Raw genomic sequence first — 93,397 nt, 5'->3', positions numbered from 1 at the left:
AAGTAATCCTGCTTTGAGCTCATTAAGCCTGAGCCCAGCTTCTACGCTGACAGTTATAACGGGCAGCAGCACGGTAAATTATCAAACGTCGGTATTGGCTTCGACGTCAAGCATAACTGTTACGGCTGCAAGTGCAGATCCAAACGCGGTAATAAGGATTGAGGGCAATGTGGTGTTGAGCGGAAGCGCATCTGCACCGATAACGCTGAACGAAACCGGAGCAACTGTTATTCTTGTTTCTGTAACAGCCGAAGATGGTGCCACTATTCGTACATATTCCATTACCGTGTACAAAAACGGATCAAGTAATACTTCAATAAGTTCATTGGCATTAAGCCCTTCAAGCCCATTGTCGGTAACAACGGGTACCAGTAATATAAATTATCAAACCTCGGTATCGGTTACTACAGCTACTGTTGCCGTTGTAGCTACAGCTTTAGACCCGAATGCAGTGATACGGATTGAGGGCAATACGGTAGCCAGCGGGGTTACATCCGCCCCGATAACACTAAATGCAACCGGATCAACTACAATCCATATTTCAGTTACAGGGCAGGATGGTGTCAGCGTCCGTACTTATTCCGTTGTCGTAAATAAAAATGATCCGGGTAATATGAGCTTAAATTCATTGCTTTTAAACCCGCCAACCGGTATTGCAAAAAAATCAAATGACGTTGCCAGCCGAAATATCACCGTTCACCAGGCCTTGTCACCAAATAGCGATGGTATTAACGATGTGTTCACCATTGATGGTATTGAAAATTATGCCGATAACCGCCTGAGCATCATGAATGCCGGCGGGGCATTGGTATACGATGTAAAAGGCTACGGAAGTAACGGTAACGTGTTTAATGGCCACTCCAACAAGAGCGGAGCGATGCAGAAACCGGGAACTTACTACTACTCGTTAGAATATAAGGATGGTAACGAAACTAAACGTAAAACAGGTTATATCATCCTGAAATATTAACAGGAACCGAGCAGAGGCCTGACAAGGAATATTAATAACCCCGGTTGCTGATACTAAATAGGCAACCGGGGTTTGCCGTAATTTATCTGCCAATGAAGGGTGAAAATAGCTGGTTAAGGGCGGCAATTTAGGCTGATAAACCCCTTGGTCAAGTTTATAATTCAAGCTATCATTACTAAGTTTTTCATGAGCAGGTTACGAGGGATTAAGTCCGAAAATTAGCCTTGCATGAAAGAGTAATAACTTAACACTAAACACACCGGATAACAGGATTACAAAAATGCTCAATAAAAAAAATACGATAACGCTGAGCCTGGTACTTGCATTGGCAACTTGTAGCAAGGTTTTTGCACAACAACAAATTTATAGTTACAGCCAATATGCAGATAACCTTACGGCGGTTAACCCGGCGTACTCAATACTTGATAAGGCCGGATCGGTAAGCGTGTTAGGGCGTAAACAATTTATAGGTATAGATGGCGCGCCGAGCAGCCTGATGCTAAATGCTAATTTTCCAATCGAGTCGATAACAGGCGCGGCGGGGGTATATGTATTGAATGACCAGGCTGCCGTTGAGCACCAGATAGAGTTTAACGCGTTTTTTGCAAAGGGTATTCAGCTTACTCAAACCGATTACCTCGCTGTGTCGCTAAATGCCGGGGTTCGCAATTATGTTGGCAATTACTCCCAGCTTGATGCATCAGACCCACAGTTTATGAATGATGTGCGAGAAACCAAACCTAATATTGGCTTTGGGGTAATGTTCTATAGCGCTAATTATTACGTGGGTTTATCGGTTCCCGAGTTTACCATCCGCAGCCTGGGTACAGCATCGGAGCAGCAGGCCAATTACCTGCGTACGCATTACTACTTTGCAGGGGCCTACCTGGCCGATGTAAGCGACGATGTAAAGGTTAAACCCGCCACACTGGTTAGTTATGTGAACGGATCGCCTGTTTTGGCCAATATATCGGGTACATTGTACCTGAAGGAACAATTGGGGATAGGCTTAAATTACCGTACCGATAAAAAAGCAGCGGCTATGTTATCGGTAATTGGTAAAGCATTCAGGGTAGGGTATAGCTACCAGTTTGGCACGTCATCAAATAACCTGGGTGGTGTTAATATCACCACCCATGAAGTAAGCATAAGTTACCGGTTTGGAAATGTAACCGGGAATAAATTATTATAAACCAGAATATCAAAGTACAATCTTAAAAACCCTTTAATAGCCTTTAAAAAGCTAAGCGTGAAAACTTTGCCCTTGTTTTTGATAAAACCAACAGGCGGATACCGAAAAGCCTTAAAAGAGTAGGTGCAAAAAACTAACCTAACAACTATACCATGGCAACTTCTATCAAACGGTTAATTCAATCAGAGCAGCAGCACATGCTACTTTTGTTTCTGCCCTTAAAAGACAATTCGGCCGACAAAGTACAGCATGCTTTAACAACCCTTAAACAGGCAACGGCGCCGCTTAACGACATGCGGGCTTCAACTGGCGTTCACTTTTCTATGTTTTATCATTTGCCTAAAGGGCAGTCGGCAGGCCTGCCTATCCCAAGTTTTCAGGCTATGGACGATAGGGGCTTGTTTGTTGTACAGGCAATTTACGATGCCGATTTTGAACCTTATATCAAATCATTTGTCGACAACGATTTTATTGCCGGTTTACTTGACGCTATCATCGGTGAATTGAACGAAGATGGTATTGTAGAACCTACTGATCCAACTTCGGCCGCCCGTATCATCGAAAAAGGTGGTGTTAAAAATAGCCCGGCTGCATTTAATTGTTTATTAATGCGGTATAATTTTTCTGATCCAACAATTCCGGCTGCCACAAAGCCCAAAATGGGGCAAAAGTTTATTCTTAATTATACTTTTCCTGGCTTAACCATAGGTAAAATATTGGCAAACTATCCCGATGCCCAGGTACTGTGGCCGTCAAAGCCGGAAGATATCGAGTTTGATCCGTCAGATCCGCCTTCTGAATGTTAAATTATTATCGGGCCCCTCATTAAGCGGAGCCTCACTTAAAAACCTATTTTGCCATGACGAATCTAAATCAAGACGAGATTGATACCCTTATCGAACCCATTCCCAACTTTAACGACATACAAGGCTTAATACTCCGCGGTTATAATTTCCCCTACATCCGTTACATTGTATTTAAAATAAACGACAGAGAGGGGGCGCAGTATTTTTGTAAAAAACTGCTGCCAGGTAGTAACGGACTGCTTAATGTTACCACCGCCGCTTCCTGGAAACCAGGGTACAAACCAGATTATTGCTTAAATATTGGCTTTACGGCCCAGGGCCTTAAAATATTAATTGACAAGGATCCGCAAAAACCAGTAAATTTTAACAGAGTTAGCGGAGATAGCTTTGAGTTTTTTAATTCATTTAAACCGGGCGCTGTAAAACGTGCTGATATCCTTGGCGATATTGGTAATAGCGCACCAGATTTATGGTGGCAAAGGTCAGAAGGTTGGCTTAATCGCGAAGTACCACCGCTTGCTGATGGATCAGACCTGCACATACAGATCAGTATTTTTGCGCATAATGGCCAAAGCCTTGAAAGCTATTATCAAAACCTTTTAACAATGATCCCCGCAGGTACTCATGGGCCGGCCGTAACCGCTGTGTTTTTTAAAGATTCGGAACCATTGCCTAAGGGCGATGATTATATTCATTTTGGTTATAAGGATAGTTTCTCGCAGCCCCGGCTTAACACGGTACCCTGGAATATTAAAGACGAACGTTTGTTATCGGGCAAGGGTGGTATCGACGACAGGGAAATTGTACCTACTGATCAATTTGTTATCAATATCAAAAAATATCCAAGGGAAGGCTCGCCTACAATATTTGCCCCCCACCCGTTGCTTGAAAACGGGAGTTTCGCCGCTTTTAGATTATTATACCAGGATGTTAAAGCCTTTAATAAATTTATTAATAAAGTTCCGGAAGGCGGAAAACCTGAGGATGCAAACCCCGAATTGGTAGCTGCTAAAATGTGCGGCCGATGGTTTGATGGAACGCCGCTGGTAGTATCGCCTCATAAACCGAATCCAAATCTGAAAGATTTTGATTTTACCAATTTTAACTACATTGAAGCTACTCCTAACCAAAAAGGCGACGGCGACAATGACGATCTGGGGCGATTATGTCCATACGCCGCCCACATCAGGCGTACCAACCCAAGGGACGATACTAAAGTAGTTGGAAATAAGGATGACGAGGGCAAACCAAATTATGCCAAAGGGCGCCGGATTATGCGCCGGGCGGGCCCTTATGGCCCCGATTATGTTGAAAATGAACCGGAGGGCATTCAAAGGGGTTTAGTTGGCCTGTTTATTTGCGCCAACTTAACCGACCAGTTTGTATTTATCATGAAAATGTGGATAAATCGCGGTGGTTTCAGACCTGGTTATGATAGCCCTAATGCAAGTGGCGTCGACCCGTTATTTGGGCCGGCCAAAGAAACAGATTCAACGGATTTTTATTTCCTGCCCGAGGATGAAACCGATAAAAACTATCAAAAAATGACAGGTCTGGAGCGTTTTATCCGTACAGATGGCAGCTTGCTTTTGTTCTTGCCTGGAATAAAAGCGCTTGAAGATATATCAAATGGTATAATACCAACTACGCCACAATCATAACCTAAAAAACTTAACCATGAAAAGTACCTTACTATTTACGCACGACGACCGGCTCAAAAATCGCCCGGTTTCATTTAAAGAAGTTGACGAACAGGCCTTGCACGCTATTGTACAGGCTGCCGTGAACGTCGAGTTGTTTACCATTCCTTTGTACATGACCTCGTTATACTCTCTGCAGGGGATGCATGAGATGAACAGCAAGGGCAATAACTTTTACCTGGGCCGCACCTGGCCTGGTATGGCGGCAACTGCCAAACCTGCAACGGCAAATGAAAAGGCATTTAATGCTGTTTTTAGTGTTTTTGTGGCCGAAATGCTGCACCTGCAAATTGTATCAAACCTGGCCAAAGTGGTTGGGTACGACCCTAAGTTTACCTGCGAGCCCTTACAGGACGAGGAAACTTACGCCTGGAAATGCTATGGCGATGACAAAACCGTATTGCCGCACATCCTCGATTTTAAAGATTGCGTTGCTCCATTTGACAAAGTAAAAGTTAAAACAGGAGCAATGAATAAAGAACAGGTACGCTTATTTTTGGCCATTGAGCAAACCGAAACTGATGCCGAAAAATTGATTGACCCTGATAAAATTGCTAAATACAGTGAGAAAGCACCTTTTGATAATTGGAAACCTGGTACCGATTTACCTTTCTTTGGATCGATAGGGAACATGTACCTGCAATTGTGGAATTACCTGTCCATAACCTATACCGATGGCGCGACCCTTTGGGATATTGTTTTTGAAAAAGGAAAGGGCGGGGGGGATGTAGCCGTACAAAAGGAAATTTTTAACCCGGAGAGGCTCGATCCTGAAACAGAACCAGATCCGAAGGATCCGGGCGATGATGAATACCCTGGTATTGCTACCAGTATCCAGAATACCGAATCGGAAGCTGCCCTGCTGGATGCCATGAACATGATTAACGGCATTACCGACCAGGGTGAAGGCGGCGGTGTAATTAAACAAATCCTGGATAGGATGAATAAAAGCAAGGACACCCATCAGCATGTTAACCTAAGCGCCGTGCAAGACCAGTTTAGGCCAAGTTGCCCGGTTTTGAAGAATAAATATCCCTCCTATACTGCTACAGGTGCCGATGCGTCATCGGCCAAAGCCGATGCCCGCGACACATTTGGCAAAATGGACCATTATGAAACTTTTGCTTTTGTTATGAATTTGCTGATGGAGGGACAGATTGAAACCTGGGACCAATGGCATGCGAAAGGAAATTCATGGTCGGCCGAATCATTACAAACCGCAGCTTATGATCCTTCACACAATCCTCAGCTGCCTGCATCGGGCGATATTGCCGGCGCTTTAAACAGGTTAAAGCTTAATGATACTGCCGATGCTAAAAACTTTGAGCTATTTAGCCGCGCCTCTACAGGCGCCATAGCCGGTGTAACCAAAGTACTTAACGATTATTTTAAAAACCCTAAAACACAATTCCCTTACCCATCAATGGGAGGCTCGGGCGATAGAATGTCAATCTGCTGGGCTGTTTTTGGTAAGGCGCCAGACATCAGCCTCGGCGTAACCTCGCCGCATGATAAACCAATAGACCGCACCCAACACCTTTACCATGCCTGTCAGGGAATGAGCCTGGATGATGTGTTGAAAGATGATCCGGAAACCTGTGCAACAACAGCCATTTACCATACCTGCAAAGGATCAAACGACTGTAAAACCGAAGGTGGTTGCGGCTTTGTTCAGAAAACTACAGGCGGCGGGCTGTGCGGTGGCAAGGCTACTGCTTTTTATAAAACACAACCCGGATGGCCTGCAGCAAACGCTTTGCCTTTTAGCCCGCCGGCAGATAATGCCTGCAAAGCTTTGGGTGGCTGCGCTGTTCCTATTTCGGCATCACAAATGTACCCTGCCCTAAAAGATGGAGAAGAGTACCGGATGCAACTATATGATTTTGGCAGCAAGCCCGATTTCAAACCAAAATCATTTGGTATTCTTGAGTACGAAAAAGGTGAACTGGTTTATGATGTAGCCTGGAAAGCCTATCGGGCAGTTTTAGAGAAGAGGGGATTGCCCGTACCTGAAAAATCAAAACCAAGCGACCTGCGTTTAGCATTCCCGCCATCAACCTAAAAATAAAAGCATACCAAATGAGCAACAATATTTTACCACGCCTGGGCCTGCCAAATTTGGGCCTTGGCGTGGGTTTACGAAACAAGCATTTTAATTACCTGCTGCATAACCCCGCGCAGGTAGACTGGTTCGAGATCATCAGCGAAAACTTTATGGATGATTTTGGCTTTGCCCGCCACGTGCTGATGCATGTGCGCAAACAGGTACCTGTGGTAATGCACGGGGTATCGCTATCAGTTGGCAGTACCGACCCTATCAATTTTAAATACCTGGAAAAAATAAAAGCGTTGGCCGAAGCTATCGAGCCGGAGTGGATTTCGGATCATTTATGCTGGACGGGAGTTGCTTATACCAACACGCATGATCTGCTGCCTATGCCCATGACGCAGGAGAGCCTAATCCACGTTTGTGAGCGGGTGATGCGCATCCAGGATTATTTAAAGCGGCCGCTGATATTGGAAAATCCATCAACTTATTTGCAGTTTAAGGCATCAACCATATCCGAGTGGGGCTTTTTATCGTCATTGGCTACTACAACAGGTTGCGGGCTATTGCTTGATGTAAACAATGTATTTGTATCGGCAACAAACCATGGTTTTGATGGCGCTAATTATATTAATAATTTGCCGCATCAGCATATTGTGCAAATGCATATTGCCGGCCCGACAGATTGTGGCGACCTGCTGATTGATACCCATGACCAGCCCGTACCATCTGAAGTATGGAAATTGTACGCCCGGGCACAGCAATTAACCGGCGGTGTAAGTACCCTGCTGGAGTGGGACGCTAAAATACCTGATTACCCCGATTTGCTGATAGAACTTTATAAAGCCCGCGAAGTTTTAAAAGGAAACATCCCCGTTCAGGGCATTAATAAATCGGAACATCAGCCTGTATCAAACCCGGTTGAATTTCAACTGCAGGCGGCAAATGGCTAAGGATCAAAAACTGGCACTCTTGCAAAACTGGCTCACAACCGTAGTGATGACGCCAGGACACTTGCCCCAAAAACTGGGGCAGGCATGGCATTTGCACGGCCTTGATGAAACTGACGTGGTAGTTACTGATGAGGGCAAAGCATCGGTTTATACCCGCCTGAACGTTTATAGCTCCGGATATTTACTGCGCCTGCTGGAATGTATGTATGCCGATTATGCCATCAGCCGGAAATTTATGGGCGATGAAGTGTTTGATAGCTTTGCCAAAGCTTACTTACTATACCACCCATCAACTTCATTTACTTTGTATGACCTGGGCAAGTCTTTTCCTGCCTTTTTAGCCAAAACAAAACCACCTGTTATCCCTGGCGATGAACAGGGGTTTGATGATTTTATGAATTTGCCCATAGCTTTTGCCAAACTGGAACGTGCCCGGCAGGAAGCCATACGCGCGCCGGGAACAGAGGGTGCCACAGAACACGACCAGGAGATCAATATACAGGGTATCCTGTTTGGTACCGTTAAAGTAATTACTCCCGGCTGCCTGCAATTGCTGGAGTTGGATTTTCCTATGATCCGTTTTTTTACGTCGGTTTACAAGGACGAGGATTATGAACTGCCATCGCCACAAAAAACGTTCACCGCGGTGAGCCGTAAAAATTTCGGGGTCACGATGACCGAGCTCACCGAGGTTCAATACACGTTACTTTCTGTATGCCAGGCGGGCGACAATTTGTATGATGCGATAACTACCACGGCATCGTTTTGTAAAATACCTCCATCCGAATTATTGGCCGATGTATTCCTTTGGATACCCCAGTTCATGAAAAACGGTTTAATGGATTGGGCGTGACGCGATAATGTGTCGCTTTAAAACGGTTGTTGTTTTAATTTAAAACTAATTTATTATGTGATATTTGTGTTAAATGTTCCGTATTTATGCCCGGTAAAATCAATCAAAATCATGATCAACCGGTGATAAAATAACGCCGTGGTGCGCGTTTACCACGCCATTTGCATAGCCATTTTTATCAACAAACATTTTTTCGTTTTCAATAAAGAAGTGTACCTCGCCTACGTTAAAGTTACCTTTAATGTTAACCACACGGTCGGGTTGCTGGGCGTTAATCTCGTTAAGAATGTGGCTTGATAGCCCGTGAAACTCGTGCTTATCCATTTGGTAAACATCAAGCACAGGTTCGTGGTGGCCCGTTTGGTATACTTTAATGCGGAAATCGTTTATTTGCAGGCGAATATCTGTTCTGTCTGCAACAACATTATCGGTAATATTTAATGCCCTGCCATCAGTAGTAGCAATATGGGCATCAATGCGCAGCGGCTGATTTTCGTTACTTTTTTGCTCATTGTAATAAGTTAGTATCCGCAAAAACTCTACGCTGTTGTTGCCATCATTTACGGTAAGCGTACGTTGTTCGCTTAAAAAGATGGTGGTGCCAAAAATAAATGCATGTTTCATAACTTTATGTGTTGGTTTATCTAATCAACAAGTTATAAAAGCGCAAAAAGTTTTAATGAAAAACATATTGTTACACAACGTAATAAAGCAAAAAAGCTCCCGGCCCAAACCGGAAGCTTTTTGATATAAAGCGTTGATAAATGTACAATGTTAAAACGCTTGCTTTTCCTCGGTTCATTGTACTGTTTTAATCAACTACTTGTCCAACCCGCCCCTTCGGGTGGCCTTGGTTTGTACCGGCCATTTGATGCCCTCGGTTTTGGTATTGGTTGTTTTTACTGGGTCTTCGCTGGCCATATAGGCCATTATAGCGGCCAGGATGGCGTTGTTTTTTAAGTCATCAAATACTACCTTATCGTATGTATCCCTGTTGGTATGCCAGGTATATGACCCGTAAGACCAGTTGAGCGAACTTAATGAAAACCCCGGGGCGCCTACCGCGACAAACGAGGCGAAATCGGAGCCCCCGCCACCCGGCTGGCCGGGAAAGTTGGTTTTAATCCTGTTTTTTATGGTATCGGGTACAGCCGCAAGCCACCTGGTTAAATAATCTTTTGATTCAACAAACCCCTGGCCGCCAATATTAACAACACGGCCGGTACCGTTATCCTGGTTAAACAAAGCCTGCAGGTTTTTAACTATTTCGGGATGGTCTTCTACAAAAGCGCGCGAACCATTCAATCCTTCTTCCTCGCTGCCCCAGTGGCCAACTAAAATGGTACGTTTTGGGTGAGGATAGTATTTTTTGAGCAGGCGCATAGCCTCCATCATGGTAAGGGTGCCGGTGCCGTTATCTGTAGCGCCCGTGCCGCCGTCCCATGAGTCAAAATGGGCGCTTAGCATTACATATTCATCAGGTTTTTCTGTGCCCCTAATCTCGGCAATGGTGTTAAAGGTTGGCACTACACCCAGCTCCTTTGATTCGCAATGAATGCTGATCTTAGGGCTGCTGCCCGATTCGGTTAGGCGGTAAAGCATACCATAGTCCTCTAATGCTATATCAACAGTAGAGACTATTTTGGTATAAGCGCCAAAAATTTTATCAACCCCAAAACCTGCCGACCAGTTATTGGTGATAATACCGGCCGCGCCGGCGTTTTCAAGGGCAACGGGCAATGTTTTATTGGTAAAACCGGTTTTGCTGATGCGCTTTTTCCAGGCGTCGGTTTGGGCGGTACGGGCGGCTTTCATCCTGTCGAACGAATCTTTGGTTGCAAATTCGGTCCAGTTATAATCGGGCCGGCCGGTTGGCTGGCACATGGATATCAGCACAAACTTGCCTTTTACATTAGGCAGCCATTGCTGAAAAGCAACGGAATCGGCCAGGTCGGGCAGGATGATGAGTTCGGCAGTCACCGTTTTTTTGCCCATGCCGGGGCTCCAGGCCAGTTGGGTGCCTTCTAATGATTTTACGCGGGGCGATACCATATCTATATGCGAAACACCGCGTTCCCAGCCGCGCCACTCGCCCCATTTTTCGTTATGGGCCTGTATATCCCAGCTTTTGTATTTGGCTACGGCCCAATCATTGGCCTGTTTCATTTGCGGTGTACCAACCAAACGTGGGCCTATGCCATCAAAAAGTTGATGGGCCAGGTCTTCCAGTTGTGAGTTGCCGGTTTCCTCGGTCATGATGTTGTTGATAACAGGATTGGCAGATTGCGCGTTGGCAACACCACTATAAAGTAAAGCGCCCACAACAAATGGCCTTGCCTTGTGCCACATCTGAAGGCCGAAATTTAGGTTAATGTGTTTCATGAACCTAATTTAGGGAAAAGGAGGGAGGCATTGGCAGAAACTGATCGTAGGTAGAATAATTGTTACAATTGTCGCCAATGAATAGAATTTAGCAGGTATATGGATTCTGCATTGCTTCAAATGATTCTATTCAATCCTCCAGGTCGTTCACAATTTCAACAGCTGCAAAAAACGAGAGGCCTTTAAGCACCAAAATTTTATCTGATTTTTGTTTCCTGGTGATGTAACTCCGGTTATCTTCCAGTTGAGAGGCAAAATGGGTTATATCCGCTTCAATTTGCCAGTTGGAGGGGATTACGATGGTTACCTGGCCAAATGCCTGCGATATATCTATGCAGGCAAGTCCTGTAATATCGGCCTGGGTAAAATCCAGTTCAGTGCTGCCGAATACATTCTTTACACTGCCTCCTTTAAAATCTTTTGAAATTATGCTTCTTTTTATCTCGCCAAAAATGGTTGAAGTATCAAAGCTATCGTTGGCGTTTTGGGTCATGGTTCCTGATAAAATGTTCATATCCTTTGATTTAATCGTCGAACAAAAGTAAGCAACACAGCCGCCGCCGAAACCCAAAGTTTGCAGAATGGTAAAAGTTGTCGGTAAAAGTGGGGATTATGTCGGTAAACTAAACGGTAATGTTTAATTTAAATTGGCTACCCCTCTGAAAAATTGTATCGCGCCAAAAAGTATTGCTCCCCAAAATATAAAGCCGATATGGGCCAGTGTCAGTATCAGGCCGCCGCCACACCATAATGCGCCGTAAAGCATATCTTTTTTTGCTTTTTCTTTTTTCGCGTCGATAACTTGCCGTTTCAGCATGTTGGCAATGTATTCTGCATTTCCGGCATCTAAGCCGCGGCTAATCAGGGCTGCTTTTACTTCGAATACGTTTTTGCCTGCCATAAACAGGTTACATGCATACTGATACATTTGGTCAAAAGTATCCTGGGTTATGGTTGCTGTTTCTTCCATTGTGATAAGTTATAAGGTTTATTATGCCGACATGATTGCCGACACTTTAAATTTATTTATTGTAACTGGTTTTTGCAATAGCTGGTAAAATAATTTTGAAAAGGATGTTGCACTGCCTGGTATATGTTGAGCCGGCCAGTCAGCAATGGAGTCAATTAAGTATATTAATTAGCTTTTTTATATGATTAAATCAATAGGAATTAAGCCGAGGTTAGCATTAATATATCCATCCAATAAAAACCTATGATAATGCTTAAAAAACACCTCCGGATTTATTTTAAAAATAAAGGCGCCAGATTAGCTTTTGTACTTGCGATTTTATTGTCGTTGTCATCAGAAGCACTTTTAGCAAATACTATTACGGTGTCTTCTATTGCCGGTTTGCAAAAGGCCATTAAAGGGGCAAAACCGGGCGATGTGATTTTGCTGACTAATGGTGTTTATACAACAACAGAAGATATAATTGTTAATAATAAAGGAACGGAGAAGGAGCCCATAACCATTGCCGCCCAAAACTTGGGCCGGGCAGAAATTACCGGGCAGGGTGGCTTTAGCCTGATGAACCCGGCTGCATATATTATTATACGGGGCTTTAAATTTACACATGCCGCCGGTCGTGCTAAAACAGGCATAGGTACAAGCTATTGCCGTTTTACACAAAACCTTTTTGAAAACCCGGGTGATGGCGAGGAGCTTACCGTTGCCGGTAGCGACCAGGAAATTGATTATAATACCTTTCAAAATAAGAATGCCATGGGACGGTTTATCGCTATCCGTGGCGAGGGCAAGCAAATTGCCGAAAGACTGCATATTCATCATAACTATTTTAATAATTTTGCCAGCCAGGGCGGTAAAAACGGTGCCGAAGCGCTTCAGTTTGGGTTAAGCGGTTTTAGCTTATCATCAAGCAATAGCATTGTTGAGTATAATTTATTTGAAAGGTGCCAGGGCGAGAATGAACTGATCTCGGTTAAAGCATCGGCAGTAACGCTTAGGTATAATACCGTTCGGGATTGTCCGGCTCAGTTTACTTTACGCCATGGCAACAAAAGTTTGGTTTACGGCAATTATTTCTTCAACACGCCAGGACTTCGCATTTTTGGCGACGACCACCTGATCTTTAGTAATTATTTTGAAAATTGCAGTTCGGCAATGGTAATTGGTAATGGCGACGGTGAAGTAGCTGATGGTGCACAATTAACAGCGCATGACCGGCCCGACAGGATATTGATTGGATTTAATACGTTGATTAACAATAAGGAAAATATTATTCAAACAGAACGTAAGAATGGAATGGGAGCCACTTATGTTACAGTAGTGAATAATATTATTCAGGGTGGGGGATCTGCGGCTGCTATTTCAGGGCCTTATACCAACCCGCAATGGGCAGGCAATATTTTGTATAATGTAAAGGATGCCGGTAATATACCAGCTGAGGGTTATAAAACAGTTGATCCTAAACTGGTTAAAACATCTTCAGGTACTTATCACGTTCAAGCTGGCAGTCCGGCCATTGATCATGCTGCTGCATCTTATCCAGCGGTTAGCGTTGACATGGATGGGCAGCTCCGTACCGCACCCTTTGACATAGGGGCGGATGAATTGAGCACAGCAACCGTTAAAGCACATGCTCTTGATGCAACAGACGTGGGTTATAATGCCAGGCATTAAGCGCAAAAGAATTAATTATGCCGATGAAAAATATTACAGCATTCATCCTATGCTGGTTAATTGCTGTTAACACATTTGCTCAAAAAGGGAGCAGCCAGTGGGTGTATCGCGATGCCAGCGGGAAATTAGCTTATAAAATCACCCTAAACGGCGATAAGATCATGGATTTTTCGCATGCTGGTTACAAGGGTGGCGGTGTGGCTTTGCCTGTTGTGCCTGCAAAGCGTTTCATAAAACCATCCGGCGAGGGAGACGATACCCAAATAATTCAGGAAGCTATTAACCAGGTGGCGGCTATGCCGTTAAATAACGGTTTCAGGGGAGCAGTGGAGCTGGCCCCCGGGGTATTTATTTGTTCTGGTCCAATCATTTTGTCAACACCAGGAATAGTATTGCGGGGTACTGGTAGTGGAGCTGGAAGAACTACAATTAAAATGGTTGGCAGTCCTCATACTGCTATAATAATTGGCCGAGGCAACATAAATGTGCCATTAGGAAAAACAGAAAGATCAGATAGCGACATAGTAAACACTACCAAAACCTTAATTACCGATGCTTATGTACCATCTGGCGCAATAGCTTTCACTGTGGCGGATGCCTCGGGATTTGCAATTGGGGATACCATAGCCATTAACAGACCGGTAACCGAAAGTTGGGTTCACTTTATGGGAATGGATAATATGACCCGCGAAGGTAAACCGCAAACATGGATCAAAACAAGCGCAACGGCTATTAACAAAAGAAGAATTACAGCCATTTCGGGCAACAAATTAACCGTGAATATCCCGCTTGCTGATTCTTATGATTCCAGGTTTTTAAACCCACCAGGTATTGAGGTTGCAAAAGTAAAGTCTGTATGGCGTGTTACACAGGTTGGGATAGAAAATATTCATATCCAATGCCCGCCCCTTGAAATTGATTATGGACATGCCCCCTATGCCGGTATACGCATTGGTGGTGATGATTGCTGGGTTAAAAATGTGTTTTGCGAAGAAACAATGAATACAACTGTACTTGCCGGCAGCAGGATCACCATGGAAAAGGTTATTGTTAAGCATACTTATGCAAATCTTGGCGCATCTAAACCAACGGATTTTAGTTTGGAAGGGAGCGAAAACCTGATTGACCGTTGCGAAATTACAGGTGGTAATACTTATTTTGTTTGGACATCTTCATTGATTCCGGGGCCTAATGTTTTACTCAATTGCACTTTTAGGGGTATAGGCAGTCGCATACAGCCCCACCAACGATGGGCTACCGGTCTATTGGTTGATAACTGTACGGTACCTGATGGAGGTATAGATTTTATGAACCGTGGTGCCGCAGGCTCTGGCCACGGCTGGACGATGGGCTGGGCCGTTGCCTGGAATTGCGTAGCCAAAACATATATAATCCAAAACCCGCCTGGTGCAGTAAACTGGGCTATCGGATGTATTGGCAAAAGAGAGCAAACAGCAAGGCTGTTTGACAGCAGTCCGGTTTTAACGGAAGGCAACTTTGATTCGCACGGCTTTCCGGTGGCTATACAAAGCCTTTACCTGGCGCAGCTGGCAGATAGGCTGGGAATAACAGCATTAAGAAATATAGGTTATGCGGAGAACACAGTACGTATGTTTCCTAATAAACAAGTAAAAGCCTCTCCGGTTAAAACAGATTATAATAAACCACCCGGTTTAAACCTGGCGCTAAACCGCCCGGTAAACACAAGCAATGTTAAAGATAATTTACGTGAATTTGGTGGCGAGAAAGCAATTGACGGCAACAGCAGTACTTATTGGTGTGCAGGCGAGGGCATAACAAAGGCTACGATTGAGATTGATATGGAAGGCCCTGTTAACATCAATACCTTTCAATTCAGCGAGGCGCTGGGGCAGCATATAAACAGCTATAAAATTGAAGCCCTTGTAAATAGCGACTGGAAATTATTAGCCGGAGGGAGTGGGGTTGTTGGAAAGAAACAGATCTTGAAATTTCCTGTCACCATAGCCTGGAAAGTTAAACTGACTATACTTAAAGCCAGCGGACCTATCGCCGTAAATAATTTAGGCCTGTATCTTGAGCAAACAGGCCCGAAGAACAAAATCTGACCCTACTATAACGTTTTCGTAGATTATTACCGATCCGAGGTGGTACCAAACATCATCGTGCTTGTATCTTAGGGTAAGAGCGGTGCAAACGCGTGCTCATAACCAATTAGCATAATTGCAAATCATTATAAACCATAGCGGTAACCCGCTAAAAAGTAAACCAATATGAAAAAACATTTTATAGCCTGTTTGCTATTGCTATTATTTACGCATACTGTTTTTGCTCAAAAAGAGCTTACCCGCGACGAACGTATGAAATGGTGGCGCGAAGCCCGTTTCGGAATGTTTATTCACTGGGGCGATTATGCCGGATTGGGAGGTGTGTACAAGGGGCACGAGGTAGGACGCGGCGGGGAGTGGATCATGAACAGGGGTAAAATTCCGGTAGCCGAATACCAACAGTACGCCCAAAAGTTTAATCCTGTAAAATATGACCCGGATGCCTGGGTAAAGCTGGCTAAAGAGGCAGGTATGAAATATATTGTAATAACTGCAAAGCATCATGATGGTTTTGCGATGTTTAAATCAAACGCCAGCAAATGGAATATTGCCGATGCTACACCTTATGGTAAAGATGTTTTAAAACCATTAGCCGCTGCTTGCCGCAAATATGGTATTAAACTTGGCTTTTATTATTCACAGGCTCAGGACTGGAACAACCCCGGTGGTGCAGCGGCACGTAAAATAAGCAGCGAGGGCTGGGCAAACCCCGATTCGGCAAAGATTGATGCCTATACCAAAGAAAACAGCGGCCATTGGGACCCTGCACAAACCTCAAGCACTATGGCTCAATATATTGATAAAGTAGCCGTACCGCAGGTAAAAGAGCTGCTTACTAATTATGGCGATGTTGCTGTAATTTGGTGGGATACGCCAACGGCAATGACGGACGAGTTTGCGCAAAAACTTCAGGACGCGTTAAAACTACAGCCCAATATCATCACTAACGACCGGCTTAAACGTCCCAATTTTGCCGGCGATTATAAAACACCCGAACAAAAGATCCCTAACCTTAGTGAGCTTGACGGAAAAGACTGGGAAACCTGCATGACCATGAATGGAACCTGGGGTTATAAAAGTTACGACCATAAGTGGAAAACTGCCGAAACTTTGATCCACAACTTAATTGATATAGCCTCAAAAGGTGGAAATTACCTGTTAAATGTTGGCCCTACTGCCGAGGGCGAGTTCCCGCAGGAAAGCATAACTACTTTAAAAAAAATGGGTGAATGGATGAAGGTAAACAGCGAGGCTATATACGCTACCAAGGCAAGCCCGTTACAACCGCTAAGCTGGGGGCGTTGCACCCTTAAGCCCGATGGTAAAAATACAATCCTGTATTTTTCTGTATTTAACTGGCCCGCCGATGGTAAACTGGTAATTCCAGGGTTAAAAAATGAAGTTGTTAGTGCTAAAATGCTTGAGGGGGGGAACGGTTTAAAAACCGGTGCAGGTAATGACGGCATAACTATAAATGTAACCGATAAGGCTGTTGATAGTATTGCAACAGTAATTAAGCTTGTGGTTAAGGGAGATGTGAATACCCAAACAGGCAAACTTGCCGGTGAAATAAAAACCGGGGCACTTGATTAATAATTTGAACTATTGTTAATGGTAAATTAAGTTAAATGAAACCACAATTGCTAAAAGTATCTTCTGGTCCGGCTCAGTCCTTTAGTGTACGGCGGGACCTGGTTCCTTCTATTAATAACAAATGGCATTATCATCCGGAAGTTGAGTTGATCCACTTTGAAAAAGGTAGCGGGACGCAATTTATAGGTGATAATATACGGCAGTTTAATACCGGCGATATTGTAATGGTAGGATCATATCTGCCGCATTACTGGCGGTTTGATGATATCTATTTTTCCAGGGAAAATAGTGCCGAAGTTGATATCAGGGTTGCTCATTTTTGTGAAAATTTTTGGGGAAATGATTTTTTGCAACTGCCGGAGAACAAGATGATAAAAACGGTTCTGGAAAAAGCCAGGCGTGGGATACAAATTACCGGAAAAGCAAAAAAAGCTATTGCCGAAATTATGGGAAGGCTGCTTGTAGCCGAAGGGGCAAAAAGAATATTATTATTGATGGAGGTATTAAATGCCATTGCCGAATGTGACCAGGCCGATACCTTATCATCAATAGGATTTAGCCCGAATGTTGAGGAGTCGCGAAATGACAGCATCAATGTTATTTATGAGTATTCACTGGCCAACTTTAAAAATAAAATACATATGGATGAACTTGCCGAATTGGCTGGGGTTAGTCCAAACTCATTTTGCCGGTATTTTAAATCGCGCACGCACAAAACTTATTCTAAATTTTTGCTGGAGATTAAAGTTGGGCATGCCTGTAAATTACTTATAGAAAACAGGCTGCCCTTAAAGCAATTATGTTATGAAAGCGGCTTCAACAATTTTGCAAATTTTCATAAATATTTTAAACGGATTACCGGCAAAAGCCCTTTAAATTATCAAAGAGAGTTTATCCAGGTAAAATCAACCTCTTTATATGAATAAATTAATACTACACATTTACTTAGCACTTTTTTTCGGCGGTGCTGTTGCAAGCGCGCAAACCGGTAAAGAAATAATAACTATTACCACAAAAAACACAAGTGTAGTACTTAAAGTAGGCGCCAATAACAGGATATACCAGGCATACCTGGGGAAACGGTTTTTAAATGAGGCAGATAATAGTTTAATTCCTAATAATAAACATGAAGCTTATATTACCGGGGGGATGGAAGACTTGCTACAACCCGCCATCCGCTTAATTCATAGCGACGGTAACCCATCGCTCGAACTAAGATATGTAAGCCACACAACAAAAAATTTAGACGAAAATATTTCAGAAACCAACATATTGCTGCAGGATCCCAAATATCCGGTGCAGGTAATATTGCATTACCAGGCTTTTAATAAGGAGGATATCATAAAATCGTGGGCCGAAATTAAAAATGATGAAAAAGGGGAAATAACCTTGGAAAATTACGCTTCATCTATGCTGCATTTTGAGGCTAAAGATTATTGGCTTACGCAGTTTCATGGTGATTGGGCCTCTGAAATGAAAATGCAGGAAAGCAAGCTTACAAGCGGCGTAAAAGAGATAGACAGTAAATTAGGCACCCGCGCCGATATGTACCAAACCCCGGTATTTTTCCTCGCACTAAATAAACCGGCAGATGAAACAACCGGGGAGTTAATTGCAGGCACATTAGCCTGGACAGGCAATTTTCAATTCCATTTTGAAATAGATGAACGCAACGCGTTAAGAGTAATATCGGGCATTAACCCCTATGCATCAGCCTATAAATTAAAAAAAGGCGAAACCTTTGTAACTCCGGCGTTTATTTTTACTTATTCAACTACAGGGAAGGGACAGGCGAGCCGGAATTTGCATCAATGGGCGCGCAATTATGGCGTACTGGATGGCAATAAACCGCGCCTCACCTTATTAAATAACTGGGAGGCTACACATGTTAATTTTGATGAAAAAGAACTGGTGGGCTTATTTGATGATGCTACAAAACTGGGTGTCGATCTGTTTTTGCTTGATGACGGATGGTTTGGAAATAAATATCCCCGCGATAACGACAAAGCGGGATTGGGAGATTGGCAGGAGAACAAGTCGAAACTACCAAACGGGATAGGCTATTTGGTTAAACAAGCTGAAGCTAAAGGACTAAAATTTGGCATCTGGCTTGAGCCGGAAATGGTAAATCCAAAAAGTGAGTTATATGAGCAGCATCCGGATTGGATTTTAAAATTACCTAACCGGGATGAAAATTATCAGCGCAACCAGTTGGTGTTAGATCTTACAAATCCTAAAGTAGCCGACTATGTATACCATACGGTGGTTGATATGCTAACTAAGAATCCTGGCCTGGCTTATATTAAATGGGATTGTAACCGGAGTATGGGTAATACCTGGTCGCCATATTTAAAGGATCGGCAGTCGGCATTGTTTGTTGACTATACTTTAAGCCTTTATAAAATCTTAGATCGTATAAGGCAAAAATATCCGCATTTACCTATTATGCTGTGTTCAGGAGGCGGGGGCCGTACCGACTATGGGGCTTTAAAATACTTCACCGAGTTTTGGCCCAGTGATGATACCGATCCACTGGAGCGTGTGTATATCCAATGGGGCTATAGTAATTTTTTCCCGGCCTTAACTATTTCAAGTCATGTTACGTCCTGGGGAAAACAATCTATCAAATTCCGTACAGATGTTGCCATGATGGGTAAGCTGGGGTATGATATTAAAGTAAGCAAAATGACCGATGAGGAATTGCAGTTTAGCAAGCAGGCTGTTAAAAACTATAGCCGGCTAAACAATACAATCTGGTTTGGCGATCTGTACCGTATTATTTCTCCCTACGATGAAAACCGCATGGTGGCTATGTATGTAAATGCCGAAAAGTCAAAGGCTGTTTTGTTTAATTACAACCTTAACACAAGGTATAAAGAAGTATTTAACAGGGTGCGGCTACAGGGATTGGACAATCAAAAATTATATAAAGTGGAAGAAACAAACCTTATGCCGGGCGCCAGGTCAAACCTTGCAGAAAATGGTCATGTTTTTAGTGGTGATTATTTGATGACCATGGGGCTTAATTTAACCCCGGGGAAGTTAATCCCGTTAACCAGCATGGTAATAGAGATAAATTCAGAGAATTAAAATTAATATAAGCTACTGATGCAATTTAAACGATACACCATAATAGCATTACTTGCAGGAATATTTATACCTGCAGCAAGGGCTCAAACTAAAACCGTTACTTTGGATTATTTCTTTAATAATGAATATCGTAAAAGTGCATCGGGTACAATGGAACGTTTTCATTATACCTGGGAGGATACCAAAAGTTCCGGATATTCAATATGGGGGGATATTTTTAAACAGCATGGTGCAAGCCTGAAAAGCCTTACAGAGCAACCCAGCGCAGAAAGTTTAAAAGGAACCGATATTTATGTTATTGTTGACCCTGATACGAGGAAAGAAACGGCCAATCCTAATTATATTGAGCCCCGGCATATTGAAGCCATAACCGGTTGGGTTAAAAATGGTGGCGTGTTGGTAATGCTTGCAAATGACAGTGCTAATGCCGAACTACCTCATTTAAATAATCTTGCTGAAAAATTTGGAATTCATTTTAATGATGATTTATATAAGCATGTTATTGACAAACAATTTGAAATGGGAGCGATAAATGTGCCCCCGGATAATCCTGTATTTAAAACTGCCAGGAAGATTTATTTAAAGGATATAGCAACGCTTAAATTATCGTTAAACGCAAAACCGGTACTTACAGATAGTAATAAAGTAATTGTAGCCATTGCCCGTTATGGAAGGGGGATAGTGTTTGCAGTTGGCGACCCGTGGATATATAATGAATACACCAACGGGCGGCTTACACCGTCAATGGGTTTCGAAAATGATAAAGCGGCCGGGGATATAACCCAATGGCTATTATCTCAAATACCTAAAAAGGAATAATTTAATAAACTAATGCTGAAAATGCTGATTTTGATTGTTGTAAAATATAAAATGCAGTAAATAAGTATCTTATATTCAACTATTGATGCAGGTTTTTAAGTAACATTTATGTTGCTATTTTGTACTTATTCAATTTTTATATACTTTTAAATAGTGGCAGCATGTATCCGTCAAAAAATATAAACCAAGTTAACATCGTATAAATAATTTACACTTAAAATAAAATAGAGTTGTTTTAACAGCTTATAAATTAACTTTAGTGTAATTAACCGGATAGCAATATAGATGAATAAATTGCTAAATTAATTGCATAAACAAGCCGTAATTATATTTTAATTGCGATACCAATTACAAAACCAATTATTGATAATACAAACTTGCCAAAAAGCGGGCTTTATTATTTGATCCATAAAAAATGCTGTCTGAAGTAGAATTAATAACACTAATTAAGCAGGGGGATATCCGCGCCTTTGACGAGTTTTATAAAAGAAACTGGCGAGGCTTATATCAGGCTGCTTATCGTTCAACAGGTTCATCTGATGATGCCAAAGATCTGGTGCAAACGGTTTTCATCAGTTTATGGAATTGCCGGTTCACACTTTGCCCCGATCAATATAATTCATCTTACCTGTTAAGGGCCTTAAAGAATAATATTATCAATTTTTACAAAAAGGATGCGATCAGGAAAAGGGGAGTGGATGAATTATCGCAGCTGAGCAGTGGTAACGAATTTACTAACGAAGATGATTTAATTGCCAAAGAACTCTCCAACACCATTGAAGGCCGCATTAAAGAACTTCCCGGTAAAATGCAGCAGGTGTTTGTATTGTCCCGTCAACAAAACTTATCTATCAGTGAGATATCTGAGATGCTCAATATAGCCCCCCGTACCGTAAAAAACCAGATTTCCAATGCCCTCAAAATATTACGCACAGGGTTGGATGTGTTCCTGGTAATAATTTTTCTTTTTTTTTAATAAATCTGGTACCAAAACCAGTTGGGCTTGTATTATAAGTACCAATGCATGAACTGCCTTGTAAGCAGGATATTTTAAAACCAAATACACTTTTACAATAATGATAAAATGGCTGAAGCCTGGTCATAAGCCTGTTGCCGGTGAAGCACATCTGCAGGATGAGGTAGCTATGAAGGCAATAGAGAAGCAGATGTTAAATGCCATCCATAAAGAAATTTATGGTAAGTGGTATTTCATCAAAACCACATCCGGCAAATATGCTGTGGCTGCTTCGTTTGTACTTTTATGTTGCTCCATTGCCCTGGGCCTTAAACTTTCCTTTAAAAATAAAATCAACTTTGTTACAGTAGCCGCCGCCAATGGACATATCAACATTGTCGCCCTGCCCGATGGCTCAAAGGTTTGGTTAAATTCGGGCTCAACTATCCGGTATCCAGATAGGTTTGATAAAACCCGGGAGATACAGTTGATTAACGGCGAAGCTTTTTTTGATATAAAGCACGATGAACATTCTCCTTTTATAGTTCACTACGGCAGTTTACATGCGCGTGTTTTAGGAACAGCCTTTAATATAAAATACTTTAAAAAACTTAGCGACGTAAGGGTAACCGTAACAAGAGGGCGGGTTGAAGTTGGCAAAGGCCATGAAAGTTTCGGCGTACTTGCGCGCGACAATGAAGTATCCTACGATCAGTTAAGTAATCAGCACATCATCCGTAAAGTTGATTCGAAAAAAATAGCAGCCTGGACAACCAACGAGGTTAATTTATATGACGTTTCTTTTGCCGAACTGATGCTCAGGCTAGAAAACATTTATAACGTTCACATCACTTACGATCATGATAAATTGAACGCACTGCCAACAACTATTCATTTTTCAAATAACGATAATTTACAGCAGGTGCTTGAAATTATTAAAACAATACATCGCGTTAGCTATACGGTAAAGGGAAGGGAGGTGATTTTAGAAAAAACACATAACAAATAACAAACAAAAAATGCCAATGTCCATAAGCAAAGCTTTGCGGACATCGGCACTGTAGTTAATGTAAGTTATTGGCAGGTTCCAAGCTAAACCAATGATTTACATAGTTTTTTAAGACAAAAACTTTGTAAAGATGATAAAAAAATTGACTAAATTTTTTACTTTTTTCATGAAAGTATCAATAACTGTAATAGTGTGCTTGCTGGTGTTTTGCCAGTTGTTGCTTGCTAAAACAGCAAACAGCCAGATTTCAGCCACGCTTGTCAAAATTTCTTTTGGCAAGGAAAGTCTGCAGAGCTCCATCAGTAAGCTCGAAAAACAAACGGGCATCAAATTTTCCTACAACCCCGAAGATTTGAAGGGGTATTCGGTTAAACCTAATAAATTCAAAGAGGAAAAACTGAGCAATATCCTTAATTATCTTTTTTCTAAAACACAGCTTGCGTTTAAAGAAATTAGTGATGGCATTGTAATTTACGACAAAACGGCAACACTGAAAACCAGTTTGTTCACCGATAAATCTTCAGGACCGGATATAAAAACCGAATCGGCCGATATTACGGTTACGGGTACTGTATCAGATTTAAACGGTCCCCTGCCGGGTGTATCAGTCGTGATTGAGGGCAGTACCAAAGGCGTTATCACCAATACCAATGGCGGCTATTCACTTAAAGCAGCGCCCGATGCTATACTCGTGTTTTCTTCTATCGGTTACAAAACACAAAAAATCAATATTAACAACCAAACCGTCATCAATGTAACTATGGTAAGCGACCTGAGGTCGTTAAGCGATGTTATAGTGGTTGGTTATGGTGTTCAGAAAAAGTCGGACATAACGGGTTCAATAGTTTCTGTTAATGAGCAGGCGCTTCGCGATATTCCGGCCGCAAATATAGGCCAGGCCTTGCAGGGGCAGGCTGCCGGTGTTGATATTCAAAAAAGCGCAGGTAACAGCCATCCGGGAGCTACGCCTTCAATTTTAATCAGGGGTACCAGGTCAATCAACGCCTCAAATTCACCGTTGATCGTGGTTGATGGCCTTCCTTTCAACGGAAGCCTTAACGATATAAACCCGGATGATATCACTTCTTTAGAGGTATTAAAGGATGCTTCTTCAACCGCCATTTATGGTTCAAGGGGTGCCAACGGAGTTTTGCTGGTTTCTACCCGTCGCGGTAAAAAAGGTGGTACATCAATAACCTACAGTGGTTATGCCGGTTTTAACAAGCCACTGGGGCATTATAATGTGATGAACGGTACTCAGTTTGAAGACCTTAAAAAATGGGGCCTAATTAACGGCAATCCCGGCAAATATTCGGGAATTGACGATCCTGCTTTTTTAACAGATGGTTCGTTTGCCCCGCAGGAAGTAGCTTCAATTAAAAGCGGGCGCAGTACAGATTGGCAAGACCTGATCTATAAAACCGGTTTTGTTACCGACCATCAGTTAGGTGTTTCCGGTGGTAACGATTTAACCCAGTACGCGATATCAGGCGGGTATTATAACGAAACCGGTATATACTTCGGCCAGTCATTCGTGCGGTATTCTATCAAGTTAAGTATTGATCAGCAATTGGGTAAAAATGTTAAAATTGGCTTAAGCAGCTTAAATACCTTAAGCTATACCAATGGCGAAAATGCCAACCCACTTGGCCAGGCGCTCAGGGCAAGCCCGCTTTCTACCCCGTATGATGATGCTACCGGTAAATTAGTAGGGTTTACAGCAGGCAGCGCCAACCAGGTTTGGAACCCCCTTGCTAACTTTGTTCCCGGCGCCGTTGCCGAAACCCGCAAACGGTTTGGAACGTTTACCACTGCTTATGCCGAGATTAACCTGGCCCCAGGCTTAAAATACAGGTTTAATGGCGGTGCCGAAATACGGCCCGATATATACGGAAATTACTACGCCAGTGCAACCACCAATAACCTGGGCGGCGCATCTACAGCAAATAACCAAAGTACTTACAGCTATAACTATACGCTTGAAAACATTTTAACTTACGACAAAACAATTGCCCAAAAGCACCATATCAATTTTACGGGTCTTTACAGTTTGCAGGAAAGTCAATCGCAATCTAACTCATTCAGTTATAACAACATCCTGTCAGACGGTATTCAGTATTTCAACCCGCAGTATGGAGCTAATCTGAGCGGATCCGGTTCGTACTCAAAATGGGATATTATATCCTACATGGCAAGGGTAAATTATGGCTTTGCCAATAAATACCTGCTTACATTAACCATGCGTTCAGATGGTTCATCGCGCCTGGCACCAGGTAATAAATACCATGTGTTCCCTTCGGCGGCAGCTGCCTGGAATGTTACCCAGGAACCCATGTTTAAAGATTCGCACGTGCTATCAAATCTTAAATTGCGGGTAAGCTATGGTACGGTTGGTAATACAGCAATTAACCCGTACCAAACATTGGGCGCCTTAACGTCGGTTAACTATAACTTTGGTTCTACCAACCTCACCGGGGCCTATCCAACAAACGTACCCAATCCCAACCTTACCTGGGAGTATACATCCACATTAAACGCCGGTGTTGATTTTGGTTTTCTTGACGGACGGATAACGGGTGCCGTTGACGCTTACCGTCAGTCTACCAGGTCGTTATTGCTTCCTTTGTCTTTACCGCCAACATCCGGTATCCCCAACAGCATTTTAACCAATGTTGGCCAAACGCAAAACAAGGGTATCGAAATAAGCGTAAGCAGTGTTAATATACAGGGCAACGGCAGAAACAGCTTTAGCTGGACTACCAGCGCCAACATTACCTTCAACCGCGGAACAGTAACCAAATTAGCAAGCGGTGTTACCCAGGATATCGCGAATAACCTTTTTGTCGGGCAGTCTATCAATGCCATCTTCGATTATAAAAAGGTTGGAGTATGGCAAAATACTGCCGCCGATACCGCGCAGGCTAAAAGCCTGGGGCTTACCACTACAGGTACTGGTTCTGTTATAGGCACCATGAGGGTAGAAGATGTAAACAAGGATGGAAAGATTAGCGCAAGCGACAGGATAGTACTTGGATCCGATCAGCCAAAATATACCGGCGGGTTTACCAATCGTGTTGCCTACAAAGGGTTTGATTTTACTATAGTGGGCGTTTACAGGGTAGGTGGTTTAATAACCTCCAGGTTATTTCAAAGCGGCGGTTTTGTTAATACCTTCCAGGGCAATTATAATAATTTGAATGAAGATTACTGGACACCAACCAATCATCAAAATTATTATCCGAAGCCAAACTCTGCATCAACCAATACACCTTACTCATCGTTACTGAGCTATTTTGATGGTACTTTCCTTAAAATAAGGAGCGCTACCCTGGGTTATTATATGCCCGAATCAATAACAAAACGTATTAAGGCAAAGTCATTAAGAATATATGCAACGACGCAAAATCCATTTATACTTTTTTCGCCGTACCGCAATACTTTTCACGGCCTTGACCCCGAAACAGCCGGAAGCTTAGCCATTGATACTCCTCCCACAAAGTCATTTACATTCGGTATTAACATGACACTTTAAATTAAAATAAGATGAAAAGGATATCTATATATTTATACAGCTGTTTATTTTTAGGTCTGATGGTTACCTCGTGTAAAAAAACATTGGTAGAAGCTCCTAAATCAACTTTAACCCCAGCTTTTTTTACAACAACACAGGGTTTCATGTCGGGCCTTACGGCAGCATATGCCGGTTTTAGGACCATTTGGGGGCCCGATACCTATTTTGAAATGACTGTACCCGGTACCGATGAGTTTATTGCCGGTAACGATGGTAATAACGGCCTGGTTAAATACAACAGTAATTTTAATACTGCCGATGGTATAGTAGCAGGCATCTGGAAAAATTGCTATACTTATATCAATACCTGTAACGGGCTGATTGATAATGCTCCGGCCAGCCTCGACGCCGCCACAAAAGCAAGTTTAATTGGCGAGGCTAAGTTTCTGCGGGCCAACTATTACTTTATATTAGTTCAGTTTTGGGGCGATGTAACCTTAAATAAAAGCTTTCAGGCAACCCCAACAACTTCTGCCGCCCGTGCCCCGATGGCCGATGTGTATACTTTTATAATTCAGGACCTAAAAGATGCCATAGCTGCTTTGCCTGTGGGGCCGTTAACCAATGGCGTACAGCCAGGCAGGGCTACCAAAGCTGCGGCCGAGCATATGCTTGCAAAAGTTTACTTAACAAGGGCGGGTTCATCGGCCAAACAAGCTGATGATTATAAAAACGCCTATACCAACGCTATTGATTTAATTACCAATATTGCCCCTGGTGCAGGTATAAAGCTGCAGCAGGATTTTGGAAAAGTATTTGCCGAAGGCAATGAAAGTAACAGCGAAATATTGTGGACAGTACAGCATACTACTACACTGGCCTACAATGGTTCGCCTACTCAAAATAATAGCGGTCCCGATAATTTGCTGTGCCATTTATTTGCGCCTAAATATGAGGTGCAGCCAGGTATGCAGCGAAGCACACTTTATGGCCGCCCTTATATACGTGCTGTACCTACCCATTGGCTTACCGATACCGTGTTTAAAGAAAGGGTGAACGACCAACGGTATAATAAAACATTTCAAACCACATGGTTATGTAACAATGCAGCATCTATACCAAACTGGCCCAATCCTTTACCGGCCGGTGCGCCCGCAGGCGCGCAACCAGGCGCACCTAAATTTACTGTAGGCGATACAGCTATATGGATGCCGGGTTATGACATGACAGCAAGCCAAATTGCAGGTTACCGTTACCAGGTTATACCACCCCGCAAATACAGTATTGGCCTATCGCCCGCCATGATCAAATATTTTGATACCAAGCGACCCGATCAAAATTCGCCATCCAGCAGGCCTATCATCATATACAGACTGGCCGAAACCTATTTAATTGCTGCCGAGGCGTTATATATGGATGGCCGTGTAGCTGATGCCGTACCGTACATAAACGCGGTGCGTGAAAGGGCTGCTTATCCATCGGGCAACGCTGCCGCAATGGATATCACTGCTGATAAAATTACACTGGATTTTATTTTGGATGAGCGTTCAAGGGAACTATGTGGCGAGCTGGTACGCTGGCTTGACCTGGCCCGCACTGGCAAATTACTAGAAAGGGTAAAGCTGCACAATACCGATGGTAAAAATAACATCAAACCATTTCATGTGCTGCGGCCAATTCCGCAAGCACAAATTGATGCTACAATTACTGGTACTCCTTATCCGCAAAACCCTGGTTGGTAAGTTAGTGTCATGTCAAACTTCAATTGTCGGTTAGTCTTAAGTCGGAAGTCTTGAGTTCTAAGTAGGAAACAAGCAAAACGCGACTTGAGACTTCCGGCTAAAAACTATTGACTTAATAACAGGGTACTTTTAACATCTATTTATAATAAACAGAACGCAATAATTAAAACTATATATGAAAAAGCATAACCCGGTTCCTGGTATTCTTTTTACTTTTCTTTTGTTTTTTTATGGCCTTACAGCTTTTGCAGGCGTTTATCCGGCGCCCGAAACATCACCATATAATGTAAAACTTTATGGCGTAAAAGGAGATGGCAAAACCATTGATACCAAAGGGATTAATAAAGCAATAGATGCGGCGGCAACAGCTGGCGGGGGCACTGTTTACTTTCCTGCAGGCAATTATTTGTGTGGTTCTATTCATCTTAAAAGCAATATCTCTTTATATATTGATCAGGGGGCTACTATCATAGCGGCCCCCATTGCCGATGAATCGGGCTATGATTTACCCGAAGACAAGATCGACAACAAATACCAGGATTTTGGGCACAGGCATTGGCATAACAGTTTGATATGGGGCGAAAACCTGCATGATATTTCCATATTAGGCCCCGGTACCCTTTGGGGAAAAGACCTGGTACGGAGTAATAAAGGAGAGGATGACAAACGTCCGAACAAAACCATCAGCCTTTATTTATGCCGTAATGTGATTATTAAAGACATATCCATATTGCATGGCGGCTGGTTTGGCATCCTGGCTACCGGGATAGATAACTTTACTATTGATAATGTGAAAATGGATACCAACCGCGATGGGATGGATATTGATTGCTGCCGAAATGTGCGTATTTCCAATTGCAGCGTTAACTCGCCCTATGATGATGGTATATGTTTGAAAAGCACCTTTGGGCTTGGCTTTGCCCGCGCTACAGAAAATGTTACCATCACCAATTGCCAGGTAAGCGGTTATGATGAAGGTTCGTTTTTAGACGGTACCTTTAAAAGGAACGAAAAAAAATACTCCGATGGCAATCCTACAGGCCGTATAAAAATGGGCACCGAATCAAATGGTGGATTTAAGAATGTCACCATTTCAAATTGTGTATTTGATTATTGCCGTGGTTTGGCTCTTGAAACTGTTGATGGCGCGCTTTTAGAAGATGTTACCATTACCAATATTACCATGCGCGATATTGTAAACGCTCCAATCTTTGTTCGCCTGGGCGCGCGCATGCGTGCCCCTGAAGGCACACCTGTTGGCGCACTCAGACGAGTTATCATCAGCAATGTGGTATGTTATAATGCCGATAATAAGCATGGCGCAATCATAAGCGGAATCCCAGGCCACGATATTGAAGACCTGCGGTTAAGTAACATCAGGATCTATTACAAAGGTGGCGGTACTAAAGAACAATCAACACGTGAAGTGCCTGGTTTAGAAAAAGAATATCCCGAACCATACCGTTTTGGTACAATGCCGTCCTACGGTTTCTTTATCCGCAATGTTAAAGATTTTAAAATGAATGATGTGGAGGTAAGTTATATTGATGAGGATCTTCGCCCGGCATTTATACTTGATCATGTAACCGGTGCCGATTTTCAGCACATCAAAGCGCAGAAAGCGGCCAATGCACCGGCATTTGTTTTAAATGAAGTAAAAGATTTTAACATATATAATAGTTTGCCGGTTGCAAACACCAGGATGGCAGATGTGAATAAGAAGGAACTTTAATAAAATAAATAATTGCATGAAAAGTAAACTATCCAGGTCAATAATAATACTTACAGCGCTTGCAGTAAGCATAACACTTTATGCCCTAAAACCGGCAGCCGATGTAGTGCCCGACGCCGATAATGCCGGTTTAAAATTGCCCGCCGGCTTTGGCGCCTTAAAAGTTGCCGAAACGGGTGCCAAGGCAAGGCATTTAGTGGTTACGCCACAGGGCGATATTTATGTAAAGCTTGCAAAGGTTAATAAAGAAGGTAAAGGTATTTTAGTATTTCATGAAGCTGCAAATGGCAAGGCCGAACTCAAATCGGGCTTTGGCACTTACGGTGGTACCGAGGTTTATTTAAAAAACGGGTACCTGTATGCTTCATCCAATACCGAGGTGTTCAGGTATAAGGTGAATGATAAAAATGAAGTTATTAACCCGGATCAGCCCGAGAAAATAGTTACCGGTTTAAAGGCGGGCCGCCAGCATGAAACAAAATCGTTTGTATTGGATAACGATGGCAATATTTATGTAAACATAGGCGCCTGGTTTAATTCGTGCCAGGAAAAAGACCGTGGGTTACATTCACCCGGAATACCGGGCTGCCCTATTCTTGATTCGATGGGTGGAGTGTGGCAGTTTAAAGCCGACAAATTAAACCAAACCTATGGCGATGGTGTGCGGTATGCAACCGGGCTAAGGAATATGGTGGGTATGGACTGGAATCAGCAGGACAACCAGCTTTTTGTAATGCAGCATGGCAGGGATAACCTCAATAGCTCATGGCCCGAACTGTATACCACCAAACAATCTGCCGAGTTACCAGCCGAATGTTTATACGCCCTTAAAAAGGGCGACAATGCAGGTTGGCCGTTTATGTACTATGACCAGATTCAGCATAAGAAGATACAAGCCCCTGAGTATGGCGGCGATGGAAAAAAAGAAGCAGATGCTAAATTTATCGATCCGGCTGCCGCCTATCCTGGCCATATGGCGCCCAATGGTTTGCTGTTTTATAGCGGCAATCAATTTCCGGCAAAATATAAAAATGGGGCCTTTATAGCATTTCATGGCTCATGGAACAGGGCTCCCGAACCACAGGCCGGATACTTCGTAGTTTTTCAGCCATTTAAAAATGGAAAGCCCGACGGCGATTGGGAAGTATTTGCAGATGGTTTTTCGGGCTCACCCGAAAAAACCGCGGCTGGTCGTGCCGATCATCGTCCCTGTGGGCTTGCCCAGGGCACCGATGGATCTTTGTATGTTACTGATGATTCAAAAGGTACCATATACCGCATTATCTACACTAAAAAATAGTTGCCCCAATGAGAAAATATTTAATGATTATCACCTTCATTTTTAGCTGCTCTCAGTTAATGGCCCAGGTTAAAGCATCAGTAAAAAAACGGACTAAACCCCGGCAAAGCTTAGCTGCCCCGGTGGTTGACGGCAAAAGTGTATATGTAAAATATTGTTTAACCTGTCACCAGGCCGATGGGGGCGGGGTACCTAACATGAACCCTCCGTTAACTAAAACATCTTATGTGCTGGGCGATAAAACCCGCCTGATTAAGGTTGTGCTTAACGGGTTTTCGGAAAACGTTGATATTGATGGTGAATCATACTCCAACGTGATGCCTGCACATGATTTTTTGAAAGACCAGGAAATCGCTGCTGTGTTAACCTATGTCAGGAAAAATTTTACCAATAAAGCAGGTGCAATAAGTACGGCGCAGGTAAAGGCTGTAAGAGCCGTTAATAAAAAATAAATCCTTTTTTAAAACAGATACCTTAAATATTATGAAATCATTTTTATACTTATTACTAATGGTTTGCCCGGCGATAGCATTTGGGCAGGATACCAACACCGAAGCAGTTGTTCGCAAAGTTGCCGACAATATAGTTCAAAACACCTCATTTAAATTCATCAATTCCAGTACCAAAGAAAAATACGATTCTACCAAAGGGTTGGCATCATCAGCTGATATTAAAGCTGATAGCAAGTACAATAAGTGGGCTTATGTAAACGGTGTTTTAGCCATTGGCATGGTACAAACTGCCGATGTGCTTAAGGATAAAAAGTACTCGGAGTATTCCCAACACAATTTTGCGTTCATTTTTGATAACCTCAATTACTTTGAAACGCTTTACAAAGCTAAAACAACACCGAGGGTAGAATATGGTTCGGTATTCAATATCACCAACCTCGACGCTTGCGGTGCAATGTCTGCCGGGTTGTTTGATGTAAATGCGCTGGCACCAAGAAAAGATTACCAGGCCTATTTAGAGAGATCAGCAGCTTATATATCAACCAAACAGATGCGCCTGGCCGATGGCACATTTGCACGGCCCCAACCACGTTTTGGTACCCTTTGGGCCGATGATATGTTTATGAGCATCCCGTTTTTAGCGCGTATGGGCAAGCTTACGGGCAACACCAAATACTTTAATGATGCGATAAAACAGGTAGAGAATTTTAACAAATATCTTTATGATCCTGCTACCGGCCTTTTCTTTCATAATTATTATTCTGACGATCAAACCAATGGAGTAGGCCATTGGGGCCGCAGCAATGGCTGGATAGCAATGGCACAGGTGGAGCTGTTAAACAATTTGCCGGCAAATCATCCTAAACGCCCCGAACTGATCAAATTGCTGTTGAGGCAAATTGTAGGTTACTCCCGCTACCAGGACCAAACCGGTTTATGGCACCAGTTATTGGATAAACCGGATTCATACCTGGAAACATCAGTTACAGCTATGTACACTTATGCCGTAGCACGTGCAGTAAACCAGGGATGGATCAATGAAAAATATATAGCTATAGCCCAGGAAGGATGGGATGGGTTAAAAACCAAAATTACAGCCGCCGGAGAATTGCAGGATGTTTGCATTGGTACCAACATGGATACCGACATTAAATTTTACTACACCAGACCAACTGAGCTAAACGATACACATGGCTTAGGCGCACTGTTACTGGCCGGAACCGAAATGCTTAAAGCAGAAAGGAAAAAATAACCATGTACAAGCTAACCAGGCTATTGCTTAGGGAAATCGCTTTTAAAATCGAGAAAAAAACAGGAGGCACCTACGGAGCCAAAAAACGAGACACTTTTCACTATAAACACATAACTCCGCTGGAGTTGAAAATAGTCGGTGAATCAATGACTCCAGCGGAGTCACGTGTTTATAGCAAAGGAAACCTAAAAGCCTGGCTCCGTAGGTGCCTCCTCTTTAAAAGCGATTTCCCTGGACTGTTGTTGGGTATTATCCTTACGGTGGCATGTAATTTAAGTTTGTTTGCTGCCGATGTAGATATCACCGCTTACGGTGCCGTAGGTAATGGCACCACTTTAAACACTGATGCTATTCAAAAGGCAATTGACGCCTGTTATAAAAGCGGTGGTGGTAAAGTTGTTATTCCTGCGGGAGTGTTTTTAACAGGTACAATTGCATTGAATGACAATATTACCCTGCAGCTAAACAAAGAGGCTGTTTTATTAGGCAGCACCGATGTTAACGATTATAAAAATCTTGATCCGTTTGTGGATGGGCTTGGCATAAGTGTTGGCTGGGCGCTGGTTGTAGCCGTTGATAAAAAAAATATAGGCATAGCGGGCGAGGGTACCATTGATGGCCAGGGATCAAAACTCAAAGCGCAGCAAATATTAACCGATACACGTGCGGAGTCGCAGCGCTGGGGCAGGCGTCCGTTTTTATTGCGTATTGTACGTTGCCAGAACGTTGCTTTAAATGGTGTTACCCTAAATTATGCCGCAGCCTGGACATCGCATTACTTTCAATGCAAACATGTAAGTATTAAAAATGTAAAAATTGTAAGCAGGGGCGTAGCACACAATGATGGCATGGATATAGATGGCTGCCAGGATGTTACTATTAAGGATTGTGATGTGGAAAGCGGCGATGATGCTTTGTGTTTTAAAACAACATCAAGTAAAATGGCCTGTAAAAACATCGTTGTTTCGGGCTTGCGATTAAAAAGCGGCCAGGGAGCAATCAAGATCGGAACTGAATCCATGGCGGCATTTGAGAACATCAACATATCACAATGTTATATTTATGATACAGCCAATGGCGGTATCAAGTTGCTTTCTGTTGATGGCGCAAATATCAGGAATGTCCAAATCAGCGATATTACCATGGTTGAGGTAAAAACGCCTATACTCATTCGTTTAGGTGCCAGGTTAAGTGTATTCCGCAAAGATCAGGATAGCCAGCAATCTATAGGAACGCTTGAAAACGTAACCATCAAAAATGTAAAAGCGAAAGCGGCAGATAACGCACAGCTGATGCCGCCATCGGGTATCCTGATAACGGGTATCCCCGGGCATTACATTAAAAACCTGGCATTAGAAAACATAGAGATAAACCTTGCAGGCGGCGGAGACAATGAAAATGCCAGGCAGGTTGTGCCGGAAGCCATTGATAAATATCCGGAAGTAAAAACATTTGGTCCGCTGGTACCGGCCTACGGTGTTTGGGCAAGGCACGTGGATAGATTAAAGATCAGCAATGTAAAATTTACCTTAAGCCATAATGATCTTCGGCCAGCCATTATCTGTGAGGATGGGAAAAACATAGAACTTAATTCCTGCATCATTCCCGAAACTACCGGAGCCCAGGCAGTAATAAGGTTAGAGAATGTTGCCGGGGCCCGCATAAATAATACTACAGTAACCGGATCTGCAGATGCATTTGTGCGTGTTGAAGGCAATGCAAGCCGTGATGTACATATCCTGGAAAATAAAATCCCCGGCATACAAAAAAAGGTTGAGCTATCTGCTGATCTGAAAGCCGGAACAGCTGTTTTGGATTAGAATAATAAAATTGATGATCAATATAAAATGAAGGCAAATATTTGCAAAGTATTTTTAGGCTTGGTTTTTCTGCTACCCTGCAGGCTTTACGCCCAGCAGAGTGCCTTACCGAAACAAACTGATCGCTGGGCCATCCAACCAGATGGAAGTATCAAATGGACCATTAATGGCAGGTTACCTCATACAAATCATATCGAAATGTCGGGAGAAAAAGTATCTGTTTGGGTTCAGTATGGGTTAGATAGCGCTGGCAGATCATCTGTTTTGCGAACGGTGGTGTTCCCAACATTCAGGATGCTGCCCGATGGTACCCGTACCCATATTGATTATACCTTTCAGGATAGCGGGTTGCCCCGGTTTTACATTAATAACCGGCAGTTAAAAACTGATTTAGCCAGCGGGAAAAAATCGGGCGATCTTTCCTATAACATCAAAAGCATCAGCCACAAAGGCATTATGCGGATTGGGGCGACAACAAGCAATCCGGCGCTGGTAAAAATTGAACGGAGTATTTTCCCCTCGGTGGATAAGCCAATGGTTATTGAAAAGTTTGCGTTTACTAATATTACCGATAAACCGGTCACCATTTCCATGGAATACCTGCGGCATGAGGTCAGGACAGATAGCCTTAAAAGTAAAGTAAGGCCCCATTCCATCATCATGGGCTCGGCAAATAGTGGCAGCCGTATAGTGCAACCCGGTGAGCATACAACTTTCGCGGTTTATTATTTGGCAACAGATTTTCCCGGTCAGCCCATTACGGTTAATGCAGATGCGGAAGAAAAAGCCCGTGAAAGCCGTGTAAATACTATTTTATCACCATTGCAATTAAAAACACCGGATACGTTATTGAATACCGCGTTCTCCTTTGCCAAGATCAGGGGAACAGAGAGTATTTACAAAACCAAAGCAGGCTACCTGCATGGGCCGGGCGGGCTGGCATACTATGCCGCCATCTGGGCAAATGACCAGGCCGAGTATATTAGTCCCTTCTTCGCATTTTCGGGAGATAGTATCGGCAACCTGTCGGCCATGACTTGTTACCGCTTGTTTGCCAGGTATATGAACCCGGCGTACAAACCCATACCCAGCTCCATAGTTGCCGAAGGCGACGCTGTATGGAAAGGTGCCGGTGACCGTGGCGACCAGGCTATGATTGCCTATGGCGCTTCGCGGTATGCATTAACGTATGGCCGCGCCGATTCTGCAAAAGTATTGTGGCCGCTCATTACCTGGTGCCTGGAATATAGTAACCGCAAGCTAAACGACCAGGGCGTAGTTATTTCAGATCATGATGAGCTGGAAGGTCGCTTTCCCTCAGGTAAAGCCAACCTGTCAACCAACAGCCTTTATTATGACGCGTTGATATCGGCGGCTTACCTTGGCAAACAACTACATCAGCCAAAAGCACAAACAGACGAGTATTTAAAACAAGCCGCAACCCTTAAAAGTAATATCGAAAAATACTTCGGGACAACCATAGAAGGCTTTAAAACCTACAAATACTACGAAACCAATGATGTACTGCGTGCCTGGATCTGCCTGCCCCTTACCATGGGTATTTTAGACAGGAGCGAAGGAACCATCAATGCGTTGTTTTCGCCCCGCTTATGGACGGCTGACGGATTAGCTACCGAGGCAGGCAAAGAAACCTTTTGGGACCGCTCAACCCTATATGCGCTTCGTGGCGTACTGCAGGCCGGCAAAACAGAAAAAGCAATGGAATACCTGCGTTATTATTCGCGCAGGAGGTTGTTAGGAGAGCATGTACCTTACCCCGTAGAAGCCTATCCCGAGGGTAACCAAAGGCATCTATCTGCCGAGAGCGGACTTTACTGCAGAATATTCACCGAAGGGTTGTTCGGTATGCGACCAACGGGCTTTAACAGCTTCAATTGCACGCCACGGCTGCCAAATGGCTGGAATGAAATGGCGCTAAATAATATTCATTCATTCGGGCACGTGTTCAACCTTAAAATATCGAGGTTGAATAAGGAGAAGTTAAATATTACCATAACCGAGGGTAGCAAAACCATCAAATACAAAGTAAATGACGGGGGTACACAAGCGGTCACTTTATAAGTATCTATAACAAACAAATAATATAACTATGAAGAGCAAACTTTTTAAATACATCCTGCCTGTTTTAATGATAATTACTGTTTATGACAGTAATGCCCAAACACATCAGCTTGAAAAACTTTGGGAAACGGATACGGCTATAAGGGTTCCTGAATCAGTTTTGCCCGATTTTAAAAAAGGTGTATTATATGTATCAGAGATAGATGGAAACCCTAACGCTGTTGATGGTAAAGGAGGGGTAGCCAAAATTACTGTTGATGGAAAAATTACTAACCTTGATTTTACAACCGGTTTAAATGCACCTAAAGGGTTGGGGCGGTTTGGTAATGAGTTGTATGCCGCAGATCTGTCGGAGGTAGTGGTTATTGATATCAAAACGGGTAAGGTTAAAAACAAGATTGTTATTGACAGCGCCAAAGCCTTAAATGATGTTACTGTTAATGATAAAGGCGTTGTTTATGTATCAGATAGTAAAACAAAAAAAATACACCGTATTGAAAATGGCCGTGCAACCACGTTTTTAACAAACGTAAGCGGTGTAAACGGGCTCAAAGCTATCGGCGCCGATCTTTACATATTGGGTGGCCAAAAATTTATGAAAGCAGATAGCCAGGGTAATTTAACACAAATAACAATGCTAAGCTGCGGAGGCGATGGCCTTGAACCTGTTGGTAATGGCGATTTCCTGATTACCTGTTGGTCGGGACATATATTTTATGTAACAGCCGATGGTAAAATAGAAACCCTGCTTGATACACAGGAGCAAAAGGTAAATACAGCCGACCTGGCTTATGATACCGTGAAACACATTTTGTATGTGCCCACCTTTTGGGCTAAAAAGGTAATAGCCTTTAAGTTAACAACAGTTAAATAATATGAGGTTTTGCAAAATACGTTTTCTTAAAAAATATTTGCTTGTTTCGGGTTTGGTAAGTACCGAACTTGCAATGGCGCAAACACACAACACCGATGCCTATTTAAAACTGTGGTATACCAAACCGGCTGTTGCCTGGGAAGAGGCCTTGCCCCTGGGAAATGCTACCACCGGCGCTATGGTGTTTGGCGGTATTAACCACGAGCATTACCAGCTTAATGACCATAACCTATGGTCGGGCTATCCCGAAGCCGGGAACAATCCACAGGCATCAGCGCATTTGCCCGAAGTACGAAAGGCTGTGTTTGATAACGATTTTGAAAAAGCAGCAGAGATATGGAAAAAGTATTTGCAAGGGCCATACACGGCCAGGTATCTGCCCTTAGGCGATCTGCTGCTTAACTTTAACCTGAAAGACAGTATACATTACTACCGCGACCTGAACTTAAATAACGCGGTTTCGAACTTGCGGTTTGAGGCTGATGGTGTGAATTACCAACGGGAAACATTTATAAGCTACCCGGATAAAGTAATGATGGTACGTATCACTGCGGATAAAGAAGGCGCTATTAATTTCACAGCTAATTTGCAAAGCAAGCTTCGCTTCAGCATCGAAAATGATGGCAACAATAAGCTGATTTTAAAGGGTAAAGCCCCAAGTTATGTGGCCAACCGGGAATCCGAACCACGACAGGTAATTTATGATGAGCCAAAAGGGGAGGGTATGAGTTTCCAGATTAACCTCAAAGTAAAAAATGATGGCGGCCGTGTGATAGCCGATAACAATGCATTACAGGTTACGGGCGCCAACCAGGTTATACTTTATTTAACCGAGGCAACCAGCTTTAACGGTTTTAATAAATCGCCGGGGCTGCAGGGTAAAGATCCGGCTATTGAGGCCAATGCGAGCCTGCTTGCCGCCGTGCAAAAAACGTACGAGCAACTCAAGCAAAGGCACATTGCCGACTATCAGCGCCTGTTTAAACGGGTCGATTTTAATTTGGGCGCCGATAGTGGCATGGTAAAGCAACCTACGGATGAACGGCTCAAGAGTTTTAGTGTAGCCAATCCCGATAAGCAATTACAAACCCTGTATTACCAGTTTGGCCGGTATTTGCTCATTGCCAGTTCAAGGCCGGGTAGTGGGCCTGCCAACCTGCAGGGCATCTGGAACGACCAGGTGATACCGCCCTGGGGCAGTAACTATACCACCAACATCAATACCGAAATGAATTACTGGCTGGCCGAAAATACCAACCTTTCGGAGTGCCACCAACCTTTATTTGATTTTCTGAAAGAGCTTGCCGTGAACGGCGCAATTACAGCCAAAGTAAATTATAACATTGATGAAGGCTGGGTACAACACCATAACAGCGATATCTGGGCTAAAACATCGACCGTTGGTAATTTTGACCACGACCCCAGGAGCGCCGTACGATGGACGGCCTGGCCAATGGGCGGAGCGTGGATGAGTCTTCATTTATATGACCATTACCTTTTTACCGGCAACAAGCTTTTTTTGAGCAAAACCGCATACCCTATTATTAAAGGCGCTGCACAGTTTATGCTGCACTGGCTGGTAACCGATCCAAAAACAGGTTACCTGGTAACAAATCCTTCCACCTCGCCCGAAAATACGATTAAAATCAGTGGGAAGGAATACCAGGTAAGTATGGCTTCAACTATGGATATGTCTATCATCCGCGAGTTGTTTCAGGATTGTATAAGCAGCGCGGAGATATTGGGTACCGATAAAGTGTTTGCAGCCCAGGTAAAAGCCGCTTATGATAAACTTTATCCGTTCAACATAGGTAAACACGGCCAGATACAGGAGTGGTTCCAGGATTGGGACGATACTGCAGACACCCACCGGCATATATCACATTTATTTAGTTTGTTTCCAGGCAGGCAGATCTCTGTGTTTAATACGCCCCAGTTGGCTGCCGCTGCAAAACAATCTATGATCTATAGGGGCGATGTAAGCACAGGCTGGTCAATGGCCTGGAAAGTGAACTGGTGGTCGCGGATGCACGATGGCAACCATGCCTATAAAATATTAGGTGCAGCATTTAACTATATGGACCCATTGCAAAAAAAGGGACAAATGAGCGGCGGTGGTACTTACCCCAATTTGTTTGATGCCCACCCGCCCTTCCAGATCGACGGAAATTTTGGAGGAACGGCTGGTATGACCGAGATGCTGTTGCAAAGCCAGGATGGTGAAATAGAATTGTTACCCGCCCTGCCAGATGCCTGGGCCGATGGCAGCATTATAGGCATCAAAGCCCGCGGAAACTTTGAAGTAGCCATCGACTGGAAAAATGGAAAATTGAGTAAAGCGCTGATCAAATCGAACATTGGGGGCAATTGCCGCTTAAGAACCCCGATACCTGTAAAAGTGGTTGAGGTAAGCAGTAAAGCGGCTACAGGTATCAACAAAAACATTTTAGATACGCCACCGGTAACACCGGTTTACCAGAAAGCAGATGACGCCAAACTACCGGATGTATCCTTTAATAAAGGTTATGTAATTGACTTTGCTACAGAAAAAGGTAAAACCTATACCATTATACCTAACTAACATGATAAAAAATATAAAAGGCTTTTTGCTGGTTTGTTTGTTTTGGAGTTTCACCGCAAGGCTTCACGCGCAATCTATCACCTGGACGGAAGTAGAACCCGGAATATGGAAAGGCATTATAGGTAAGCCCGAAGAATATGACTTACTGAAAGTGGCCGGGGTACAACCTTATCATGCTGGTTTAGCGCAAATGCCAAAGACCGCCTTCCCCTTGCCACAGCAGGAAATTACAGGCAATGTACAGGGGGGTAAAACTTACCTGCGCTTTCCGTTAGAAAAAAAAGAGCAGTTGTTTGGTTTCGGTTTAAATTTCCAAACTGTATTTCAGCGCGGTAAAGTGCTTACGCTGCATGTTGACAATTATGCAGGTAAGGATAATGGGCGCACCCATGCACCCACACCTTTTTACGTATCATCAAATGGTTATGGTGTGTTTATCAACTCGGCCAGGTACATCAGTGTATACGCAGGTACAGCAGTAAGGCGCGACAGTAAAGTAACTCCCGAGGTAAAAGACAGAAATCTTGATAAAACATGGAGCTCGCACCCATATTCAGATGGTGTGGAAATGCTGGTGCCCGCTTCTGGGGTAGAGATCTATGTATTTGCTGGTCCAACCACTTTAGATGCCGTACGGCGCTACAATTTGCTAAACGGCGGCGGTTGTTTACCACCACGCTGGGGCCTGGGCTTTACACAGCGCATGCAGCGTTTAACCGATGCGCAGGGTGTTGCAGCTGAAGCAAAGGCATTTGAGGAAAAAGGTTACCCGCTTGATTTTATCGGGCTTGAGCCAGGCTGGCAAAGTAAATCATACCCCTGTACTTTTGAGTGGGACGCAAGCCGGTTTCCTGATCCTAAAGGTTTTGTGCAGGAAATGCTGAAAAAGAATATCAGGCTCAATTTATGGACTAATCCTTATGTATCTCCCGAGGCGCCGGTTTATAAAAGTATTTTACCTTATAGTGGCTCACATACGGTTTGGAACGGTATAGTACCCGATATCAGTATGTCCGAAGCACGTAAGATATTTTTTGGCGAACTGGAAAAAGGCAAAATAGATATTGGCGTCAGCGGCTATAAAATGGACGAGGTTGATGGCGGGGATAATTATTTATGGCCCGACGTAACAAATTTCCCGTCAGGCCACGATGCCGAACAAATGCGCCAGACCTATGGCCTAATGATGCAGCGTTATACCGCCGAAATTTACCATGAACGTAATCAACGTACATTTGGCCTGGTTCGTGCTTCAAATGGTGGTGGTTCTTCTTTCCCTTATGTTATCTATAACGACTATTACGATCACCGGGATTTTATAACCGCATTGGTAAACAGTGGTTTTGCCGGTGTGTTATGGACGCCCGAGGTACGTTCATCCAAAACCGGCGAGGAATGGTTACGCAGGTTTCAGTCGAATGTTTTTTCGCCTATGGCTATGATCAATGCGTGGGCCAGCGGTACCAAACCGTGGTCGTTCCCGGAGGTTGCCGAACAGGTAAAAACAATGGCCAACCTGCGCATGCAGATGATGCCTTACTGGTATAGCGAGTTTGCCAAATATCATTTTGAAGGCATCCCGCCTTTCAGGGCCATGTACCTGGAAGATGGCTTTGTTGGAGGGGAAGTCAAAAATGAGAACAAAAAAGTAAACCTGGAGGAAAACCCGTATGAAGAGGCCATTACCAAAGAGGTTAAAGACCAGTATATGGCCGGCGAATATTTGCTGGTAGCACCAATATTTGCCGGGCAAACCAGCAGAAAGGTAATCTTGCCTAAAGGTAAATGGTACGATTTTTATACCGGGAAGTATGCAGGTGACGGAGAAGTCATCAACGTTATACCGGGCCTGGATAAAATACCGGTTTATGTAAAGGACGGTGGCATTATACCCATGATGCCGGTAATGCTGCACGCGCCTAAAGCAGGGCAGAAGGTTGACCTGGAGGTGAGGTATTATGGCAGCAAACCGGGTACTTATTCTTTATATGATGATGATGGAGAGACGTTTGATTATGAAAAGGGCAATTATACCTTCCGGAAGATCATGGTGAGTAAAGCAAACGGGAAATTAAAAGGTGCGATTACCCCTGCATTAAAGGGGAAACCAGATAATGTTGGGAGGGTGACTTTCAAAGCAATGACGGATTTTTAGGATCCTTTATCCCCGCTTTTTGATTTTTTTTAATTCCCTCCTTGGGGAGGGGTGCGGCTGACAATGTGCGCAAAGGCAGGGAGGGGTTCACCGTGCGACTATAAAACGTATACTTAAACGCCTGATTAAACCCCTACCTTCCCTTCCCCAAGGAAGGAATCGCACGTATCCCCGCTTTTTGATTTTTTTTAATTCCCTCCTCGGGGAGGGGTGCGGCTGACAATGTGGGCAAAGGCAGGGAGGGGTTTCACCGCGCGACTATAAAATGTGCACTTGAACGCCTGATTAAACCCCTACCTTCCCTTCCCCAAGGAAGGAATCGCACGTATCCCCGCTGCTTTTTTGCTCCGTATCTGTCCTGGAGATTTTTAATTCCCTCCTCGGGGAGGGGTGCGGCTGCCAATGTGCGCAAAGGCAGGGAGGGGTTTCACCGCGCGACTATAAAATGTGCACTTGAACGCCTGATTAAACCTCAACCTTCTCTTCCCCAGGGAAGGAATCGCACGTATCCCCGCTTTTTTCACTTCTGCTTCTCATCTCCCAAAATAGCGCAACCGATTGTTTCGGCCATTAACACGTAATCAGCATCTTTCCCAGGCCCAATATTCCGCAACCTGTTTTTAATAGAAAAATTATCATCTATATTTGTGTGCGCACACGCAAAATTGTTCATCGTGTTTTTCTTGTAATTTATCAAACATGCTAAAAAAACTATTGCTTTTAATTTTTATCGGTTCAACAGGCGCGGCCAGGGGCCAGGATATTTTTCTTTCGGGTATAAAACCGGGCAAAGCGCTGGTAACTTCCAACAAAGGCATATTAACTTTAAAAAACAATTGCTTATCGGTAAAATGGCTTGCTGCTAAAAAGACGATTGCCATAAACGAATTTGTTGCGCAAAATAATAAACCGATTACTTTAAAAGGCGCACCCATGTTTGAGCTGGAGCTTAAGGATGGCACAATCATCAGTTCTGCCGATTTTCAGCTAAAATCCTCTCCCAAAATCATCCTGACAAAAGGCAGCCAAAAGGCGGTTAAACTTTCAGAAAAGGAAAACGGAGTAGAAGTTTTTGCTGAACTTTTGAATGTAAAATATGGTATCCGCGTAATGTGGGAAGCTATTTTAAAAGATAACTCTAATTATATCAGGCAGGCCTTCAGTCTTCATAGCCTGAAAGATTCGTTAAAGGTCAGGAAATTAACGCTTATAAAATTTCCGATAGCAACGGGCATCAGGCCATCGGGTGTTGTTGATGGCTCGCCAATAGTATGGGGTAATTACTTTTTTGCATCTGAAAGCCCGATAAGTAAGTACAACGCCGATAACAATTGGGTTGGCAGCTATATTGAACGCCAGGAACCAGCCCTGGATTTAACAGGTTCTACCGTTTGGGGTGTTGCCCCGCAAGGCCAGCTTCGCCGGGGATTTTTGTATTACCTGGAGCGGGAGCGGGTTGTACCATACAGGCAAATGCTTCATTATAACTCCTGGTATGATATATCATGGGCCGATCGTAAACTGACCGAGGCAGGTTGCCTTGACCGCATTAAAACCTTTGGCGATAGCCTTACAGTAAAGCGCCACCTTAACCTAAACGCCTTTTTGTTTGACGATGGCTGGGATGATAATCAAACGCTATGGCAAATCAGCAAAACTAATTTCCCCACCGGTTTTGATAACATGAAAACGCTAGCCAATAAATATAACGCGTCATTAGGCGTTTGGATGTCGCCATGGGGCGGATACGAACAGGCAAAAGAGCAAAGGCTACAGTATGGCAGGAAACAAAACCCGCCTTTTGAAACCAATTCGCATGGGTTCTCGCTTTCGGGGCCTGTTTATTCCGCCAGGTTTAAAGATGTAGCCGGTAATTTTGTCACCAAATATGGCGTCTCGATGTTTAAATTCGATGGCGTAGGGGCGGGCGACCAATCAACCGGTGCAACGCCTGAATACCAAACGGATATGGAATCATTGTTAAACCTGGTATCATCGCTCCGTAAAGTAAAATCCGACCTTTATTTCAGCATGACAATAGGTACCTGGCCATCGCCTTTCTGGCTTAAATATGGCGATGTGATTTGGAGGAACGGCTGGGATACCAATACACAGGGGCAGGGAGATACCAGGCAGCAATGGCTCAATTACCGCGATGGCGAGGTATATAAAAACATTGTACAACGTGCCCCCCTGTATCCTATAAGCGCCTTAATGTATCATGGTGTTTGTATTGCCGATAATGGCCCGCCCGCTAAATTTGATTTGAACGATAAAGATATTGCTGACGAGATATGGTCGTTTTTTGGATCGGGAACAAGTTTGCAGGAGTTGTATATCAATCCACATAAATTAAATACCGCTAACTGGGATTGCCTTGCTGGGGCCATAAAATGGTCGCGGGAAAATGCAGATATAATGCCCGATTCACACTGGGTTGGTGGCGACCCAGCCAAAGGCGATGTTTACGGATTTGCGGCCTGGTCGCCCAAAAAAGCAATTCTGACCTTAAGAAACCCTTCCGATAATGCAAAAACGTTTGAGGTTAACGCGGGTAAAGCTTTTGAATTGCCTTTAAACAGTAAGTACAGTTATGTTTTTTATAACGCCAAAGTAAGCGGCAGCGAAGCGAAAGTGCCTTTATTTAAAGGGGATAACTATACTGTTACGCTGCAGCCATTTGAAGTAATGGTATTGAACGCCAGGCCTGTTTTGTAAAAGGCGCTGTTGTGGATGCAATGATATATTACGGATCCGTTTAAAAAAGCGGTGGGAATGTGCGATTCCCCTCTTGAGAGGGGCGGAGGGGTGTGTTTATATGCGCGCAATGAAACGCGGAAAAACACACCCCTGCCAACACGCTTCCCACCGCGCCCCCTCTCGAGAGGGGAATAAAGACGTGTTTGTAAATCACTGATTATCAATATCAAATATCCGTCATTGCGAGGCACGAAGCAATCCCCGACATGCTAAGTCCCACATAATTTGGGATTGCTTCGTACCTCGCAATGATGTGTTTTCAAGTGTCTGATATCAATATCAAATATCCGTCATTGCGAGGCACGAAGCAATCCCCGATATGCTAAGTCCCACATAGTTTGGGATTGCTTCGTACCTCGCAATGACGGTAGTTTAGTACATTGGTTTGTCTATATTTCGTTGCACGTCATAACGATTTTTTTAGGATCACCCTGACGGATACTTCGCAATGACATGATTTGATCCAACGGATATGTGCTTTAAGTTAACCCCGGTTCCATGCTACTCAATGCCAAAAAAATACAAATGAAACGAATAGCAATTTTATTAACGTTTTGCCTTTTTAATACAGTATCCTTTTGCCAAACCAACGCAGGCTATAAATGGCTTGACCCTGCTACCGCCGGATTCCCGGTTATCGAGGGGCAGGCATGGCCGTCGGAAGTGGCAAATACTTATGACCGGTTCCCGGCGCGGGCCGAAAAAAGCCTTAACCCCAATGTATGGAACATCTCGCACAGCAGTGCTGGGTTATATATCAAGTTTAAAACAGATGCGCCGAACCTGGTTATCCGGTACCAGGTAAAAGGCGATTTGGCTATGTCGCACATGCCGGCCACCGGGGTAAGCGGCGTTGACCTTTACGCGCTGGACCCTAACGGGAAATGGTGCCTGGCCCCCGGTAGTTTTACTTTTAAAGATACCATCACTTATCGCTTTTCAAACATACAGGTGAGCAAAAGTTTTCCGGGCAGAAGCTATGAGTACAGGCTTTTTTTGCCACTATACAATTCTGTATCCTGGCTCCAGGTAGGTGTGCCGGCCGGCAATACATTTAATTTTATGCCTTTATCTAAAGAAAAACCGGTGCTGGTGTATGGTACATCCATTGCCCAGGGCGCCTGCGCATCAAGGCCCGGTTTGGCATGGACGGCCCTATTACAGCGCGCGCTTGACCGCCCGCTCATAAATCTCGGTTTTTCCGGGTCGGGCCGGCTCGAAAAATCAGTGATCGACCTGATGGCCGAGGTTGACGCAAAAATCTACGTGCTTGATTGCATGCCCAATTTAATCAGCTTTCCCGACCAGGAGATTGAAACACGTTTATCAGCATCGATACAAGGTTTGCAAGAGAAGCATCCGCTAACGCCGATATTGCTTGTGGAGCATAGCGAGGGTAATGTAGATGGCTTGTTGGATACGGGCAGGAATACCGATTATAACCGGGTAAATAAAGTACTTAACCAAACTTACTCCAGGCTGATTGCGGCCGGAGCAAAAAATATTTATTTGTTAACCAACAAGGAAATTGCTTTTGATATTAACTCAACGGTTGATGGCGTGCACCCTAATGATGCCGGGATGCAAAAATATGCCGATGCTTATGAAAAAGCCATCCGGGCAATTATTAATGAGCCGACGGGCCCATATTCAACAACCGCGCCGGTGGTGCAAAGCAGGGATGGTTATTACGATTGGCGAAACAGGCACAATGAGATATTAACGCTTGTTAAAACCGACGCGCCGAAAATTGTCTTCCTCGGTAATTCTATCCTGAATTATTGGGGCGGAACGCCAAAAGCACCTTTAGCAAGGGGAGCCGCGTCATGGGACAAATACCTGCAACCCTTAGGTGTAAAAAACTTTGGTTTTGGATGGGACCAGGTAGAAAATGTGTTATGGCGCGTATATCACGGAGAATTAGATGGTTTTAAGGCCGGCAAGGTGATGATTATGATAGGCACCAATAACCTTTCAATTAACAACGACCAGGAAATAATTGAAGGATTAAGATTATTGGTACAGGCTGTAAAAGTACGCCAGCCCCAAACCCAAATTCTTTTATCTGGCCTGCTACCGCGAAGGGCGCAGGAAAAAAGGGTAGGGGTGCTTAATAAAGCTATTGCCAAGTTGGCGGCCCAAACCGGTGTGCGTTTTATTAACCCGGGGAAGATATTCCTTAATAATGCCGGGAATATTGATGAGTCCCTTTTTGGCGATGGTTTGCATCCTAACGAGGCAGGGTATGAAAAGCTGGCAATTGCGTTGGTTCCTTATCTTAAATAAAAGATTGTCATGCTGAGTGGTAAAATTTGCGAAATTCCGTGGGGAATGATATACAAAAATAAAAGACTGTCATGCTGAGGAACGAAGCACCTATTCGCCAACTTTTCTATCGGTCATGCACAGCTGACAGATCCTTCGTACCTGCCATTGACACATTTATAACTAACTGATTATCAATGCCAAAATTTGTCATCTGCAATGCCATTATTTGTGCGCAAATAAAACTTACTCAGGATGACAGGGAAATTGGATATGTCATGGGTAGTGGTAAAATTTCGCGAAACAATGACGGGGGAATGACATCGGTTAATCCCCAATGTCATGCCGTCCGTTAGCTAACGGATCGGCACCCCACATGCTAAGTGTACTTCATGCGGGTCGCTTGTCCTGTGAGATCCCGATCCGTTAGCTAACGGACGGGATGACTTCCGTTTTTAAACTTGTCATGGGTATGTATAAAACGCCCAACACATCCCCCCGGCAAAATTATAGCTGGATAATGTGATAAAACTATATTAAATTACCTTTGCTATCTTTTTTATACAAAAGGCCAATATGAAGAATAAAATTGTACGCATTAAAGATATTGCCGAAAAAGCGAAAGTTTCTACAGGTACAGTCGACCGTGTATTACACAAGCGGGGGCGGGTATCAAAAAAAGTGGAGGAAAAGGTATTAAAGATCATCGAAGAGATGGATTATGAGCCCAATTTGATGGCAAGGGCCTTGGGTTCCAATAAAATATATCAGATTGCTGCCTTAATACCCGATCATAAAACCGATTCCTATTGGTACGCTCCAAAAGCCGGAATTGAAAAGGCCGAGAAAGACCTGAAGCAATATGGCATCGTTGTGCAGCATTATGTTTTTAATCCGTACGATGTAGAGTCATTTATAACCCAAGCCAATCAGCTAACCAAAGATAATCCGGATGGCATCATGCTATCTCCCATATTTTACCGGGAAACCCTGCCATTTTTTGAGAAATGGAAAGCTGCCGAAATACCATTTGTATTGTTTAATACCCAAATTGCCGAGTGCGAGCCCATTAGTTATATTGGCCAGGACTCATACCAAAGCGGTTTTTTGGCTGGTAAGCTCATTCAATACGGCCAGCCCGATCCTTGTTCAATCCTGATTGCCCATATTGACGAAGAGATAAGCAACGCCGCCCACCTTTTGAAAAAAGAACAGGGCTTCCGTAATTACTTTGCCCAAAATAACCTGGAGCACCAGTACAAAATTTTAAGGATTGAGTTAAACCGGTCCAACCCGGCATTGTTTATAACGCAGTTGGATGACGTTATTGATAGCACGCCCGATATTGCCAGTATTTTTGTCACAACATCAAAGGCGCATGAAATTGCAAAGCATTTGGAGCAGCGCCATATAAAGCATATCAAAATAATAGGATATGATTTGATGCCCGCCAATTTGCATTTTTTGAATAAAGGAGCAATCAGTTTTTTAATTAACCAAAACCCAAAAGGCCAGGGTTACTGGGGCATTTACCAGCTAACCGATCATCTTGTATTTAAAAAAGAAGTCCCCATCATCAAATATCTCCCGCTGGATATAGTGACGAAAGAAAACATGAACTATTATATAGATGATGAGGATACTGTTTACCTGAATATTTAAGAAGTTCTCCTGAAAATAAAAAACAGATCGTCATTGCTGTAAGTATCCATTAGCTAAGTTGGAAAAAAAGGGAAAACGCGTTGGATTTAAGGCTCAATAACAATTATGTCATTGCGAGCGATAGCGTGGCAATCGCGAACTGTGCAGGTCCGCCACACACAGTTCGCGATTGCTTCGTTACTCGCAATGACATAATTCTTGCGGAGTCCTAAAACCAATGCGTCATTCCCGTTTTTTCCGGCTTAACTGGTGGGCACCTCGTGACATGGTTGTTGTGATTCCCTAAAGCCAACAGGCATCCCCACTTCAGGACCATCCTGCTTTATGCCCGCAATCATGCGTGGATATGCGCTTCATTAAAAGTATAAAAACTTTTTTCAGCCAAATTTAACTTCCAGGCCTTAAAGCCAACATCCCGCATACCTTCCGTATCATTTATCAAGTCGTTTTTAAGCTGTGAAATTATTTAAAATAAAATTAACAAAGATGTGTGCGAACACGCAAATATTTTTATATTTGTATGTGGCTATACTTTAGTAGTTTAATGTGTGCGCATACTACTACCTGTAAAGTCATTTATTTTACGCATGGCACAGCTATCTGCCGATAGTTGTTGTACGCAACTTTTATTCCCTGTCTTCATTTGGTCGCGGTACTCCCGATACCATAGTTGTAAATTTTAACAACGTTCAGCAGGCACAAACGAAAATACCCCGGTTGCTTTACCAGGCCGGGTTCAATAAAAATGAAGCTATAGCGCGTTTACGCGATATGGGATTTGAAGATTAATTTAAAATGAACAAAGAAGAAAAAAAGGCTTATAACATTTTTGAAATAGCATCTAATTTTTGCATTGAGGGGAATATCGAAGCTATTGTTCCGCATGGCTCGGGTCATATCAACGATACATTTCACGTAAAGAACACGAATCCCGCATTGCCCGGCTACCTGCTTCAGCGCATCAATCACCATGTATTTGAAAACGTGCCCGCCCTGATGGCAAATGTACAGTTGGTAACCAGTCACCTCAAAAAAAAGCTGGCCCTGGTAGCGGGTTCAAACCCCGATAAAGAGGTGCTTACCATTGTTTTGGCAAAAGACGGGCAATGCTTTTTTTGCGACGCCGAAGGCAATTACTGGAGAATGTATTGTTTTTTGAAAGATACCAAAAGCTACGACCTGGTATTAACCGAACAACAAGCCTATGAAGGGGGGAAGGCATTTGGTAAATTCCAGTTACTGCTTGCAGATTTGGACGCCGGGTTAATTTATGAAACAATAAAAGGTTTTCATGACATTACCATGCGGCTTGATAACTTAAATAAAGTAGTATTGGCCGACCCGGAAAACAGGGTTAAAGATGTGTTGCCCGAACTTTCATTTGTGATGGAAAGGTCGAGGGCGATGGTTACGATTATCAATTTAGGAAAAGAAGGCAAATTGCCCCTGCGTATTATACACAACGATACCAAATTCAATAACATATTGCTTGATGCAAATGATCACGGGCAGTGCGTAATAGACTTGGACACCGTGATGCCGGGTTATGTGGCGTATGACTTTGGCGATGCTATCCGTACCATTATCAATACCGCATCAGAAGATGAGGAAGACCTTACCAAAATCGACCTCAGCATTCCGTTGTTTACAGCTTACGCCCAAGGGTATTTTGAAAGTGCCGGCGGTTTTTTAACAGATACGGAAGTTAAATCGCTTTCGATGGGGGTTTTGTTAATCCCTTACATGCAGGGCGTGCGTTTCCTGACGGATTATATAGCGGGCGATGTTTATTACAAAACACATTTTGCCGGCCATAATTTGCAGCGCACCAGGGCACAGTTTCAATTGCTCAGAAAGCTTGAAGAAAAATATGACTTTTTGGACCAGGTAATTCAAAACGTAGCAGAAACATCCAGACAATTAACATCCGAAACCAAATGAAAGAGCTCGTAGTGCCATTTTTAAAGGGTGTAAGCAGAAGTAGCCCGATAGCCCACCTGTCTTTTTTGTTAGATAGCTATCAAACTAACACTATTGGAATGGTTCCGTGGCCGCGTTACGGATATAAGCCTGATGTTAATTTCACGATAGCTTATGGAACCGACTGCATTTTTATAAAGTATTACGTAACCGAAAAAACAGTGAGAGCGGTTTACAACCAGCCTAACCAACCGGTTTATAAAGATAGCTGCGTAGAGTTTTTTGTGGCCTTTGGCGACGAAAAGGAATATTACAATTTTGAGTTTAACTGTGCCGGTACTTGTTTGGCAGGTTTTGGGGCAAACCGGGAAGATCGCAAATTATTACCGGAACCCGTTATCAGGATGATAAGGCACCATGCGCAATTAAAGGTGGTAAATAACCAGGGCGAAGGCAATATAGCCTGGGAACTTACCCTGATGATCCCGCTGGAGGCATTTTACTACCATTCGCTTGAATCAGTAAACGGCAGGCAATGCAGGGCCAATTTTTACAAATGCGGCGATGACCTGCCCGATCCGCATTTTTTGGCCTGGAACGATATTAAATCCGCTGGACCTGACTTTCACCTGCCTGAATTTTTCGGGAAAATAAAATTTGGGAAGCAACAAGGATATTTAGCCACTTCAAAGCAAAAACAACGTAAGCATGAAACTGAAGATTACTGTACTGCTGCTGTTATATAGCGCCGTTGTTTCGGCGCAATTAAAAACCGGCGGGTACTACCAGGAACTCCCGGATGCTAAACCGGTTCGGCAACAAAGCTGGGACGTGCTGAAGCCGGGTGTTTATGTAAGTTTTGCTTCTGCTGATATCCGTTACGATAAACGTAACGCGCCCGCTATATCGCCCTTGCAAAACCACTGGCAGGCCAAAGCATGGAAAGGGGAAAAAGTACATACCCAATTCCTGGTATGGGCTACCCGTAACCTGCAACAGCTGAGTTTTGAATGGAGCAGGCTTGATGATGGTAAAGGGCATCAAATTCCTGTAGAAAATATCAGTGCCAACTTTGTACGTTACGTGATGGCCGATGGCCTGAATGAGGAAGGCGGGGGCTGCGGTATCAAGACCGGTCTTGATTCGTCATTGGTTGAGGATGTAATTGATCATGTAAAATACCTGCCGGCTGCTAAAAATACTACCCGGCCTGTTTGGCTGAGCATCAAAGTTCCGCGTAATGCCGTTGAAGGTACTTACAGCGGCTATGTGAAAGTTAAAGAAGGAAAAAATAAGTATCCCGCGGTTTTGCATTATACTATACAAGTACTTAACCATACGCTGCCCGAACCAAAGAACTGGAAATTCCACCTTGACCTGTGGCAAAATCCCTATTCGGTTTCGCGGGTTTATGGCGTAAAGCCCTGGTCTAAGGAGCATTTTGATGCTATGCGGCCTTATATGAAAATGCTGGCTGATGCCAGCCAGAAATCAATTACCACCACACTCATCCACGACCCCTGGAACAGCCAAACGTATGATATTTATGGATCGATGATCAAATGGACCAGGAACAATAATGGCTCCTGGATGTATGACTATACGGTTTTTGATAAATGGGTAAGTTTTATGATGTCGCTGGGGATTGACAAGTTTATCAACTGTTATAGCATGATCCCCTGGAATTTGAAATTCTATTATCATGACGATGCCCTGGGGAAAGATACCTGCATTATTGCCAAACCCGGTACGCCGGAATATGATACCCACTGGCGCCCCATGCTTGCCGATTTTGCCAGGCACCTTAAACAAAAAGGTTGGTTTGGCAAAACTACCATAGCTATGGACGAAAGATCTATGGCCGATATGCAAAAGGCAATAGCGTTAATCAAAAGTGCAGATAAAGATTTTAAAATTTCGCTGGCAGGCAACTACCATCCCGAAATTGAGAAAGATTTAGCAGATTACAGCGTGGCCTCGAACCAGCTAATAGATAACCCAACCATGCTTGCGCGCAAAAAGGCGGGGCTTAACACTACTTACTATACCTGCTGCACAGAAGGGCATCCTAATACATTCACTTTTTCTGCACCTGCTGAGTCTGTTTGGCTGGCATGGTACGCGGCTTATAAAGGATATGACGGGTACCTGAGGTGGGCCTATAATTGCTGGACAAAAGATCCTTTGCGTGATACGCGGTTTGGGTCATGGTCATCGGGGGATGCCTATTTGGTTTACCCGGGCTTGCGGTCGTCTATCCGTTTTGAACGGTTGATTGAAGGCATCCAGGATTATGAAAAAATTAATGTGCTGAAGGGGGAATTTACAAAGGGCAACCAACAAGACAAACTACATCAGCTTGAAAAAATAATGAGTGGTTTTGATATCGGCGAGCTGAAGAGTAAGCGTGCAGACGGAGTTTTGAATGCTGCGCAAAAAAGTTTAAATAAATTGTAAATTATTGTAATAAAAATGGATGTTTTTTGAGTTTTTATTGCACTTTTCTTCAACTTTTTGATGCTTTTTTGATAGGGGATGAACCAAAATACAGGTTGCTGTGCCGATACTGACAGCGCTCCAGGGGATACGAATTTTAATATTTTAAAACGATAAAAAACACTTTCTTTAAAATTGCCATTTGTAAAATTTATAATGCGGAATGAATAGCATCGAGGTTCAGATATTGACAGATGAGCGGCTTATAGCCTTGATCCGGGAGAATGATCTTACGGCATTTGAACGTATTTATAATAAGTATTGGTCAAAACTTTACCTTTCGGCATACAATATCCTCAGAGACAGGCAGGTATCTGAGGATGTTACGCAGGAAGTGTTGGTAAACCTATGGTTAAAAAGGGCCAGCCTTCAGCTTAACTCTTTAAACGCTTATTTATATACATCTGTCAGGTACCAGGTGTTTAATGTTATCCGCTCCGGTAAAGTAAGAGCAGATCTTTTTAATCACCTGGAAGAGCTTTTTAGTAATAACGGCGGCGAGGATCTCCTGTCTCAAAAAGACATTAACCGCTTGCTGGATCAGGGCGTTGCCGAGTTACCCGAAAAATGCCGCCAGATATTTATCATGAGCCGTAAAGAACATTTATCAACCAAACAAATTGCCGAACGGCTTGGAATTGCGCCTAAAACCGTTGAAAATCAACTAACTGTAGCCTTGGGTCGTTTACGTAAAACACTGGGCGATTTTGTTTGCATAGCCGCCATTATGTTATGCGTACGTTGGTTTTGACCCTTTTATTGAATTTTACGCAAACTCTTTTCTTAATATTCTCTCCCAAATAATTTCTAAAACTTCATGATTTGTTAATGATATAGAAATATTTGAAATTTCTTTGGGGGTACCCCCTGTGTTGGGTTACTTACATATAATAACCGCCCAATGGAAAAAGAAATACTACTGAACTTAATAAATAAATACCTCTCGAACCAGGCAACGGCCGAGGAGGAAGACCTTTTGTTAAACTATTACAGCACGCTCCAAAAAAATGAGCTGAAATGGGATGAGCTTGAAATGGGCGATGAGCATACAGCCGGGCTTGAGCTTTATAGTAAAGTATTATCAGAGATAAAAGCGCGCGAATCCTCATCAAAAAAGGTTTTTTTTATGAGGAGGTGGTTTATAGCAGCATCCGTAACCTTGTTACTGGGTGTTTCCGCTTCATTGTTCTTTTATTCAAAAAATGACAATTCCTTTTTATCAACTAAAAACAAGACACAGCCTTTAATTAAAAACACCATTGGCCCCGGAGGCAATAAGGCGTTACTAACTTTAGCTAACGGTTCGAAAATTATTTTAGATGATGCCAACACCGGCGAACTGGCCAGGCAATCCGGCGTAAAAGTAACCAAAGCTGCCAACGGCCAATTGGTTTACACTGTCGAAAATACGTCGTCCAATTCAGCCCAAATGGCATATAACACCATCGAAACGCCAAAAGGCGGGCAATACCAGGTTGATTTACCGGACGGTTCAAAAGTTTGGCTAAATGCAGGTTCTTCGCTAAGGTACCCAACAAATTTTAATGGTAACATCCGTAGCGTTGAATTGGCGGGCGAGGCTTATTTTGAGGTTGCTAAAAACGCTAAAAAACCATTCAGGGTTGTGAGTAACAACCAGGTGGTTGAGGTTTTAGGTACGCATTTTAACATCAGTTCGTACATCGATGACACTTCGGTTAAAACTACCTTATTAGAAGGTTCTGTTAAGGTATTATCTACCAAATCAAATCAATCAAAATTGCTGAAACCGGGCGAGCAATCTAACATCAATTACTTAAATAGCTCATTTTCTGTACAACAGGTTAATACAGAAGAGGTAGTAGCCTGGAAAAACGGCTATTTCCTATTTGTTGATGAAGACCTGAAAAGCATTATGAGCAAGTTTGCCCGCTGGTATAATGTTGATGTAGAATACGCATCCAACGTAGATAATTTAAGATTTGGAGGAATGGTTTCCCGATCAAGGGATTTAGCCCAGGCCTTGAAAATCATTGAACAGACAGGAAATATTAAAACTAAAATTGAAGGAAGGAGAGTTATCATTATGCCGTGATAATTACCCCCACATTAAGGTAACCTAAAAAATAAGCCGGAAGTGCTCGAACACTCCCGACTAAAAAGTTAGGGCTTACCATGAAACTAAATTCGTAGTCCAATTACACCTTAAACCCAAACAAGTTCAAATGTATGAAATGTTATGAAATAAGTTTATGCAGGCTCCCCTGTATAAAAAATAAAGCTTTGTTGATTATGAAACTATCCATCATACTGTTGGTAGCAACCATACTTCAGGCAAGTGCTTCAGGTTACGCGCAAAAAATTACATTATCAGAAAAAAATGCTCCGTTAGAAAAAGTTCTTAAAGAAATCAGGGAACAATGCGGATATGATTTTTTCTATAATTCAAAATTGATTAAGCAGGCTAACCCGGTAAGTATTAATGTTCTGAATACCGAATTAGAGGAAGTATTAAAACTGACATTTAAAGGTCAGCCGTTTGTATATAGTATAAGCGAGCAAACAATTATTATCAAACCTAAACCTTTTGAAACACCGTCGCAGGCAGCACCCGTTATAAAAGTTTCGGGTGTTGTTACCGATTCAAAGGGGCTTACTTTGCCAGGTGCAAGTGTGCGTATTAAAGGTACTAATAAGGGCGTTGTAACCAACAGCGAAGGCAGGTTTAATATCGACGCTGATGTTAACAACACCCTTGTTGTGTCGTTTGCCGGTTTTGTATCCCAGGAAATAGTGGTTACCGCGTCAACATCTTTTGTAACCGTTAAATTGCTTGACGATACCAAAGGCATGAATGAGGTTGTGGTAGTAGGTTATGGCAAGCAAAAAAAGCTGACAATAACCGGGGCCGTAACAACAGTAAACGTGGCCGATATAACAACACCAAACCGCTCACTATCTAACGCGCTGGCAGGTAAAGTTGCCGGGGTTATATCTATGCAGAGAAGCGGAGAACCCGGTTACGATAATGCATCATTTACCATCCGGGGTATAGGTACTTTTACAGGTAATTCAAACCCGCTTATTATTATAGATGGAGTGCAGCGCGATGATGTAAACAGCACCTATGGAGGGGCTTATAATAACATCGATCCGGAAGATATTCAAAGTATTTCTTTGTTAAAAGATGCTTCATCAACAGCTGTTTATGGTGCCAAAGGCGCCAACGGTGTTTTGATTATTACTACCAAAAGAGGTGTTGCAGGTAAGCCTAAAATTTCCTTGAAAAGTGAAATGAGCATGTCTGGCCTCACTAAAACGCCAAAAATGCTGGATGCGGTATCATGGATGAGGCTGCACAACGAAGCAACTACAAATGATGGTAACTCATCTGCCTATTCTGAAGAAACTATACAAAAAACAGCGAGTGGTTTAGATCCGTACCTGTACCCTAATGTTAACTGGATAAAATCTGTTTATAAGGATTGGGCACCGGGCTATAATACCAACCTGAATGTAAGTGGCGGAGCACCATCTGTAAGGTACTATGTTTCTGCTTCTTTTTATGATCAGGAGGGAAGCTATAAGGTAACCAAGCAAAACGGCTACAACCCCAACCTAAACTTTAAAAGGTATGATTTCCGATCGAACCTTGATATAGATTTAAGTAAAACCACCTTATTGTCGATGAACCTGGATGCGATGCTGGTTAGCAGCCGTTATCCCGGCCTTTCTGCCGGCAGTATTTGGTACGAGTCGTATTTAACACCGCCTAATGCATTCCCGATACAATATCCGGGAGGCATATGGGCCGGGCCGTTTAATAACGGTGGCTCCAACCCGGTAAACGACGTTCAAAATTCCGGTTATAACAGTGAGTTTCGCCCTACAATCCAGTCGGTATTTTCTCTCAACCAAAAATTAGATGCAATTACAGACGGTTTAAGTGCTATGGCCAGGTTTTCGTTCGATTCTTATAGCGAAAATGATAACGGCAGAACCGGCACCAACGACCTCTTTTTAGCCACGTCAAGAGATCCGCAGGGTAATTTGGTATTCGGCCAATCACGGTACGGGAGCCAGTTTTTGGGCTATACGCAATCGTCATCTGCCGAAAAAACCATGTACCTGGAAACAAACGTTAATTACGACCAGGCCTTTGGCAAACATCATGTGGGCGCATTGTTTTTATATAACATGAGGTCGCGGGTGGTTAGTTCGGCCGGGAGCGTTATTGGCTCTATTCCTTATAATAACCAGGGTCTGGCGGGCAGGATAACTTACGCCTACGCCGATAGATATCTGCTGGAGTTTGATGCCGGTTATACAGGTTCAGAAAATTTTGAAGCCGGTAAAAAATTCGGCTTTTTTCCATCTGTCTCAGGCGGCTGGGTAATTTCAAGAGAGCCTTTTTTTAAGGGGTTGTCAAAGACATTTAATCTGCTTAAAATAAGAGGCTCGCATGGCCTTGTGGGTAATGATCAGATTGGCTCTGCCTATGGCATCACCAGGTTCCCTTATATCAACCAGTATGGCGGTGGCGGATCTGTTGGTTTAGGATTAAACGGAACTGTATATGGTGGCACTACCGAAACCGTAATCGGGGTAGAGAACCTAACCTGGGAAAAGGCAACCAAAGACAATATTGGGTTGGAAATAGGCCTGTTTAATAAGCTGAATATTACGATTGACGCTTATAAAGAAAGAAGAACCAATATCCTGGTTCAACGCAGTTCACTGTCGGGAATATTGGGTGTAGGCGGGGCCGTATTTGCCAATTTGGGCGAAATGAACAACCATGGTGTTGAAGGCAATGTTGAATATAACGACAACATAGGCAAAGTGTCCCTTCGTCTGTATGGTAACCTTACTTATAACAATAATAAAATTGTACAGAAAGACGAACCTAAACAGCTGTACGCTTATCAGCAGTCAACAGGCCGTAAGTATGGCGATAATTTAATGTATGTTGCCCAGGGGCTTTTTACATCCCAGGAAGATGTTGATAAAAGCCCCAGCCAGTTTGGAGCAATTTTAAGGCCCGGTGATATTAAATACAAAGATGTAAACAACGACGGTGTAATCAATAGCTTCGATAAAGTATATACCGGTAAATCTGATATACCAACTATATTGTATGGTGCAGGTTTTACGGTTGGTTATAAAAAGTTCGATCTCTCGCTCTTCTTCCAGGGAACCTCCAATGTAATCATAATGGCCAATGGTTCTTCAATAACAGGTGCAGGTGCCGGTGGCGCAGGTATTGTGCCATTTACAGGTATGGGAACATATCCATCAGGTATGCTTGCCAATCTTGAAAGCAGGTGGACAGTTGAAAACCCCAGCCAAAATGTAGATTATCCGCGATTAGGCATTTCCAACCAAAATAGTAACAACTATCAGCCAAGTACATGGTGGTCTAAAGATGCGAGTTTTGTTCGTTTAAAACAGGCAACATTAGGTTATACGCTTAGTCCACAGTTTATTACAAAGGCGGGTGTTAACTCGGTTTACCTTTATTTAACGGGCCAAAACCTGTTGACATTCTCCAAATTTAAACTTTGGGACCCCGAACTCGGCTCTAATGGCGCAGGCTATCCACCGGTTAGAATACTTGCTTTTGGGTTAAGGGCTGCGTTTTAGAAATAATGGATTTAAATCAATTTTAAAAGTATTTAAAGTTTTTCCAATGAAAAAAAATATACTAATTATGGCGGTTGGGGTATGGTTCCTGAGTGCCAGTTTATCGTCCTGTAATTATCTTAATAAAAAACCCGATAACCTGCTGACATCTGATTTGATTTGGAGCACCAGGGCCAATGCCGAATCATACCTGTACAATATATATGGATATATTGTTGAGACCGATGGGGGCGATTTTAGCGCCATGGGAGCCAGTGACGAATCGTCTGTATCTATCCCGGGTACCAATGTAAGGCAAATGGTTGCAGGCAACTGGAGCCCTGTAAATGCTTATTTTGACTATTGGGATAACTATTACAGGGGAATACGGTCGTCATTTATTTTTGAGGCTAATATTGACAGGGTTCCGCTGAGCCAGTTAAGCGTAACGTTAAAAAATCAATATAAAGCCGAAGCCCGTTTTTTGCGCGGATGGTTTTACTGGCAGCTGATAAAACAATACGGACCGGTTGTAAAAGTAACCGAAGCATTAAGCTTAAATGATGATTTCAATAAGTATCCAAGATCATCTTTTGATGAATGTAAGGATTACGTTAACCAATTGATGGACCAGGCCGCAGCCGGTTTACCTGCCGAATGGGGCACAACCAGTAATTATGGCCGGCCAACAAAAGGTAGCTGCCTTGCTGTAAAAGCGCAAATAGCTTTGCTGGCAGCAAGCCCGCTATGGAATGGTAACTCTGCATTTGCCTCTTTTAAAAACCAGGATGGTAAACAATTGGCGCCAACAGCATATGATGCTAATAAATGGAAAGTAGCCGCGGATGCTGCAAAAGCCGTAATTGACCTTGGCTCCTATAAATTATTTACCAATCTTGATAACGGTGGAACCGTGTTTGATCCTTACCTGTCTGTAAGAGATCTTTTCATTACCAACTGGAACAGCGAAATTATATTTTCGAGAAATTCATGGAATTACGCGGGATATACAAAATGTGTAACGCCAGGTGCCGGTGGGTATAGCATGTATAACGCTACCCAAAACATTGTGGATGCATTTTACATGAATAATGGCAGAACCATTGACGACCCGCTGTCTGGATATACTGCAAGCAATTTTGTGCAAAGTAATGGCGCAAAGTATTGGGAACACAAGAAGGGGCAGTGGAACATGTACGCCAATCGCGAACCACGGTTTTACGCTTACATTCAATATAACGGCCGCCCGGTATTACCTGCGCCAACTGTTGATGATAAAAACTATTACTCCTCAACCGAAAATATTGATGGAACAGGCCGTGCCGAGTTTTATTACAATGGCAAGGCCGGTGCAAAGGCAAGCGGTGCCAGTAATAATATCACCGGGTATGATGTGCTAAAAAATGTAAGCCCTGCCGATAATATAAGGCAGTGGACTGCCAATTACCGCCCTTTTATATTGATGAGGTATGCCGAAATTTTGCTGGATTATGTGGAGGCTTTGAATGAATACGATCCGGCTAATCAAAATATTGTGATTTACCTTGATCAGATCAGGAGCAGGGCCGGTTTGCCCGGTATAGAAACTGTTTATCCGGGTGCCATAGGAAACAAGGATTTAATGCGGAAATACATTTTGAGGGAAAGACAGGTGGAGTTGTGTTTTGAAAGCGACAGGTACTATACGCTGATAAGAAGGCTATTATTGGGTGCCAATGAAAACCAAACCATTTATGGATTAAATGTAAATACCGACGACCAGGGCCAGGGATTTTCGTTTGGAGCTTTTTATAACAAAACGCTTTTCCAAAAAAGAGTATGGAACAATAAAATGTACCTGTTCCCAATTTCCCAGTACCAGTTAGACCGCGATAGGGCATTAGTACAAAATCCCGGTTGGTAAATGTGTGTTTTTATTTGCCCAAAAGGCAATAAAAGATGTGTAAAAAAATAAATAATTAAAGAGTAATTATTCAAATGAAAACATTCATAAACATAATGGCAAAAAGTACAAATCGATACTTACTTGCCAGCGGGGTTTTTATAATGCTGGCTTTTATAAGTTGTAAAAAAGACAAAGCCCCGGCGCATAATGCCAATTCGCCAATTAGCATCAATAGCTTTATCCCGGCGCAGGGCGGTGGTGGCACCGAAGTATTGATTAATGGTACAAATTTCTCGACAGACACCGCGCAAATTGCCGTTACCCTGAATGGGGTAAAGCTGAAGGTTATTGGTGCCAATACCACACAAATGATGGTAGTAGTACCAAAAAAAGCAGGCAGCGGCCCCATTGTTGTAACTATAGGTAAAGGGACTGCTACAAGTACAACTAACTTTACTTATCAATATACCAGGACAGTAACTACACTGGCCGGGTCGGGTAAAGCCGGTTTTGCCAACGGCCAGGGAGCGGATGCCCAGTTTGATTTTAATGGCCAGGGCTGGTACAGGAGCTGTGGCGTAGCTGTTGATGATAATCTGAATGTTTATGTTGCCGATCCGGGGAACCACTGTATCAGGAAAATTGATACCGGCGGGAACGTGACAACATTTGCCGGTAACCCCGGTGTTTCTGGCTATGCGGATGGAAAAGGGACTGCCGCAAGCTTTTCTTTGCCTTATGATGTAGCCGTTGACGCCCAGGGCAACGTATATTCTGCCGATCCCGGGAATTGGGACATCCGTAAAATATCTCCTGATGGTACAGCCACTACCTGGGCCTGGGGAAACCAATCGCCCTGGAGTGTGGCTGTTGATAAAACTACCGGCTATGTTTATTATTCAAGTTGCTCCAGCCCGGGAAACATTTACCAGGTATCAGCCCAATGGACCGCTAAAGAAGTTGTATCTGGCCTTAATTATCCAGCAGGCATCAAGTTTGATAAAACCGGTAATCTCTACGTATCAGTGCACGGAGATCACGTTATCAAAAAGTATACCGCCGGGACATGGCAAGGCAGTATCATCGCCGGGCAGCAGGGGAGCGCCGGGTATGTAAACGGGGCACCCGCGGTATCAAAATTTTCGTTGCCATGGGGCATTGCTGTAGATAATAATAACAATGTATATGTGGCAGGCAACGGGACCGTTTATGGCGACATCAGCCATGTGGACCAAAGTATCCGCTATATACAGGCAGGCACTTTTGAGGTGAGCACCTTTGCCGGAAGTAGTACAGCGGGTTACACCGATGCAATAGGAGGTTTTGCGCTTTTTAGTGCGCCAACGGGAGTCGCTGTCGACAAAAACGGAACAGTGTATGTGCTGGATAAAAATAATAACAGGATAAGGAAAATAGTTTCAGAATAATGCGGTCCGCATGCTGAATAGCTCCCCCAATCAATGCTGTAAATCTTGATCGTCTGTTTCCGGCAAGCATTTTTAACTGCCTGGAAAAGCATTTGAGTGATAGTTTATGATTGTTTGATTTGTATAGTGCCTCGTAGCAGACACCTAACTGCTGCGGGGGCTATACTTTACACCTTTAGTGATCAATAAACTAAAAGCAGCATATATTTCTTAATTAAAAAAATCGAAATGAAATTTTATATCAATGTTTTGGTAGTGTCTGTTTTTGCTTTGCAAACGCTGGCTTGCAGTAAAAAAACGGCTGGCAATAATGTAACGCCATTGATCAGTACTCATATTTATTATGTATCAACCAATGGATCCGATGCCAATACAGGTACCATTAACTCGCCTTATCAAACCATCAATACTGCGCTAAGCCACGCTGTGCCTGGCGATACCGTTATGGTTAGAGGCGGCACTTATTACGATAAAGTGGTGTTCCCCAAGTCGGGAATTATGAATAAGCTGATTACGGTAAAGGCATATCCCGGCGAAAAGCCGGTAATAGACGGCAGCAAAATAATAGTTTCGGGCTGGATGTCATTAGTTACGCTAACCAATGTAAAGTATATTTCATTGGATGGTTTTGATATCTGCAATTTTACAAGTGCAACTTTTAATACTGATCCGGAGGGGATAGCCATTAACGGCGATTCGCGCGATATCACTATCAAAAACTGCAATATCTATAATATTAAAAGCAACGCGTCATTATCTGATTGGCGAAGCGCTCATGCCATATTGGTAATAGGTAACGGAACCACAGCTATTACCAACCTGGTTATTACCAGGTGTACCGTACATGATACACAAACAGGCACAAGCGAAAATGTAACGTTGGCCGGCAATATAGATGGGTTCATTTTTAGCCATAATAAAGTATACGATACAGAAAACATCGGGATAATTGTTGCCGGTGGCGATAACCTCAATAAAAACGGCGCGGTTGCAACCAACTACGCCCGTAATGGGGTAATAAGCGACAATATATTTCACGACAACACCATGACCAGGACCCCTGAAACCTGGGGGGCCGACAGGTATGGAGCCATTTCCATTTACGTTTGCGGCGGAGCTAATACCATTATAGAGCGGAATAAAGTATATAATAGCGACAGGGGGATAGGGCTGGTGAGCGAAAGCAACTTATATGCTACCAAAACTACCATTGTGCGAAACAACTTTGTATACAACTGCTACCGTACAGGCATATACATGGGCGATTACCTGAATTATACATCCGGCGGAACTAAAGACTGCTATGTGGTAAATAATACGCTGTATCAAAATGATCGTGTTGTGGGCGCATTTGGCGAAATTGAAGGCGAGATAAGGCTCACAGAGCATTGCGACAACAACGTAATAAAAAACAATATTGTGTATGCAAGGCCGGTTGATGTGTTTATTCATAAGTATACTTCAACGGGCAGCAATAATATAATTGATAACAATTTGTACTATACCACAGGCACACCGCAATGGATCTGGAATAGCACCAACGGTACGCCATATACCGATTTTAATGCCTGGAAGACCGCCAGCAGCAATGATGCCAATTCATCAAATGGCGCCAACCCGGTTTTACAGAGCACCTCACTCCCCGATTTGCATATTCAATCATCATCCCCTGCAAAAAATTCCGGCCAGGTAATTTCAGCCGATATTAACGGGGCGACAGATATTGACGGTAATACGCGGATTGTGAACAACAAAATAAGCAAGGGTGCGCAGCAATAAAGGTTTTTAATTTAAAACGAACGGCAATGAAACGTAATATCAAATTTTTTTTAATGCTTGGTTTTGTAGCGCAGGTATTTGGTTGCAGTAAAAAAAATGCCGTGGGGGTTGTAATACCGCCTGCTGGTGTCCACATTTATTATGTATCCGCCAGCGGATCAGAGTCAAATAAAGGTACAATTGATGCACCTTTCCAAACCATTAATAATGCGCTAAGTCATACGGTGCCTGGGGATACTGTAATGGTAAGAGGTGGAATTTATAGCGAAAAGGTTGTATTCCCAAAGTCGGGGATAATGGATAAGTATATTACATTAAAAGCTTATCATGCCGAAAAGCCCATTATTGATGGTAGTGCTTTTAGTGTTAATGGTCGCGAGGCGCTGGTAACCATTGATAAGGCAAAGTTTATAGTGGTGGATGGATTTGAAATACGCAATTTTAAAACATCAACCGGCGATCCTAAAGCTATTATGGTTGAAGGCGGGTCTGATTACATTACCATAAAGAATAACATCATATATGGTATTGATTATACCCAGCTGCCGCTAAACGGGGGTGGGAACGCCATTCTGATCATTGGAAATACAACCGATCCGGTAACCAATATCACTGTTAGCGGGAATACCATCCATGATTGTAAAACCGGCTATGGCGAAAACCTGACCATTAACGGCTATGTTGATGGGTTCACCATCACCAACAATACCATATATAACGGCCAAAATATTGGTATTGACGCTGCCGGCGGTTATGCTGCCAACACCGATCCTGCACTTAATTACGCACGAAACGGCGTTATCAGTGGTAATACCCTGTATAATATTGAAAGCAAAAGAGGGCCGCTTGGCGGGTATGGCGCCATAGGGATTTATGTTGATGGCGGCAGAAACGTGATTGTAGAAAAAAACAGGATATCCGTTACAGACAGGGGCATTGGTGCGGTAAGCGAAACCAACGGGTTCCCTACCGATCATGTTACCATCAGGAACAATCTTATATATAACTGCTGGCGGGCCGGTATTTATATGGGTGGATATTTAAATTATACAGGGGCCGGTACAACAAATTCGGCTATTGTAAATAACACCTTATACAACAATAACCAGGTCTTAGGCGCTTTCGGTGAAATAGAGGGGGAGATAAGCATCAGGGAAGATTGCAACAATAACGTTATCAAAAACAACATTATCTACGCGGGAGCATCAGATATGTTTGTTCATAAGTACACGGCTAAAGGATCTGGCAATGTCATCGATTATAACCTGTACTATACAACTGGCGCCACGCAATGGACGTGGAACGGCGCTTTGTACACCGATTATAATGCATGGAAGGCGGCCAGCAGCAGCGACACCAACTCAACAAATGGTGTAAATCCTTTATTCATAAATACAAGCGGCACCAATCTTCATTTGCAATCGTCTTCTACAGCAAAAAACAGCGGGCAGGTTATATCTGATATTGTCAACGGCAGTACAGATTTTGACGGCAACACGCGTATTGTTAATCAGCAAATAAGTAAAGGCGCTTATCAATAACACATGTGGATTTACGCATACTGATTTGGCTTTGCAATTATAGAACGTCATACGGGGCACGTTAACCCTTTAATTATTTGACACCAACGATTTTTTTGGACTAATAGATAATAAATATTCATTGTTTTAATCTTGTTTACCAAATGGAAAAGATCCCTACAATTAAAGAGATAGCTAAACGCTTAAAAGTAAATGCTTCAACGGTATCCCGGGCCCTTCACGGCCATCCAAGTATTGGGCTGGTGACAACCATGCGGGTTAATAAGATAGCAAACGAATTAAATTATGAGCGTAATCAAACCGCGGTTTTTTTTAAGCAGCGAAAAACATTCACTATAGGTGTTATTCTTCCTGATTTTTCTGATGCTTTTTTTTCTTTGGCCCTTAGCGGGATTGAAGATTATGCGAGTAAAAAAAACTACAATGTTTTTATCGGGCAGTCATTAGAAAACCCCGATAAGGAAAAACGGATCCTGCAGACTATGAGAAATCACCGGTTAGATGGTGTTATCATATCCATAAGCAAAAATACCGCCGATTATGAAGTGTTTAATCAATTGAAAAAATACAATATCCCCATCGTGTTTGTTGATCGGATACCTGATATGGAGGATATACATTATTCCGCTTGCAATCTCCAATCGGGGATGTTCCAGGCCATTGATTGTTTGATAGAAAAAGGACATCGAAATATCGGTTTAATTAATGGCCCATCGCAACTCGCGGCAAGTAAAGAGCGCCTGGCAGCCTATAAAGAGGGGCTTGGTAATCATCATATAGACATAAAACCGGGATTAGTTGTTTCTTCAGACCTGTCGCGTGAGCAAAATCAGCAGGCTATGGAAGAACTGATAGCATTGGCGGACAGACCCACAGCTGTCATCACTTTCAACGATTACGTAGCCCGGGACGCCATGGGACAGGTAAAAAAACACAATCTGGCAGTCAATCGCGATATCAGCTTTATTAGTTTCGCCAATTCACCTATCTGGAGTTTTACGGATAATTCGCCGCTCGCATCTATCGAACAATTCCCCAAAGAGCAAGGTATAAAAGCTGCAGAAATACTTTTCAAGTTAATTGATGACCGTGCTAAGGAAACTCCATCAAGCCCCGGCTTTCACCAGGTTGTATTTGATTCAAGCATGGTTATACATAAGGTTAACAGCTTGGTATAATCCGAGGGTGATTGTTCTTGGTTGAAAGCTATTTAAACTCCGGTATAAGTCAACTTTATAAATTATTCCTAATACACCAAGCTGACAGGTAGTGCATTATCTCTCCGTTAATAATTACACCAAATGGTAAAATCATTTTTATATACTGCGATTATAATTTTATTGAACGTTAATAACCTGTTTGCTCAAAAATTTGAGGAGCTGGCGCAAACGCCCCCTATGGGTTTTAATACCTGGAATACGTTTCAAACCAATATTAATGAGCAAATGCTTGAGAATATGGTTGATAATTTCGTTTCATCGGGTATGAAGGATGCCGGCTACCGGTATTTTGTATTGGATGACGGATGGATGGCCATGCAAAGGGATAATAATGGCAACCTGATTGCCGATCCGGTGAAGTTTCCGGGAGGCATAAAAAAACTGGTAGATTATGTGCACAATAAGGGTCTAAAATTTGGCATTTACAATTGCGCGGGTACATTAACTTGCGGCGGTTACCCCGGTACGCGTGGGTATGAATACCAGGACGCCCGTTTGTATGCTTCGTGGGGTGTTGACTATTTAAAATTTGATTGGTGCAATACAGACAGCCTAAATGCGCACGAAGCCTACACTACCATGAGCAAAGCTATTAAAATTGCCGGTAGGCCAATGGTATTTAGCTTGTGCGAATGGGGTAACCATAAACCATGGCTATGGGCCAAAAACGTAGGGCATTTATGGCGCACAACCGGCGATATAGGTGCCGGTTTCGGACGTTTGGTAAATAAGGGTACGTGGAATGCCTTAGGGGTTACCGGTATCTTTGATCAGCAGGAGGGACTCAGAAAATATGCCGGGCCAGGTCACTGGAACGATTTGGATATGTTGGAAGTAGGTAACGGTATGCCGTATAACGAGGATAAGGCACATTTTTCGTTATGGTGTATGCTGGCGGCGCCGTTGATGGCCGGTAATGATCTGCGTAAAATGTCGGCCCAAACCAAATTCATATTGACAAACAGGGATGTGATTGCCGTAGATCAGGATGTTTTAGGAATTGAGGGCTTTAAGTATTCGGCAGTTGATGGGTTGGAAATATGGATAAAACCATTAGCCAATAATGAACTGGCTGTTTGTTTTTTTAACAGATCGGCCAGGCCTCAAACCATTACCTATAATTGGAAAGATCATCCGGTAAAAGATGATCTTTCGGGTATCAATATTGATTTTAATACATCGGCCTACAAGATATACGACTTGTGGTTGAAGAAAACTTTAGGCAACACCAAACGTGCATCGAAAACAACTATCGGTATAAACGATGTGGTGATGGTTAAATTAACTAAATTGTAACCTTTAATAATCATCTTCCTTAATATTCCAATACAAAAGTGCCGCTATATTTTAAGGCATCGGTCTTTTGTAAAGCATCAGGTATTTGAATGCTTAACAGTCCGTTTTTATAATCCCATTTCAGTTTTTTAATACTGCCCAGCAAACTTACTTTTTTAATTTGTTTGATATTATCTACCGGAAAACTTATGTTGGCCGGTAGGTTTACCATATCTTTTTCAGACAACCAAAAAGCATATAACGTTTTCGTGGTTTTCGATTTAGTAAAATAAATGTTGCCGGCAGAGTAGGGGGCTACAGGTTCCGAGCCATAAATACCCTTCCCATTAATTTTTATCCAATCGGCAATATCCTGCAATCTTTGATAGGCAACGGGGTTCCAGTCGCCATCAGGTCCCGGGGCAATATTAAGCAGTAGGTTGCCGCCGCGTGACACTATTTTTATCAATGTTTGCACCAGTTGACGGCTGGGTTTAAATTCGTCATTAGGTACGTAACTCCAATATTTACCAATGGTCATGCAGGTTTCCCAAGGGTAGGATAGGGGCCTATCCGGAACTTCCTGCTCCGGCGTTGTATAGTTTTCAAATTCGCCGGCAACGGTACGGTCTACCATAATGAGGCCCGGCTGATGACTGCGCCCCATTTTTGCTATTCTGGCCATATCAAGATCCTGGTTATAGTGCTGCGGATCGTTTCCCTTTGTTGTTGAGGGCCGCACCCAACCGCCATCGAGCCATAAAATATCTACTTTACCATAGCCGGTCATCAACTCTTCAATCTGGTCATAGGTAAAATCTTTAAATTTTTGCCAGCGTTCCGGGTAGCGTTGCGGGTCATAGTTAACATTGTGGTCTTTGGGCGGAAAGTAAGACCACCAATAGTTTTGGTTATGCCAGTCGGGTTTAGAGAAATATGCCCCTATCATAAAATTATCTTTACGAAAGGCGTCAAATATTTCTTTCGTCACATTGCTACGTGGGTTTTTCGAGAAAGGCGTTTTAGGGTCGGTAATTTTATAATCCGTTTGCTTGGTATCAAACATGCTAAAGCCATCATGATGTTTGGTTGTAAACACCATGTAATTCATGCCAGCGGCTTTGGCGGCTTTAACCCATTTTTCGGGGTTGAAGTTGACCGGGTTAAACGTGGTTTGTAAGTTTTCGTATGCTTTTTTATAAGTGAAATAATCATCACTATAAGGCCCGGTTCGTGTAACCCAGTCATCGGGACAAATAGTCCAGCTTTCTGCCACGCCCCATTGGCTGTAGGTGCCCCAGTGCATAAACAAACCAAACTTCTGGTCCTGCCATTGGGCAAGCTTTTGCCGCACCAGCGAATCTTTAGGAACCTGGTACGTCGTGGACATTTCGTGCTCGTTTTGCGCGAGTGCTGCCTGGCCACAGCTCAACAAACAAAGGCCAAGTATGAATTTCTGAATCATGATAATATAATTATTGATGATGGATAAATTTTATAGCTGGATATATAAAATTTAGTTTAATACCAGTTCAATTACAGGTATTTCGGTATCAGGTTTAGTTTCGGGGAGGTTTAATACAAGGTCGTTTCCTGTGTCTTTTGATTTGCTATCGGTTTGTATCTCTGATGCATCATGTAAAAACTGTATATATTTTATCTTATCCTTATAGCCCGGTAAAATGATAGTTTTGCCCGGATACTCCAATAAGTGCACATACAAACGCCTGGTATTGGCATTGTAGGTAAGCATGGTATGTTCCGGCGCTTTAAATGTTTCCGGGGCTTCGGTGCATCCGTAAATAGCGCGGCTGTTGTATTTCATCCAGGCTGCTATTCCGTCAAGCCTTTCGTTAGCGCGTTTATCAAATAAACCACGTGCAGTAGGTCCCACATTCAGCAGCAAATTGCCGCGCTTGCTTACGGCCTCTATCAGCATCGTAACTAACTGTCTGGTGCTTTTCCAGCTGTTTTCATCGCGGAAATATCCCCATGAACCAGAAAACGTTTGGCAGGTTTCCCAGTAGTTTTTATAATCGTTTTTCTTGGTCCATTCTGTTAAGTTTACCTGTTCGGGTGTCAGGTAATCCCATCCGTCCTGGTAATCGTTTATATCAAGGCGATTATCAATTATAATATTGGGCTGCAGCTTTCTTATCTCTTTAACCAATTCAACAGATCCCCAATCTTTGCTGCCTTTACCATGTTTGCCGTTGTCGGGGTACGAAAAATCGAGCCAAAGCATGTCAATTTTACCGTAGTTGCTAAGCAGTTCTTTAATCTGGTTGTGCATGTAGGTGCGGTACCTGGCCATATCGCGGCCTTTATTCACCTTATCATAATCCTCATCCTTTTCGCTTGCCGGTTGCAATGGGTGTAAAACATCAACCGTAAAATCAGGGTGGTGCCAGTCTAACAGTGAATAATAGAACCCTATTTTTATGCCCTCGGCCCTAAATGCATTTACAAATTCCCTTACAAGGTCTCTTTTGGCAGTGGTATTGGTGGCCTTATAATTGGTGTATTTTGAATCAAACAGGCAAAATCCTTCGTGGTGTTTGGTAGTAAGCACGGCATATTTCATTCCGGCTGCCTTGGCTTTTTTTGCCCATTCTTTGGGGTTAAACAAATCGGGGTTAAACTCGTCAAAATAAGGCTGGTATTGTTTATCGGTCATGCGTTCCCATCTTTTTACCCATTCGTGCCTCGCGGCTTGTGAGTAAAGCCCCCAATGAATAAACATGCCAAACCGATCGTTGGTCCACCAGGCCATGCGTTTAGCTTTTTGTTCGGGTGTTTCTGTTCCTATTTTCTTTTGAGCATACGAAGAGGAAAATATTAGGGAAATTAATAACGTAATTAAGGCCGTTTTTTTGAATTGACGCATAGCGGTCTGTTAGTTTGAATTAAAATGGGAGTTTAAGTTTACATCGATAAAATTTCGTTAACCACTTCCTGCAAAGGCCTGTGTGGTTTTTCGGGATTTAGCTTCTGGTTTTCATCCACCCATTTGCGCTCCCAGGAAAAGTAATCGGGCTCGGGAACGTTTTTGCCTTGCAGGTTACCGCGCAGGTAATCAAAATAAATTTCCCAGCGGGGCAGGTAATAACCATCCATCAGGCCGGCCCATTCTTTATAGGCATATTCATGCAGGTTATCTTCGGTACGTATGTTTTCTCCCCAATAGGTAATCTGCATTAAGGCGTTTTTTAAATTATTTGCTTTCTCTTCGGCAGTGTTTCCGTTGGCTATAGATTGTTTGAGATAGGTGTTGAGCCTGAAGTAACCATCTGTATTTAATAAGTCGTCTGTCAATTTTATCATATGCAGAAACTTCTCGCTTGCCTTGCTAAAGGCCGATAAATCCTTATTGTTGTATGCTGTTACCAGGTCATTAAAAACAAGCGTTCCTTTATTGGATAACACCTGCCTGACCATATTGATGAGATCTATTTTGTAGGTGGCCGAATTCATGAGCTCTGGTGCAGCCAGTGCAAACTCGTTTACCGCTTTTTCAAATTGTACAGTATCATAATTCCGGGTAAGCGTGCCCCAGCTGGAGATTGATTTAACCTTAAGTGCGGGCCTTGCGCAGAAAATAGACTCACCTGCGCCTTCCTGATAACCGGGAAGACTTTGGTAAATGGTTTGTAAAAAGCCCTGCCATGCATTACTTGTATGCGTATTGTTTACACCATAACGGTATTTGGCGTAATCATTAATCCAGTTTTTGGTATCAATGTGTTCCTTACGCCAGCCCAGTTCAAGCATCAGGTCATAATCGGGCGGATTATTATTAATACCTTCCGGCATTATTCCTACGCCTTTCAGATAATTGCTATATGTACTTTGCCTTGCCCTGTAAATTTCATCGGCAAAGCGCTGTAATTTGCCGTATACACCGGGGCGTTCGCCAAAATTGTTAACACTGCACCATATAAAAGGGGTGTTGTCATATGCCTTACGTTTTTCCCAGTTGTTGGTAAACTCACCAAAAAGCTCCTGCACCAATACTTTTGATTTATCAAGACCATCAAGCATTGCCTGTTTGGGATTATCCTGCCAGCCCTGCAGCACCCATGACGAGCCAGGATAATAACTTTGCATTGATGCCTGTATGCTTGCCCCGGCCTTCTTCAGATCTATACCGTCGGTTTTACCTCCCTCATGAAAAGGATCGCCTGCAAAAAAGTGAATGTTTTTGCCGTATAATTTCTGCATTTCACTGTAATATATGCCGGCTATGCGGCTAAATTCAGGATCGGTAGGGTCAAGTATGTCGGGCCTTTTAAAAGCGCCCCAGTTACCCTGATCAATGATATGCGCTTTGCTTTTATTTTTTAACGAACTTGGCACCATTCCATAAAAACCCTGCAACACAGGTTCTATACCCAATTCCTGCATTCGCTTTATCATTTTTTGCTGAATCAGCTTCCGGTTGTCAACCTGGCTTTGAGGCATCGGTCCGCCCCAGCCTTCAATATTTCCCATCAGCCACCATGCGGTATAAGCGGGGCCAACTATAAAGTTGTTAATTTCATTTTCGTTATACCCTATCTTCCTCAGTGTATTTTGCCATACCGCTTCCATGCCTTCAACGGTAAGCATCGTATTAACACCATTTAGCGCCATCCAGTCAAGCTCCCGTTCCCAATCGGCCCAGCTATAAAAGCTCATGGTATAGTTATAGGTACAATAATTTAATGCATAGCGATACTTTGCCTCCGCTTTTACAGTCTCTTTTTTGCCAACCGCCGGAATCGGAAACACCGGCGCCAGGTTATCGCCCATATGCGACATAGACCTATTGCAATAATATTTTAAATACCAGTTTACACCAACGGCTGCTGCATTAGCCCCTGATGCGCTGATCACCAGTTTGTTTTTTACCGTTTGTAGCTGGGCTATTTCAGAGTCGGGGGATTTTAATGCCCTGAAAATAATATGATCACTTAACCAGGGGGCACGCCTTTTAACCAGTGCCTTTACCGGTTCAAATTGTTGGGCAAAAAGATGTATTGGCAAAAATAAAACAAGCAGAAAAGTCAGTTTTCGCATATGAAAATGTTGATTTTGAGGGTTAACATCCTCGAAACTAACTAAAATTAAAATAGAAAATAAGGCGCAGCCTGCTGCTGTTGCAGCATAAAACTCACGCAAACGTTTGTAGCGGCATGCGCAAACGGTTGCGTAAGTTTTCACTATTTTTTTAGATTATTATTTTGTTACCATTGTATCGCAAACCCATGTTTTGCTAAATGGTGCTCCTTTCATCTTAAAAAATTCATCATATAAAATGAAGAAAATTATACTCATCGTTATTATTTGCACAGTTGTAAATGCGGTTTCATTTGCACAAACAATTGCCCCTGCCGATTCATTGATGGGGGCTACGATATTGAGCAAGCGTACCGACGCCGCAATGCAAAAATGGCGCGACAATAGATTCGGACAATTTATCCATTGGGGTTTGTATGCCGTTCCGGGCGGGCAGTGGAAGGGTAAAGATTATCCGGGCGCAGCCGAGTGGATAAAAGCCGATGCCCACATTTCCTCCGCAGAATATGCCGAACTCATCCATCAGTTTAATCCTCAAAAATATAACCCGACAGAATGGGCTCGTATTGCCAAAAATATGGGTGTAAAATACGTGATCCTGACAACCAAACACCACGAAGGGTTTTGCCTGTGGCCCAGTAGCTTTACAGATTTTTCTGTCGCATCAACACCTTATAAAAAAGATTTACTGATGCCTTTTGTAAAAGCCTATCAAAAGGAGGGAATTGACGTTTATTTTTATTATTCCATTCTCGACTGGCATCATCCCGATTACCGGTCGGTTATACAATCGGATGATGACCAAAAGGCTTTTGAACGGTACTTTGCATTTGTTAAAAATCAGCTGAAAGAGCTGATAACCACTTATCCTGGTATTAAAGGCCTTTGGTTTGATGGGCAATGGGAGGCATCCTACAAAAAGAACTACAAGATGGGTTATGAGCTGGAGCAATATTGCCGGGCACTAAAACCGGGTATTATTCTTAATAACCGCATTCGAACAGATGCACAGGGACATGTAGATCATGATTATAAGGGTCGGCATTTTGGCGATTTTGACGGCAGCTTTGAGCGCAGGCTACCATCAAACGTAAAAAGCCTTGATTTTGACTGGGAAGCCTGTATGACCGTTCCGGAAAATCAGTGGGGATACCACAAAATATGGCAGGGTCACACAAAAACTCCCTACGAAATAGAAGAAATGCTGGCCACCTGCACCGCCATGGGTGGTAATTTTGTACTCAATTTTGGCCCCCAGCCCGATGGCACTATCCGTACCTATGAGCAAAACCTGGCCAAAGAGGTTGGTGAATGGATGAAGACCAATTCGGCAGCAATATATGGATGCGATAACGCAGGCCTTGAAAAGCAGGACTGGGGCTATTTTACACAAAAGCCAGGCGACGATAAGCTTTACATGATAGTTTTTAATATACCTGTATCAAAAGCGTTAAAATTAAAGCTTCCCGAAAAAACGAGTATTGCAGATAATTCGCTTTTAACTGATAGCCTTCAAAAATTTACAATCGAGAAAACGTACGGAAACGAATATTATCTGCATTTAGGAGAAGCTAAGTTTACCCAACCATTTGTAATAACGCTCCAAATAAAAAAGGATTGATCGATTTTGGATCGTACGTCTGAAGGCTTTAATTTTTATTAGTAGCCGAAAAAGTTATTGTCTCTTGTGAATTTACAACACAGTTTTAAAATTTATTTTTAATGAATAAAAATATTGTTTGGTTGCTCTTTTTAATAGCTGGATTGACATCTCAGCCCGCCTTTGGTCAGCAAGAAATTAACGAGCCTTTTAAAATTGGCACAGAATCATTTATGTTAAACGGGAAACCCTTTGTTATCCGTTGTGGCGAGATGCATTTTGCGCGTATACCCAGGGCATATTGGAGGCACAGGCTAAAAATGGCGAAAGCCGTTGGCCTAAACACGGTATGCGCTTACCTGTTTTGGAACTTCCAGGAAACAGAGTCGGGAAAATTTAACTGGGAAGGGCAAGCCGATGCAGCTGAGTTTTGTAAAATAGCGCAGGAAGAAGGGCTGTATGTTTTGCTGCGCCCCGGCCCATATTCATGTGCCGAATGGGAGTTTGGTGGCCTGCCCTGGTGGCTGTTAAAAAAGAAAGATATTCAATTACGTACCCAGGACGCTTACTACATGGAACGTTGCCGCCAATATTTAAAAGAAGTTGGCCGTGTGTTAGGCCCTTTACAAATAACTAAAGGCGGGCCCATACTAATGGTACAGGTTGAAAATGAATATGGCAGCTTTGGGGCCGACAAACAATATATTTTAAGGCTGCATGATTATTTAAAGGAGGCAGGCTTTACCGTTCCGTTGTTTACCTGCGACGGCACCGTTCAGCTAAAAAACGATGTTCAAAAGGATATTTTTGCCGTGGTGAACTTTGGCAATAATCCCGAAGCCGGCTTTAAGGCCTTGCGCGCGGTACAGCCCACCGGGCCGCTGATGTGCGGCGAGTATTATCCGGGCTGGTTTGACAGCTGGGGTGCGCCGCACCACACGGGCTCAAGTGATCATCTTATAAAAGAAATTGGCTGGATGCTTGATCATAAGGCTTCCTTTAGTATATATATGATACATGGCGGCACATCATTCGGCTTATGGGCGGGGGCAAACTGTCAGCCTTACGCCCCCGAAACATCAAGTTATGATTATGATGCACCCATAAGCGAAAATGGCTCGGCAACGGCAAAATATGACGAGTTGCGTAATACGCTTAAAAGGTATCTTCAGCCAGGCGAGGTATTGACAGACGTGCCGGCCGCGTTACCGGTACAAAAAATACAGCCTTTTAATCTTACCATGGTAGCCCCAATAATGAGTCAATTGGGGAAGCCGGTGCTAAGTGATACCACACTTTTTATGGAAGACCTGAACCAAGGCTATGGGATGATGGTTTATGAAACAACACTGCCGGCAGGTGCAAAAAGCAAACTGGATTTTACCGAAGTACATGATTACGCTGAAGTTTTTATCGATAATAAACTTATTGGCGTATTAAATCGGATGAAGAATGACCACATCATTGAAGTTCCTGCACTAATTAAGCCTATCAGGCTCCGGATTTTTGTAGAAGCCATGGGGCGGGTTAACTACGGTTATTACCTGCACGACCGTAAGGGTTTACAAGGCGAGGTTTATAACATAACAGGAGCACAAAAGGTTATGTTAAAGGGCTGGAAACATTATTCTATTCCTTTGGGTGAAGGCAACCCGGTATTTAAATATAAACCAATTAATGCCGTATCTAAGCTGAATGAGCCCGCATTTTACAAAGGCTACTTTAATGTAAAAAGCAAGGTCGATTTTTATTTGGATATGCGCTGGTTTAAAAAAGGCGTTACCTGGATAAACGGGCATTGCCTGGGCCGCTATTGGAACATTGGGCCAACGCAAACCATGTATGTGCCCGGAGTTTGGCTAAACAAGGGAAAAAATGAGGTGGTTGTATTGGATTTGCACCGGCCATCTGCCGAGAGGCTGCAAGGTTTGGATAAGTCAATACTCGATAGTCTTACAGAAATAAAGGCTGTGAGTAGCAACCACCGCAAAGCCGGGCAACAGTTTGGAAATAATTTGAATGACCTGTTATATTCGGGAGTAATGGAAAACTCGACTAAATGGCAAACGTTTACGTTCCCCATAAAAAGTGGACGTTATATTGCCCTGGAAGCATTAAATAACTTTGTAGGCGACCAATTTACCTCATTGGCCGAGCTTGAATTGTTGGATGAGAACGGAAAACAAATACCCCGCGGCCTGTGGAAAGTGCTGTATGCCGACAGCGAGGAACTAAAAGGGGAGGACGGTAAATCAGAAAATGTCTTTGATCTGCAGTATACCAGTATCTGGCATACCCAATGGAAGGATAATGCCACCAAACACCCGCACCAGGTTGTTATTGACCTTGGGCGTAAAACAACCATAAGCGGTATTAAAATGCTGCCACGGCAGGATATGGAAACCGGAAGAATTAAGGATTTTAAACTTTACCTGGCCGATAAACTTTTTAATGGTTTGTGATGTGCGGATTTTAAGGTGTTTCCTGACGTGAGTTTAGAAACGCCTGTTGCCTTGCACCCGATGGAATAACTATGGAACGCCTATTGGATAGAATTAAGTAGTAGAGTTGCCACAAAGAGGGATAGCTTTGTTTTATATTAATACTCCTCATTGTCGATATAAAAATGGTATTGTAACACCCATTAGTAAAGAAAAGAAACTTATCTGGCCTTTAATGCACTTTCCAGATCATCTTTAAAGCTCCGCCCGATAGGTATCTGGTGCCCGTTTAACAGGATGCAATTCCGCTCCAGCCGGGTGACCTTTTGTATGTTCACGATGAATGATTTATGGACCCGGATAAAACGGGCCGGCGGGAAAATATCCAGCATGGCTTTAACCGATCCTTTAAGCAGGATCTTTTTGACCGGCGTATGTATAACGGCGTAATCTTTTAACCCCTGGATATGCGTAACCTCACCAAATTGCAGTTTGATCCGCTGAACACCGCTTTTGACAAAAATAAAATCGCCGTCCCCACTTTCCGGGGTAGCTTCCATGTGGCTGTGCTGATCTTTCAGTGCTAAAAGCTCCCTGGCCTTACTGATTGCCAGTTCGAAGCGGTCAAATGCAATGGGCTTCAATAAAAAATCGATCACGCCCAGTTCATAACCATCAAAAGCGTAATTGCGGTTGGCGGTGGTGAAAATAGTGAGCGGAGGATCCGGCAGCTGTTTCAGAAATTCGATACCAGTCATTTCCGGCATTTCGATATCCAACAACAACAGGTCGGCCGCTTGTTTTTCCAAATGGCTCAAAGCCGTCCTGGCATTGGGGAAAAGGTATATCGCCCGTATCCCGGCTATTCTTTTTAAATAATCCTCCATTACTTCCCGCGCCAGCGGCTCATCATCAACGACGACGATTGTTAACATTGTTTCCATCAGAGTTGTATGACCAGCCTGGCCTTAAAGGTTTCAATTCGGTCTTCCAGTTCCAGCTCATGCCGGTCCGGGTAAAGCAGTTCCAGCCGTTTCCGCAAATTATTCAACCCGATGCCGCCCTTGACTGCGGTGCTTACCGACGGCGGTTTTGTGTTTTCAACATGTATAGTTAGTACCGATTGCACCAATCCGATGTTTACGTTCAGCCACCCGTTTTCCGTTACTTTGCTGAGTCCGTGCTTAAATGCATTTTCCACCAGGGGCAATAATAACAGCGGCGCTATCATTTGCCCGTCGGGAGCAAGGCCTATGGTTACCCTGATATTCCCCCCGCTATTGAACCTGAGCCGCTCGAGTTCGATATAATTCCGGACGTAGCCGAATTCTTTGTCCAGCGGCACCTTTTCATCATTACTGTCATACAGCATATACTCCATCATTGCCGAGAGCTTCAGCACCACGTCGGGCGCCAGTTCCGATTTTTTAAGCGTTAGCGCATACAGGTTATTCAGGATGTTGAATAAAAAATGCGGGTTGACCTGCGCACGCAAAAAATCGACTTCCGCATTTAGTTTTTCCGTCGTGATTTTATGAATAATAAGCTGCTGCCCATACCAGTCCAGGCTAAGTTTAAGGGCGAGCATCAGGCCAAGGTACCACAGCGCGCTAAAAAAATTATACCAAATCGCTTCTGGTAAGTGGCTGTTATACATCGGGCCAACCACAAAACCATACAGGTAAAAATCATAGAGGCTTTGGACGATTACATAGCACATCACGGAAAGAATGACCGCCGTGAAATAAGCCAGGTAACGCTTCCTGAGCGCGTATTTGGGCAAAAATGAATGCAGGTTCACATAAGCGATTACAATGAGCAGGCCGATCCGGCCACTAACGCAGGCGAAAAAATAGGGCAGGTTGGTTTTATAGATGAGGTACTTTTTCTCGTACAGGAAAAACCCGGTGACCAATACCCAATAGGTACCATGGATCAGCGCATGCCGGAGTGAAAAGCTGCGTTTGAAGAACGGCAGTTTAAACGTTTTTGCGGGAAGTTCCATCTGTATGTTCATTAGCATTCGTCTAAGGAAACTAAAAGGAAATCATTCGCGAAATTATGTCGACGAACGACTCAAATAGTAGAGGAAATATAGGCATAAAAAACTGACGTCTACTATTTTGGTTGTTGGTCTACTATTTTTTTTGGGTATTGGCTATTCGCTTAATATTGTGCTGAAAGATCATTAATAATTACTTATTTAAAAAATCAAACATATGAAAAAGACAAAAATCGGGCGGGCGCTGCTATTGCTGTTTACGCTCATCGCCTTCAATTTTACTACATCAGGGTTCACCAACAGCTTCGGGTTGGACAGTTACGAGATCTATCTGAACAACAGGCTCCTGTTGAAGCAATACGTGAACCAGCCGCTGAATTTACGGGTGCTGCAATTGGAGAAAAACCAGGAAAACGGGCAGCTACAGATCGGCTACACCCATTGCATGAATAAGGGTGCCGGTACAGGCAGGAGCCTCGCCTTAAAGGATGAGGCCGGTCACATTTTGCATAAATGGACATTTGCTGATGGCAGCGGCCCAGGTCTGAAAATGACGATAGCCGTAAAAGAGTTGCTACAGTTAGAAAAGAAAAATGCCGGACATGAGCTCAGCCTTTATTATACCGCGCACGAGCTTGAAAAAGGGGAAATGCTTTCCATTATTCGTTTTAAATAATCGGTAAAAACTCATAGAATTGTATGAGGGCAGCGATGTTAAAAGAAGGTTTATTATTGGTTCGATTTACCCTAAAAAATGATAATTCTTGAATATAAGGTCGAACCTGTGATACAAACCTAGCACCGCAGCTTATGTAGGATTAGATTAACAGTGGCTTACGAAAGAAGCCGGAGTTAAGAACTAACTCCGGCATGCTGCCCTTGACCGCCCTGTACACAAATAAGTTTTTACATGATTTGAAGGCGATGGCTAATATTGAATTGTGCCTTAATAAAAATCACATCAGTAGAGATTTTAAATTGAAGTGCAAAAGGTATTATACAAATAAGGACTTACGGGAAAAAAAAGGGAGGTTGAACGAAAAAACTTCGTCAACCTCCTAAGGTGACCTGGGAGAGGATCGAACTCTCGACCCACTGATTAAGAGTCAGTTGCTCTACCGGCTGAGCTACCAAGTCGCTCCGGTTTTTTGCCGGGCTGCAAATATGCTAATTTTTATTTGAGTCGGAAAGTATGGAAGTGGGAAAGTCCGAAAGAATTTTGTCATTTTCTATTTTCCTGACTTTCCGTCTTTCGGACTCCCTGGCTTTTAAACCGCAGCGTACAAATCTTCGCGTTGTTTTTGAACAACCGGGCTATTGATGTATTCATCATAAGTCATCAGCTTATCGATGTAGCCACCTGGTGTTAATTCAATAATGCGGTTGGCTACGGTTTCAACCAGCTCATGGTCACGTGAGGTGAACAGGATGGTGCCCCTGAAGTCTTTCATGCCATTATTAAGTGCTGTGATCGATTCCAGGTCGAGGTGATTGGTTGGTTCGTCAAACATCAGCAAGTTGGCTTGTTGCAGCATCATGCGGCTAAACATACAGCGCATTTTCTCGCCTCCCGATAGTACATTGCTTTTCTTTAATACTTCCTCGCCCGAAAATAACATTCGGCCTAAAAAGCCGCGGATAAACTGGTCGTCCTTCTCGCCCGGCGAATATTCGCGCAGCCAGTCAATTAGGTTATCATCTTTTCCTTTAAAGTATTCGGCGTTATCAATAGGGATATCTGCCGGGTTTATGGTAACACCCCATTTAAATGTGCCTTTAAAATCGGTGTCCCGGCCGGTTAATACGTTATAAAGGGCTGTGGTAGCAAGGCTGTTTTGTGATAATATGGCAATTTTATCGCCTTTATTAACGGTGAAGCTTATATTGTTGAATAGCAACTCGCCGTTGAGTGATTTCTTCAGGTTTTCAACCTGTAATATCTGGTCGCCGGCTTCGCGGCCAAGGTTGTTAAATATGATACCCGGATATTTACGGTTTGATGGTTGAATTTCGTCGATGTTAATCTTGTCCAAAGCTTTTTTACGGCTGGTGGCCTGTTTTGATTTAGATGCGTTGGCGCTAAACCTGCGGATAAACTCCTGTAATTCCTTAACGCGCTCTTCTGTCTTTTTATTCTGATCAGAACGTTGTTTCAGCGCAAGCTGGCTCGATTCATACCAGAATGTGTAGTTACCTGTATAAATGGTCATCTTGGCAAAATCGATGTCAACAACATGGGTACACACAGTATCCAGGAAGTGCCTGTCGTGCGATACTACCAAAACAATAGCCTCGTATGAGGCCAAAAAATCTTCAAGCCAGCTTACTGTATGGATGTCCAGGTCGTTGGTAGGCTCATCCAATAGCAAAATATCAGGTTTGCCAAAAAGCGCCTGCGCCAATAATACACGTACTTTCTGGGTATTGTCCAGATCTTTTACCAGGTTGTAATGAAATTCCTCCTTTATGCCAAGGTTACTCAATAGGGTAGCCGCATTACTTTCGGCATTCCAGCCATCCATCTCAGCAAAAAGATTTTCCAGCTCGCCGGCGCGTTCGCCATCGGCATCGGTAAAATCTTCTTTCAGGTAAATGGCATCTTTTTCTTTCATTACAGCATACATTTCCTTGTGGCCCATCATTACGGTTTCAAGTACTGTAAATTCGTCAAAAGCATAGTGGTTTTGACTTAATACCGCCATTCGTTCGCCGGGGGTAAAGCTTACCGAACCACTGGTAGGATCGATATCACCTGAAAGAATTTTTAAGAAAGTTGATTTACCGGCACCGTTAGCACCGATAATGCCGTAACAATTGCCCTGAGAGAATTTAAGATTAACGTCTTCAAATAAAGTACGTTTACCGTAACGTAAAGATAGATTGGATACCGTGATCATGCTGCACCTGTAATTTGGCGCAAAAATACGCTAAAAACTTCGTTTATGGTAAATTAAGCTGATATTATGTTTGTGTAATGAATTGGGGAAATAGGGAAGAATTTGTTTGCCCAATTTTTTTGGCAACCGTGGATGCAATTGCACAAAATATTTGCATGCTTGAAACTAAACGGCTGATTTATACGTTATACAGTATAAATTTACCAATTATAACCCTATGGAACAGCCTTTGACTATATTATTTTATATTAATTAATTTTTAATTTATCACAGTCATGGGAGCATTAATAGTAAGCTTAATTATTATCAACGTAGTAATAGCTTTCAACAACATACAAAAACGTAAAGTATATTAATATCCTCCAATCTTGGCGCAGGTTTAAGCTAATATGCTTAATAAACTTTGTGTTTCATGGTTGGCTAATTTTTGCAGAGGACCCGACGCAAGCATCTTCAACATCATGCTTAACTCTGCATTAATAGTAAAAACAACATCAGTTTGGTCGTTATTTGGGGATAACGACCATTTTAGTTCTAAAGCAAAGGGTGGTTTAGCTGCCGGTTTAATTACAATTTCCTGGTTTGCTACACGGTTATCTATCTTTAATGATAGCTTAGCCATATTGGGTATGCTAAAGCTTGCTTCATCGGTAGTAGAAACCCATTCCTGTATGCTATCAGGCATTAATTTTTGGTGATTATTAAAATCGGCCAGGTAATTATAAACCTCGTTTATTGGCTTATTTATGCTGACGGTGCTGGTAAATGTAGTCATTTTTTAGATGTGAGATATTAGAAATGAGATTTGAGATGACGGCTTCATTATCATACAGGTGGAAAATAGTTTAATTCCAGTACCCATTTTCCCGCAACCCGACACCCGAGCTACGACCCTGAATTAGCTTGATGCAATTTGTCCCCAGGTAGATGGGTTTTCGCGCCATTGGGCTAATAAAGCCACATCTTTTTCGCTGATGTATTGGTTTGCTTCGGCATATTTTATCAAGGCGTTGTAGTTTGATAGCGTTACAAAAGGGCAACCCGCATTTTTAAAGTTTTCTGTAGCTACGTCAAAACCGTAGCTAAAAATGGCAGCAAGGCCCGCTACTTCAAAACCAGCACTTTTTAACGCGTCAACCGCTTGAAGGCTGCTTTTTCCTGTTGATATCAGGTCTTCAATCACCACAACCCTTTTGCCGGTGGTAGTTTGCACATCGCCCTCAATTAAGCTACCTGTACCATGTTCTTTAGCTTTGGCACGTACATATATAAATGGAAGCCCCATTTCCTGTGCCACCAAAGCACCTTGTGGGATGCCTGCAGTAGCAACGCCGGCTATGCAGCCAACGCTACCAAATTTTTCCTGGATAATAACAGTTAATTGTTGCCTGATATAGGTGCGGATTGACGGATGAGACAGCGTTACCCTATTATCGCAGTAAATAGGCGATTTCCATCCTGATGCCCATGTAAAAGGATTATTAGGTTGTAATTTAATTGCTTTAATTTGCAGCAGGAACTCGGCAACCTGCTGTTCTATCTCATTATTATTAAACATGGCCCAAAAATACAGAATTTATATTAACGAAAAGGTTATCCTGCTAACTGAATCAGAACCTCACGGCATAGAAAATTACGAAAAGCTTGATGCAGAGGTATTTGATCTGAAAATAATTTACACCTGGATACTGGCCAACCCTAAAAAGCTATTTTACATTAAATGCAATAATGCCAAAGAATTTTTAAAATCCGTAAAAAAAAGTATTACCGTTATTGAAGCCGCGGGTGGACTTGTTAAGAATACCGCAGGCCATTATTTGTTCATTTACCGTAACGATAAGTGGGATTTGCCAAAAGGGAAAATAGAAAAAGACGAGAAGGTTAAAGAAGCCGCTGTACGCGAGGTAGAAGAGGAGTGTGGTATTAAAGTAAGCAGGCTTAACGAAAAAATTTGTAAAACTTACCACGTATATATAAACCGCGGAGAAATAGTGCTGAAAAAAACGCACTGGTTTAAAATGGATTGCAAGGGTAAAGAGAAACTAAAACCCCAAAAAGAAGAAGGCATTACCGATGTGCGCTGGTTTGAAAAAGAACACATCGAGCCTATTATTGACAACACTTTTCCGTCTATATTGGATGTTTTACACAAAGAAAAACTGGCTACAAATAAGCTAATGCCTCTGAAGGGATAAACTGGGCCACATCGCCATGGTGGCGCATAATTTCGCGTACGATGGTTGAACTGATAGATGAGTAGCCAGGTTTGCTTACAATAAATATGCTTTCGATATCGGGCATTAATGCATGGTTCATCTGGGCTATAGCTTTTTCGTACTCAAAGTCAGATACTGTACGGATGCCCCTGACCATGTAGGCAGCCCCGATGCTTTTGCAAAAATTTACGGTAAGGCCTTCGTAAGCTACAATGTGTATCCGGTCGTCATGCTTAAAAACGGCCCGTAACATTTGCTCCCGGGTTTCAATACTCAATAATCCTTGTTTACTGCTATTGGCGCCAACGCCTATATAAAGCTTATCAAACAGGCCAACAGAGCGTTTTACGATATCTACATGTGCTTTGGTAACCGGATCAAACGAACCTGGGAAAAGGGCGATCTTCATAGTAGTATGGTGTTAATACTATACCAAAAGTAGCAATGATTTTTAAAGTTTAAGCACGCGGTTGAATTTAAAGCGTGATAATATCTTCCAGGTTATAATAAACCTTAATGTCTTGCTCCAGGGCAATTTGTACATCGCCATCGGCCCCTTTTGATTCGCCGGCTATCCTTAAAATGGCATCACATTTTGCCAGTATACGCCGCGATACCGGGTACGAGATTTCCTGATAGGCTTCATCCCCCGGATGCGTTGATCCGGCTTGTTTTAACAAGGGTAAGGCAAGCCATTCGCCTATTACCGGAATATGCCCGGCCCTGAAAATAGGTAGTGCTGCTTCTTCCATTTTTTTTAAATTACCGGCCATCAGCGCCGGATCGTCATTAGTGCCTGAGCGATAGGGGCCTGCAATTAAAATGATTAAAGGTTTACTTGTCATGATATTAGGTTGTTTAACTGCGCGTACTGTAAAAGCATTATTGTTTTGGCGTCCTTTATTTCGCCGGTACTGATCATATTTAAAGCCTGTGTAAATGGCAGTTCCAATACTTCTATGTTTTCGTTTTCTTCGTCCAGGCCGCCGCCGTCGCTTACTTTCATGTCGGGGGTGTATTCGGCTATAAAAAAATAAAGTATTTCTGTTACCGATCCGGGCGACATATAAGCCTCAAATACCTTTTTAACATTGGTTATTTTATAACCGGTTTCTTCTTCCGTTTCTTTCCTGATGCAATCTTCCGGGTTGTTTTCATCTAGCAGCCCCGCGCAGCACTCTATAAGCATTCCGTCGTGGTTGCCATTAATGTAGGTGGGCATCCTGAACTGGCGGGTAAGTATCACAGTTTTAAGACGTGTGTTGTAAAGCAGTATAGTCGCGCCGTTGCCCCGGTCATAAGCTTCGCGCGTGAGCTGATGTACCGATCCATCTTTTTTAATAGCCTCAAACGTTACATTATTTAAAGTATACCAGTTATTGGAGAGGATCTCGGTTTGTAATATTCTGATTTTATTCATCTATTTTGATTGTTTTTGATCTATTTTGATTATTTTTGAACAAATGAACGTTATTTAAATGAACTTTCAAAAAAGAAAACAAAAAATTCTCGATCAACTAAACAGCACAGGCGAGGTTGATATTAAAGAATTAGCTGCTACACTGGCTATTTCGGAGATAACTGCCCGGCGCGATTTAAACCAGCTTGCCAGCGACGGTTTACTTTACCGTACCCACGGTGGCGCCATGAAAATTGATCCTTTAGCAAAGCCGCTGGATTTTGTAAATAAAGCCGCACAAAATTCAAGTGTTAAAGACAGTATTTGCCGCAAAGCTGCCGAGCATATTCACGATGGGGATATTATTTTTATGGATTGCGGCAGTACCGTTTTCAGGCTGTGCCAGTTTATAAAAAATAAAAAAATTAAAGTGATAACAAACTCTTTACCTGTTATTTATGAGTTGCAAAACTGCCAGGTATCGCTGAATATAATAGGCGGAGAGTTAGACAGCAAAAGGCAGGCTGTACATGGTAAAGCCGCCAATGAGCATATTGCCCGGTACAGGGCCGGTAAGGCTTTTTTAGGTGTTGATGGTATTTCGCAAAACGGACTGTTTGCAAACAGTGAACTGGAAGCAGAAATTACATCGGCATATATCAATCAAAGTGCCTTTACCTACATATTATGTGATGCAGATAAAATAGGCAACGAAACTTATTTAAAATTTGCCGATATCAACCAGGTTGATGCAATTGTGACGAACGCCGGGGACGAAAAGCTTAAACTTTTTGCGGATACCGCTTTGGCTATTATTAAGGCAGACTAACCCTGTTCTGCAACACTGTTCCTGAAAAATGAAAACGACGAGTGCCCATACTTTCGCTGCTCTACAAATGCCGGGTGCTGGCTGATGTTTTGCATCGATTGGTGCTCCACAATCAGGAGGGCGCCGGGTAACAGTATGTTTCGCTCAAAAACTATTTTCGGTATCTCGGGGATTTTATTCAAATCATACGGCGGATCGGCAAAAACAAGGTCGTACTGCTCGGTTTCGATCTGCAGATATTTGAAAACATCTTCCTTATATACTTTCACCTGGTCCAGTTTATGCTGGCGCGATGTATCTTTCAGGTAGTTAACGCAGTGAATGCTCCTGTCTACAGATATTACTTCGGCCGCACCCCTTGAAGCAAACTCCAATGAGATGTTGCCGGTGCCGCTAAACAGGTCAAGCACCTTTATGCCTTCAAATTCTATTTGATTTAAAAGAATATTAAAAAGCGCTTCCTTGGCCAGGTCGGTAGTGGGGCGCACCGGAAGGTTTTTGGGTGGATTAAGCCTTAATCCTCTTAAAGTGCCTCCGATGATACGCATAATGATAGGGCAGCAAGTGACAGTATTTTATGCCCCTCAATTTCAAGCGGGGTTTGCAGAATTTTTGTGGTATTCACTTCAACCTTGCCAAAAAATTCGGCCAGGCGTGTAATGTTCTCATCATCGGCATCGGCGTTGCCACTTATATAAATATAGGTATAGGCGGCCTGTAAATTTAACTCATCAGCTACAAATGAAACAAAATAAGCCAGGTCATCTTTGCCTGTAAATTCAAAAGTGTTATAAAAACGAAGCTTGCCAAAGTTAAAGTTGGCAATTTCGGCAGTATCGCCGTTAATGTTCACAAACAAGTCTCTATCGCCGGGTTGGTTACGGGCCAAAACATTTAACCAGCCTTTTGATGTGTAAACGGTGTTGCGTAAGCCAAATTCGTCGGCGGCGTTTACGATAACTTCGGGCGTTTTATATATAATAACGTTATGGTTATCCAAGGGTTGCGATAATACCTTTTCATCGGCTTTAACATCCAGGAAACGGGCAAAGTCTGTAAGCTTATCCGGGTTAAAAACAGTTTGTGGCAGCAGCGAGAAGCCAGTTGCAGGCAAGCCAATAACCACATTTTTAAAGTTTGCAGATAACAGGTCCAGCAACTCTTCGGGGTTACTCAATTCATCAAGCGGGTGGTTGTCGGCAACAGCAATCAGCTTATTTTGATCGGTAACAGCGTAGGTAAACGTTGTTTTATCAATTTGTATCAGTAAGGTATAACCTTGCGCCTTATCAAGGCTAAAGTCATCATCATGGTAATTGTAATTGTATTCGCTCATGCCGGTTTAAACAAAAGTAATATTTTTTAGCAGATACATATAGGCGGCAATATAAATGATGTGGAAAACACGACGCTTATATTATAAATCCTAAAAAAAGGATAAGGATGATAAAAATGATCACAGGTCTATAAATAGGCCTCGGGTAATAGTCATCGTCAGGAAAGTACTTTTTGAAAAAATAACGGGTAAGCACTAAGCCAGCGATAACGTTGAGCCCTATTTGTACGGCAGTCAAAGCCGATAACTGCAAAAGTTGCTCGTTGGTAAGCTGTTTTTTTGCTGCGATTGTTTTTTGTAACGCTACAACATCTATTTTAAACCCTAAAAGTTGAACCAGGTAACGTGACAGAAAAGAAAAGCCTAAAATAAAAAGCACTACCTGGCTTATGATTTGCTTATATCCGGCAACCCATAAATTGATAATCAATAACACGCCCGCGTACATTGTGCTGAAAATTGCAAAGCCAAAAATTGTCTTCCGCGAGTATATTTCTACGTAGTCTTCTTCGTCCTGTTCTTCCTGCTTGTACTCTTCAAATTCCATGGCCAAATTTATAACTAATCCGCTTAGCTTTTTAATATGGCTAAAGGTTTTTCAATTACTTATCAGCATTTTTGCAGGGTGACAGTAATTGATCATATCCGCAAAGCATTTCCGCATACCCCAAACGGCCAGCAACTGGAACTGTTCGACAGGCTGCATACTTTTTTGCAAAGCCGCGAAGGCGACGAATGTTTTATACTGCGGGGCTACGCCGGTACAGGTAAAACTACCATAGTTGGGGCCTTAGTAAAAGCGCTTAAGCAATATAATTACCGCTCGGTATTACTGGCGCCAACGGGCCGTGCGGCTAAAGTAATCACCAATTACTCGGGCAAAAAAGCATTTACCATTCACAAGCGCATCTACCGCAAAAAGGCAGCGTTAACTATGGACGATGGTTTTGCCATTGCCGATAATTTATCCAGCGATACCTTGTTTATTGTGGATGAGGCTTCTATGATCAGCGATGAACCTGTTGGTAGCCGCGCTTCATTGCTGTTTGACTTGTTGCGGTACGTGTATAATGATAAAAACTGTAAACTCATGCTGGTAGGTGACACCGCCCAGTTACCTCCCGTTGGCTCGGACACCAGCCCTGCGCTGAACGAGAAAATTATGCAGGATAAGTTCGGCCTGACTATTTTTAAATATGAGCTGACCGACGTACTTCGCCAGCAAAAAGACTCCGGGATATTATTTAACGCTACAGAAATCCGTGACCTGATCAGGAAAGATGAAGCGGTTGCCCCTAAAATTGTGACCAAGGGCTATAAAGACGTTTTCAGGATGACGGGCGAACGATTGCCCGAAGGACTGGAATATGCTTATAGAAAATACGGCTACGACAGAACACTCATCATCTGCCGGTCGAACAAAAACGCTAACCTGTACAACGGCCAGATCCGCAACCGGATTTTGTATAGGGAAGAGGAACTGACGGGCGGCGACCAGATTATGATTGTGAAAAACAACTACTTCTGGCTAAAGGATAACGAGGAAAACAGTACGGACTTTATTGCCAATGGCGATATTGCCCGGATCCGTAAAGTGCGCCGGACGGAAGAAATGTACGGTTTCCGTTTTGCCGATGTGCAGATAGAATTTATTGACTACGCCGAAGACCCGGTACTGGATTGTAAAATATTGCTGGATACCCTGTATGCCGATTCGCCGGCCTTATCCCAGGAAAACCAGAAAAAGTTTTACGAGGAAGTAATGAAGGATTATGCCCACCTTGCCAACAAACGGGCCATGCACAACGAGCTAAAACTGAACCCATATTACAATGCCTTACAGATCAAGTTTGCGTATGCCATTACCTGTCATAAGGCCCAAGGCGGCCAATGGGATGCCGTTTTTGTTGACCAGGGCTACGTTACCGACGAAATGATCAATATGGATTTTCTCCGCTGGTTTTATACCGCCGTTACCCGCGCAACAACGGAGCTATTCCTGGTAAATTTCGATAACCGGTTTTACAAAGTTCCCGAAGTTTTTTAGCTGTTGTTTTGTATCGTTGGTGCACTTTTCGTGTACTTTTCAAGTACTAATGCTACACTTTTAGCATCCTTTTGTGATACTTTTTAACACTTTTGCAATACTTTTAATTTGATGTTTTTATTTTAAAAACCTGATAATTAAGTGTTTATGTGTTTTTTATTGAATTTCGCTCTTTGTTTTATATGGAAAATAAAAACAACACAGCAAGTGGATAGCGCCAACGCTTTGGTACAACTCAAATTTACAAAAAAAACAAGAAAAAGCCAAAGCAATGCTCAATAAACTATTCGGATAAATGCCTGCGGTATCTGTCTTTTACCCAAAATTCTTCGTTCCAAAATGTTTCAATGTTTGCTCCAAAAAACTATCTTTACTCCATAATTACTTCAACTACATATCAACAAAGGGTAGCCTGATGCCCGGCCTGTTTATACAGGTTCCCGGAAGCGCTGATTTCTCAGTGTAAGTGTTAAACACGTTTCATTTTTATATTCTAATCAATCGTGATGAAAATTACAAACTTACCGGCAATGGGCATATGCTGCATTATTTTATGCGCGGTTGTTCCGGCCAAAGCAAATACACCTATGGATACCCTGTCAAATAAACAAAAAGTACTATCATTTTATAAGCTGATTGTTGGCCAGCGCAAAGCCGAACTCATTCCCGAATTTGTGCTTGAAAACTACAGGCAGCACAACCCCACAGTTCCCCAGGGCAGGGCTGGGATTACAGGGATGATCAATTACCTTAAAACCTTGCCGCCGCCTCCTGAAGGGGCCAAATCGCCCATTATAAGGGCCATACAGGAAGGTAATATGGTGGTTACCCATCTTAATATTCAATTTATGGGCAAACACATGGTGGTTATCGATCTGTTCGAACTCGAAAACGGTATATTGGCCGGGCATTGGGATGCCATACAGGAGGTGCCCGACCAAACCGGGCTAACCATTACTGCATCCAACGGAACTGCCGAAATTGATACCACCGCGTCCGCAGAAAATAGCAAGCAGGTTGTAAATGCATTTTATCGGTCAATCCTTGATAAAAAGATGCCCGTTGGTTTGCTTAAGGTTGATTATACAGAACATGATCCCGCTGTTGCCGGCGCCGGTAAGGCATTGGATGAATACCTGTTGACCGACCATAACCGCGAAATAAAAATTCACCGCGTTATTGCCGAGGGTGATTTTGTAGTAGTTCAATCGCAATTTAAAAGAGGAGGGAAGGGGTTTGTGTTTTACGAGATTTTCAGGGTTGAGGCTAATAGAATTGCCGAACACTGGAGCGTAGAGCAGGCTGTACCGGAAGGTGTGGAGGCTGGGAATATGTTTTAAAAGCTTTGTCATCCTGAACGCAGTGAAGGATCTATTCGCAAACTGTGCAGGGCGAAGAAGCATGGTAAATAATAGATGCTTCACTCCGTAGAAATCCCAGACTTACGAAGTTTTAGAAACTTCGTAAGTTTTTCGCCGGGTAAGCCACTGCTGTCACCCGCGCAATGCCATTAAGTTAATAGGTTTTTCGCGCAAAGATCGCAAAGGCGCAAAGTAATTTTCTGGCTTTCCTTAGCGTCCTGGCCATTTTTTTGGGCGAAATAAATGGCAATACCTGCGGCCCGGGCTATACGTTCATACTGCGCAGGCCTTATTCGCATTGGCCGGTATCCACTTCTATCCCTATTGCAAAAAAAAACCACTGTTCGAATGTCTCCGACTTCGAACAAATATGTAAAGTAGTCTACCGACTACTTGTGTTGTGCGCTACTTTTGCTATCCATACGGGTTTTGCAAACTACAGGCATAGTAGTTCGAAGTCGGAGACATTCGAACAGCGGAAGACTTCGGAGAGCGGGGGAACACCAGCAAGGGCGAAAGCAAATATCCAATCCATCTATTGCAAAATCCTCCAAAGTACCTATCTTTCAACATGCATAAACCTGTTCCTTCTAAGCAACCAATAAAATGGCCTGTCAAGCGTATCCTGGCATTTGCTTTTATTGCACTGCTCGGCCTTATGCCCTGGGAAGAGCTGTTTTCCTTCCAAATATTGAATAGCACCTTAAAGCTGCTTACTGGAACGTCTATGGGATTGTTTGGCCTGGCAGGGTTGTTATTTACTTTACTTATTTGCTTTATGCTTTATAAGCCGCCTTTTGCCCTACCGGCAGCAATGTTTTTAAGCATTGCTGCATTGGTAGTAAGCGGAATGTTTGCCATAGGTTTAGTGCTGCCAGATTTTGATTGGCAGGATATTGCTGTTTACCGTAATGGCAACGATTACCTGGTAATGCAAGAGCAGGAAACCTTTGTAACCAGTAGCATCCAAAAACCGCGGGTGCTGCGCACAACATCGCCTTATGGCATGATAAGGCGGATTGAGGGATGGGTTGCACCACAATATCTCGACCGGTTTGGAGACAAGGAGGTAATTTATGACGGCAGGCGGTGGAGCAAAGAGATGTTGGAGGATAAGTAAAAAAGCCGTTTGGTAAATACGGAACCTCGCCCAGTTTAGCGCAAGTCTTGTGCGTTTGCATGTGGGCGGCTGACTTGTGATATACGGAACATGTCTTTTAGGACGATTCACCTCATAGAAGCCGAACTTTCAGACTAAGAAAGTCACAAGTCCTCCATCACTCAATGTCCAAAACACAAGACTTGCGCCAAGGAGGTTTTTCGCGCAAAGATCGCAAAGGCGCAAAGTAATTTTCTGGCTTTCCTTAGCGTCCTGGCCATTTTTGGGCGAAATAAATGGCAATACCTGCGGCCCGGGCTAAACGTTCATACTGCGCAGGCCTTATCCGCATTGGCCGGTATCCACTTCTATCCCTATTGCAAAAAACACCCGCTGTTCGAATGTCTCCGACTTCGAACCAATATGTAAAGTAGTCTCCCGGGTGACTCGTCCTAAAATAAGTTGACAGTTTAAATAAAGATAATAATTTGTTATTGTTTGTCGTGTTGGAATGTGGGAAACCTCCTTAGGTTTTCCATATTTCAACACGTTTTTCTTTTTTTGCTTCTTTTTTTCTTTTTAAAAACGATAACGTTTTTGTGGACAACTAATCAGCCATGACCTCTTTTGCCGATCTTGTCGGAAAATAAGTCTTCCAGTTTCGCACAAGTTTTATTATCATT

Annotated in this window: 67 protein-coding genes and 1 tRNA gene; 49 read left to right on the top strand and 19 right to left on the bottom strand. The window is 43.0% G+C overall.

The annotated features are described in order from the left end of the window. The 7 genes from AC1DXF_RS21855 to AC1DXF_RS21825 all read left to right on the top strand — a co-directional run. On the top strand, positions 1-970 hold a 970-nt coding region (locus AC1DXF_RS21855; protein WP_477450827.1), incomplete at its 5' end, for a cadherin-like beta sandwich domain-containing protein. A 280-nt stretch (positions 971-1,250) separates the two neighbouring features. Next, on the top strand, positions 1,251-2,162 hold the full coding sequence (locus tag AC1DXF_RS21850) for a PorP/SprF family type IX secretion system membrane protein (RefSeq protein ID WP_477450826.1): 912 nt from the start codon (positions 1,251-1,253) through the stop codon (positions 2,160-2,162). A 152-nt stretch (positions 2,163-2,314) separates the two neighbouring features. Continuing rightward, positions 2,315-2,968, top strand: a complete 654-nt coding sequence (locus AC1DXF_RS21845; protein WP_477450825.1) for a hypothetical protein — start codon at positions 2,315-2,317, stop codon at positions 2,966-2,968. Positions 2,969-3,021: 53 nt separating this feature from the next. Continuing rightward, positions 3,022-4,629, top strand: coding sequence for a Dyp-type peroxidase (locus AC1DXF_RS21840; protein ID WP_477450824.1), 1,608 nt, complete (start codon positions 3,022-3,024; stop codon positions 4,627-4,629). A 16-nt stretch (positions 4,630-4,645) separates the two neighbouring features. Next, positions 4,646-6,730, top strand: coding sequence for a ferritin-like domain-containing protein (locus AC1DXF_RS21835; RefSeq protein WP_477450823.1), 2,085 nt, complete (start codon positions 4,646-4,648; stop codon positions 6,728-6,730). A gap of 17 nt (positions 6,731-6,747) precedes the next feature. After that, positions 6,748-7,668: an MNIO family bufferin maturase gene (gene bufB / locus AC1DXF_RS21830; protein WP_477450822.1), complete on the top strand. Its 921-nt coding sequence runs from the start codon at positions 6,748-6,750 to the stop codon at positions 7,666-7,668. After that, positions 7,661-8,521, top strand: a complete 861-nt coding sequence (locus AC1DXF_RS21825) for an HvfC/BufC family peptide modification chaperone (RefSeq protein ID WP_477450821.1) — start codon at positions 7,661-7,663, stop codon at positions 8,519-8,521. The genes bufB and AC1DXF_RS21825 overlap by 8 nt, the downstream gene beginning before the upstream one ends. Before the next feature lie 99 nt (positions 8,522-8,620). Here the strand turns inward: AC1DXF_RS21825 and AC1DXF_RS21820 are convergent, their stop codons facing one another. The 4 genes from AC1DXF_RS21820 to AC1DXF_RS21805 all read right to left on the bottom strand — a co-directional run bounded on the left by AC1DXF_RS21820 (position 8,621) and on the right by AC1DXF_RS21805 (position 11,873). After that, on the bottom strand, positions 8,621-9,145 hold the full coding sequence (locus AC1DXF_RS21820) for a hypothetical protein (RefSeq protein WP_477450820.1): 525 nt from the start codon (positions 9,143-9,145) through the stop codon (positions 8,621-8,623). A gap of 195 nt (positions 9,146-9,340) precedes the next feature. After that, positions 9,341-10,903: a M20/M25/M40 family metallo-hydrolase gene (locus AC1DXF_RS21815; protein ID WP_477450819.1), complete on the bottom strand. Its 1,563-nt coding sequence runs from the start codon at positions 10,901-10,903 to the stop codon at positions 9,341-9,343. A 130-nt stretch (positions 10,904-11,033) separates the two neighbouring features. Then, on the bottom strand, positions 11,034-11,417 hold the full coding sequence (locus tag AC1DXF_RS21810; protein WP_477450818.1) for a LiaF domain-containing protein: 384 nt from the start codon (positions 11,415-11,417) through the stop codon (positions 11,034-11,036). Between the two features lie 123 nt (positions 11,418-11,540). Beyond that, positions 11,541-11,873 carry a hypothetical protein gene (locus AC1DXF_RS21805; RefSeq protein WP_477450817.1) on the bottom strand — a complete coding sequence of 111 codons (333 nt, stop codon included), beginning with the start codon at positions 11,871-11,873 and terminating at the stop codon, positions 11,541-11,543. A gap of 249 nt (positions 11,874-12,122) precedes the next feature. Here AC1DXF_RS21805 and AC1DXF_RS21800 point away from each other — a divergent pair, with 249 nt between their 5' ends. The 34 genes from AC1DXF_RS21800 to AC1DXF_RS21635 all read left to right on the top strand — a co-directional run bounded on the left by AC1DXF_RS21800 (position 12,123) and on the right by AC1DXF_RS21635 (position 68,450). Further along, on the top strand, positions 12,123-13,544 hold the full coding sequence (locus AC1DXF_RS21800; protein WP_477450816.1) for a chondroitinase-B domain-containing protein: 1,422 nt from the start codon (positions 12,123-12,125) through the stop codon (positions 13,542-13,544). A 23-nt stretch (positions 13,545-13,567) separates the two neighbouring features. Beyond that, positions 13,568-15,631, top strand: coding sequence for a discoidin domain-containing protein (locus tag AC1DXF_RS21795; RefSeq protein ID WP_477450815.1), 2,064 nt, complete (start codon positions 13,568-13,570; stop codon positions 15,629-15,631). 165 nt (positions 15,632-15,796) lie between these two features. Next, positions 15,797-17,224: an alpha-L-fucosidase gene (locus tag AC1DXF_RS21790; protein ID WP_477450814.1), complete on the top strand. Its 1,428-nt coding sequence runs from the start codon at positions 15,797-15,799 to the stop codon at positions 17,222-17,224. Positions 17,225-17,259: 35 nt separating this feature from the next. After that, positions 17,260-18,150, top strand: a complete 891-nt coding sequence (locus tag AC1DXF_RS21785) for an AraC family transcriptional regulator (RefSeq protein WP_477450813.1) — start codon at positions 17,260-17,262, stop codon at positions 18,148-18,150. Further along, entirely contained in the window at positions 18,143-20,314 is a 2,172-nt protein-coding gene (locus AC1DXF_RS21780) for an alpha-galactosidase (RefSeq protein WP_477450812.1), read from the top strand. Before AC1DXF_RS21785 ends, AC1DXF_RS21780 begins: the two co-directional genes overlap by 8 nt. A gap of 18 nt (positions 20,315-20,332) precedes the next feature. Further along, positions 20,333-21,133 carry a DUF4350 domain-containing protein gene (locus tag AC1DXF_RS21775; protein ID WP_477450811.1) on the top strand — a complete coding sequence of 267 codons (801 nt, stop codon included), beginning with the start codon at positions 20,333-20,335 and terminating at the stop codon, positions 21,131-21,133. 415 nt (positions 21,134-21,548) lie between these two features. Then, complete coding sequence (locus AC1DXF_RS21770) at positions 21,549-22,109, top strand: RNA polymerase sigma factor (protein WP_477450810.1); 561 nt, start codon at positions 21,549-21,551, stop codon at positions 22,107-22,109. Positions 22,110-22,209: 100 nt separating this feature from the next. Further along, positions 22,210-23,097 carry a FecR family protein gene (locus tag AC1DXF_RS21765; protein WP_477450809.1) on the top strand — a complete coding sequence of 296 codons (888 nt, stop codon included), beginning with the start codon at positions 22,210-22,212 and terminating at the stop codon, positions 23,095-23,097. A gap of 166 nt (positions 23,098-23,263) precedes the next feature. After that, positions 23,264-26,629 (top strand): SusC/RagA family TonB-linked outer membrane protein, encoded by a 3,366-nt coding sequence (locus AC1DXF_RS21760; protein WP_477450808.1) that lies wholly within the window; start codon positions 23,264-23,266, stop codon positions 26,627-26,629. A gap of 11 nt (positions 26,630-26,640) precedes the next feature. Continuing rightward, positions 26,641-28,350: a RagB/SusD family nutrient uptake outer membrane protein gene (locus tag AC1DXF_RS21755; protein ID WP_477450807.1), complete on the top strand. Its 1,710-nt coding sequence runs from the start codon at positions 26,641-26,643 to the stop codon at positions 28,348-28,350. Positions 28,351-28,525: 175 nt separating this feature from the next. Beyond that, a complete protein-coding gene (locus tag AC1DXF_RS21750) occupies positions 28,526-30,082 on the top strand; it encodes a rhamnogalacturonidase (protein WP_477450806.1) in 1,557 nt (518 codons plus the stop codon). A gap of 16 nt (positions 30,083-30,098) precedes the next feature. Continuing rightward, positions 30,099-31,382 carry a PQQ-dependent sugar dehydrogenase gene (locus tag AC1DXF_RS21745; RefSeq protein ID WP_477450805.1) on the top strand — a complete coding sequence of 428 codons (1,284 nt, stop codon included), beginning with the start codon at positions 30,099-30,101 and terminating at the stop codon, positions 31,380-31,382. Positions 31,383-31,390: 8 nt separating this feature from the next. Then, a complete protein-coding gene (locus tag AC1DXF_RS21740; RefSeq protein WP_477450804.1) occupies positions 31,391-31,834 on the top strand; it encodes a c-type cytochrome in 444 nt (147 codons plus the stop codon). A gap of 31 nt (positions 31,835-31,865) precedes the next feature. Continuing rightward, positions 31,866-33,086, top strand: a complete 1,221-nt coding sequence (locus AC1DXF_RS21735) for a glycoside hydrolase family 88/105 protein (protein WP_477450803.1) — start codon at positions 31,866-31,868, stop codon at positions 33,084-33,086. 2 nt (positions 33,087-33,088) lie between these two features. Next, the gene (locus AC1DXF_RS21730; protein ID WP_477450802.1) at positions 33,089-34,906 is read left to right on the top strand and encodes a glycoside hydrolase family 28 protein; all 1,818 of its coding nucleotides are present in this window, start codon (positions 33,089-33,091) and stop codon (positions 34,904-34,906) included. 198 nt (positions 34,907-35,104) lie between these two features. Further along, positions 35,105-36,988 (top strand): glucosidase family protein, encoded by a 1,884-nt coding sequence (locus AC1DXF_RS21725; RefSeq protein WP_477450801.1) that lies wholly within the window; start codon positions 35,105-35,107, stop codon positions 36,986-36,988. Positions 36,989-37,016: 28 nt separating this feature from the next. Beyond that, complete coding sequence (locus AC1DXF_RS21720) at positions 37,017-37,862, top strand: SMP-30/gluconolactonase/LRE family protein (RefSeq protein ID WP_477450800.1); 846 nt, start codon at positions 37,017-37,019, stop codon at positions 37,860-37,862. Position 37,863: 1 nt separating this feature from the next. Continuing rightward, positions 37,864-40,443, top strand: coding sequence for a glycoside hydrolase family 95 protein (locus AC1DXF_RS21715; RefSeq protein WP_477450799.1), 2,580 nt, complete (start codon positions 37,864-37,866; stop codon positions 40,441-40,443). Between the two features lies 1 nt (position 40,444). Beyond that, positions 40,445-42,598 (top strand): glycoside hydrolase family 31 protein, encoded by a 2,154-nt coding sequence (locus AC1DXF_RS21710; protein WP_477450798.1) that lies wholly within the window; start codon positions 40,445-40,447, stop codon positions 42,596-42,598. Positions 42,599-43,297: 699 nt separating this feature from the next. Continuing rightward, a complete protein-coding gene (locus AC1DXF_RS21705) occupies positions 43,298-45,316 on the top strand; it encodes a hypothetical protein (protein ID WP_477450797.1) in 2,019 nt (672 codons plus the stop codon). 567 nt (positions 45,317-45,883) lie between these two features. Further along, positions 45,884-47,644, top strand: a complete 1,761-nt coding sequence (locus AC1DXF_RS21700; protein WP_477450796.1) for an SGNH/GDSL hydrolase family protein — start codon at positions 45,884-45,886, stop codon at positions 47,642-47,644. Between the two features lie 555 nt (positions 47,645-48,199). Next, entirely contained in the window at positions 48,200-49,285 is a 1,086-nt protein-coding gene (locus AC1DXF_RS21695) for a substrate-binding domain-containing protein (RefSeq protein ID WP_477450795.1), read from the top strand. A gap of 795 nt (positions 49,286-50,080) precedes the next feature. After that, a complete protein-coding gene (locus AC1DXF_RS21690) occupies positions 50,081-51,226 on the top strand; it encodes a phosphotransferase enzyme family protein (RefSeq protein WP_477450794.1) in 1,146 nt (381 codons plus the stop codon). Then, the gene (locus tag AC1DXF_RS21685) at positions 51,223-51,951 is read left to right on the top strand and encodes a carbohydrate-binding family 9-like protein (RefSeq protein WP_477450793.1); all 729 of its coding nucleotides are present in this window, start codon (positions 51,223-51,225) and stop codon (positions 51,949-51,951) included. The genes AC1DXF_RS21690 and AC1DXF_RS21685 overlap by 4 nt, the downstream gene beginning before the upstream one ends. Next, positions 51,914-53,662 carry a DUF4091 domain-containing protein gene (locus AC1DXF_RS21680; protein WP_477450792.1) on the top strand — a complete coding sequence of 583 codons (1,749 nt, stop codon included), beginning with the start codon at positions 51,914-51,916 and terminating at the stop codon, positions 53,660-53,662. Before AC1DXF_RS21685 ends, AC1DXF_RS21680 begins: the two co-directional genes overlap by 38 nt. Positions 53,663-53,864: 202 nt before the next feature. Continuing rightward, positions 53,865-54,452 (top strand): RNA polymerase sigma-70 factor, encoded by a 588-nt coding sequence (locus tag AC1DXF_RS21675; RefSeq protein ID WP_477450791.1) that lies wholly within the window; start codon positions 53,865-53,867, stop codon positions 54,450-54,452. A gap of 150 nt (positions 54,453-54,602) precedes the next feature. Next, a complete protein-coding gene (locus AC1DXF_RS21670) occupies positions 54,603-55,775 on the top strand; it encodes a FecR family protein (RefSeq protein ID WP_477450790.1) in 1,173 nt (390 codons plus the stop codon). Positions 55,776-55,972: 197 nt separating this feature from the next. Beyond that, positions 55,973-59,323, top strand: coding sequence for a TonB-dependent receptor (locus AC1DXF_RS21665; protein ID WP_477450789.1), 3,351 nt, complete (start codon positions 55,973-55,975; stop codon positions 59,321-59,323). Between the two features lie 46 nt (positions 59,324-59,369). After that, positions 59,370-61,205: a RagB/SusD family nutrient uptake outer membrane protein gene (locus AC1DXF_RS21660; RefSeq protein WP_477450788.1), complete on the top strand. Its 1,836-nt coding sequence runs from the start codon at positions 59,370-59,372 to the stop codon at positions 61,203-61,205. Positions 61,206-61,300: 95 nt separating this feature from the next. Further along, on the top strand, positions 61,301-62,614 hold the full coding sequence (locus AC1DXF_RS21655) for an IPT/TIG domain-containing protein (protein WP_477450787.1): 1,314 nt from the start codon (positions 61,301-61,303) through the stop codon (positions 62,612-62,614). A 228-nt stretch (positions 62,615-62,842) separates the two neighbouring features. Continuing rightward, entirely contained in the window at positions 62,843-64,393 is a 1,551-nt protein-coding gene (locus AC1DXF_RS21650; protein WP_477450786.1) for a right-handed parallel beta-helix repeat-containing protein, read from the top strand. A gap of 26 nt (positions 64,394-64,419) precedes the next feature. Continuing rightward, a complete protein-coding gene (locus AC1DXF_RS21645) occupies positions 64,420-65,934 on the top strand; it encodes a right-handed parallel beta-helix repeat-containing protein (protein ID WP_477450785.1) in 1,515 nt (504 codons plus the stop codon). A gap of 143 nt (positions 65,935-66,077) precedes the next feature. Then, entirely contained in the window at positions 66,078-67,112 is a 1,035-nt protein-coding gene (locus tag AC1DXF_RS21640) for a LacI family DNA-binding transcriptional regulator (RefSeq protein WP_477450784.1), read from the top strand. Between the two features lie 123 nt (positions 67,113-67,235). After that, positions 67,236-68,450: a glycoside hydrolase family 27 protein gene (locus tag AC1DXF_RS21635; RefSeq protein WP_477450783.1), complete on the top strand. Its 1,215-nt coding sequence runs from the start codon at positions 67,236-67,238 to the stop codon at positions 68,448-68,450. A gap of 19 nt (positions 68,451-68,469) precedes the next feature. On the opposite strand, the gene AC1DXF_RS21630 is transcribed toward AC1DXF_RS21635, so the two are convergent. The 3 genes from AC1DXF_RS21630 to AC1DXF_RS21620 are packed head-to-tail and all read right to left on the bottom strand — an operon-like array spanning position 68,470 to position 73,631. Next, a complete protein-coding gene (locus tag AC1DXF_RS21630) occupies positions 68,470-69,894 on the bottom strand; it encodes an alpha-L-fucosidase (protein ID WP_477450782.1) in 1,425 nt (474 codons plus the stop codon). Positions 69,895-69,945: 51 nt separating this feature from the next. Then, complete coding sequence (locus AC1DXF_RS21625) at positions 69,946-71,316, bottom strand: alpha-L-fucosidase (RefSeq protein ID WP_477450781.1); 1,371 nt, start codon at positions 71,314-71,316, stop codon at positions 69,946-69,948. A gap of 38 nt (positions 71,317-71,354) precedes the next feature. Beyond that, entirely contained in the window at positions 71,355-73,631 is a 2,277-nt protein-coding gene (locus tag AC1DXF_RS21620; RefSeq protein ID WP_477450780.1) for an alpha-N-acetylglucosaminidase, read from the bottom strand. Positions 73,632-73,725: 94 nt separating this feature from the next. Here AC1DXF_RS21620 and AC1DXF_RS21615 point away from each other — a divergent pair, with 94 nt between their 5' ends. Together AC1DXF_RS21615 and AC1DXF_RS21610 are read left to right on the top strand one after the other, a co-directional pair. Next, complete coding sequence (locus tag AC1DXF_RS21615; RefSeq protein WP_477450779.1) at positions 73,726-75,108, top strand: alpha-L-fucosidase; 1,383 nt, start codon at positions 73,726-73,728, stop codon at positions 75,106-75,108. 101 nt (positions 75,109-75,209) lie between these two features. Beyond that, positions 75,210-77,549 carry a beta-galactosidase gene (locus tag AC1DXF_RS21610; protein WP_477450778.1) on the top strand — a complete coding sequence of 780 codons (2,340 nt, stop codon included), beginning with the start codon at positions 75,210-75,212 and terminating at the stop codon, positions 77,547-77,549. A gap of 200 nt (positions 77,550-77,749) precedes the next feature. Here AC1DXF_RS21610 and AC1DXF_RS21605 read toward each other — a convergent pair whose 3' ends face one another. Together AC1DXF_RS21605 and AC1DXF_RS21600 are read right to left on the bottom strand one after the other, a co-directional pair. Next, positions 77,750-78,463 carry a LytR/AlgR family response regulator transcription factor gene (locus tag AC1DXF_RS21605; RefSeq protein WP_477450777.1) on the bottom strand — a complete coding sequence of 238 codons (714 nt, stop codon included), beginning with the start codon at positions 78,461-78,463 and terminating at the stop codon, positions 77,750-77,752. 8 nt (positions 78,464-78,471) lie between these two features. Further along, on the bottom strand, positions 78,472-79,533 hold the full coding sequence (locus tag AC1DXF_RS21600; RefSeq protein WP_477450776.1) for a sensor histidine kinase: 1,062 nt from the start codon (positions 79,531-79,533) through the stop codon (positions 78,472-78,474). A gap of 214 nt (positions 79,534-79,747) precedes the next feature. On the opposite strand from AC1DXF_RS21600, the gene AC1DXF_RS21595 reads away from it, so the two are divergent. After that, positions 79,748-80,206, top strand: a complete 459-nt coding sequence (locus AC1DXF_RS21595) for a hypothetical protein (RefSeq protein ID WP_477450775.1) — start codon at positions 79,748-79,750, stop codon at positions 80,204-80,206. 388 nt (positions 80,207-80,594) lie between these two features. Here AC1DXF_RS21595 and AC1DXF_RS21590 read toward each other — a convergent pair. The 4 genes from AC1DXF_RS21590 to pyrE form a co-directional block, all read right to left on the bottom strand. Then, positions 80,595-80,667 (bottom strand) — tRNA-Lys (locus tag AC1DXF_RS21590). Between the two features lie 131 nt (positions 80,668-80,798). After that, on the bottom strand, positions 80,799-82,427 hold the full coding sequence (locus AC1DXF_RS21585; RefSeq protein WP_477384611.1) for an ABC-F family ATP-binding cassette domain-containing protein: 1,629 nt from the start codon (positions 82,425-82,427) through the stop codon (positions 80,799-80,801). A 379-nt stretch (positions 82,428-82,806) separates the two neighbouring features. After that, the gene (locus tag AC1DXF_RS21580; RefSeq protein WP_477450774.1) at positions 82,807-83,202 is read right to left on the bottom strand and encodes an SRPBCC family protein; all 396 of its coding nucleotides are present in this window, start codon (positions 83,200-83,202) and stop codon (positions 82,807-82,809) included. A gap of 123 nt (positions 83,203-83,325) precedes the next feature. Beyond that, positions 83,326-83,985: an orotate phosphoribosyltransferase gene (pyrE, locus tag AC1DXF_RS21575; RefSeq protein ID WP_477450773.1), complete on the bottom strand. Its 660-nt coding sequence runs from the start codon at positions 83,983-83,985 to the stop codon at positions 83,326-83,328. On the opposite strand from pyrE, the gene AC1DXF_RS21570 reads away from it, so the two are divergent. Next, complete coding sequence (locus AC1DXF_RS21570; RefSeq protein WP_477450772.1) at positions 83,984-84,622, top strand: NUDIX hydrolase; 639 nt, start codon at positions 83,984-83,986, stop codon at positions 84,620-84,622. The genes pyrE and AC1DXF_RS21570 overlap by 2 nt on opposite strands. On the opposite strand, the gene coaD is transcribed toward AC1DXF_RS21570, so the two are convergent. The 3 genes from coaD to nudK form a co-directional block, all read right to left on the bottom strand. Then, positions 84,591-85,052: a pantetheine-phosphate adenylyltransferase gene (coaD, locus tag AC1DXF_RS21565; protein ID WP_477450771.1), complete on the bottom strand. Its 462-nt coding sequence runs from the start codon at positions 85,050-85,052 to the stop codon at positions 84,591-84,593. The genes AC1DXF_RS21570 and coaD overlap by 32 nt on opposite strands. 67 nt (positions 85,053-85,119) lie before the next feature. Further along, a complete protein-coding gene (locus tag AC1DXF_RS21560; RefSeq protein WP_477450770.1) occupies positions 85,120-85,488 on the bottom strand; it encodes a DUF4406 domain-containing protein in 369 nt (122 codons plus the stop codon). Further along, on the bottom strand, positions 85,485-86,063 hold the full coding sequence (nudK, locus tag AC1DXF_RS21555) for a GDP-mannose pyrophosphatase NudK (protein WP_477450769.1): 579 nt from the start codon (positions 86,061-86,063) through the stop codon (positions 85,485-85,487). The genes AC1DXF_RS21560 and nudK overlap by 4 nt, the downstream gene beginning before the upstream one ends. A gap of 58 nt (positions 86,064-86,121) precedes the next feature. Between nudK and AC1DXF_RS21550 the strand changes: the two genes are divergently transcribed. Further along, positions 86,122-86,871, top strand: a complete 750-nt coding sequence (locus tag AC1DXF_RS21550) for a DeoR/GlpR family DNA-binding transcription regulator (protein ID WP_477450768.1) — start codon at positions 86,122-86,124, stop codon at positions 86,869-86,871. Here the strand turns inward: AC1DXF_RS21550 and rsmD are convergent. From rsmD to AC1DXF_RS21535, 3 genes are all read right to left on the bottom strand, one after another. After that, on the bottom strand, positions 86,868-87,419 hold the full coding sequence (gene rsmD, locus AC1DXF_RS21545) for a 16S rRNA (guanine(966)-N(2))-methyltransferase RsmD (protein WP_477450767.1): 552 nt from the start codon (positions 87,417-87,419) through the stop codon (positions 86,868-86,870). The genes AC1DXF_RS21550 and rsmD overlap by 4 nt on opposite strands. Continuing rightward, positions 87,395-88,207: a DUF3822 family protein gene (locus AC1DXF_RS21540; RefSeq protein WP_477450766.1), complete on the bottom strand. Its 813-nt coding sequence runs from the start codon at positions 88,205-88,207 to the stop codon at positions 87,395-87,397. Before AC1DXF_RS21540 ends, rsmD begins: the two co-directional genes overlap by 25 nt. A 76-nt stretch (positions 88,208-88,283) precedes the next feature. Beyond that, entirely contained in the window at positions 88,284-88,754 is a 471-nt protein-coding gene (locus AC1DXF_RS21535; RefSeq protein ID WP_477450765.1) for a hypothetical protein, read from the bottom strand. A 36-nt stretch (positions 88,755-88,790) separates the two neighbouring features. Here AC1DXF_RS21535 and AC1DXF_RS21530 point away from each other — a divergent pair, with 36 nt between their 5' ends. The 3 genes from AC1DXF_RS21530 (at position 88,791) to AC1DXF_RS21520 (ending at position 92,735) form a co-directional block, all read left to right on the top strand. Further along, on the top strand, positions 88,791-90,254 hold the full coding sequence (locus tag AC1DXF_RS21530; RefSeq protein ID WP_477450764.1) for an ATP-dependent DNA helicase: 1,464 nt from the start codon (positions 88,791-88,793) through the stop codon (positions 90,252-90,254). A gap of 506 nt (positions 90,255-90,760) precedes the next feature. After that, on the top strand, positions 90,761-91,594 hold the full coding sequence (locus tag AC1DXF_RS21525; RefSeq protein ID WP_477450763.1) for a nuclear transport factor 2 family protein: 834 nt from the start codon (positions 90,761-90,763) through the stop codon (positions 91,592-91,594). A 592-nt stretch (positions 91,595-92,186) separates the two neighbouring features. Continuing rightward, complete coding sequence (locus AC1DXF_RS21520; RefSeq protein WP_477450762.1) at positions 92,187-92,735, top strand: hypothetical protein; 549 nt, start codon at positions 92,187-92,189, stop codon at positions 92,733-92,735. The last annotated feature ends 662 nt before the right edge of the window (positions 92,736-93,397 follow it).

Source organism: Mucilaginibacter sp. P2_A5 (genome assembly GCF_056404995.1).
The sequence above is the reverse complement of the archived record's forward strand: the minus strand, read 5'-3'. Positions and strand labels throughout refer to the sequence as shown.

Bases quoted from the DNA above. Each gene is read 5' to 3' on its own strand.
- AC1DXF_RS21635 (WP_477450783.1), top strand. From the start codon at position 67,236: ATGGTAAAATCATTTTTATATACTGCGATTATAATTTTATTGAACGTT.
- bufB (WP_477450822.1), top strand. From the start codon at position 6,748: ATGAGCAACAATATTTTACCACGCCTGGGCCTGCCAAATTTGGGCCTT.
- AC1DXF_RS21570 (WP_477450772.1), top strand. From the start codon at position 83,984: ATGGCCCAAAAATACAGAATTTATATTAACGAAAAGGTTATCCTGCTA.
- rsmD (WP_477450767.1), bottom strand. From the start codon at position 87,419: ATGCGTATCATCGGAGGCACTTTAAGAGGATTAAGGCTTAATCCACCC.
- AC1DXF_RS21795 (WP_477450815.1), top strand. From the start codon at position 13,568: ATGAAAAATATTACAGCATTCATCCTATGCTGGTTAATTGCTGTTAAC.
- AC1DXF_RS21840 (WP_477450824.1), top strand. From the start codon at position 3,022: ATGACGAATCTAAATCAAGACGAGATTGATACCCTTATCGAACCCATT.
- AC1DXF_RS21835 (WP_477450823.1), top strand. From the start codon at position 4,646: ATGAAAAGTACCTTACTATTTACGCACGACGACCGGCTCAAAAATCGC.
- AC1DXF_RS21685 (WP_477450793.1), top strand. From the start codon at position 51,223: ATGAAAGAGCTCGTAGTGCCATTTTTAAAGGGTGTAAGCAGAAGTAGC.
- AC1DXF_RS21660 (WP_477450788.1), top strand. From the start codon at position 59,370: ATGAAAAAAAATATACTAATTATGGCGGTTGGGGTATGGTTCCTGAGT.
- AC1DXF_RS21705 (WP_477450797.1), top strand. From the start codon at position 43,298: ATGCTAAAAAAACTATTGCTTTTAATTTTTATCGGTTCAACAGGCGCG.
- AC1DXF_RS21775 (WP_477450811.1), top strand. From the start codon at position 20,333: ATGCAATTTAAACGATACACCATAATAGCATTACTTGCAGGAATATTT.
- AC1DXF_RS21585 (WP_477384611.1), bottom strand. From the start codon at position 82,427: ATGATCACGGTATCCAATCTATCTTTACGTTACGGTAAACGTACTTTA.
- AC1DXF_RS21815 (WP_477450819.1), bottom strand. From the start codon at position 10,903: ATGAAACACATTAACCTAAATTTCGGCCTTCAGATGTGGCACAAGGCA.
- AC1DXF_RS21665 (WP_477450789.1), top strand. From the start codon at position 55,973: ATGAAACTATCCATCATACTGTTGGTAGCAACCATACTTCAGGCAAGT.
- AC1DXF_RS21670 (WP_477450790.1), top strand. From the start codon at position 54,603: ATGGAAAAAGAAATACTACTGAACTTAATAAATAAATACCTCTCGAAC.
- AC1DXF_RS21605 (WP_477450777.1), bottom strand. From the start codon at position 78,463: ATGTTAACAATCGTCGTCGTTGATGATGAGCCGCTGGCGCGGGAAGTA.
- AC1DXF_RS21595 (WP_477450775.1), top strand. From the start codon at position 79,748: ATGAAAAAGACAAAAATCGGGCGGGCGCTGCTATTGCTGTTTACGCTC.
- AC1DXF_RS21750 (WP_477450806.1), top strand. From the start codon at position 28,526: ATGAAAAAGCATAACCCGGTTCCTGGTATTCTTTTTACTTTTCTTTTG.
- AC1DXF_RS21600 (WP_477450776.1), bottom strand. From the start codon at position 79,533: ATGGAACTTCCCGCAAAAACGTTTAAACTGCCGTTCTTCAAACGCAGC.
- AC1DXF_RS21730 (WP_477450802.1), top strand. From the start codon at position 33,089: ATGTACAAGCTAACCAGGCTATTGCTTAGGGAAATCGCTTTTAAAATC.
- AC1DXF_RS21630 (WP_477450782.1), bottom strand. From the start codon at position 69,894: ATGATTCAGAAATTCATACTTGGCCTTTGTTTGTTGAGCTGTGGCCAG.
- AC1DXF_RS21715 (WP_477450799.1), top strand. From the start codon at position 37,864: ATGAGGTTTTGCAAAATACGTTTTCTTAAAAAATATTTGCTTGTTTCG.
- AC1DXF_RS21710 (WP_477450798.1), top strand. From the start codon at position 40,445: ATGATAAAAAATATAAAAGGCTTTTTGCTGGTTTGTTTGTTTTGGAGT.
- AC1DXF_RS21640 (WP_477450784.1), top strand. From the start codon at position 66,078: ATGGAAAAGATCCCTACAATTAAAGAGATAGCTAAACGCTTAAAAGTA.
- AC1DXF_RS21700 (WP_477450796.1), top strand. From the start codon at position 45,884: ATGAAACGAATAGCAATTTTATTAACGTTTTGCCTTTTTAATACAGTA.
- AC1DXF_RS21820 (WP_477450820.1), bottom strand. From the start codon at position 9,145: ATGAAACATGCATTTATTTTTGGCACCACCATCTTTTTAAGCGAACAA.
- AC1DXF_RS21755 (WP_477450807.1), top strand. From the start codon at position 26,641: ATGAAAAGGATATCTATATATTTATACAGCTGTTTATTTTTAGGTCTG.
- AC1DXF_RS21725 (WP_477450801.1), top strand. From the start codon at position 35,105: ATGTCGGGAGAAAAAGTATCTGTTTGGGTTCAGTATGGGTTAGATAGC.
- AC1DXF_RS21675 (WP_477450791.1), top strand. From the start codon at position 53,865: ATGAATAGCATCGAGGTTCAGATATTGACAGATGAGCGGCTTATAGCC.
- AC1DXF_RS21680 (WP_477450792.1), top strand. From the start codon at position 51,914: ATGAAACTGAAGATTACTGTACTGCTGCTGTTATATAGCGCCGTTGTT.
- AC1DXF_RS21650 (WP_477450786.1), top strand. From the start codon at position 62,843: ATGAAATTTTATATCAATGTTTTGGTAGTGTCTGTTTTTGCTTTGCAA.
- AC1DXF_RS21845 (WP_477450825.1), top strand. From the start codon at position 2,315: ATGGCAACTTCTATCAAACGGTTAATTCAATCAGAGCAGCAGCACATG.
- AC1DXF_RS21540 (WP_477450766.1), bottom strand. From the start codon at position 88,207: ATGAGCGAATACAATTACAATTACCATGATGATGACTTTAGCCTTGAT.
- AC1DXF_RS21825 (WP_477450821.1), top strand. From the start codon at position 7,661: ATGGCTAAGGATCAAAAACTGGCACTCTTGCAAAACTGGCTCACAACC.
- AC1DXF_RS21850 (WP_477450826.1), top strand. From the start codon at position 1,251: ATGCTCAATAAAAAAAATACGATAACGCTGAGCCTGGTACTTGCATTG.
- AC1DXF_RS21800 (WP_477450816.1), top strand. From the start codon at position 12,123: ATGCTTAAAAAACACCTCCGGATTTATTTTAAAAATAAAGGCGCCAGA.
- AC1DXF_RS21560 (WP_477450770.1), bottom strand. From the start codon at position 85,488: ATGACAAGTAAACCTTTAATCATTTTAATTGCAGGCCCCTATCGCTCA.
- AC1DXF_RS21610 (WP_477450778.1), top strand. From the start codon at position 75,210: ATGAATAAAAATATTGTTTGGTTGCTCTTTTTAATAGCTGGATTGACA.
- coaD (WP_477450771.1), bottom strand. From the start codon at position 85,052: ATGAAGATCGCCCTTTTCCCAGGTTCGTTTGATCCGGTTACCAAAGCA.
- AC1DXF_RS21525 (WP_477450763.1), top strand. From the start codon at position 90,761: ATGAAAATTACAAACTTACCGGCAATGGGCATATGCTGCATTATTTTA.
- AC1DXF_RS21550 (WP_477450768.1), top strand. From the start codon at position 86,122: ATGAACTTTCAAAAAAGAAAACAAAAAATTCTCGATCAACTAAACAGC.
- AC1DXF_RS21780 (WP_477450812.1), top strand. From the start codon at position 18,143: ATGAATAAATTAATACTACACATTTACTTAGCACTTTTTTTCGGCGGT.
- AC1DXF_RS21695 (WP_477450795.1), top strand. From the start codon at position 48,200: ATGAAGAATAAAATTGTACGCATTAAAGATATTGCCGAAAAAGCGAAA.
- AC1DXF_RS21655 (WP_477450787.1), top strand. From the start codon at position 61,301: ATGGCAAAAAGTACAAATCGATACTTACTTGCCAGCGGGGTTTTTATA.
- AC1DXF_RS21615 (WP_477450779.1), top strand. From the start codon at position 73,726: ATGAAGAAAATTATACTCATCGTTATTATTTGCACAGTTGTAAATGCG.
- AC1DXF_RS21720 (WP_477450800.1), top strand. From the start codon at position 37,017: ATGAAGAGCAAACTTTTTAAATACATCCTGCCTGTTTTAATGATAATT.
- AC1DXF_RS21760 (WP_477450808.1), top strand. From the start codon at position 23,264: ATGAAAGTATCAATAACTGTAATAGTGTGCTTGCTGGTGTTTTGCCAG.
- AC1DXF_RS21745 (WP_477450805.1), top strand. From the start codon at position 30,099: ATGAAAAGTAAACTATCCAGGTCAATAATAATACTTACAGCGCTTGCA.
- AC1DXF_RS21690 (WP_477450794.1), top strand. From the start codon at position 50,081: ATGAACAAAGAAGAAAAAAAGGCTTATAACATTTTTGAAATAGCATCT.
- pyrE (WP_477450773.1), bottom strand. From the start codon at position 83,985: ATGTTTAATAATAATGAGATAGAACAGCAGGTTGCCGAGTTCCTGCTG.
- AC1DXF_RS21810 (WP_477450818.1), bottom strand. From the start codon at position 11,417: ATGAACATTTTATCAGGAACCATGACCCAAAACGCCAACGATAGCTTT.
- AC1DXF_RS21805 (WP_477450817.1), bottom strand. From the start codon at position 11,873: ATGGAAGAAACAGCAACCATAACCCAGGATACTTTTGACCAAATGTAT.
- AC1DXF_RS21625 (WP_477450781.1), bottom strand. From the start codon at position 71,316: ATGCGTCAATTCAAAAAAACGGCCTTAATTACGTTATTAATTTCCCTA.
- AC1DXF_RS21765 (WP_477450809.1), top strand. From the start codon at position 22,210: ATGATAAAATGGCTGAAGCCTGGTCATAAGCCTGTTGCCGGTGAAGCA.
- AC1DXF_RS21535 (WP_477450765.1), bottom strand. From the start codon at position 88,754: ATGGAATTTGAAGAGTACAAGCAGGAAGAACAGGACGAAGAAGACTAC.
- AC1DXF_RS21520 (WP_477450762.1), top strand. From the start codon at position 92,187: ATGCATAAACCTGTTCCTTCTAAGCAACCAATAAAATGGCCTGTCAAG.
- nudK (WP_477450769.1), bottom strand. From the start codon at position 86,063: ATGAATAAAATCAGAATATTACAAACCGAGATCCTCTCCAATAACTGG.
- AC1DXF_RS21785 (WP_477450813.1), top strand. From the start codon at position 17,260: ATGAAACCACAATTGCTAAAAGTATCTTCTGGTCCGGCTCAGTCCTTT.
- AC1DXF_RS21740 (WP_477450804.1), top strand. From the start codon at position 31,391: ATGAGAAAATATTTAATGATTATCACCTTCATTTTTAGCTGCTCTCAG.
- AC1DXF_RS21530 (WP_477450764.1), top strand. From the start codon at position 88,791: ATGGCTAAAGGTTTTTCAATTACTTATCAGCATTTTTGCAGGGTGACA.
- AC1DXF_RS21735 (WP_477450803.1), top strand. From the start codon at position 31,866: ATGAAATCATTTTTATACTTATTACTAATGGTTTGCCCGGCGATAGCA.
- AC1DXF_RS21770 (WP_477450810.1), top strand. From the start codon at position 21,549: ATGCTGTCTGAAGTAGAATTAATAACACTAATTAAGCAGGGGGATATC.
- AC1DXF_RS21645 (WP_477450785.1), top strand. From the start codon at position 64,420: ATGAAACGTAATATCAAATTTTTTTTAATGCTTGGTTTTGTAGCGCAG.
- AC1DXF_RS21580 (WP_477450774.1), bottom strand. From the start codon at position 83,202: ATGACTACATTTACCAGCACCGTCAGCATAAATAAGCCAATAAACGAG.
- AC1DXF_RS21790 (WP_477450814.1), top strand. From the start codon at position 15,797: ATGAAAAAACATTTTATAGCCTGTTTGCTATTGCTATTATTTACGCAT.